The following is a 115,343-nucleotide window of genomic DNA, read 5'->3' on the forward strand; positions in this document are numbered from 1 at the left end:
TCCTTGTTACTATCGTCTCTTATTTAATTGGCGACCGAATTTTGTTGCCAATTTTCGGCAATGCAACGGCCACCATCATTGATTTTTTTATCGCTTATGGAGTCGTTTGGTTATTCGGGGGTCTCGTCCTTAATAGCTACCTCCAAATCGCTTGGGGAAGCGTGATTTCTGCAGTCATCATTACGGTAGGTGAAGTGTTTCTGCACTATTACCTCTTATCCAATGCTGAACGCTTGCGATTAGAACAAAGCACGCGATGGAACGGGGATCACGTTAGAGGTACCGAGCAGAAAATGACTTATATGATGGAATTTGCTGAAGAAAATGAGGAGAATAATCCTTACAAAGATAAAAATAACGAATAAAACAACATCCTTTCCTTTTATTCCCTGACTTTATTGAGGAAGGAATTGGGATACTATCTAATGACTTTAATTTGTTTTTTAAAGGAGTTAGATTATGAAAAAAGGGATTCTTTCGATCACGCTCCTGTCCTTCACTCTTTTTTCAATCAGTGGCTGCGGAGCACAACCATTAGGCAACCGAAATGTCGGCCAGCATAACACAAAGGATGTCATCTATACCAAACATGGAAAAATTTCTGGTAAAGCCTTAACAGGACCGGATTCAGTTAGCGATTTAACGAGTCAACATCCATTTTCATGGTCTCAGTCGTTGGGAAGTCTGCATCATGTCTATAATTCACCTACGAATTATGTTGAGCAACCTAATAACTCGCCTGATACCCTTCCCAAGGAACCGAATGACCAGACGAATCCAACCAAGTATAATGTGGCACCAACACCAAACAAGCAAAGTGATGGAGACATTACCAACGTTCCAAACACTAATACAAAATCAAGTTCTTCACAGAAAAATATACCAAAGACAAATACCACGATTAATCAAATGGATGCTCTCGCCAAGCAAGTGATTCAAATTGTCAATAAAACAAGACAAGATAAAGGCTTGCCGGCCCTAAAAACGGATCCAGAGCTAGTTAAAATGGCGAATTTAAAAGCCCAGGATATGCTAGCGCACGATTACTTTTCACATACAAGCCCTACTTATGGCTCACCGTTTGATATGATGAACAAGCTAGGCATCACCTATCAATCGGCTGGAGAAAACATTGCTGAAGGTCAATCAAGTGCAACTAAAGTGATGACCGATTGGATGAACAGCCCAGGACACAGAGCGAATATTTTAAGTAAGGATTATACCTATATAGGTGTCGGGCATACAACCAATAAAGGGATTTGGGTTCAAGAATTTATCAAAAAATAAGTGATGAGGACAGATCTCTGCTCAAACGTTTAAAAGAGGTCTGTCCCTTATTAAGTCTAATTTAGCGGTGCTTTCTCATGATCCTCTCAACAACGGTCTCGAAATCATCTGGTTTTAAAAATTCAACAGGTGAATAACCGCCTTTATTAAAAATAATGGAATCGCTCTCGATCACAAGCACATAGCGCCCATTGACTTTAGAAAAATGGATCTGATCACCAAAATCTGACAATAATCCCTTCACAAAAATATGATCCATATTGACCTTTAATTCAAGGTCAGGCGTTTGTTCAACAAAATGAGAGGCCGCTTCCTGAACTTGTTCAGTCGTTAATGTTTCCTTGATCGACCGTTCCGGCTGCTCTCCCCAGTTTTCCATCATGGCTTCATATTGAGTGCGTTCCTCACTGTTCTCCTCATAATTTTGCTGAATATGCTCCATCACCATCTCTTGAACCTGTTCTCTTACAATTTGTGGCATAGAGGCCTCATACTCCACATACTTAAGAAAGTCTTCAAAGTAACGCGCATGGGAAGCTTGATGAATTTTAAGTTCGGCTTCTTCAAGCATGCCTTCCTCCGGCATATAAGGATATTGAATGGATTTCATATTTTTCGTCGTGATAGCTCGGTCCACATTTTGAATCAGTGTGGCTTCGTCTGTTATAGTAGCTACCTTTTGCTCATAATCACATTTCATGATAAAAACAAAGGGTTCATCAAAATAGCGAGTTAATTTTGCCAAGGCGACAATAAAGACTCCTCCCCGAACGGCTGCTGTATCGAGATAGAGTCGAACAAGTTGTTCCGCTTGTTGTTGAAAGTTTTCGGCTGACTCAGCCTGCCTAATTCGCTGAAATTGATTGTAATTGGGGTTTGACGTAAGGTCATGGTTTGGTTCGACAATAAACCGACCGATTTTTGTTGGCACTTGATCTTGCTTAGGATGCCTCTCGACTTTTCGCTTTGAGATCTTTAACAATTCTCCGTCTAAAAAAGTCTTAAGAGCATGATCTTCATAAGTACTCTCATCTAGAGTCTGAAAAAGCCGATAAGACTTATCAGCCATGTCTCCCTTGCCCTCTACCTGAACCACAAAAAAGGATAAATATTGAATGTCAAAATCCATACTGCTGACTTCCTTTCTAAGACAAAAAGTGGCGGTGGGCTGCCCATAGCCCGCTGCCACTTCTCTATTCATTTTAAGAACGTGTCGTTTTTAAAGGCTTTAAATTCGCTTCTATCTCCTCGCGTTGATCCTCAAAATAAGGAGGCAATGCGAGCTTTTCACCTAAATGCTCAAAATCTTCGTCCCCTTCAAAGCCAGGACCATCTGTAGCGAGTTCAAAGAGAATCCCATTCGGTTCTCTGAAATAAAGCGATTTGAAATAATAACGTTCTACAAACCCAGAGTTAGGCAATCGATATTGGGTGATAGGATCAATCCATTTCCTAAGCTCTTCTTCACTTTCCACACGAAAGGCAACATGATGGACACTGCCTCGACCGGGACGTTCTTTTGGAAGCTCGGAATTTTCGAGGAGATGAACTTCAGCTCCACTCCCGCCCTCTCCTACTTCATATACTGTTACAGTTTGTCCATCCTGTATAAACGTTCGCGTTTCGCGAAAACCCATAACATCCATTAATACAGAAGCAGTAAGCTTCTTATCGGCCACGGTCAATTGAGCAGGGCCTAGTCCGTAAATGCCATATTCAACGGGTACAGGGGACTTCTCCCAAGGCTTCCCGCCTGCAACGCCATGGTTATTCTCATCGGATACAAGAATCAGCCTTTGGTCCTCAAAATCACGAAACGCTAGAGAAGCACGTCCAGATTCAGTGGAAATCGGATCGTGATCCACTCCATAGGCTTCAAACCGTTTTTTCCAAAAGTTTAACGCTTTGTCACTCGGAACTCTTAGTGAGGTCGCTGAAATACTGTTTGTTCCTGGATAAGTGTGCCCGGCAAAAGGAATCTCAAAAAAGGTTAAGTCAGTCCCAGGATTCCCTCGTTCATCCGCATAAAACAAATGATAAACAGATGTATCATCTTGATTCACTGACTTTTTAACAAGGCGCATGCCTAAAATTTCCGTATAGAATTTAAAATTATCTACTGCCCGTGCTGTAATGGCCGAAACATGATGCAAACCTTTTAGTGACTTTAATGCTGTCAAAGGTTTTCCACCTCGACTTTCTCGAAAATAAAATATAGTTTTAGCCTTATTTTAACTTACTAGTCGTAAGAACAAAAGAAAATAAAAAAGCGAGCCTTCAAAAAGCTCGCTTCCCGTTTTTTAATGAAAATGATTATGAAGTCCTTTTGAAGGATTAACAATTTGGAAGCCTTCTTGAGGGACATAGAAAAACTGAATCCATACGCCATCTAAAAGTTCTTCACGTGTATCTAACAGGACATCGACACCTTTATCCGTGTGCACGATCTCATCATGCTCTGTTGGCGTTCCGAACGTTAGAGCGTAATGGGCATGATCACCATGTCGCTCGGTGACCACAACACGGATCATCTGTCCTTGAGCTTCTTCACTTTCAAGCATTTCCTTCATCACTTTTGCCGCATTTCGATTAACTTTGCATTTCATGGGTCATTCTCCTCATTTTTCAAGGTTGTCCTCTATTATCTCACATTTTGATTCATAAATCCTGTTTCTTGCTTTTTAAATTTCATGATGGAACGGTTTTATACATTGGTAATAGTTTTTCATTATCTTTGGCCAAATAAAACATAATTCGTTCTAGTCTGACTCACTATATAAAGACAACCATTTAATTAGGGGACTTGAAAATGAGAACACATTATACTTGGTTATTCATGATTGTCGTTACATTTGTCATTAGCTTCTGGCTCAGTTTATTTAATCCAGCCCTCGCCTTCATCCCTGACCGTTCCTACTATGAAAAACGAGGGGATATTGTTTGGGAAGTTCCGACCGAGAAAAAATGGATCGCTCTCACTTTTGATGATGGGCCTGACCCAACGTATACACCCGAAATTCTTGATATCCTAAAGGAGTATCACGCCAAAGCAACCTTTTTTGTAATAGGTAAACACATTTTAGAACATCCGAATTTGGTTCAACGAGAAGTGATGGAAGGGCATGATATTGAAAACCATACTTTCTCTCATATTAGACTTCAACAAATGACCAACGAGACATTTCTAAAAGATATTAAAATGGCCGATAAAACCATCGATCAATTTCAGCCCTATAGGGTCAAATTGTTCAGACCTCCGGGCGGTGCTCTAAATTTAAATGAAGACATTATTGAGGCTTTAAAAGAAAATCATATGGAAATTGTACTTTGGTCATGGCATCAAGATACAAACGATTGGAAACGCCCCGGTGCTTCACGAATTGCGCAGCATGTCATAAAGAATGCACACAATGGCGATATTGTGATCCTGCATGATGCAGGAGGGGACCGCTCCCAAACAGTCAATGCGTTAAAACAAATCTTGCCTGAGCTAGAAAAACAAGGCTATCAGTTTGTGACCGTTTCCAATTTATTAAGGACCTGCCCCAAATATCAATTCCTCTTTCAACAAGAAAACCCATTAAGCCCCGCCCCCTCCAAATGAGTGACCATTAAAGATGGTTCGTCTTTCGAACCATCTCCTCTTTCACCTATCCATAATCTGCTGTATAATAACCAAAAATACAATAGGAAGTGATAACGATGGCAAAGAGCAAAGCAAAAAAATATCGGGATAAACGCAAACGGGAAGGTTTTCGTCACCCAGAATTAAGCCGGGCAAGCTGGAGAGAACTGAATCCTGTGACACGCAAAACCCCAACCAAATTAGAAGCCATGCAAAAACAAGAAACTAAATATAAAAGACGATTGGACCGCACGGAAAGTGATGATTCAATCGTCTTTTTATATATTTCAAAATCTGTTAACACTTCGGAGTCACGGCTGGATCTTGACCTACTAATTTGAGGTTCAAAAAATTGCTGTCTAAATAAGGTTATGATAGTGTTGATTTTATGCGGATGACAGAATCGAAGTTGATTTAGAGGAGGAATTGATTTATGAGTTCTCACCATGAAAAAGCCACATTCGCCGGAGGCTGTTTTTGGTGTATGGTTAAACCTTTTGACCAGATGCCAGGTATTATTAAAATTGAATCGGGCTATTCTGGAGGACATGTGGAAAATCCGACCTACAAACAAGTAAAAACAGGTACAACAGGTCATTATGAAGTCGTTCAAATCACCTTTGAACCCGCTCTCTTTCCCTATCAGCAGTTATTAGATTTATATTGGCCTCAAATTGATCCAACCGATGATGGCGGCCAATTTTTTGATAGAGGTCCTCAGTACCGTACAGCTATTTTTTATCATAATGACAGACAGCGTCAATTAGCTGAACAGTCCAAGAAAGCGCTTGAAGAAAGCGGCCGTTTCAAGAAACCGATCGCAACCGTTATTCTGCCAGCAGCTCCTTTCTATGAAGCTGAAGAAGAGCACCAAGAATTTTATAAGAAAAATCCAGAAAAATATAAGCAGGAACGCGTTGAATCAGGGCGTGATGCGTTTATACAAGAAAACTGGGAAAACTAATTTTTTTTAGAAAACGTCGATTGGCAAATGAGAGCCATCGACGTTTTTTTTGTTTGATTAAACAAGGGAGAGCCACTTACGTTTGCGCCGCTCCTCTAATTGAAGTGACGTTCCAAAGAATTTCGAAAGGGTAGCACTTGTCATCACCTCATCGGTTTGACCTTTTTGGAACACCTCACCCGCTTTTAATAATAAAGTATGGCTAAAACAAGGGAGGATCTCTTCAACATGATGTGTGACATAGATCAATGTTGGTCCTCCCTCTTTTTCCGCCACCTTTTGAATCATTAAGAGAAGCTGCTCGCGTGCAAACAGGTCTAGTCCTGTGCACGGCTCATCGAGAATAAGGAGATCTGGCTCTGCCATTAAGGCTCGTACAATTAATACCTTTTGCTTTTCTCCCTGTGAAAGCGTATTGTAATTCCGTTCGATAAATTCTTCGCATCCAAATTCAGTTAACAACTGTACCGCTTTGGCAATGGTATCCTCAGAAGGCTCTTCATACAGACCAATTGACGCATAAACGCCGCTTAGCGCTATCTGTAAGGGGTTATTAGTGGGGGGCATCTTCTCTTGCAAGGAGTTACTCACCCAGCCTATTTTCTTTCTTAAATCACCAAGATCACAAGTACCGAAACGGTTGCCTAATACAGAGATCGTCCCTTCTGTTGGCCATATATACCCGTTTAAAATATTCAACAATGTTGTTTTGCCTGAGCCATTCAGTCCCAATAAGCTCCAGTGCTCTCCTTTATTAATGGTCCAGTTCACATCTTTTAACAGATAGGACCCATTTCGTCTTAAAGATAGATTTGAAGCTTCCAAAATCAATGTATCTCTCCCCTTTATCTCCCGGAAATGTAACGCAATATCGGACGTGCTTTGTTCATTATATCAAAATAATCTGATAAGTATCAAAAAATTTGTAAAATCCCATATGAATAAAAAACTTGTCTACTTAAAAATAATTCAAGTTGAGTGTTTAGTTCCTATTTGTGTGCATAGAAATAAATGGACGATCTATACTAATCTAGGGTAAGCGATCCGTATAGAAAAGGGTGTTGATTTTGACGCGAACTATTACCAAGGAAACAGTCATTCATCGAATAAAAGAACGGGCTCTTCCGCTTGATCAGACGAATCGTTATGATCCGTTAATGGAACGCATCCTAGATTCGAAGCTTGTCTTACTTGGTGAAGCTTCACACGGCACGTCTGAGTATTATACCCATCGCGCTGAGATCACCAAGAGACTCATTCAGGAAAAAGATTTCCGTTTTATCGCAGTTGAAGGTGATTGGCCCGCTTGCTACAAAGTGAACCAATACATAAAAGGTCTCGCGGACACTCCTGATTCGGCCAAACAAGTATTGGAATCCTTTGATCATTGGCCAACTTGGATGTGGGCGAATGAAGAAATCATCCCATTAATTGAGTGGTTGAAAGACTATAATCGAGATAGGCCCGATGATAAAAAAATAGGGTTCTATGGTTTAGATTTATATAGTCTATGGGAGTCAATGGAGCTCATCCTAAACTATCTTGATCGGATTGGATCACGAGATATCGAGAAGGCTAAAACCGCTTTAACCTGTTTTCATCCTCATGACCGAAGTGTTGAAAAGTACGGCGTTCATGCCTCCTTTTTCTCCGAGGATTGCATAGAAGAAGTGGTCGATCTTCTCTTAACTGTTCAAAAAAATAAACATTTTTATACAGATGATTTAGAAGAAGCGCTTAGTTTAGAAATGAATGCTCGTGTGGCAGTGGACGCAGAATCCTTTTATCGAGCGATGGTTCGAGGGGGTTCCGAATCATGGAATATTCGTGACAGGCATATGACGGATACGTTAATCGCTTTGATGAACCACCATGGTCCAGATGCCAAAGGAATTGTCTGGGAGCATAACACGCATGTTGGCGATGCACGTGCGACCACCATGGTCGATGAGGGTGAAATTAATGTTGGCCAATTAGTCCGAGAGCATTTTGGAGATGATCCTATTTTTATAGTGGGCTTTGGCTCTTATCAAGGAAGTGTGATTGCAAGTGGTTCTTGGGGAGATCCATTTAAAGTTATCGATGTGCCCCCTGCTGCAGAAGAGAGCTGGGAATACTTGTTTCATGCGGCCAACCCAAGTGACCAGTTGTTGTTAATCCCCTCTAATGACCCAACTTTCCATTTTATAAAAGGGCATCGGGCAATTGGTGTCGTGTATGAACCACAGTATGAATTATTTGGAAATTATGTTGCCACGAATCTTGCCAAAAGGTACAATGCGTTTGTTTTTATTGATAAAAGTCATGCGCTGCATCCTTTAGAGCAATCAAAAGTTGTTATGTAAAAAGCAAGTAGCCGTCCGAAGATTTGGCCAAAGCCTTATCTCCAGACGGCTCTATTTTGTTAGAAACGCTTGTCTTCACTTTCAATTAACTCGTTATAGAAACTGGCGCATGCCGTATTGTAATAAGGCGCGACCCATAAGAGCGCGATCCCAGCTGTCACCACGCACAGCAGCCCCCACCCAATAAAGCTTAGCATAAAAAGAAAGTATTTCCATTTATAACCGTCCATCAGCTTGCGGCTTCTAGTTATCGCTTGATTAACGGTAAGTTCAGGATGATCTTTTAAAATATAAAAGGTTTGAGAATAAGCCATGCTTTTGATAATGCCTGGAACAATCAATAAGAGTGACCATAAAAACGAGTAAATGGCAATAAGCAATGAGCCGCCTAACATTTTAAGATAGATCGACACATCAAACGGTTCAAAAACAGATGTCCATTTCTCTCGTTTTCCTCGCAATAGAGCAAGATTATACCAATTGTATCCAATCGATAACGGAATAAGAAAAATGGATAATAAATAACTGATAAGTTGTGCGAACCATGGTGCGTGATCAGCGGCACTTATATCAATAAAATGGCCGCTTAGCATGGATTCAATCAAATTCGGTATCATATTAACGACACCCACAATAATTGTAACTAATACCGCATATCCCCAGTTATTGGAGAGAGAACGTCTGGCCTGTTGTTTTATATTTGTGATTCTCATAATAGCCCCCTTTTTTAACCCTGTATTTGTATCATACGTTTTTCAACACATTCAATCAAATACTTTTTAAAGGGAACTTTAAGAGAAGTTAGGACCGCATGCCTTTATCAATCACTTACTCTTCATTACGAATGATATTAAAAAGCAGGATTAAACGCAGTTACGGTCAGGCCTTTTGCTTCAGGGAAAAGACACTCAACCTCACAATCTGGAAAAGCCTTCGTTAAGTAAGGAAAGAGTTCTTTTGATTTTCCTTCTTTCATGAAAACTAAAACAGAAGGTCCGGCGCCGCTAAGGGCTGCTCCACAGTCCACTTCGTTTTCAAGCAGAGCCAGTGTTTCTTCCAATTGTGGAACAAGACGTTTTCTATAAGGGTGATGAAATAAATCCCGCCGCATCATCTCCCCTGCCATTTCTAGATCCCCTTTGAGTAATGACGCGATCAAGACATTGGCATAGCTTGAAGCCTGAACGGATTCTTTGAAGCTCATACTCTCTGGCAATTGCGCTCGAGAATGAGAGGTTAAGAGTTGTGGTCTAGGTACAACGATTACAAGCTCTAAAGGTATCGCTCCCCATGGGATGATAAAAGTCTCCTCGCTTGAATGGGTACCTATTGTAAGTCCGCCATACAGAGACGCTCCAATATTATCTGGATGACCCTCATATAGAGAGCCGATTCGAGCTTTTTCCTCAATAGACAAGTCGAGTCCATAAAGGAGGTTCGCAAGCTCTATCCCGGCAACGGTTGCGGCGGCACTGCTTCCAAGCCCTCTTGCTAAAGGGAGCTCACAATCAATTGTAACTTGAAAGGCGCGATCGTCCTTCTTAACCCCTGAATAAACAAGTGTATAGTCAACAACTTGAGCGATGAGATTGGACTCATCCCGCGGCAGATTTTGATAATCCGATTGAACATAATTAAATTGCCATCGTTTTGACGGGACTGCGTCGAGTGTAAGATAACGATTGATCGCAAGCCCTATCGAATCAAAGCCAGGGCCTAAATTAGCGGTACTGCCTGGAACCACGATACGAAAGCCTTTCATCGACTAAAACTGCCTTCAAGATGGGATAGAAAAGCTTTTTCATCATTTTCAATAATAACGGGCTGGATATTTAGAGTATTCATGGCCGTTGCTGGATCTTTTAATCCATTCCCGGTTAAAACAGCCACTGCTTTAACACCTGCTTTAATGATCCCATTTTCCCGTTGCTTAATAATACCGGCAATAGAAGCGCAGGAAGCGGGCTCCGCAAACAAACCTTCATATTTTGCTAGTAATTGATACGCTTCTAAAATCTCATCATCTGTTACAGAATCGATGACCCCTTTAGATTCTTCCGCTGCTTGAACGGCAAACGACCAGCTTGCAGGATTACCAATTCGTATAGCCGTTGCGATGGTCTCTGGCGCTTCAATGACCTCATTTCGAACGATGGCAGCGGCTCCCTCTGCTTCGAAGCCATGCATTTCAGGAAGTCCTGTTCCAAACCTTTCGTGATACTCTTTGAAGCCTTTCCAGTAAGCTGTAATATTTCCCGCATTTCCAACTGGAATGGCTAGAATATCAGGGGCACCCCCTAATTGATCGCACACTTCAAAAGCCGCAGTCTTTTGTCCCTCAATTCGATAAGGATTCACGGAGTTGACGAGAGTGGCATGTCCTTCTTCGCTCACCTTTCGAACAAGTTTGAGCGCCTGATCAAAATTTCCCTTGAGTGAAAAGATATCGGCCCCTAATATGACGGCTTGAGCTAATTTGCCTAGCGCGACCTTTCCGTCAGGTACAACAATAATGGTGCGAAGGCCGGCCCGTGTTCCATAAGCGGCGGCGGCGGCCGATGTATTTCCGGTTGATGCACAAATAACTGTTTTGGCCCCTTCCTCTTTGGCCTTTGCCATGGCAAGCACCATACCGCGGTCTTTGAAAGAACCCGTCGGATTGGCTCCTTCGACCTTTGCGTACAGTTCAATTCCCAATTTATCCGATAACTTAACTAATGGAACAAGCGGTGTCTGCCCTTCATGTAGGGTCAGCATAGGAGTTCCTTCGTTAATTGGTAAAAATTCTTTATAAGCCTCTAAAATGCCCTTCCATGGTTTCATGTTTTATTCTCCCTCCACTCTATAACTTGCCTCTAAGCAGTCTACAATGTCTAAATCGTTTAATTGACTGATTAATCTTGTATAGGAAGCGCGATTCGTTCGATGCGTAATAATCACAACTTCTGCTAGTCCCTCTATTCCAATCGGTTCTTGAATTAATTTTTCTAAACTAATGCCATTTTCCGCAAACAAGGCCGTAATTTGTGAAAAGGCACCTGCTTGATCTTTAACATGGAATCTTAAAAAGAATTTTGAAAAGATCGTTTCCTCTTTTTTTAAATGGGTTTCATAGTGTGGTAAGACGGTGTGCTGACCATTTATCCCTAGGTGCATATTTCGTGCGACCGCAACAAGATCTGAAACAACGGATGTGGCGGTTGGGAATTGACCGGCACCGGGACCATAAAACATCGTCTCACCAATCGCATCCCCATAGATGTAAACCGCATTATATTCATTATTGACCGAAGCCAAGGGATGCTCATTTGGCAACAGAGCCGGCTGAACACTAATCTCAACCTCTCCTTGATCTCTTTGGGCAATCCCAACTAGTTTAATGGTGTAACCAAGCTGTGCGGCATAATCAATATCCTCAGGCTTAATCTTTGTAATGCCCTCAACGTATACATCGCTTAGATTGAATCTCATATGAAAACCGAGCTGACTTAAAATAACCATTTTTCTTGCAGCATCCAAGCCCTCGACATCACCACTTGGGTCGCTTTCAGCAAAACCAAGCCTTTGCGCTTCTTTTAGCACAGAATTGTAATCTGCTCCTTCTTTGGTCATCTTCGTCAAGATAAAATTGGTCGTGCCATTTACAATCCCTACTAATTTATTGATTCGGTCAGATGCAAGACCGTCCACCAGACTCCGGATAATCGGAATCCCGCCGCCAACACTAGCTTCATAGAATAAATCACACCCATTTTCTAAAGCGAAGGCATGTAGTTCACTTCCGTATAGAGCCATTAAATCTTTATTCGCGGTAATGACGTGTTTCTTTTGTCTTAAAGCTTCTAAAATATATCGCTTCGATTCTTCAATCCCACCCATAACCTCGATTACAATATCAATATCCGGATCTGCCAAAACGTCATCTGAATTTTTAGTTAAGAGACGGGAATCAACCTCTCTTTTTTTATCCTCATTTTTAATTAATATTTTTTTGATCTCAATCCCTGAACCAATTCGGTGACATAATTCTTCTTGATGATTGCGGATAATCTTGTAGACACCGCCGCCAACTGTACCTAGTCCTAAAAGCCCTACTTTGACGATTTCTTTCACGTCTTAACCTCCTTTTGTCCATTCCGAGCTCGATCGACTCACAAGTCAACAAACGTCACTTGTTTGATATGCTCAAGCCGTTCGAGAGCTGCTTGATGCAGGGCATCCACATGCCGATCCACCGTTAAAACCATAATCGCCTCACCGCCAACGGATGTACGGCCAACTTGCATGGATCCGATGTTAATCGATTGTTTACCTAGTAATGTCCCTACTTGACCAATTAAGCCCGGTAAATCATGGTGCTGAATGATGAGCAAATGCCCTTCTGTCGGTAAATCAACCGAATAACGATCAAGCTTTACAATTCGAGACCCATAGCCATTGAGAAGTGTCCCTGAAATTGAACGTGATTGTGTGCCTGCTTTAAGAGATAGTGTGATAAGACCAGTAAAGCCTTCTGCGTGCGGTGACCGTTTAACGTTGTACTCTAGACCGTTCTCCTTGACAAAATGCTTAACATTAATCAGGTTGATTTGACTTCCAAGGTAACGCTTCAAAACGCCCATAAGAAGATATCTTGTTAAGAGATCAGTAGAAAGCTCTGCCAATTCACCCGAATAAGTGATATCAATGGTTTTCGGACCTCCTTCAATAAGCTGTGCCGCAACTTGACCTAATTTCACACTCAGTTCCATAAACGGTTCAAGTGCTTTGCGAGTTTGCGAGGAGAAGTTTGGCAAATTCACTGCATGGTGGACAGGCTCATCCTGAAAGAATCTTATAAATTCCTCACAAATCGTAACAGCCACCTTCTCTTGGGCTTCGACAGTAGAGGCCCCTAAATGAGGCGTTGTAATCACCTCATCTAAACCAATTAATGGATGATCGGTAGGGGGTTCTGACTCAAAAACATCCAGTGCAGCACCTGCCACTTTCTTAGACAGGATGGCCTTGTACAGAGCTGTCTCATCAATGATACCGCCGCGTGCACAGTTTATAATGCGGACTCCCGGTTTCATAAGCGAGAAGGCTTTTTCATTAATCAAGTGATGGGTTTCCTTGATAAGTGGCGTATGTACCGTAATAAAATCAGCCGCTTCATAGATGTCTTCTAAAGTCGATAATTGAACACCTAACTTCTCGGCGCGCTCTTCTGTCAAGAAAGGATCATAAGCCATAATGGTCATGTTAAAGGCTTTTGCACGTTTGGATACTTCGACACCAATGCGTCCAAAGCCGACAATCCCAAGTATTTTCCCGGATAGCTCCACCCCTTTAAAAGCCGAACGATTCCATTTTCCTTCATTCATCGTCTGAACAGCGGCCGGAATTTTTCGTGAGAGTGCCATCAGCATAGCAAGGGTATGCTCACAAGCTGAAATCGTGTTTCCATCAGGGGCATTTACAACGATAACGCCCGCTTTAGTCGCTGCTTCAACATCTATGTTATCGACACCAACTCCCGATCGACCCACTATTTTCAAATGGGAGGCGGATTGAATAAGCCGAGCCGTGACTTGTGTACCGCTTCTGACAATCCAACCATCGTATTGATGGACGATCTCAAGAAGTTCTTCTTCTTTTAAATCCGTTAAAAGATCGACCTCAAACGCATCATTTTTTAAAATCAATTCCAATCCACTTTCACTCATTGGATCACTGACAAGAATCTTATGTTTCATGGTTAGTTTCCTCCTCTACCCGCAAATCATATCCCTTTTTCTCTGTGTTCTTTTGGAACGGACAAATGTCCTTGAAAATTATTTGTTTATTTTAACATACCCTGTTCTTCTGTAAAGGGAAAAGCTGAATTTTTTTAACTTTTTTATTAAAAAGAAAAAAAGGTATAGATTGAAAGCGAATACAACAGTGCATTTTTGATATTTCAGACAATATCTCGAAGTCCCATGCTTTTCCGAGATGAACAGGCGAATTTTTTCCCTGCCACAAAATTTGCTCGATTGGCTGGCTATCTCTCTATGAAAGTTCTGATAATCTTGTGAAAATCTTAAATCGCAGCATAAACCATTCATAGCGATGAGTTAAGCTTGCGATTTCCTTAAAGACGGAGTTGATAAATAAGTGGAGAAATTTCTCTTAATTAGGAAATGGCGCTGAAAACAGCTTAAATAGACGGAGAATTTCCGCCTATTGACTCCAGAAAGCATGGATTGGAGTCTTTTTGATCGGGATAACCGGAAAACTTCCGCTTATATACCTGCACCCGAGCTCCATTCTGCAGTTTAACCGGAAAATCTCCGCTTATTTCTGGTGACTCAAAAGGACACCTCATTACATTTACATTCTTAAAGTAAAAAGGAGGGCCGTTTTGATCGGTCCCTCCTTTTGGCTAACTTATTGCTTCGGGTGGATGACTACCCGTTTTGGTCTTTCTCCTCAAGCTGGAAATAGCGCAATCGATAAACATTTTTTGCTGTGAGAGCGAGCTGGTCTAAAAGTCGATAATTGACAACGGCACCCACAACAGCGCCGATACCGGGAACTAATTGCAAAAGCTTAGCTAAATCCATTGAATCCCGATATTCCTGTTGAAACGTTTGCCAATCAAAAGTCTCCGGATTTGGATGATCGGTCTCCCAATTTTTTAGAATAGAAAAGGTGTTACGGCGTTTGTCATCACTTGAAAAAGCGAGTTGAAAGACATAAAGAATAAAAAGCCGCTCAGAGGGGTCCTTGATATCATAGCCATAAAGTCTCGCTGCTTCATAAAGGAACTTGATTTTAATAGAGAGTAACAAAGGAAAATCAGCTAACCCCATTAATAGGCCGCCTGCTCCTGTTCCTGCCCCTTCCACACTTGCGATTCGCGCAAAGTTTCTCTGCTTTTTTGACAAAATCATCTCTCGCTCTTCTAAAGAAATAGAACGGTCTAATGGACTTTCTGTTGTCATCCATTTTGATCCGATCAGCACGGTTTTGACCATATGCTTAATCCCGGCCGTTATCGTATCGTGAACTTTTTGTGGGATTTTGTTATTGATCGTCGTCTGCCATTTCTTAGCGAGTTGTGAAAATTTTGAGGAAGGAGTCAAGATATCTTGTTCCCATAGTGAACATTCTAGTCTTGCTTTTTCTTCATAATCCATTGTCTTTCACCCTTTTGTGAAATCTCTCTTTATTAAATCAGTATCAAGCGGACACCACTCTATAGATGGGGGAAAAATGAAGGGAGAAATGTCCATTAAGCTTGAAGATACCCGCTCAGCTATGTTCCTTAACCTGTGGAGCGTTTAATTAAATTTGATGACGATGGAATCCCCAACTGGTTGGTAGCCAATTTGCTGATAAATTTTATTGGATACGGGATTAGATAGATCTGTATATAATGTGCAGAAGTGATAGCCAATATTTAAGCAAAAACGACTTAATTGAGCCACACAATGGGACGCATACCCCTTCCCTCTTTCCTCTGGCGGGGTGTAAACAAGGCTTATGGTAATACCGTTTTCGGTTGGACGCGAACCGCTTGCCATCGAGACAACCCGTCCATTATTCTCCCAAACATAGAGATCGGGTTCATTAATGCCTCTTTCTGCCCGCTCCTCTGCCTGATCCCTTGTCAGTGTGCCTCCAATCGCTTCTTGATCAAAGGCAAGAATCCATTTAGTTAGAAGAGACTTATCTTGTGACTCGGCTGGTCGAAATGTTCCTTCCGTTTTATGTGGAGGAATCACCTTATCTAAGCGAAAGATTCGCTGCGCCATTTCTACTTCGGTTTGCCTAGACGTACGCTTGGCCCATTTTTCAGCAAATGGTTCAACAAGCTCCGGTGCCCCAATGACACTTGGAACAGAGACGTTTAACGAATGCAAATCACTGATGACTTGTTCAAGTTCCTCTTCTTCTAAAGGATCGCCTACCATAATTAAATGATGAGGCGGTGTCATGAGGAGGATAAGACGAAGAGAATCGACATTGTTTGTATAGACAGCCATAAAAGGGTCACCTGAATTAAAGGAGTGATCGCCATTTTGTGCTAGTCGCTTTAAAATTCCTAAAGGCAAATTATGGACGGCTTCATTCTTCAATAAAAAGGGTTCGACTTTTTCTAAAAAAAGGCTAGGATTTGCATAACGCTTAAAATTCATATAGACTCCCCTCCCATGTCTCCTTACATAGTTGCTTATCTTATCTGTTTGGGCTCGCCCTTACTTTGACTCAAGTTCAAAATCCATAACAAGCCGGTCCAAGGTCCCAATTTCATCTAAGTACTTTATGACAGATTGGTGCGCTTCTGAAGGGCCGTAATTCTGCAACGCTTCTTTTGACTCAAAGCGAACGGTTAGTCCTGCTTCATAGCCTTGTGCGCGTCCAGAAAAATCATAACCTGCCTGTATATCAAGAATACCTGGCAGAACGTTTCCTAAATGAACGAGTTTTTTTAACGCCTCATCTTTTTGGTCCTGTGTCGTTTGTTCACTAAATTTAAGTAAGACAATGTGCTCAATCATATTTGTTGAAGCCTCCCTGATTATAAGTTTAATTACATAAGATTCCATTTATTATACCGTAATCTATAGGGATCTGTAATAAATGGAAGGAGTCAAACCAAACGAATTTTCATTCTTTACAGTTCTGCAACAATTCTATAAAATTATTTTGTTAGCACTTACGCCTTTTGACCTATTTCAATTAACTTCATACGAGTATGACTTGCGGGCGTAAGAAACTTGATAGTTAAATAGCGAAGTCGATAACCGCGGGGCAAAGGAACCGTGGTTTTTTGATCTTAGAAACGATTGAAGGAGACAAAGTGATGAAGTTATTTTTAGATTTAAGGTGGTATTTCAAGCAAGAGAAGTGGAACTATCTTGCCGGTGTCCTGTTCTTAATGGGAGCAAGTCTTCTATCAATGGTTCCTCCTTACGTTGTAGGGCTTCTCGTTGATCAAATACGCCTTAGGACCTTAACTGCTGAAAATTTAGTCAAGTGGATGGTCTTTTTAGTTATTATAGGCATCATCTATTACGCATTTGGCTACTTCTGGCGTCAATTTATTTTTGGGTCATCGATCAAGCTTTCGAAGCAACTTCGAGATACGCTGTTTCGTCATTTTACCAAAATGGCTCCGCAGTTTTATCACAACCGCAGAATCGGTGACTTAATGGCGCACTCGACCAACGATATTCGGGCCGTTGAAGATGCGGCAGGCGACGGAATATTAACTTTGGTAGACTCGGTATCCATGGGAGCCATGGTTATTCTTTCAATGGCGATCTTGATAAATTGGAAACTCACATTGATTGCCCTTATTCCCATGCCTTTCATGGCCTGGGCTACCAGCCATTACGGCAATCTGTTGCATGAACGATTCTACAAAGCTCAAGCCGCTTTTTCTGATTTAAATGATAAAGTTCAAGAAAGCATCTCGGGAGTTCGAGTGACGAAAGCCTTTGGTTTGGAGAAAAAAGAAACACAAACCTTCCAAACGATGTCACAAGATGTTGTGGATAAGAACATTTCCGTAGCACGAATTGATGCTCTGTTTGATCCTACCATTACCTTTATTGTAGCCGTGTCCTATTTTCTATCATTGATATTTGGTGCTGTATTCGTTGTCCATGGTTCTTTAACGATTGGTCAACTTACGAGCTTCACATTATATCTAGGACAGCTCGTTTGGCCAATGCTTGCCTTTGGCTTTCTCTTTAACATTGTTGAACGTGGCCGTGCCTCCTATGACCGTATAAAAACTCTGTTAGCGATTAAACCAGATATTCAAGACAAGAATCAGGCGAAAGCAATCGTTCCAAGTGGAAATATTTCTTACCAAATCTCTCATTTTGTCTACCCCGGAGCTGAAGAACCTGCCTTAAAGGATATTTTCTTCAATCTTAAAAAAGGGCAAACACTTGGTGTAGTTGGGAAAACAGGTAGCGGAAAGACAACCTTGTGGCGCCTTTTATTGCGAGAATTTGACGGCTATGACGGTCAAATCACCATTGGTGAGCACCCGATTAATGATTTACAACTGCTTTATTTACGAGCAGCCATTGGCTATGTCCCTCAAGACCATTTTCTTTTCTCAGCGACCATCGCGGAAAACATCGCTTTTGCAAGGCCAGAGGCAACTCAAGATGAAATTGAAGCAGCTGCCAAATTAGCCCAAATCCATGAGGACATTCTTCTATTTAAGGAAGGTTATCAAACGGTTGTCGGTGAACGCGGCGTCACTCTTTCTGGAGGACAAAAACAAAGGATTTCGATGGCGAGAGCTTTGGTTATTCATCCGGAAATTTTGATATTAGATGACGCCCTTTCAGCAGTTGATGCCAAAACAGAAGAAGCGATTCTATCTGGGATTCGTGACAATCAGCAGAACAAAACCACTCTTATCTCGACACACCGCTTAAGCACGATTCAGCATGCTGACCTGATCCTCGTTCTAGAGAATGGTCGAATTGTTGAACGAGGTTCTCACGATGAGCTTCTTTCAGCTAATAAGTGGTATGCCATGATGTACCGACGACAGCAGCTAGAATCCCTTGTTGAAAAAGGAGGTCAACCATCATGACCGATCCGTCATTTCAAGCAGAGACGATCAGTAAGCGCCATGTCTTTCGCCGACTGCTTTCTTATACTAAAGCACATAAAAAAATCTTAACCATTACCTTTATTATCTTGTTATTGGCAACAGGTGCAGATATATTGGGACCTATTTTAGCCAAAGTCTTTATCGATCGTTATTTGACCCCAAGACATTTTGTGATCAAGCCGCTTGTTTTACTAGGTGTTGGTTATCTCATGCTGTACGTCGTATCGGTCATTTGTCATTATTATCAGCGTTTATCCTTTCAAAGCATTGCCTTGCGCATTATTCAGACTCTGCGTGTGGATGTGTTTAGTAAAGTACAGACATTAGGTCTCGCCTTTTATGATCGAACCCCTGGCGGCAGTCTTGTTTCAAGAATCACTAATGATACAGAGGCAATCAAAGAACTTTTTGTCAGTGTCCTTTCAACCTTTGTCCAAAGCTTCGTTATGCTGATTGGCATCTTCATTGGGATGTTCTTTCTAAATGTTGAGCTTGCCGCCTTCTGTTTGGCGATCCTCCCTATTATTCTCGTATTGATGTGGGCGTATCGACGTTATAGTGCTGAGGTATTCAGAGCGACAAGACAAAAGTTGAGTCAATTGAATGCGAAGCTCAATGAATCCTTACAAGGAATGAACATCATTCAAGATATGAGACAGGAAAAACGGCTTCGTCGTGAATTTGCGGCAATTAATCAATCACACTATTTAGCCACCTTTAAACGAATTAAATTGAACAGTTTGATGCTTCGCCCGGCAGTTTACTCCGTTTACTTGCTTACGCTTATGCTCGTTCTCAGTTTTTTCGGCATACAGTCTTTTTCTGGCGCTGTTGAAATCGGCGTATTGTATGCCTTTGTCAATTATCTTGACCGTTTCTTTGACCCTATCAATAATCTAATGGTTCAATTAACCAACTTCCAGCAAGCGATTGTTTCCGCAGAACGTGTTTTTGGACTGTTGGATGAAACCGAATTAGCCCCTTCTCAGAAAGGAGCGGCCCATCCCGCTATTACAAGCGGTGAGGTTGAATTTAAAAATGTATCCTTTTCCTATGATGGTCAGACTGATGTATTAAAACATATTTCCTTTGTGGCAAAGCCTGGTCAGACCGTTGCCTTAGTTGGCCATACGGGAAGTGGAAAGAGCTCGATCATCAACCTTCTCATGCGCTTTTATAAGGTGGAACGCGGTCAGATCATAATTGACGGGATGCCGTTAGATGCTTACGACAACGAAGAACTTCGACAAAAATTAGGATTGGTGCTTCAGGATTCCTTTTTATTTGTTGGCGATCTGGCGTCAAACATTCGTTTAGCGAAACCAGATATGACCGATGAAGAGGTACAAGAAGCCGCCGCGTTCGTTCAAGCAGATTCTTTTATTCAAAAACTCCCTGAAGGTTATAACAGTCCGATCGGTGAACGCGGTGCTACCCTGTCCAGCGGTGAAAGACAATTGATATCCTTTGCGCGGACGATGTCACTGAAACCTAAAATTTTAGTTCTAGATGAGGCGACAGCTAATATTGATACGGAAACTGAAGATGCCATTCAAACCGCCCTCAAGAAGATGCGTCACGGCCGAACCACGATTGCCATCGCCCACCGACTGTCGACAATCCAAGATGCCGATCTCATTCTTGTGCTCCATCATGGAGAAATCGTTGAACGCGGAACGCATCAAGAATTGCTGGCTCAACAAGGTCTCTATCATAAAATGTATTTATTGCAACAAGGTGAATCGGTAGGAGACGAGATCCCAGCCTCCTAATCAATCCCTGTAACTGGGCAACAAAAACACCCCTATGGGAACCATAGGGGTGTTCCTTTGCAAACTCAAGATACATCTTTTTAAACAAACGTTTAATTATTTTCAGTCTTTTTTAAGCTGACTGAAGAGGTGACGGTTTGCCGCCTCCTCCATGTCAGCCTTTTCAAACACCAGGGAACGCAATAATGCAGAGTTTTGCTCGAATCCCTGTTTTCTAGTTCAATTATTTAATTGTCCCAAGCTCTAATCCGAGTTCCACAAACAAATTAAGGGTTTCGGGATTGCTTAAGGAGCCTGGATTAGCCGCTTTATCAATAGGAACTCCCGTTAAGATTTTTTTAACCGGCACTTCTAGTTTTTTACCATTAATAGTACGTGGGATATCCGAGACTTCTATGATATCAGTTGGGACATGTCTTGGAGAACAGTTTTCACGAATGACCTGTCTAATTCGTCTCATCAAGTCCTCCTCCAGTCCCTCTCCCTCCTCAAGAACGACGAAGAGAGGCATGACTGAACGATCATCCTCAAGATGAATGTCCACGATCAAACTATCACGCACTTCTGGGAGTTTTTCAACCGCACTGTAGATTTCACTCGTCCCCATTCGCACGCCGCCGCGATTAATCGTCGCATCAGACCGCCCGTATATGATACAGCCGCCTCGCTCGGTCACTTGTAAATAATCACCATGCCGCCAAATACCCGGATACTTATCAAAATAACTGTCTTTATAGCGTTCACCATCCGGATCATTCCAAAAATAAATAGGCATTGAGGGAATCGGTTTAGTTAAAACGAGTTCACCAATTTCAGAGGTTTTCTCACCCTTTTCATCAAATGCTTCAATGGAACAGCCGAGTCCTCTGCATTGAAGTTCACCCGAATAAACAGGCAAGATCGGACAGCCTAATATAAAAGCGGAACAAACATCGGTCCCGCCGCTTGCAGAAGCAAGCAGTAGATCCTCTTTCACTTCTTGGTACACCCATTCAAACCCACTTGGAGGTAAGGGAGATCCTGTCGATCCAATCGCTTTTAATTGACTCAGATCAAAGGATTGACCAGGTGTGATGCCTGATTTCATACATTGTGTTAAAAAGCCTGCGCTTGTTCCAAAGACAGTCATCTCCGTTTCCTCCGCAAGCCTCCATAAACGATTGGGATCCGGATAGACAGGATTGCCATCATATAAAATAATGGAAGAGCCCGTTAACAGACCGCCAACAAGAAAATTCCACATCATCCAACCCGTTGTTGTATACCAGAAAAAACGGTCCTTTTTATCTAAATTAGTGTGTAAGGAAAGGGCCTTTAAATGCTCGAGAAGGATGCCACCATGACCTTGTACAATCGCCTTTGGAATTCCTGTCGTTCCAGATGAAAAGAGAATCCATAACGGGTGATCAAATGGAACGCGCTCATAGTTTAGCGGTTTTCCAAGGTGCGGGGACAGAAAGGCATCCCAATCGGTTTCGGTCTTATTGATAACCAATTCTTCCCCTTGGACTAAATAAGGAATCAAAACGGTTTTCTTAATAGAGGGAATGGCCGCTTGAATCGCATGAACGGTATCCATACGATTAAAATCTTTGCCACCATACCGATAGCCGTCGACTGCGATCAAAAGTTTGGGCTCAATTTGTTTAAAGCGGTCAATCACACTTTGACTGCCGAATTCTGGAGAACAACTCGACCAAATGACGCCAAGGCTTGCACAAGCTAAAAACGCAATGACCGCTTCATGAATATTCGAGATATAGGCTGCCACCCGGTCGCCTTTATGAATCCCATTTTCTTTTAAAGCAGCCGCAAATGCCGCTACTTGTTTCTCAAGCTCATCCCAAGTAATGGTTTCTTGACGTCGAAGCTCTGAAGCATAAATAATCGCATCGCGTGGCCCACTGTTCCGAAAAACATGTTCTGTATAGTTCAGTTCCGTATTTGGAAACCAAACCGCACCAGGCATCTCTTCTTTTGCTAACACCTCCTGGTAAGGCTTAGTTGATTGGATATTAAAATAATCCCACATCGTTCCCCAAAAAGTCGCAAGCTCTGTAACCGACCACTGATATAAATCATGGTAAGAAGTGAAGGCTAAACCCTTTTGTTCATTTAACCAATTCATGTATTGAGTCAACGCTGCCATCTTTAATTGCTCCTCTGATGGCTCCCATAGCTTTTTCGCACTTGTTTGAGTCAACTTACCCACCCCTTCCAGAAGCTTCTATAATTAAAATTATAAAAGAGTACGCATATAGTGTAAAGCGCTTTCAATTTATGAACTTGTTAATACAGTCATCCAAAAGTCCTCTCTTGCAACCAATCACCGTAAAACCTAATCATAGTCATAGAAAAGAAAGGAGATTAATAGACTAAAGAAACAAGTAATAGAAGAGGAAGATGGATGATGCATATCTCAACTGAATCAGGTCTTGCTATTGCGCGTTTGACGCTTACCTATCAGAATAAGAGCCTCTTATTAAAAAACGTTCTATTGGATACAGGTTGCGTCATGACCATTTTTGATACAGATGTTGTCGAGAAGATAGGGCTAGTTCCTGATCGAAAAAAAGGCCGCCTTGTTTTCATGATAGGAATTGGTGGAAGAAGCGATTGTTGTGTCGAACAAGTGACACCTTCTTTGACTTTTGATGAGGTTACGCTGTATGGGTTTCGTCACCAGATTGGCTCGATCTATCATCGCTACGGCTTTGAGGCCATTTTAGGAAATGACTTCTTAACAGCTAGCGGTCTCGTCAATTGGGACACGCATTCCCTAACCGATTCAGAGACTTCGATTGCTCAGTACTCGTCTCTTATTCATTAATTTCATTCGATTAAGCCGTGTGATAGACACGCCAACTTAAATGTAAAAGCGATTGAGGACTGAATTGCCCTCTCCTCTAATACTTTAGGTCCACGGTTCACAATAACAGCATTGTATGGATGCGATTCGCCATGCCAAAATAAAAATGGGTGAGTTGTTAATCGTGACTCACCCATCGCTTTTTAAAGTAGTTTATAGAGCTTTAACCATTCCACCATCCACCAATAAAGCTTGCCCTGTCATGTAAGTATTCGCCTCTGAACAGAGAAAAACAGCAATTCGGGCCAATTCATCCGGTTGTCCATACCGACCAATTGGAATGCGGGCTTCTTGTTCCTTTTGAATAAATCCAAGATCAAGTTGTCTTTCCTTTGCGATCACTTCGTCGAGATGACGTACACGATCGGTCGCAATTCGTCCTGGACCAATTGTATTGATTAAAATATTAGATGGAGCGAACTCCTGTGATAATGTTTTCGAAAGCCCTACTAAGCCTGTTCGAAACGTGTTCGATAAAAGTAATGAAGCGATAGGTTCTTTAATGGAGGAGGACGCAATGTTGAGAATATGGCCAGAACGTTGTTGTTTCATGTAAGGCAACACAGCTCGAATGGTACGAACAAAGCTTAAAAGGTTCAGTTCAAATGCCGTTTGAAAATCTTCATCCGTTAAATCCTCAAATCGTCCTGCTTTCGGCCCGCCTGAATTATTCACTAGAACATCGACTGTGCCATGCCGTTTAACGACACCCTCTACCAAATCTAAGATAGCCTGATGATCCGTCATATCGCAGACAACCGCTTCGATTTGTTTGTTTCCTGTTTCTTTTTCAATCGCGGCTTTGGCCGATTGAATGCGCTCCGCGTCCCGGCTCGCAATCGTAACGTGGGCCCCTTCTTTTGCAAACTCCAAGGCTGTCGCATACCCAAGCCCTTTACTCCCGGCAGTTACTATAACACTCTTATTTGATAATCCCAAATCCATAAAATCACTCCTTCAAATCACCTTATTTTACCATAAATAATTTCTTATTGAGGGGCTAATGATTCGTGGTTTTAAAACGACTGACCTGCGTCTTAGATTCACACAGGTCAGTCGGGGAAAACTCGGAGCTATTTTAGTTCTTTAATAACCTCTTCTAGAAATTCACCCATCTGTTTGACTATCGGTTCTGAGAAATCAAAAGCGACACCGGTTTCAGCATAGATCGCTGCAATAGATTGGTTATAATCTGCGCTTGCTCCTTGTTTAAACGAATTAATAGCTGCTTCAGGATTCGAGCGGTACTGTTCAAGGAGTTGTAAAGCACCAAGCATGGAAATAGAGTATTCAATCACATAAAACGGGTATTGGAAAAAATGAATCGTATCCAGCCAACTCCCTGCCTCATACTCTTCAAAACCAGAAATATCAACAGGACTTAGACCATACCGTTTTAGTAGTTCTAAGTACTTCGCATCACGCTCTTTCGCAGTATGATTCGGATGCGTATACATCCAATGTTGAAAAAGATCACCCGACAGCGGACCGAACAACATGGTAAACGCCCGGCGGAGCTCCTCCCGCTGTGCCCTTTTGAATTCATCGGGGTCTGGGTAAAACGTATCCAGTTTGTCAAGCAATAGCAGTTCCATCCCGTGAGAGTATAGCTCTGCCACTTCAGCACGCCATTTATATTCAGCAAGCGTTTCCCCTTTTTCGTACTGTAAATAACTATTAACAGCATGACCCATCTCATGGATCAGCGCAATTAACGCAAAAAAGGATGGACTAAAATTGGCGAAGACAAACGAATTTTTTGAAACAGGTAGACCCGTGCAAAAACCTCCAGGGCTTTTCCCTTTTCGACCACCTAGATCGAGCAGGTCATTGTCTCTCATAAACTGAAAACGTTCAGCAAAATAAGGATCCGTCTTCTCAAGCATTCCCGCCACTCCGTCCATTAAATCCTCAATGTCTGTATACGGAGGGTTCTTTAGCAGCTTTGCGGTCGCATCCCACGGTCTATATGTATCAACACCCAGTTCCTTTTTAAATACTTCTGCTAAGCGATTCCACGCAGGGATGATATGCGATTCAACATTCTCATGGAACCGATAGCATTCTTCAACAGTGAATTCTCTATTTTTATAAGTAAACATATAATCTCGATAATTATCAAATCCAGCATTAAGTGCTATTTCGTGTCGAAGTTTGATCAGTTCATCCATGAGGACATCCATTTCAGGCTTGATCTCGCGATGAGCCGATGCTATGGCACGAAATGCTTTTTCTCTAATTGAACGATCAGAACTGTCTAACAGAGATTGAACGAATGGATAAGGCTTTTCTTCACCGTCCCATTCAATGGTTAAGCCTCCCATGATTTCACTATACTTTGCTCCTAATTCCTGCTCGCGAACTTGTAACGGGATATTTTCTTCTCTAAATAATTCCACCTTTGTCTGACGAACCTGGCGCATTAAACCATAACGCGCCTCATCTAGTTCATTAATATAAGGGGACTCACAAATTTTCCGATCGAGCTTAGCCTGAAAGTTCAATAATAAAGGTTGTACCGTCTGTTGATCATGCCGGTATTTAGCTTGTTTTTCCTCGTTCTCCGTATCACGGTAAAAGTCTACTTCATGACCAGTCATGATCTCTTGTATCTGATCGATAAGCCGCTGTTCATCTTCTAACCAGTTTTCTAAATCAGACGAGGATCTTAAAGGAGTATCTAATAATGCGATAAACCTGGATTCCAATCCAGCAATATTTTGTAAATCAATCGTTTCCTTATAATAATTAGACCCCAAATTCTGTGGCATTTCGCTTCCCCCTTTTCCTATTTTTATAATCTAACTATAACGAACCCACCTCTATTCAGCTAGTATTTTCAAAAAATATCGAATAAAAAAAGATTCCAGGATCACTCATTAGTTTCCTGCAACTTGCTTCATCCACTCAATTTCTTGTTGATGCGAGTCTTTTTCAGTATTCGGTGTTTCCAAAATAAATGGGACGTCAGCAAATTCTGCATGAAGAAGGATTTCTTTCATCGCCTCTGCATGGATTTCACCTTTTACAATGGGTGAATGGCGATCCTTCCTTGAGCCGTTTGGATAAAACGAATTATTAAAATGGATGGCTTTAACCTGTTCGATAAATCCCAATTCACGCCCCTTATCGACAAACGCGTTCCAATTCCTTCCATTCCACAGATCACTTGCAAAAGCATGACAGGTATCCAAGCAAAACCCAATTTTCTCTGGATAATTAGTAAGCTCACGAATTTTAATCAATTCTTCCATGGTCATTCCAAGCTGGTCCCCTTTACCTGCCATATTCTCAATTAAAATTAATGAACGCCCCTCCCACTGTGCCTGCACCTGATTTAAAACGTTTAGCATTTGTTGATAGCCCTGTAAGAGATCGCCTTTGGCTGAGCCGAAATGCACCACGATCCCAAAAGATCCGCAAGCGTCGGCAATATCCAGGTCATTCAATAAAGACTCAACGACCGCTGTTTCCTTCTCTCCTGTTGCGGCTATATTGGTCGGGTACGGTGTATGAGCGATTGAGACCATTTGTTCAGCTGCACAAAATTCAGCACATTGCTTGGCATCATGCCGATCAAAAGATTTTACGCCAAGACTGCGCGGATTCTTTGGAAAATATTGAAAAGCGTTTGCTCCTAAGCTATAGGCTCTCTTCGCCGCACCGAGATAACCGTCCTTAATACTGACATGGCATCCTAGCTTCATCCAATGACCCCGCTTCTATACTTTTACTAATAGGGTGAGTTGACATGTGTCCGCGTATACAACGAAAAAAAGAATCGCACAAACTGCCACCACGGTCGCCGCCATCGCCATTGTCACGTGGGCCGCCTCACAAGGAACTTAGAGGTGACTGATTTAAGCCTCACCCATCATCTCCTTGGACACAATAAATACTTATCAATTTTTAGTACACTAAACAAAGAAAAAACAAGCGGAGCTCAGAGCTCTGCCTGTTAATCAATCAATTTTCCTTTATAGGTCCAAAATGTTTCATTGCATAGCCATTGTAAAAGCTCGGGATCTTCTTCAGCGAGCTTCGGCGTCCATTGCTTAATTGACGCTTCGGTTTGCGATCGATGAGCCGCGATCGTTTTTACTTTCTGATCCAGTACCTCAGTTACATCATGAAGAATATCAGGTTTTCCTAAAATTTCAACACAATCCTTTGAAAAAGCCTTGCAATAGACCTTAGGACGAGTTTCCTCTGGCATACTCATAACCGCGCGGATAACGGCTGACCCGAACGCATCATGGTCAGGGTGCACAGCAAACCCAGGGTAAAACGTGATCACAAGTGATGGATTAATTTCATCAATGATGGCGCGAATGCGTTCAGCAATTTCTTCTTCATCCTCAAACTCCACCGTTTTATCACGAAGTCCCATCATGCGCAAATCTTGAATCCCCATGACCTTGCAAGCGTCCTGAAGCTCTTTTTTTCTAATTTCAGGAAGCGATTCTCTTGTGGCAAAAAAAGGCTGACCCATATTACGACCCATTTCACCTAGCGTCCCACATGCATAGGTGACGGGTATTCCAGCTTGTGTATACTGTATAATCGTGCCCGCTACCCCAAACGCTTCATCATCGGGATGCGGAAAAGCGATTAAGACTGACTTCTCCATTCAACTACCCCCTAGCTCAAATACTGTCAAAACATTCACGATCCACTCTAATGATTGATCATTTGTTAAAAAGGTTCTTTGCTAAGCTCAAGAGCAGCGGCAAGCTTTCCATCATCATGATGCCCCGCAAGCAAAAGGCGCCCTTTATCATCGATTTCCCAATCGGTTAGACCTTCTCCATATACCCAGCCTAAATCAATCTTAAGACCCACTCGGTAGGGGCCATTCCCTGTGATTTTCCCACGTGAATAATTGATTTTCCCATTCCGGATATAAGCACCTACTGATAACCGATTTTCATTAAATCCAGTATAAGCACCATTGGTTGTTTCAAGATGTAAATATAACGGCTCTCCTACCCATTTATCTAATGCTGCCTGAACAGCTTCTTTATCAATGGCCTTCATAAGACAGCCTCCTTTCCTATAATGGCACGTTTTAAATGCTCCAATAGAGCGGAAGCAGTCATGACCGCTTCCCCGCCGCCTTGGGCATGGTCGGCTTTTCCTCCGCCTCTTCCGTTAATAAGAGGAAGAACACTCTTAACCATTTTATTCATGTCCTGAGAAACGTCTTTGCCTCTTGAGGCGATCAATTGGAGCTTATTCTCATTTAATACTGTCAGTAAAATAATCGTATTAGGATCATGATCTTTTATTGAATGAGATAATTGTTGGAGCTCTTGTAAAGGACGGTCGATATAAAAGCGAGCAATCAATTTACATCCGTTTTCTAATCCCTCTGCTGACTCAATGAGTGAAATGGCCTCTTGATCAAGGAGTGTCGCCATTACGTTAGCCAATTCTGCCTTTAATCTGTTTTGTTCATGAAAAGCCTGTTCAATAGTAGAATAGAGTTCTTCTTCCGGTCGATTGAAGGAATGCGTTAATCGGCGAAGAATGTCATGCTTTGACTGAAACGCTTTAATCGCGCGCCAACCACAAAGAAAGGAAATACGAACGTTATCTTTCATCCGTTCGGTCCCCAACAATTGAATTGGACCAACTTCGCCTGTACGCCTTGGATGAGTTCCGCCGCAGGCATTGTAGTCCACCCCTTCAATGATCACTAATCGAATATCTTCCGTCACTTTAGGCGGCTTTCTTAACGGATAATGACTGAGCTCATCCGGTTCTACCCACTTTGTCAAAATAGGTTCATTATGGAAGACAATCTCATTCGCCTTCTGAAAAGCCACTTCAAGCTCCTTTTTTGAAACATTAGGAGTTTGGAGATCGATTGTCACACTCTCTTTACCTAAATGAAAACTGACGGTCTTATAACCAAATAAGTCTTGAAAAGCTGCTGATAAGATATGTTGACCCGCATGCTGCTGCATATGGTCAAAGCGTCTGTCCCAATCAATAACGCCAAAAACATGCTGCTCTTCGTCAGGGAGCGGTTTCTCTAGATAGTGATAAATCTCCCCTTCAACCACTTCAACTCCAACGACCTTAACATCATTAAGAGTCCCGAGATCACACGGTTGGCCGCCTCCCGTTGGATAAAAAGCAGTGTTAGATAAGATGACATAATGATTACTGTTCTCATCAAGTCCTCGGTGAACCACTTCTGCTTCGAACGTATGTATGTAGGCGTCTTGATAATAGAGACGATTTTTCATGCCTCGCCACTCCTGTTTCATCTATATTTTCTACCGCTGCTATAAACCAAGTTTTATTAATTGAAATGCCTTTCCACACTGAATTATATCATTAACCAAACTAAAACCGAAATAAATAGACCTGACGGATGGTCGGTTGATTAAGTGAATGCAAACAAATTCTAAGCACTTATGGTATACTAAACAATTGCCTTAAGTTCACTTCACGACAGGATGGTTCACATGTATAAAACAAAAACAACCTTTCAAAAAATCCGCTTGTTAATACGTCTTCTTATTCCCATCCTCATTACCCAATGCGGGATGTATGCCATGACGTTCTTCGATACTGTCATGTCCGGCCATGCTAGTGCCGCTGATCTAGCAGGTGTCGCGATTGGGTCAAATATTTGGATGCCAGTCTATACAGGATTAAGCGGAATTCTTCTTGGCCTTACCCCGATTCTTTCCCAGCTTATAGGAGCTAAAGAAACCAACCCCATTCCTGGGAAACTGCACCAAGCCCTTTATCTGTCGGTTACGATTGCGATCATTCTTTTCGGTATTGGAAGTCTCGTATTAGAACCCCTGCTCAATCAAATGGGGCTTAGCCGTCAAGTTCATGACATTGCCTGGCGCTATTTAGTCGCACTATCAGCCGGGATTATTCCATTGTTTGCCTATAATGTCCTTCGCGGTTTTATCGATGCGCATGGTCTCACTCGATTATCCATGCTGATCAGTCTATTGGGATTACCCATTAATGCGCTGTTCAACTACCTCTTCATCTTTGGGAAATGGGGAGCTCCAAAGCTTGGTGGTGTTGGGGCAGGTGTCGCTACGGCCATCACGTATTGGATGATCATGGCAATTGCTATTATATGTATTATTACTCTAAAGGATTTTCACCATTATCAAGTCTTTCGCAAGCTCCCCCGACCCTCTTTTTTAGCTTGGAAAGAACTATTAAAACTAGGTCTTCCAATTGGGTTCTCGGTATTTTTTGAAACGAGTATTTTTGCAGTCTTTACACTCTTAATGAGTGAATACAGCACGATAATTGTTGCTGCCCACCAGGCGGCTCTTAACTTCGCATCGTTCTTATATATGGTTCCGATGAGTGTCTCAATGGCCTTAACGATTGCGGTTGGGTTTGAAGCAGGAGGCAGACGCTACTCAGAGGCTAGAACATATAGTTTCATTGGTATTGGGATCGCCATTCTCTTTGCCTTATTCTTTGCCTTTATCTTATTGCGCTTTAATCAACCGATTTCAAGACTCTATTCAACGGACCCGCAAGTTTTACGGATGGCCTCTCATTTTCTTGTATTTGCGATTTTCTTTCAATTATCTGATGCCATTCAAGCGCCGATCCAAGGTTCATTAAGGGGTTATAAAGATGTTAACATCACCTTTGTCATGACCCTCATCTCCTTCTGGCTTATCGGCTTGCCTGTTGGAATTTTTTTAGCTCATAAAACCTCTCTGGGTCCATACGGTTATTGGATTGGGTTAATTACAGGTCTCGCTGTCGGAGCGGTCACCTTATTCATCCGACTAATTGCCGTTCAAAAGCGGTTCAGCCTGCTGCAAGAAAAAGGATAAACCTCCACTATGAACCATTCCAGTGGAAAAACATACCCAATATTAGACTAAATTAGAGCCCCAATCGCAGCACGATTGGGGCTCTAAAATTAGCCAGCCAGCAAAAGCGAGCGCAACTAAAAAAACCATCGCACCCTTTTTCCGGTTTCGGCAACACTTTTTGGTGCGTTGGAGCTTCGCATTTTGACCAATGCCATTGGTGTTGTCGACTTGCACATTATTTGGTTGATGTTTTACTAAAGCAGGCAATCGAGTAACCAGAAATAAGCGGAGGATTTCCGGTTATACAGTAGAATCATGCTCGAGTGCGGTTATATAAGCGGAGATTTTCCGCTTAAGCATGGCAAAAGGACTCCCAACCGCGCTTTCTGGAGTCAATAAGCGGAATTCCTCCGTCTATTTAGGCGGTTTTCAGCACGATTTCCTATTTAAGAGAAGTTTCTCCGCTTATTGATCAACACCGCATTAGCGTCTCCTATTAAAAACAAAAGCTTGGGAGGAACCCCAAGCTTTTAGTGGTCACCAATACGGCGAGTTTAGATCGTCTTCACGTTATCGAAACGATTTATTTAATAAAATGAAGGCTTTTTTCTGATTAGTATTTAATTAACGTGTATTTCTTCTTGCCTCGGCGGATGATCGTGAATTGATCCTCGATTCTGTCAGCGGCGGTAACGGTGTACTGAACATCGGTTATACGATGGCCGTTTACATAGACTGCTCCATTTTGGATATCTTCACGAGCTTGACGCTTGGAAGACACGACACCTGCTGAAACGAGTAAATCAATTAACCCGATTTCCTCTTTCGTTTCTGCTTGATAAGTTGGGAATTGTTTAAACCCTTGTTTAATATCCGAAGCGGTCAATTCGGACAATTCGCCGCTGAAGAGAGCCTCGGTAATTCGAACCGCCTGTTGCAAGGCTTCCTCACTATGAACAAAGATCGTCAATTCTTCTGCCAATCGTCGCTGGGCGACACGCTTCTCCGGTGCCGTTTCGACTTCTTTTTCAAGTGCCGCCACTTCTTCTTCTGAAATGAAGGTGAAGTATTTAATAAACCGAATCACATCGCGGTCTTCTGTATTGAGCCAGAACTGGTAAAACTCATAAGGGGTTGTTTTTTCTGGATCCAACCAAATCGCTTCACCTGCTGTCTTCCCGAATTTAGTACCGTCACTCTTTGTAATGAGCGGGAAGGTCACGCCAAACGCAGGTGCTTCATGACCATTTCGGCGAATGAGTTCAAGACCGGCTGTTATATTTCCCCATTGGTCACTGCCTCCAATTTGGAGACGGCAGCCTGCTTTCTCATAGAGGTTAAGGAAATCATAGGCTTGTAAAATCATGTAACTAAATTCGGTAAACGAGATCCCATTTTCCATTCGTGAGGTAACGGAATCCTTGTTAAGCATGTAATTGACAGGAAAATGCTTCCCAACATCTCTAAGAAATTCAATCATCGACAACTTGCCTAACCAGTCATAGTTATTCATCATCTTCGCTGGACTTTCCCCATCAAAATCAAGTGACTTCATTAATTGTCTCTTAATCTTTTCGCTCCACTCCTGTACAATCGACAACTCATTGAGATTCCGCTCGGTAGAACGGCCGCTCGGGTCACCGATCATGCCTGTACCTCCACCGACAAGTGCGATTGGCGTATGCCCAGCAAGCTGAAAACGCCTCATGGTGACAATGGTGACAAGGTGGCCGATATGAAGACTATCTCCAGTCGGATCAAACCCGCAATATAAGGCAATTTTCTCTTCCTCTAGAAGCTTCTCCAATGCTTCACGATCCGTAACCTGATAGAGAAGTCCTCTATTTTCTAAGTCCTGTAATAAATTCATCTCTCCACATCCTCTCTCAAATCCAGCGCATTCTAATTAATTGTAAACACAAAAAAACAACCCTCCATAAAGGAGCGCTGTGCACGCGGTACCATCCTTCTTGAGGCCACAAAATAAAATTTTAGCCTCCGCTCAAAATGGATAACGGCTTGATAAACCGACTGCCACTACTGACTTGTTTTCATGGCAGTGACTCCGGAAGGTAATTCATGGACCAATTATGCACCGACTTGCACCCCCGTCGGCTCTCTAAAGCAGGGAACTGGCTCACTACTAAATTCCATCAACGTCCTAATTTTAAATTGAATAAACAATATGTAACATGAAAAAAAGCTCAAGTCAAGAGAATCCATCAAAAAATGACTAGTTTAAGTGATCGGCCTCTTCTTTTAAGCTTGAATAAAATTCTACCATTTCTTCAAAAGGCATCCTGACTAGCCCGCTTGAAGAGGGCACGACAAAATCAATCGTATGGGGCACTAATGATGGGGTTTGCTTCCCCCAAGGAATGGGGCGTCTTGACGTCATCCGTTCGTAAACACCTTTGCCTACATAACAAGCTATTTTCGGTTTAAAGATGATAAGTTTCTTTAAAAGCACGTCTCGACCCGCTTCATAATCTGCTTTTGTGAGGTCGGACGCCGCGCGGGTTGGTTTTTCCACAATATTAGTAAGTCCATACCCATAATTTAGAAGTGTGCTGTCCTCTTCTGGACGAATTCGTTTAAGTAGAAGTCCGGATTGTTCAAGCAGTTTGTAAAAACGATTCGTCGGGTTGGCATAATGATGACCCGATTCCCCAGACTTAATACTAGGGTTAAAACCTATAAATAAAATGGTTAAATCATGTTTGAGATAGTCCGGTAAATAAGGCATAGGTGCCTCCTATACGTTCGCAAAATGATTAAAAGTGATTAAAAGCGATTCTACTTAAATATACAATGAACTAAATTCCTGAGCAATTATAGATGTTTTTCATAACAAAGAACTTGGCAATCCTGTTACCAAGTTCTTCGTTTTATTAGTCGAAAACAAGTCATGCAACCGGGAGAGCACCTTTTAATTTTTAATAGAATGATGAACGCCTTCTCTTTTTTCAACTACAATCAGATCTGAGCTTTTTAACGCGCAATGGAATGGGTTACCAGAATAAAAATGGTAAGGCAGCAATCCAAGCAATGGAGGCTAATGCGATTGGCCATCCAAATCCCCAGCCATACCAGTAAACGCCTGGTCCATCCATCATCGGGCCGCCATCCGCACCATCTAATGGTTCAAGATAAACATGTGTTCGATCTACTTGTCGTACAACCCCTCTGTGAACGGCTCCATCGTGAGTTCGGATTTGAACAGGTTTATTCATGTGTTCGTTTTGAATTAAGTTATAGTAATGATCGGGTCCCATGTACACACCTCCTTATTAAGATGTCAATCGTTCCATACATCTTACGCGGAGGTGTTTTAATATGCTTGGATATCTACCCTATATTCTGGGGTTCAGGCTTGACAATGTTTTGTCCAAGTCCGCCTGTTGCGTCAACTCCCAGATTTGACGTACTCGCTAATGATCTTCGCAAGAGCAGCGTCCGTATTCTTCAATTCGGTTTCGTTATTATCAACACCGCCAATTTCGAACAAAAGAGCGTGAGTAGAAAGATCCTGATTATAAACACCATTACCCTCAGATAGCCCTTTTGCAAATATCCCTCTTGAAAGACCTGGGTATTCTTTATTCATTGCATCATTTAATTTCTGTGCAATGGCCTCATTTTGTTGATAATGAGGGTCCGCCGTTCCAATAACCAAGTCCACACGCGCATAACGCTTATTATTAATTTGCGCGGTTGTCACATTTTCACGGGCAGAATCTCTATGAATATCAATGATAAGTTTATAAGGTTTTCCGCTCTTGACGGCGTCTTCAACAATTGAACGAGATGCCGTGTAGGCCTGGTTTGTATTCCAATTGTGCTCATGAAGGACGGTTGCGGCATCTTGATAATTAACATCTGTCCCGATTCCTTCTGACTCTAAATCATTTTTTAACCAAGTATCAACAAGATGGACACCCTGAAGCTTAGAACCTGATCCAACTGCGTCATCAGCAACCGGATCCCCTGTTTTACCAATTAAAGGCAAATAATTTTCCCAAGAATGTGTGGAATACAGCAAGATTTGAGCACCTTTTACATTGGTCGTGCTCGGTTTGTGAGATGACTGTCCATTTGAATCCGTATCCGATGAATTTTGATTAAAATCTTGTTGTTGCTGCTTAAGAATATAATCGAGCGAAGGTGGTGTATCGTTCGGAACATTGGTATAGTTCGTGCCCTCTCCTGCCACAACAATATGTGTATCGTATAAAGCGAAGCCTGGAAGTTCATTGCCCAACAGACTTCGCTCATCTTCCAGGTTAATATGAGTCACCGTTTGCAAAGCGAACTTAGAAAAATGAAAGGTTTCATAGTTTTTCGGTAAGGCATGATCAAAGACTGGATTTTCAGCCCCCATCAGTTCTACCAAAGGCTCCGCTTTAACCGAATGTAAGGCCTGATCCACAAAGTCCAAATAAAAAAAGCGTTGGAATAAAGGAGTCGTCATGACGCCAATGAGAATAAATAGACTTATAACGGTGACGGGGATTTGCCAGATTAACGAACGGGTCGACAGTTCTCTTTGTTTAATTGGCAAAGGTGTTAGCATCCTGCATCGTCCTCTTCTACTAATTTATCACGGTCAATGAATCTTGATGTTTTTATAGGCTTATCACATTCTATGAAGCGTATCATCGATTCATGCTCGTTTTAATAGAAAAGGTAAGAAATTACTAGGATTTCATTCGGAAGGAGAACCAGTGATCGGGATGAACCACCGTTACCCATGACGTCATACTGCCCACACAGGCAACGACAATGATTGAATAGGTCAGTGGAATCCCTATTAAAAAATGACCGGTTAACAGCACCAAACAATCAAATGAAAAGATGAGAATTCCCACATTAATCCCTGCTTTTTTTGATAGGAATAAAGCGAGTAAATCTAAACCACCTGTGCTCGTCTCGTATCGAAGCATTAGGCCGATCCCTGCGCCGACAAGCAAGCCTCCAAGAATGGCACTTAAAAGCGGCGGGACAAAGATTTCATCACTTAAAGGAGCGAAGGCGTCGATCAACAGAGAGGTTAAGAGTAACCCATGGACACTTTTAATAAATAATCCTCTCTCCTTGATCAGAGCATAAACATATATAGGTAAGCTTAAAAGCAGTATAGCTAAGCCCGCCTTTATCCCATAGGCATAATTCAAAATAAGACCGATCCCAATCATACCGCCGTCCAAAAATTCATAAGGGATCAGAAAACCATTAATGCCTACAGAGATCACAATAGAAGCACCAATCAACGCAAAAAACTTTCGGACGTCCACATGAATTCCCCCATAAAAGGTTGTCTCTTTTATAGGTATGAGACATTTGTCCACAGTTTGACACTTTTTCACAAATAAAGATATAGGCATATTTGGGTGAATTTCTAAAAGGGAAAAGAGAGATCCTCTGAAGCTCATGGGAAAAGCGTAACCCTCGCCCAAAAGGTCTCAAGAATCTTGGAGAAATCCAAGAAATGATGCTAAAAATTCTAAATAGCTCTGAACAATCCCGCGCGGATTCCCCTTTTAAATTAAAAAAAGCCAGCCTTTAGACCGGCTGACTTTTATAAGTCGTTATTTGGTTCGAAATGATGGAAGCTGTTGTTTGATACTCGTTAGCTTTGGATTTAAATCATTCTCAAGTTCAGGCTTTTCTCTTTTCGACCACTTAAAGAAAATATAGGCAAACGTACAAATAAAGACAAGCTCTTGCGTCACCTTCATCACGACCCCGCCCGTTGACTGGTCTTCCATCGGTGAAAAATTAGCAAAAAAAGTGGGTTCAGTTGCGGTCTTCAAATATAAGAAACTATTTGCAAATGTGATCATGGCACAGGCAGGTGTAAGAAGAATGCTTGCCACAAAAACATACCCCAGCTTTTGGAGCTCAGTTAGAGACCGAGTCTCAAGTGTCGGTTGAACAATAGGCCACCACATGACAAACGCGAAGAAAAGCAATAAAACTAAGGATAAATTCATATACGCCATTTTGGACATGATCAAATTAAAAATAACAGGGACATGGTAGAACGATAAAAGTAAATTGAAAAGACTCACGGCAAGGATGGGGTTTGTCATGAAATTTATAAATCTCTTGAATGCAGACCTCTTCACAAGTGGAACAATCATCCACTCATAAATGCCTCCTAAGAATAGTGGAGGTACGATAAAATACGTAACGGACATAGAAAGCATATGAGCACTGAATAAAAAGTGATGACCCAAAGCACTAAGAGGACTGCCTTCTGAAAAATAGAACATCAATAAACTTAAATTAAATGAGATCGTCTTAGTGATCACTGGCTTTTTCTCGTGACGCTGAACAGTTCTTATGTAGACAAACCCTATGGCTACTAAAATGACGAACAAAACCGGATGCCACAATTCAAAAAAACCAAGCTGCCAGAAGTGGCTTGGAGAAACAGACATCGACATGCCAGGCATAGAGATCGATCCTTTCTTAAATAAACTGTGAAAACGATAGCACTTTTTATATTAAGCGTAGCACCATCTTGTAAGATGTGTCAAACAATACTTTAACTATTTCGACTACTTTGTGTTGAATGAGCGAAAGGCAAAAAAGATTCCAGCACTAAGCTGAAATCTTGATGAATGGATAGGACTGCCACTTGCGCACGATTTTTCACGTGGCGGCGTCCAAATTGGTGGGCAACCCCTCATTGCTCACGATTCTTAACCTGGTTGGCGATAGATCCGTATGCACAGAGCCTTCCCTCAATAGACTACCAAAACTAATGGAGTGTTCTTAGCTGCCAACATAGCGTTGATAAAGATTTTTGGCGATTAAAGGATCAGATGTGCCATGAATTAAGGCTCTGCCGTCTTTAAACAACACGACGATATGTCCGTCGGCTTCAAATTGTGTGAGAAAATCATTTGTTCTCCGGATCATCTCAAGTTTTTCTAGCGATTGGACGACCGACGTATATTGCCTCTCATTAAAAGCAGTTGGGCGAACTTGAACCGTTTCCCTTCCGCAAAGAACAGCCGTCTTACTCTCATAGTCACCTTTAAGGAATGGATAGGAAGGATTCACCCCGCAAGTTGGGCAATGCGGAACTTTCAGCCCATCCAGCCGAATGGTGGTTTGTTCATTTTTCCAGATGTCATACGTTGTTAAACCGTGGCGGATCGCTTCAGAATGGCCGGTCAGAAGCTTCATCGCTTCTGACAGTTGAAGAGCGACGGTCATTTGCACGGCTGGTCCAATAATCCCAGCGGTTTCACAGGTTTCACCGGCAACCATCTGATGGGAGAATAAGCAATGAAAGCACGGCGTTTTACCCGGAATAATTGGCATCATAACGCCATAGCTTGCGGTAGCGGCACCGTATATCCAAGGAATTCCGTGCCGATGACTAAAATCATTAATGAGTTGGCGCGTTTCAAAATTGTCGGTTCCATCCAGCAAAAGATCCGCATTTGATAAGAGCCGATCTGCGTTACCGCTAAAAAGATCCTCAATGGCTACTTCAATTTCCACCTCTGAATTGATCGCCTCTAAATGGTTCTTTGCCGCATAGGCTTTCGGTAAGTGTCTTTTCACATCCTGCTCAGTATAGAGCTGCTGACGCTGTAGATTAGTCGTATCCACATAATCTCTGTCAATGATTGTAAGCTTGCCGATACCTGACCTCACAAGCATCTCTGCTTGAGAGGCTCCAAGTGCTCCCATCCCAATAATAACGACGTGAGCCTCTCGAAGCCTTTTCACGCCGTCCACTCCGATCGGACGAAAACGTTCTAAGCGTGTATATCTTTGTGTCATAATAGCCCTCATTCAATTTATAGATTAAGTAAGTCTTTCTATCATAAGGAATACCGGGGACAAATGTCTAACAGCGCGCCTCCAAAGGTCGGTTTATTTTGATAAATTAATAGGAAGCTTTAATTGAATAGTCGTTCCCTTATCGACTTCACTGCGAATCGTCATTGTCCCTTTATGATTTTTAATAATTCGTTGACAGATCATCATCCCTAATCCTGTCCCTTTTTCTTTGGTACTATAAAATGGCTGACCAATTTTGGCTAATCGGTCTTGTGGAATTCCCATCCCCTCGTCCACAAATTCAAGTTGTACCACATTGGCATACTTTTGAACATCGATCACAACTGTCCCGCCATCAGGCATCGCTTCAATCGAATTTTTAATAAAATTAATAAAGACTTGTTTTAACTGATCTGGTTCGCAATCGATAAACAACTCTTCATAATGACTATTAAGATGAATCATGACATTGTTCATAATCGCTTGTGAGTTTAATAAGATTAGCGTTCGATTAATTAGATCAATAAGGTCGCATGTCTCCATTTTCATCGCCTGAGGTTTAGCTAAAATAAGTAAATCACTGACAATACTCTCAATACGATCTAATTCTTGAAGGATCACCTCAGCGTAGTTCGGATTAATTTGATTGCGAAGAAGCTGTGTAAAGCCTTTGATGGCTGTCAAAGGATTACGAATTTCATGGGCAATCCCTGCAGCAAGCTGTCCAACAACGGTAAGCTTTTCAGCGTTTTGGAGCATCTCTTCGGTTTTTTTTCGATCGGTTATGTCATTAATCATAATTTGCAAGGTCTTACGTTTTTTGTATGTATTTGGAATCATTTTTATATCTGTATAACGAAGCATGTGATCTTGTCTAATAATTTTTACATCATTGAAGTCAATGGGACGATGCACTTCACCGCGCTGGTGCTTCACTATATAATTGATGAGGTCATCACGATCCCCCGGGGAAACAAAATCAGGGAAAAAGCGGCCAATAATCTCTTCCTGACGCGTCACACCGAATAGGCGTTTGCCTGTTTCGTTTATATAGATCCAATCCCCTCCAGGTGATAAAATACCTATTGTATCGCGGGAATACTCAACTAAAGCACGATATTTCTTTTCGCTTTCCTTGAGGTTCTCTTCAGCAAGTTTTATTTCAGTAATGTTACGTGTCACCATAAAACACTCTTCGCACTTTTCAAAAACACGTCTTTTAAAAGTGGATTCCACCCATAGATAATCGCCCTCAAAACGCCTTAATCGATAACATATTTTATCAAAATCTTTACGAGATTGTTTTAAAAAAGCGATCGTCATTTCTCGGTCTTCGGGATGAATAAGTTCATAAAACCGCCTGTTGTGCAATTGGGCTTGGTCGTAACCAAGCAGGCGTTCGGAAGATGGAGAGATATACACCCATTCACCCGTTTCAATAAAATGCCGTGAAATCATGTCATCAAAGTGATGGGTATAATAAATATAATTTTCAAGCTCCTCACTTATCAATAACATCTTCGTGTCCTTTTCTTCGTTCTTCATATCGATCTCACCACTCTCTTATATCAAGCAACCTATTTAATTATTTCACTTTTAGTTTAAAGATTCTTATTAAAAGATTCAACAAACATCTTAATGCCTCTCGTGACGCACGCTCGGGTCAATTCGATTAGAATATGTGCCGTCAGTCGTTATTTATGATAGAGTAAAGTGAAAGTAATATGAAAAGGAGTCGATTCATTAGTGAAGAAAGAATTTCTCGAACAGTTATTGTCTACTCCCTCCCCTTCTGGTAATGAAGTCACTATTCAAAAATTATGGCGAGATGAAGTCTCACAATTTGCCGACCAAGTAACCACAGACGGTGCGGGAAATGTCATAGCCTCTATTAATCCTGAAGCCGATTTCAAAGTCCTCTTAGCGGGACACTGTGATGAAATAGGTTTTATGGTCAAACGAATCGATGAGCAAGGTTTTATTTATGTTGAAAAACTTGGCGGGATTAGTCCAAAACCAGCCATTGGGATGAAGGTACAAATCCTCGGTGCAAGCGAAACGGTCGTCGGCGTGATTGGCGCAAACGCAGAGCATCATGGCGGCGTGAAGGATGATCTGGAAATTGAAGATATTTACATAGATTGCGGGGCACGCACTAAGGAAGAGCTTCAGGACCGAGTTCACATAGGTGACCCGATTGTTTATACAAGAACCTATGAATACTTAGAAAATAATCGTCTAAGTGCACGCGGCCTGGATAATCGCACAGGTGCTTTTATTGTCGCGGAAGTCTTGCGTCGACTGGCAGAGGATCGTCCGACCATCGGCGTTTATGCGGCGAGCACTGTCAATGAAGAAACCAACATGGGAGGCGCTTATTTTGCAGCAGCCGGCTTAGAGCCAACCTTCGCCATTGCCTGTGATGTGACCTTTGCAACGGATTATCCGAGTGTTGATACAAACAAGCACGGTGAGATTAATCTAGATGGCGGACCTGTTCTTGCCAAAGGTGCCCCTATTAATCATAAAATTAATGCCTTATTGGAAAGAGCCGCTAATCGTGAGGCCATTCCCGTTCAATATGAACTGACTCCTCGTATGACAGGGACGGATGCCGACCGGATGCGTTTAACCGGTAAAGGCGTCCCGATAGCGCTTGTATCGCTGCCGCTTCGTTATATGCATTCCCCTGTTGAAACGGTAAGCCTTCACGATATCGAGCAAGAAATCCAATTGATTGTTTCCATGCTAAAAGAATTGACGGGGAAAGAATCCGTTAACCCTTTAGATTGAGCCTGTGTTACCTGGTCATCGACTGTGATAAGACTTCGCGTCAGATAACTATTAACGATAGGTTCAGTCAAAGATTCAACTTCTGATTCATTGTTTCTCTTCTAACAGTAAGTGGAATTCTAGGTTTCTGATCGTACAAAAAAGCGCCGCCTCTTAAGTCATGGATTCATGACTTAAGAGGCGGCGTTACCTTTTTGTTCAGACTCGCTCAATGGTGCCGTAATGAAACATCGACGTTTTGCGTACATGCTGTATAAAACCTAATTTTTCAAAACGCAGGCTCTTCCAATGATCCTTCAAAACAACCCGTTGTCTGGCTACACGCTTCGCTTCCTCTATAACCTCTTTTGTTAAATCACTCCTGATGGCTTGTCCTCTAATGCTATTGATTCCATTTGAAGCCGCGATCGCGGTTTCAAACATCGGATCAAAATAGACGACATCCACTGAACGATCCTCTGACTTTTTCAAAAAAGAAAGATGATCACAATTGACGACCGTTATTCGCCTCATCGCTTGGTCAATCGTCATGTTCCCGCTTGAAAAAGAAGCAAGTCCCTCTCTAGCTAATAAATATAGGAGCTGGTTTCCTTCTATTCCTATAACGGAGCCGTTTGGTCCAACAGCGAGACTCGCTACTAGACTGTCTGACGCTAACCCAAGTGTACAGTCTAGAAACGACATGCCTTCCTTTAGCTTAGCTATCGAAACAAGGGCTTCTTTCTCCCCTTTCAACAGTCGCTTGGCCCTTATCATGGCGACATTTGGGTGAAAAAAGAGAGCGGTCTCTTCATCCAAAGGGACAATTGAAATACCGTCCTTCCCTACGACGATGATATCCTCTTGATGCGCTGCCTTAAACGCTTCAATCGAAAGCCCCTTCCTCTCTCTATAAGAAAAACCATAAACATGTGATAGTTGATAAGCTTTTTCTACAAACTTACTTTGAACTCGTCTCGATGTGGTAATGATCATGTTTGGATAGTCCTATTCTTCATTTGGTTACTCATCTGGTTGATGAATGTTTTTAACTAATTTAACCGGGTAATTTGGTACTAACAAGCAATGTAATGGCCCATTTTCAATAAAAACTAATGTCCGTTAGAGAGACCCGCGGCAATCTGCCTGACCTCCAACTCTCTGCTATCTTTAGCTTATCACGGATCCATATCAATAGGCATTCTTTTTGCAAATTAAACTTGCAGCTCACGGTGCCTGATGAAACGATAAAGCCCCCACAAAAACAGAAGAGAAACGATTGCAGAGACACTCAGTATAACAACGGGTTGCAAGACAGGGTGCCCAAAGAGATTATAGGTTTTAAACGTCATATATAGATTCTCAACCTTCATGATATTGGTATAACTGAAGTCGATTATAATATTTGTTGGATGACTCAACAGACTCGTCCAGACGATGGGCAAGCAGAATACACTCCCGCTGATCAAAAAGGAAACAAGGACCTTTCGACAAAGTGCAGAAATGAGGAGTACGAAAATCGCAAATCCAATTGCAGCTAACAAATGAGTCCCAAGCTGGACGATAAAATACTCAAGCATCGTAAAAGGATAAGGAGATTTCGTATACTTAACGAGAAATTGAATAGGACTGCTCCATCCGCTGTTCCCAAAGAGGATTAGTCTAGTGACGGTGTCATAGAGCACCCATATAGCGACGACAAAACCGGTGTAACAAAAAGCAGCAAGGAACTTAGCTGTAACGATTGTACGCCTTCCAAGCTTAGACGTAAAAATGTAATTGGCAACACCAGAGGCATACTCTCTAGTAAAAATAGAAGCTAGTCCTAATGTAATCATGAGCCCTGAAAAAACCAATCCCATTGTATTGACGAAATCAATCGTTTCAGCTGGGGCCTTATTATTATTAAAAGTATCTAAATGAAGTTTATCCAACATTGAACGTTCTAATTGTGCTTTTCTTGAGTGTTGGATGTCTAACCGTCCAATCCTCTGTTGAACGTTTAAGGCAACCTGCCGTTCCATACTGAAAGTTTCAAGGATTCCATATTTTTCACGCTGTTTATCAGAGATATTAACCAAGCCTTGGCCGTAAGTTGATATAAGTTTATCAGTCTCTTTATTAACGAGTTTAATCTTAGCAGGAGTAACCTTTCCTACAAGAGGTTTATAGTAATCGGCAGAGGTATATGAATAAGACGGGGTTGTCAAACTAATTAACCCAAACAGGATGAACCCCACTACATAAATACTTTTTTGTTGAAAAAGTTTCATGAGTTCAAATTTAAATAGCCCCCTCATACTCATCCTCCTTATCAAAGAAATATAAATATAAATCCTCAAGATTAGGCACCGAGATGAGGGCGTCTTCATGAACCCGTGAGTCAGATATAAGCCGAAGTTCTACTGATTGTTCTTGTCTCACCATATTGCCAATTTTATAGGTCTTTTGATAATCGGCTACTTCATCAGCTGGTACTGATAACGTCCAAACTTTCCCTTTCAACAAATTTAATAGTGTTTGAGGATCTTTTTTATGTATAAGGCGACCTTCTTTAAGGATTAATATCTCTTTGGCAATAAACTCAATATCCGAAACGATGTGTGTCGACAAGAGGACAATGCGTTGACTGGATAACTCCGACAACAAGTTGCGAAAATGGATGCGTTCCTTAGGATCAAGACCCGCTGTCGGTTCATCCACAATCAACACTTTAGGATTGTTTAATAAAGCCTGAGCAATCCCCAAGCGCCGTTTCATACCTCCAGAGTAGGTTTTGATTTTCTTTCTTTTTACTGGTGCTAAATGGACAAGTTCCAACAACTCGGTTACTCTCTCTTTAGTAATGGATTTATCTAAAACCCTCCGATAGATATAAGCAAAAACTTGTTTGTAATAGCGTCTTACCAGCACGTCCATAGCGGATTTGCTTCCGGTTTTAATTTCCGCAATCAATTCCCGATCTGATATCATAATGTCACCTCAATAGTTACAACGAAAAAACAATAGAAAAAGTTTTAAAATTGCCTTTTTATTTCCTATTTTTTAAAAAAACACGTCCATTATATCCAACCTATCTGCCACTCAGGAGAATCCTCTTGTTTCAAACAATTAAACAAAAACGACCACTTGAATGGTCGTTTAAGAATTTATTAGATAAACACATCTCTAATTAGGCGGTCTTCTGTTTGACTCCTAAGAGTGTTAGTTTTTCAGGTTAAACCGGCTGTTTCTCTTTTGTAGGGCTTAAAAAGTCCTGCAGTTGTTCTAATTGACGTCTCATTTCCATCCTTCCTTGCTCGTACAGTTCAGCTAGTTTGACGGGATTACGCTCAACCCGTTTGACTTTAAGCGGTTCTTTAGGACGGATGATAAAGGCTTCTCCCCTTGACTCTGCCGCTTCTAAATAATCCATGGATTCATTGTAGACTTTATAGCGCTGCAGGATCGCATCAATGACTTTAGGGAAATGGCGATACTTGTATCGGAAAATTTTTGGAACGTTTGAAGGATCCTTTCGATAACCTGGATTTCTCGTCAACACCACAACCACTTTTTCACAACCATCCTGAAAGGCTTTCTTGATGGGTACCGGATCACTTAAGCCGCCATCTAACAAGGAAAGATTATGAAGCGAAACAATCGGTGCCATATAAGGAAGGGAACTTGTTGCACGGAAGCTAAGGAGCAGCTCCTCTTTGTCCATCGGCGCATTGAGATAATAAGGTTCTCCTGTTTCACAATTGGTTGTCACAAGAACAAACTCTTGAAGATTCTTATAAAACGTATCAAAGTCAAAAGGATCCAATTCTCTAGGGACTCGGTCAAATAAAAAATCCATGCCGAAAACTTGTCCTTTAGTTAAAATATTTTTAAACGAGAGATAATCAGGATGCCGGACTAAATCAATGTTAACTCGTCGGTTCCGTCCTTTTTGGCCCGATATGTAAGAACTTGCTACGCAAGCTCCTGCTGATACTCCTATGACGTAAGGGAACGAAATGTCTTCTTCAAGGAGCGTTTCTAATATCCCAGCTGTATAAGCTCCTCTCATACCGCCACCCTCTAAAACCAAACCTTTTTTAGACATCATTAGCCCCCCTGACATTTTGTAATAGACTTGCCATCAAAATCTTGCAAACTTACGACTTTAATAAACGTGTGATTTTAAAAAGCTAGGCATTTTCTTTTATTTCTAGTATAATCTAGATTCGAGCTGATGAATAGAAATCACACTTTATAAGAGGTAACCTCTTATAAAGTGTGACTGTTTTTCTTGAATTAATAAGGAGGTCCTATTATGTCAGACGGTAGAACGAAACATCAATTAGAGGGCATCTCTCACCTTGGAAACCAAGGCACTCAATACATTTTTGATTATGACCCAAAGCTTCTTGAAACCTTTGAGAACAAACATCCTAACCGTGATTATTTCGTTAAATTTAATTTTCCAGAATTCACATCCCTATGCCCCATTACTCACCAGCCCGATTTTGCGACACTTTATATTAGTTATGTTCCGACCATTCGGATGGTTGAAAGCAAATCGCTAAAACTGTATCTCTTCAGTTTTCGTAATCATGGGGATTTCCATGAAGACTGTATGAACATTATCGCCAATGATCTTATTGAACTCATGGACCCAAAATATTTAGAAGTTTGGGGAAAATTCACCCCCCGCGGCGGCATCAGCATTGATCCTTATGTAAACTACGGAAAACCAGGAACGAAATGGGAGGAAATCGCTTTTAATCGGCTTGCCAACCATGACCTGTATCCTGAAAAAATAGATAACCGATAATAAAGAAAAATAAGAGTCTGATTTCCCTCGCATGATTCCAAGGGACAGACTCTTTTTTCTATATTTGTGTAAGTATTTGTTTAAGGCAAATGGGCTCAAATAAATGATTATACGCCCATAAATCATTCGCTGCTTCCTGCAGATGAAGCGTCCCCTGTCGCATTTTTTGTTTATACCTGGCTTCGAGTTCTCGTATCTCAGGAGCAAAATAATAAAAAGTATCTTTAAAAGACAAATAATCATCTAGATTAATCACATCATCCTTTGGATAAACAGGTTCAAAAGGATGATAGGTGTTTCCATCAATAAAGCCGACCTGAAGACTTGGAAATTGGAGACGGTCGATTTCTTCTGTATGAAGCGGACAGAAGTCCACTTGACACTCAAGATGATGTTGGTCAGCCCACTCTTTTAAATCAGCCAGTAAGGCAGAGATATCTTGTTCCGCATGTCCTTTTAAAATAATCCATTTATTGATCCCCTCTGGTAATGGGTAAGAGAAATAACGCGGTCCCTTTGCTGTGAAAGCCCCATAAAAACTCTCTAAAACAGTTAGTTGCACCTTTTGATCTTCTGGATCTACTGTTTTTAAACACTCTATAAGCTGTTTCCTAATCGAAGTAATTGGGGTTTGGTCAAGTCGACCCTGAAATAGTCCACGGAGATAATTTGAAAATTGCCTTGCTTCAGCGAACTTGAGCGTGGCTTTTTTTTGCATGAGTTGCAGCGCTTGTTGGAGAAGCTCTGCACTTTTTGTATCGTCATTTGTACGTAAGCTTCTTGTTAGAGTCACACCGTTTTTTTCCTGCATTAAGTTCTTGAGACTATAATCAAAGATTCCTACTTGGCGATCCATTAAGATCACCCCTTGAAGAAGTTCTGGATCAATCGGATTTAAAAAGAGGCTAAGGGGTTCGTTATCAAGCTTGTTCTCTGATAACTGTTGGCTGAGCTGTTCTTTACTCATACCAACGAGCGGATCCACCCAAATGATGTGTCGAAGCAATAAATTAACAGGTTGATGAAGAAAATATTCGTTTAACACACGCATTCCACCATCTCCCACACGCGGCTAATAATTCTCAAGTTTACTATATGCCGGGACGGTCTCATGGGTGAATGCCAAAATTAAAAGACCCGCCTTAAAGGCGGGTCAGGCATCTGCAGCCCTTTATAAATGGGATAACCGTCCAGGACATGAGCGCTAGCGGCAACCAACCAACAAGAATAATTACGAACCAGAATACATGATAGACAATATGAGGAGATTTTCTTGGGACACACGCTACTAAAGTTCCCATTATACAACCTATCACAAGATAGATGGCCAAAATAAGGTTGAGATGTTCAACAACCATTTGAATCAACCCCATTTTCTCACTTTTTAGTAAAGTATGCTGAAAATGGGGTTTGGTGTTCATCATTGACCTATTTATTTTTGAGAAGGGCGTTCTAAAATTAGAAAACGATGAGGGTACCTATTTTTTTCATCAACAATCCCCTCTTTTTCAGATACTTGTATCCAATTCTTATAATCCATAGTGAAATACGTATCCCCTTCAAAACAATGATCAATTTGGGTTAAATAAAGACGGTCAACATACTTTTCAAAAGCTTTAAAGACGGCATTACCGCCTATAATAAACAACTCACGATGAGGAGAATCGAGTTGAAGCACCTCTTCAACGGAATGGAGAACCTGACAACCCGGTGCTTCGAAATGCGGATCTGTTGTCAATACGACATTCGTCCGGCCGGGCAAGGCTTTACCAATGGACATAAAAGTCTTTCGCCCCATGATAATCGTACGCCCCATTGTGAGTTCTTTAAAGTACTTCAGATCAGCGGGCAAGTGCCAAGGAAGGGCATTCTCCTTGCCAATCAAATTTTCCTTATCAACCGCTACTAAATACGCGATCATACGGAAACGGTTCCTTTAATGTGCGGATGCGGATTGTAATTCGAAATCGTGAAATCCTCATAGTCAAACTCAAATAAAGACTTAACCTCAGGATTAATGGTTAAAGTGGGAAGCGTGCGAGGATCACGAGTCAATTGAAGCTTTACTTGATCGACATGATTGAGATAAATGTGGGCATCCCCTAGTGTGTGTACAAAATCCCCGACTTTTAGGCCCGTTACATGAGCGATCATATGAGTCAATAGGGCGTAGGAAGCTATGTTAAAAGGGACGCCTAGAAACACATCGGCTGAACGTTGATAAAGCTGACAAGATAGCTTCCCATCATTCACATAAAACTGGAACAAGCAATGGCAGGGCGGAAGTGCCATATTAGGGACATCAGCCGGATTCCAGGCGGTTACAATCATTCGCCTTGAGTCTGGATTATTCTTAATGAGATCAAGCACGTCCGAAATCTGATCAATCGTGTCCCCATTTTTCCCAGGCCACGACCGCCATTGGTGACCATAAACGGGACCGAGCTCACCGTCTTCGTCGGCCCATTCGTTCCAGATTCTTACACCCTTTTCCTGTAAATAGCGAACATTCGTATCCCCTTTTAAAAACCACAAAAGTTCATAGATAATCGATTTAAGATGTAATTTTTTAGTGGTTAAGAGCGGAAACCCTTCCTCGAGATTAAAACGCATCTGATGCCCAAATACACTAATCGTCCCAGTGCCTGTCCGATCCTCTTTTTTATTTCCCTCAGACAAGATGCGCTCACAAAGTTCTAAATATGACTTCATTGTCAACCTTCTCTCATTTTACAGTTTCTTCGATCGTTTATTGTTTAAAATAATCTTTCTCCAGTTCCTTTAACTCCTGAATCGATCTCGCTGCCCATTCGTCGTTTCGAGTTTCCAATTTAGTAAGTTTTTCATGAAGGGCTTCTCTCAGTGATTCCTGATAGTCTGGTACCTCCCCTTCAAACGGGACAAGGCCAGATTGATGCACCACTGCTTTTTCATGAAAAGCTAAGGCTTTTCTTTGGTGAAACAAAGCAACCTCGACTTGATTTGGATTATGAAGATCTCCTTGTGTAGGATGTCGTCTGACGGCTAAGACTTCCACTACCGCATTACGCTCGTGACGATCTTCTATATAGCGGCAAACATATTCACCTGTTTTATAGGTTGCAATCACTAGATCCCCTTTTTCAAAGCTCATGGCTATTCCTCCTATTAAAAACGCTGCTTTAAGTATAACAAAACTTATAATCTTTGGTAACGATAAGCGGCGCCTTCTCACCATTTTCCACCGAATAACCATTGCTTTAGCTATTGCATACCATGAATATAACTTTATTTTATACGGCTTTTACAGCTGACCATGTAAGGAGGACCAACGTCATGGCGATTGCAACAGGGCAGGACTATATTAAGCGCATTGACGAGCTTGGAGCCGAAATCTGGTTTGAAGGACAGAAGATTACGGAGAAGCTATCCACACACAAAGCATTTAAAGGGCTTATTCACTCACAGGCAGCCTTATATGATTTACAGCATCACCCTGACTATCAAAAGTTGTTAACCTATGAAACGGAATCAAAAGATCTCGCGGCAACAGCCTATCTCCCCCCAAAGACCAAGGAAGACTTAGAGAAAAAACGATTAGCGGTGCAAACCATAGCAAAGCAATCCTTTGGCATGCTTGGACGATCTCCTGAATATATGAACACGGTCCTAATGACGCTCGGTACATCAGCGGATTGCCTTAAAGGGCAAAATGAGCAATGCGCGGAAAATATGAGGAATTATTATCGTTATATTAGAGATCATGATCTGAGTTTGACACATACGTTCATTCTTCCACAGACCAATCGTTCGTCTTTTCATATTGAAGATCCTGACTCGATTATTGCAGCAAGAATCATTGATCAGAATGAGAAAGGAATTGTGATTCATGGGGCTCGTCTTTTAGCCACACAAGGTCCGACAACAGATGAAATTTTAGTTTTCCCATCAGGCGCACAGCTTCCTCACAACTCATTTTTCGAACCGATGGCCTTTGCCTTTGCTCTTCCAAGCAACACCCCTGGTCTGAAATATGTTTGTCGTGAGAGCTTTGATTATGGCAAATCTGCCTTTGATCATCCTCTTGGCAGTCGTTTTGAGGAAATGGATACGATTGTCATCTTTGATCACGTAACCGTACCTTGGGACCGAGTTTTCTTGCATGGCAACATTGAGGTCAATAACCGGTTATATAAAGAAAGTGATTTTGCAGCCCATACCATCCACTTAATTTTAAGCAAAAATATTATTAAAATTGAATTCTTACTCGGCTTAATGGAATCCATGATTCGGACCATCAAAATTGGAGAGTATCAGCATGTCCATGAGAAAATCACTGAATGCCTGATTGCGCTAGAGACATTTAAGGGACTTGTACTATCCTCCGAGCATTCAGCTTCACTTAATAAATGGGGTGTGATGACACCAGACATAAAGCCGCTAGAGGCCGGGTCGATTTATTATCCCAAGCTCTATCCACGATTGATTGAAATCATCAAATTACTAGGCGCTTCTGGTTTGATGAGTCTGCCCACGGAAGCGGATTTTAAATCACCTGAGATCGGGGACGCGCTTCGTCATTATCTGCAAACCCCTGATTCTAACGGAGAAGAAAAAGTTCGACTGTTTCGTTTAGCCTGGGATGCCTCACTCAGTGCATTTGGAGGAAGACAAGAGCTCTATGAACGCTTCTTCTTTGGTGATCCCGTTCGAAAAGCCGGTACTTTCTATAAGTCCTATCCGCTTGACGATTATGTCAAAGATATTGAGCGCTTTCTGCATTCGTCAGAACAAAAAAACTAGCAAAAAAGCGAAGGGATAAAGGTAGAATAAGATATAAAAAGGGCATCTCTAAGAAACCGGGTTCTTAGAGACGCCATTTGATCGATCGTTTTAAAAACGACTATGTAGCATATTAACGGGTTCACTTCAAAGGTGCAAACCATTAACTATCAAAGTAAATCGCACGGGTTTCACATAGTCATTCACCGTGCGATTTTTATTGTAATATCACTGTTTATGGACCATTTCATCCGAAAATCACCTATCAAATCACAGTTTAATTTACATGGGTGGAAATAATTATTGCAGGTGTGTGAATTAACCGGTAATTGAGCAAGTGAAAGGTAGGGGGATTGCCAAGTCATTTGGATATATAGGTTAAAATAAAAGTTAGATTATCGAATTGTTCTTAAAGTAAAAAACGGACTGTAATGGTTAACAAGAAATTTTAGCGTCACCTGTGATCGTTGAAATAAGCGGAGATTTTTCCGTTATCAACCAAAGTAGTGTTCAGTTCGTCGTAAATAAGCGGAGTTTTTCCGTTTAAACAAAAAGAAATGACCCCTTTTCATGTTTTTCGAGTCAATAGTCGGAATTCTTCCGTCTATTTTAGCTATTTTCGATGTTGATTTCTAAATAGGCGGAATTTTTCCGCTTATTTAGAAAGTTCGCTTTAGCCATTTAATGAAATAGGTAATCGATTGCCTTTTATGAAAATAATCAAACCGAATCTCAAAAGATTCGGTTGTTTTGACGTTTACTAGTCGTTTCTTTCTGTCACTTTTTTGTGAATAGTAGTGTGATTGAAGGTGATAATTAGCGTTTTTCACCTCACAAGTACCCGTTAGTAGCGTGTCATTTCGTTTTTTTCAGTTGGAGGCATAAGCTTGGCCAGCAAGCACACGCATGGTTGCATCATCGCTTGGCGGATTGTGAAGGCCAGCACGCACATCTCTGTAATAGCGCTCAAATGGCAGTGATTCATACAGACTTTGTCCGCCGACAATGCGCATGACAAGATCGACCGCTTTGACAGCATTATTAGTAATGGTTGTTTTGGCTGCCATTAGGAGCGGGCCTAATTCAGGACGTTTCTCAGGATAGCGGTCCCATAGCTCTGCTGTTTGATAAAGCATGGTCCGTGCTTGAAGAATAAGCAGTTCAATTTCGGCTACTTTTTCCCGAACCTGCGGAACCTCACTGATTGGATGAGGCAATGTATTGGGCTGATAAGTACGAGTAAAGGCGATGACATCCCGCTTGGCAGCTTGGGCAATTCCTAAATAACAAGCCGGAATATGTAAAAGCCAACCTGGAGATGGCTTTGGACCGCTTGCAGGACGGTTCACCGTATCCACTTTGGCGTCAAGAGGTAAAAACACATCTTTTAGAAATAAATCATCGCTTCGTGTCGCTCGCATACTGAGCGTGTTCCATGTCGGTTCAATCGTTACGCCTTCTGTCCCTCTATAGATTAAGAAACCAGCTACTTCATCCGTCCCTTCAATAGAGGCATTAACAATTAAAGGGTTGGCGAGCGGCGCGAGTGTTGTAAACGTTTTATGACCATTCAGAACCCAACCGCTATCCGTCTTTTTGGCAGTTGTTTGCGGCTTTCCACCTCGTGATGGACTTCCCGTAGATGGTTCAGTCGCTGCACGATTAATAATCGCGCCATTTTCCACAACATCCTTAAATAACTGGCGAAGCGTTTCATCTCTCCACTCTCGTTTGATTCCAAGATCCATCATAAGCCCAAGATGCCAGCCTATTCCGAGCGTAACAGCCTGATCACCCTGTGCAAGAGTTTCCTGTATCATGACCATCTGATAAAGCGATAGCCCTTCCCCGCCAAATTCCTTAGGAACGGTTAATTTCGTATAACCCGTCTCAACAAGACGTTCATAGTGTTCAAATGGAAAATCACGCGTTTCGTCATAGACCTTTGCCTTTTCCTTGAACTCATCAGCGAGCCCTTGTGCAAGGTGCTTCCATTTTTGATCTTGTTCATCTCTCACAAATAGATCTGTCATCACAATCCCTCTCTTCTAGTGATTAAGCCTTTTATGTAGATTACACAAATCACTCGAACCTAAATCCTCTTAAAATTGACTCGCTCCCTATAACGGCAGCGCCGAAACAAACAAGTTATGGGGACTAGCCATTAACACCCCAAACCAAGCAAGTGATAATGGACAAATTAAAAAGGAGACAAACCTCGTCTCCTTTATCATACCATTTTTTCGTATTAGTCAGTTAGTGATCACTCATGGTGTAACCGATTGTGCGGAAGCTTCTTCCTCTTGTCTTTTTTCAATCCAATAACGGTTTTTAGGGTGCTCGCGGCATTCTTTTGAACAAGAACGCTCGTATTTCTCTTCGCAATCCTTGCAAGCAATATGCTGGCGATTGCATTCAGGATTAGCGCAGTTGACAAGACGATCTTCTTCTTTCCCGCAATAATAACAGTGTCCGATCACTTTATCTTCCACATGATTAATAGGTACTGAGATGCGCTCATCAAATACATAGCACTTACCTTCATAGAGCTTTCCTTGCACTTCTGGATCTTTTCCGTACTCTACAATTCCGCCGTGAAGCTGGTTAACATCCTTAAATCCCTTTTTAACGAGGTATCCAGAGAATTTTTCGCAGCGGATACCGCCTGTGCAGTAAGTGAGAATTTTTTTATCCTTTTTATCTGCTAAGTTTTCCTCAATCCATTTTGGCAGATCACGAAAGGCTTTAACAGGCGGAATGATCGCATTTTGGAAATGGCCAATTTGCGTCTCATAATCATTACGGGCATCAAGAACAATGACATCCTCATCTTGAAGGGCTTCATACCACTCTTTTGGCGAGAGATAGTTACCTGTTACTTCATTAGGACTCAAATCTTCATCAAGGTTAAGCGTGACAATCTCATTGCGATGTTTAACAGAAATGCGTTTAAAGGCATGCCCATCGGCCTCGTCAATTTTAAATACCATATCTGAGAAACGCGGATCCTTTCTCATTGCTTCGATATAGCGATCCGTTTGTTCGACCGTTCCGGAAATCGTGCCGTTAATCCCTTCTTGAGAAATGAGAATACGGCCTTTTACCCCAAGGTCTTTGCAAAATTTAAGATGTTCTTGTGTGTACAATTCAGGTTCTTCAATTTTAACGTATTTATAATAAAGTAAGACGCGATAAGGTTTAGTTGACATCTTTCATTCACCTCTTCTAACGATAATCCTTTTTCGACAAATTCTATCATAACAAATTTTGCGTGACATTGCACGAAAATCGAAAATAATGGATCCAGCTGTTAACGGACAGGCTTCATTAATACCTCAACCGCTTCGTCAATCGATTCTAATTGCGATAAAACCGTTTGCTTCACGTCTCGAATGGCACGATTATAAACAATAGGAGCAACCTTATCCGTCATAAATTCCAAAAAATTCTGAGCAGCGATCAAGCCAAGCTCCTCACCGCGTTCATTATAAAAATACTCTTGAATCGCTTCGGTGACCCACTTCTTCTCATCAGTTGAAAGCATATTCCCTTCACCTCCAGATTAATTCTTCATCATTTACGGCACAAAAAAAGGGCCAAGCAGTCATGCCGTACTTGGTCCTTCCTAAGTCTCTGTAATCAGCAATATTGGCTAAATGCTTGTTTTAAATTATCCACAATCGTTTCAATATCCTCATCTTCAATATCCTCACGAGGAATGAAATGAATAACCTCTTTTCCTTTTAGGAGCGCCATTGATGGAGAAGAAGGCTCATACCCATCAAAGTATTGGCGCATTTGAGCGGTGGCTTCTCGATCTTGCCCTGCAAAGACGGTTACTAAGTGGTCCGGTGTTGGCCCCTCTTGAAGAGCTTTCACGGCAGCGGGACGCGCGAGCCCTGCAGCACAACCACATACAGAATTGACGAAAACAAGTGTCGTCCCACTTGTCTCTTTCATATAATTATCCACTTCTTCAGGTGTGCGCAGCTCGGCAAACCCGGCAGTGGTAAGCTCTTCTCTCATTGGTTTGACAATCTGCTTCATGTATTCCTCATAGGCCATAGACATGCTGCATTCCCCCTATTAATCAATAAGTTATTAGCTAAACATTAGCATGCTTCTCTTTCGTAAGCAAGTAAACGGCTTGCCTATTAAATAACTTATAAACTAAACCTATGATGATTTAGAAAAAATAGGTACTAGAACAACCCTTTAACGATTCCGTCTTTCGTAATATCCATATTTAGAGCTGCAGGCTGTTTGGGCAACCCTGGCATCGTCATAATCGTACCTGTTATGGCTACAATAAAGCGAGCTCCTACAGATACGCGCAGTTCTCTAATTTGAATGGTAAAGTCGCGCGGACGTCCAAGTTTTTCCGGATCATCTGACAAAGAATATTGAGTTTTCGCCATGCATATGTAAAAATCATTCCAACCGTTCGCTTTAAATTCTTTAAGCTGCTTGGCGGCTTTTGGTGTTAACTCGATCCCCGATGCCCCGTACACTTTCGTTGCAATCGTCGCTAGTTTGTCCTCAATCTCTTGATTCAACTTATATAGCGGTTTGAACTGGTTCTCGCTTGTTTCAATGGTCGAAACGACAGCTCGAGCTAATGCTTCCCCACCTTCCCCGCCTTTCTCCCAAACACGAGTCAATGCACACTTATACCCAGCTTTATTTGCCCAATTTTCAACAAGAGCCACCTCTTGATCCGTATCGTGGATGAAGTGATTAAGAGCAATGACAAATGGGAGACCGAACGACTGAACGGTTTCAATATGCTTTTCAGCGTTCTCCAGGCCACGTTTAAGCGACTCAAGGTTCTCTGTCTTTAATTCCTCTATTTTCAACCCGCCATGCATCTTTAAGGCGCGAATGGTCACGACAATCACAACAGCACTTGGGTGAATCTCTCCCGCCCGTGTTTTGATGTTGAGAAATTTCTCTGCCCCGAGATCCGCCCCAAAGCCTGCTTCAGTAACCACATAATCGCCAAGCTTAGCAGAAAGTTTGGTTGCGACCACACTATTACAGCCATGTGCAATATTGGCAAATGGTCCGCCATGAACAAAAGCCGGTGTATTCTCAAGCGTTTGAACAAGGTTAGGATGAATCGCTTCTTTTAATAATAAGGCAAGAGCCCCTTCAATTTGCAGGTCTTTAACCGTAACGGGCTGCTTATTCGCATTATAAGCAACGACCATTTGACTTAATCGTTCTTTAAGATCATCAATATTCCTTGCTAGGCACAAAATAGCCATAATCTCAGAAGCAACTGTAATATCGAAGCCGTCTTCACGGGGAACTCCATTGACTGGCCCACCTAAGCCGACCACAATATTCCGCAAAGCACGATCATTAAGATCAAGCACTCTTTTCCACACGATACGTCTCGTATCAATCTTAAGCTCATTTCCTTGATGCAGATGATTATCTAATACCGCCGCAACAAGATTATGAGCCGTTGTTATCGCATGAAAGTCACCTGTAAAATGAAGATTAATATCTTGCATAGGAACAATTTGCGAATAGCCTCCACCACATGCCCCGCCTTTTAAACCCATATTTGGTCCAAGCGAAGGCTCGCGTAAGGCAATAATCGCTTTTTTGCCAATTCGATTCAGAGCTTGTCCCAAACCGACCGTAACGGTAGATTTTCCTTCCCCGGCAGGAGTTGGATTAATGGACGTGACCAAAATCACCTTGCCATCCTGTTTATCCTTTAGCTTGTCTAACAGATCAGCCTTAACCTTCCCTTTATAACGTCCATAAGGCTCCCAGTCCTCTTCATTCAAGCCTAATTGAGCGGCGATATCAGTGATCGGAAGGAGTGTTGCTTGTTGTGCAATTTCAATGTCTGTCTTTACCATCGTTGTCCCCTCTTCCATCCTTTTCTTACTTCTCTATTTAAGTTATGTAACATGTTAATCGCCATTTAATGGTAACATTGATACTTAGAAGCGTCATTATTACTTTTGTCCTATTAGAGGACCCAGTTAGGTTGGCGATTGCGATCTGCTCTTCTCACTTGACTAACCTTATTTGAGCAGCTGTCAGGTGTCTACCGTTTTCAAACCTGAGGATAATCACAATATTCGACAAGTGTTCCTTCAGTGGAGGCTGGATTCAAATAGACAAGACGCCGGCCGCGTTTATTGGTACGATAAGTATGTTCCAAAAAACGGATGCCCTGTTCTTTTGCTAGGAGCATGGCTTCTTCTAAGTCATCTACGCGAAAAGCAATATGATGAACACCTTTACCCTTAAGTTTCAGAAATTGGGCCATGGGGGAACTGGGACCAGTTGGTTCCATTAATTCTATATGTAAGCCTCCTAGTTCAAGTGCTGCCACATGAACTTCTACACCAGGCTGATCGCTTGTATAACGGTCTAAAAGGGATGCCCCTAATAAATCGGTATACATATTAATAGCGTCGTCCAATCGGCGAACTGCGATTCCAATATGATCAAATACTTTATCTATCATCCAATCATCTCCCTTTGTCACCTTAAAGTTAACATGGTTTGGTGCTAATTGAAACCCAAAATCGACTTTAAGCTTTTCACCTATTTTTAAATGTTGTATTTTATAAAGAGGACTTTTGTTCTAATTTTATTGAACTCGTGCAGCCAGAAAGGAAATGTCAATGGTAGATATTTATATCGATGGAGCAAGCGCTGGAGACCCCGGTCCTTCAGGAATCGGCATCATGATTAAAGATCCGGATGGCCCTCCTCTTGAATACAGCTTGCCAATCGGCATTAAGAGTAATCACGAGGCCGAGTTTGAGGCGCTTATCCAAGCTCTTAAAATAGCTCAACAGAAAGGCTATCGTCTCTTATCTGTCAAAACGGATTCTCAGCTTGTTGATCGCTCTTTTAACAAACGCTATGTCAAAAATAAAGATTATTTGCCATTATTAGATCAAATCTTAACTCTTGAAACGCATTTTGATCATGTCTTTGTCAAATGGATTCCAAGCAGTCAAAACAAAAAAACAGATCAGCTAGCACGAATCGCCATCCAACAACAAAAAAAGCAGAAATGAGGGTTCCTTTGACATGAAAAAAATGTGGGTAGCGGATGTTGGCTTATTAGTTGTAGCCTTTATTTGGGGGACAACATTCGTCGTTGTTCAAGATGCAGTCGCTGTCATTCCTCCGCTTATCTTTAATGGATGGCGTTTCTTAACAGGAGCTCTAGTTCTCCTAAGCATTTATCTGTTTTTACCTGACAAAAGTAAAAAAGATATAAACTGGAAATTGATCCGAAATGGAATGCTTCTTGGTCTTATTTTATTCATTGGATACGGGACACAAACGCTCGGACTCTTGTATACAACGAGTTCGAAGGCAGCCTTTATAACCGGATTAAGTGTTATATTAGTACCTTTATTATCTTTTTTATTTCTGAAACAAGCACCTAAGAAAACCGCTTTAATTGGCGTTATTTTAGCGACAATAGGACTTTACCTTCTAACAATGGTCAATTCACTATCATTAAACCGCGGTGATTTATTAGCTCTCTTCTGCGCATTTGCTTTTGGACTTCATATTATAATGACGGCGAAAATAACAAATGAGTTTTCGAGCTTTCTTCTGACCATTGTACAGCTTCTGACCGTTTCATTATTAAGTTTTGTAAGCGGGAGTCTTTTAAACGGCCTGCCGGCAACCTTTGATATCACACCTTTTAAAAACGGGCAAGTGCTCTTCGCTTGCCTATTTACGGCCGTTTTTGCAACCGCCATTGCCTTTTTGTTTCAAACACGGCTGCAACGCTATACGTCACCGACACATGTTGGGCTCATTTTTATTATGGAGCCTGTCTTCGCTGCTCTGACTGCTTTAATATGGGCTCATGAATCATTAAAACCTGCCACTGAGATTGGCGGTTTATTGATTATTGCAGGAATGGTTCTTGCAGAATGGCCAGAGAAAACAAAAAAACGGCTTGTACAGTCGGGAAAAACCATACAAGAAAAGTGAGGGTTCATCATGACATACTCAACTTTAGAAGAACAGCAACTCGGGAAGCTTTGGGAGCTCTATTTGAGTTTCAGAGATTCAGGAGATGACCGAGGGGCTCGCCGACTTTTTAAATTATTGGAAAAGAAAGTTCGTAACTGGCAGGCTGCTTGCTTCTGCGGCCATTTCTCTGCCGGAAAATCCACATTACTTAATACCTTGCTCTCAGAAGATCTCTTACCAACTAGTCCTATTCCGACAAGCGGGAACCTTGTACGATTAGAACCTGGTGAAGAATCTGTTCGGGTCGTCTATAAAAATGGCGAATCGATAGTAATGGCCCCTCCCTATAACTTGGCACAGCTCAAAGAATGGGCAAAAAACACTGAAGAAATTGATGAAGTCCGCATTCATATGGGGAATACCTTTCCGTCCAATTGGATGCTATTTGACACACCTGGAATTGATGCGACCGACCGCGATCACCAAGCAGCAACAGAAGATGCTGTCTTTCTTGCCGATTCTGTGATCTATGTAGCGGATTACAACCACATTCAATCAGAAGCCAATTTTGAATTTCTTGATCGAGTGCAGCGTTTAGGCCGCCCCATCTATCTGATTGTCAACCAAATCGATAAACATCAAGAAAATGAAATTCCATTCATCGTCTACAAAAATCGGATAGAAAGTTCACTTAAAGAATGGGACATCCAAGTTGAGCGGGTCTTCTTTCTTTCTCTTAAAGATCTCAACCACCCAAATAATGATTGGGAATTATTTAAAGCCTTCATGACAGATCTGTCTCAAACGAAGTCTGCCCAAAGCCCCTTAGATTCAGTGATCGATGCCCTTATTCAAGACCATAAACAATGGTGGAAAGAGACCCATGAGGTAGAACTTCCTCATCCTATTGACGGCAGTCTCGAGGCTAAAGCACATGAACTTCAAGTCGAGGTCGATGCCATGAAAAAGCAAGCAGAACTCACTTCTATCAAAGATTGGCTCGATCAAGCGAAGCAGACTATTTCACGCACGATCGAATCGGCTGTACTTACCCCTTATGAAACTCGAGAACTAGCAAAAGCTTATCTAGAAGCGATTCAACCAGATTTTAAGGTCGGTTTTTTCTCATCAAAAGCAAAGATTCAAAAAGTGCGCGAAGAACGTCTGCAGGCCTTGCTAGAGGATCTTAAAAGCCGGATTCAAACGTTGAATTGGCAAACCGGCGATACCTTTTATAAAGTGGTCGAACCGCTCGCAGCTCAAAAAGATAAAGTCAAACAACTGAGTCAAGAACTTCACATTGACATTGATGAAGCTTTTATACAAAAGCACATCAATAACAGCGCTCATTTGACCGGGGCTTATATTCTTAAATTTGCAGATACATTAGCGAGTGCGATTCAAAAGAAAATGCGGCTTGCTGTTAAGGATCAGCTTGAAGCGCTTGAGCCCGAATTAGCTGAGGCTTATCAGACATCCAACAAAGACAAGGATCTACTATTACAAGAGAAGAATCAAGAACTCCTTATCTACAAAAAAGCGATTGATGCCGAGCGGCAAGAACGTTATCACTTTAACAAACTTGAATCTATATTAAATGAGTCCATTGTTCTAACGGAAGCGATGCACAGAGAGATCGAAGACGAGGTTGCCTCCCCGCCTGTTTTTAATGTCGATTCCAACAATTTTCAAGCAAAGGACTTACAAACATCACAAACGATTAAGGCTTCAGCGACCGAGACCGTTGAACCTCTGGAAAAAGAATCAGAATTAGCTTTAACGATGAAGGACCTGAAACAAGCGAGTAAAGTCTTAATGAATGCAAAAGGATTTGAGAAGCTGGCCGCTGAGTTATTAGGCTCGCTCAACAGGCTTGAACATAAGCAACTTACGGTGGCTTTATTTGGGGCATTTAGTGCCGGAAAATCTTCCTTTGCAAATGCTCTATTAGGGGAATCGGCGTTAAAAGTATCCCCTCACCCAACAACAGCAGTCGTTAATCGCATCTTGCCTGTGGATGAAGCCCATACACATGGTCAAATGATTTTATTCATGAAAACAGAGAATGCTCTTCTTCAGGACGTTCAACGTGCTTTAAAACCATTTGGAAGAACGCTTGAGTCATTAGACGAACTCGAGAAAACCGTTCGTTCATTGCCGCAGCTCGGTACAGGCTATTCAAAAGGAAAACTCTACCTTGCCTTTTTACAGGCGGTCATTAAAGGGCTGTCTGACGTACGGGAGCAGCTTGGTCAGCAAGTAATGGTCGATATGTCAGCAGGACACGAAATTGTCGCTGATGAGACAAAAGCCTGCTTAATTGATCGTGTCGACCTATATTTTGATTGTGAAGCCACTCGCCGTGGCATGATTCTCGTCGATACCCCTGGAGCCGACTCATTAAATGCCAGACATACGGAAACAGCTTACAAGTATATTCAAAATGCCGATGCCATCGTCTTTGTCACTTACTATCAGCATGCTTTTTCTCGAGCGGATGAAACCTTCTTGCGTCAGTTAGGACGTATACAAGATGCTTTTGAACGAGATAAGTTCTTCTTTATTGTGAATGCCATTGATCTTGCTCGCAATGAAGAGGAACGGAATCAAGTCACCCAATTTGTCACGCAACAATTAACAAACCTTGGGATGCATTCCCCACGTCTTTTCGGTTTATCGAGTCTTCAGGCGCTTAAAGCACGACAAAAATCTGATGAAACCCTTTACGAGGAATCAGGTTTTGATAGCTTTATGAAGGATTGGAGCCGATTTGTTGAACATGACCTGATCGAACAGACATTAAGAGGCGTAGTTAATGAACTAGAGCATTCTGCAAGGCTACTAGATGATTTTATTGAAAAGGGCAAAATGACTGAAGAAGAACGTGAACACGTTCTTGATCAACTGAAGGAAGAGCTAAATAGAGCCATAGATAAAGTGAGCCATGCGAATTCGGCCTGGTTGGATCAAGAACTCACCCAAACGATTGAGGAATTGTTCTACTATGTAAAACAACGTCTGTCACTCCAGCTAACCGAACAGTTTTCGAGATTTTTTAATCCTTCTGTTCTACGCCAAGATTCAAGTTCCAAACAGATGGCCATCAGTGCGTGTTTGGAAGAATGCTTAAGCTTCTTAAGCAATGAATTGGAGCAAGAAATCAGGTCGACGGCTATTCGAGTTGAGGCCTCTTTAAACAAAATGCTTAAAACTTACCGAACTCAATTAAGTGAGGCGATCGATAAACATTGGGCGCTTCGAGAACTCGAGCCCATTAACTGGGAATCGGCTTCTATACCTTACGATTTTATCGATATTCCTCGTGCTCCATTAGAGAAAACGTTTAGACTTTACAAAAATCCGAAGCAATTCTTTGTTGAAAATGGCATTAAGACTTTTAAAGAAGAACTTCTTAGCCTGTTGTCTCCTGCTATGAACAGTTATATAGATGAGGCGATGACCCAATTTCAGAACCTTTATCAAGAGCAGTTAGACAAGATGATTCCTCAATTAAGATCCACCACGGTTGAGGAATTAAAAGCGCAGTACACTCAAAAACACGAGTCAATTCGCGAAGCAAGCGAACGTCAAGAGTCATACCAAGAGGTTCGAAAACACTTGGAAGAAATAGGGATCTCTTAACATAAAAAGGATTATCGCTTTTGCGATAATCCTTTTAAAATATCGTTCATCATTTAACGTGTTAAACTTATATACTCAGCGGTTAAGGTCATAAAGAGTTGTTCATCCTTTGAATCTAGACACTGGTCAATCAGGGCTTCGAGGTGTTTAATTCTCGCTTTTGTAATGATATCATCCGTAATAAGTTTAGCGAGTTCCTTATCAATTGTAACTAATTGCTCTCCACTTTCATAAGATGAGGGCTTGGATCTCATTGATTGTTCTCGGGAATGCTCTGACTTCATGGTCTATTCCCCCTTAGCCTTTATTTTTATTATACCACCGATTCTGATTATTTCAATATTTCCGATTAAAAAAAGTGGTCATGTATCAAGCCTTTTTCCCTTTGACTCTTTTTGGGTTCTCCTTCTTTGAAAACCCTTACAATATGTTTATTCACGAGACAGATCAATCATGCTTACAAAGGACAAGTTAACCCATTTTTAAACATCTTTTTTTAATTTTAGTTAAATCATGTAATTCTGGGCCCATACCTTACTCTACTCAAGGAACAAAAAAAGGTGCTTAACCATTCAAAAAAAATTAGTCATTTTTAATTTGAGCATAAAAAAAAAGAAACCAACCGTTAAATGGCTGATTCCTTCTTTGTTGACGATTTGATTAACCTCTTGATGCCGGTTGACGCCGACCTTGTCCTGAGCGACTGGAACGCTCATAGCGATCTCGACGCTCACCGCGATCAAAACGTTTACGATCACCGCCATGTCCGTGACCGCTGCCATTACGGCTGCTGTGTCCGCCTGGACGGCGATTACGACCACCGGATTGATTCCGTTGACGTTTTACTTGTAACGGTGGTTCAGATGTCAGTTTGATTGGCTTTTCATCTTCTTCATCCGTTGCAAGCATTAAAGCAGCGGCAAGCAAATCAACAGGCTCTGCTTCTTTAAGCAAGCTTTCAGCAATTGCTTTGTAATTTTGAAGTTTATTGCTTTGTAAAGCTTTTTGCAGAGAATCCAAAGTGGACAACTGACGTGCTTTTAAGGCTTCTTCCTCAGTTGGAATAGGAAGTTGCTCAATCTTATGCTTAATCGTCTTCTCTACATTATATAAATGTTCTTTCTCGGGATAAGTAACAAAGGTTACGGCCATCCCTTTCTTTCCAGCACGGCCTGTACGTCCAATACGGTGAACATAACTTTCAGGGTCTTGCGGCATATCGAAATTGTACACATGTGAGATATCACTAATGTCAATTCCACGTGCTGCAACATCTGTCGCGACAAGAATATTAACCCGCTTAGCCTTAAAGTCATTCATGACTTGGTCACGTTTATTTTGCGTGAGATCTCCATGTAATCCTTTGGCTGGATACCCTTTCTTACGAAGAGCTGCCGTTAATTCATCTACACGGCGTTTCGTACGCCCAAAAACAATCGCCCGTTCTGGGGTTTGTATGTCAATAAGCCGCGTAAATACGTCAAACTTTTCGCGTTCTCTCATGAACAAAAAGCGCTGATTAATGCGATCCACCGTTAACGTTTTAGCCTTAATCTTAATTTCAATTGGTTCTTTCATGAACCGATCGGCTAATCGACGAATCTCAGGTGGCATCGTTGCTGAAAAAAGGAGTGTTTGTCGTTCGTTTGGAACACTTTCGAGAATCGATTGAATATCGTCAATGAAACCCATATTAAGCATTTCGTCGGCTTCATCTAAAACAACGGTTTGTACATGATCTAAACGTATGGTTTTCCGACGAATATGATCAAGCAAACGACCAGGCGTCGATGAGATGATGTGAGGACGGCGCTTCAAGCCGCGAATTTGCTTCCCAATATCTTCTCCACCATAAACAGCAAGTGTGCGAATGCCTTTAAATCGCCCTAAATTTTGGAGCTCTTCTGCAACTTGGACAGCAAGCTCACGTGTAGGTGCGATGATTAATCCTTGAACATCACCGGATTGAGTATCCGCTTTTTCAATCAAAGGAATACCAAATGCTGCTGTTTTACCGGTTCCAGTCTGAGCCTGACCGATCACATCTTTACCTTGAATAGCTGGACCAATTGCTTGTTCTTGAATTGGTGTCGGGCTCGTAAATCCCATTTCTTGTATTGCCTTCAATAAATCTTGACTTAGTCCTAATGTCTCAAAATCCATCTTTCGTTTTGATAACTCCTTTTGTCACCTCTAAGAAGAGTGTGAGAACAGATTTCCTTTTATCAACGACGAAGGCATTTTCCGGAGAGCGGAAAATGCCCACGCGCTTTCTTCACTATGATTAACGATAACAAAAGCTCAAGAAAAAAGCAATTGATTTCACTTAAATGTATCAATTCTTCGTAGAGGCATTATTTTACTGGCATTTATAGAATCCCCGCTTACCCCTTCTCTATGCTTAAAATATTTTAGGATCCCCCTCCTGTTTTCCATCAAATTTTTTTATTATAAAATCCAAAATCTGAATCTTGTCTACTTTCGGAAATAACCTTATAATTTAAAAATGGACTTAAATGATAGTTCCCTAAAAAGTGAGGTTAAAAAATGGTAATGAATGAATCCTCTAGTATGATCCTCTTTGGAGCGACGGGTGACCTAGCACAGCGGAAGCTCTATCCCGCCCTTCATCGGCTGTATAAAAAAAGAAAGAAACCTTTTGCCATGATAGGGGTTGCTAGGAGACCCTATAATCATGAAACGTTTCGTGAGATGATCAAAAATTCTGTTGAAGCACAAGGTGAAACATGTGATCAAAGCTTTCTAGATACTTGCTTTTATTTTTCATTGGATGTACAAGACACAGAGAATTATAGGGGTTTAAAAGAATTGGCTGAAAAAGTGGATCTGGATTTTGGATTGTATGGAAATCGAATCTTCTATCTAGCTTTAGCTCCAGAATTCTTCGGTATTGTAACAAATAAATTGAAAGAATCTGGATTGACTAAAGGAAATGGCTGGAAAAGGTTAGTCATTGAAAAACCGTTTGGCCGTGACCTTGAGAGTGCTGAAATTCTTAATAAAGAAATCCGTTCCTCTTTTGAAGAAGATGAGATTTATCGCATTGACCATTATTTAGGTAAAGATATGATTCAAAACATCCAAGTCATTCGTTTTGCCAATCCTATCTTTGAGTCGATTTGGAATAATCATCACATTGCAAATGTCCAGATTACGTCAAGCGAAACACTCGGTGTTGAGGAGCGCGCCAGTTACTATGATCGAACAGGCGCCCTTATGGACATGGTACAAAACCACATGCTCCAAATGGTGGCTTTGACAGCCATGGAACCTCCAAGCCGAATGGTAACGGAGGATATTCGTGACGAGAAAGTAAAGGTACTGCGCTCTATCCGACCGGTCGATGTCTCAAACGTTGGAGATCTAATTGTAAGAGGTCAATATGGCAGTGGTACTTTACCGAATGGTTTGCCTGCCATAGCTTACAGAGAGGAAGAAAACATCTCAAGAGACTCCGAAACGGATACTTATGTGGCCGCCAAATTATTTATCGATAATTTTCGTTGGGCGGGCGTCCCTTTTTACATTCGAACAGGAAAACGGCTCAAAACGAAATCAACAGAAATTATCATTCAATTTAAAGAGGCACCCGCTAATCCCTACTTTAAAACCTTTACGAACATGAAACCTAATCTGCTTGTCATTCATGTCCAGCCTTATGAAGGAATCACACTAAAATTAAACGCAAAGAATTTTGCCCATCCTATGGATACACTGCCCATTAAAATGGAATTTGCTCATACAGATGAATTCAATACAACGAGTGAAGCCTATGAGCGTTTAATATCGGATTGCATGCGCGGTGACTCTACTAATTTTACTCGTTGGGATGAAGTCGCCTTATCCTGGCATTATGTCGATGGGATTAAAGAAGCCTTAAAGAAAAAGAATCCACCACTCGCCTTTTATGAATCCGGAACAATGGGACCAATAGCAGCCGACGATCTGCTAGCCAAAGACGGAACCATTTGGTGGCCACTATCTCAATAAATTGGAAAAAACGGGGACAGACCTCAACCTTCAGTGAATCATCGTGCAGAGGTCTGTCCCCAACAAACCCTTCAGTGAATCATCGTGTAGAGGTCTGTCCCCCACAAACCCTTCAGTGACTCATCAAGTTGAGGTCTGTCCCCTACAAACCCTTCAGTGACTCATCAAGTTGAGGTCTGTCCCCCACTGCTTGGTTATTTGTGTTTTTGTTTTAGTTTGTTGAGGGTTCCGTGCTGCTCTTTTCTTTTGAAGGTGTTGGATGGATTCCCCACAGTGAGACGAAGACGGCGAGGAGTGCGGTTCCTGCTGCTACTAAAAACATGAAAAAAACAGAACCTTTCATTAAGGCAGCAAAAAGCGGCGGTCCTAACCCTACACCCACATAACGCATGCTGCTGTATAGACTCGTAATCGTCCCTCTATTTTCCTTATCAATTCCTTCTGTAAGAAAAGCATCCAGACATGGTAGCGTAATGCCAATGCCTACACTCCCAAGAAATAAATAGAACAAAAACAAACGGATAGGCGGATTAAAGCAAAGCAGACACATGGCGATTAACAATAAAAACATGCCTAAAAAAGTCAGCCATTTCATTAGGATCTTATTTTGACCAATCTTCCCACCCGTCCATAGAGAAGCAACCGACAGGGCAAATAATGGGATGGCAATGATAAACCCTTTTCGGACACCGTCAATATGATAGTGTTTTTCTAATGTCTTGGATAAGTAAAACAACGTTCCGAACAAAACAAACATAATCACGCCACCGATTATAAATACAGAAATTAGCCATTTGCCATTATTCTTAAATATCTTCCCTATTCCTTTGATAAAGGTTCGAAATGGAGGCGGAGATGTCTGATTTTTTGGTGCTTTCACCGCACCGCCTACCAGAACAATACTTATCAAGCATAGAAGAGGAATAGCCAGAAAAGGACTGTGCCAACTAATCAAGGCAAACAAAGAGCCCAAGATAGGACTAAGAACTTTACCGGCTGTATTAGAGGTCTCTAGAACCCCTAAAGCACTGCTCACTTGCTTTTCATTTTTAAAAATATCCCCAACAAGCGGGATCACAACAGGAAAGGCGCCGGAGCCTCCCATACCTTGGAGCAGGCGTCCCAAAAGAATTAACCAATATGAAATATCTTTAAAAAAGAGTGGAGATAAGCCGGCCACTAATCCGCCAATTGCGGTTAAGATAAGACTTGGTATAATGACCTTTTTCCTCCCAATCACGTCCGACAAATAACCGGCAATCGGGATACAGATGATCGATATAACAGAGTAACTCGTAATGATTAAACTTGATTGGAAGGCGGAAATATCCAATTCCTTTTCTAGAGTCGGCAAAACAGGAATAAGCATCGAATTCCCAAGTGTCATGATAAGAGGAATTGAGGCAATTGAAATCAATTCAAACGTCTTCTTCTCTTCCATCATGGAATATACCCTCCAACATTTTTAATGATCAAAGAAACATTCGTTAAGTAAAAAAACCTCATAAGAAAACAACCATAGTTTCTTTTAAAGATGGGCATATTATTCAAATGAGCTTATAAAAAAGATTTAATCAAGTCAGGTGGACATCGACTTGAAAATCTTAATGAAAGGCGACTTAGTTATTCCCGAAAAAGAAAGGATGAAGCAAATGTGTCCAGCAAACGGTAAAGTAAAGTCCCTCCAAAAGACGCAAAGCTATTTGCAAGCGGCTCTTCAATCCGTGACACAGGCACAAGCCATGGAGAATAGTCAAGCCGTATTCCAAGTTGAAAAAAATATACAGATGGCCTCCCAAACGTTATCACAAAGCCTAACTAGCGCCATTAATGAACAAGAAAAATCATTGATTGAAAATGCCCAACAGCAGCTTCAACAGGCTGAACAAACCCTTCAACAAGCGATGAGTTCAACCAACCAGAAGCAATCCACTTAAGAAATCGTGTTTGAATCTTTTAGAAATTAAAAAGGCGGTAAATCTCATAGGATTTGCCGCAACAATTGTTTTTATGAAATTTTATAACTCAAGCTACCAATTTCTTGTTGGAATAAGGCCTGAAGCTTTTGAGTAATCTCACCTGGAACACCGGAACCAATCAAGTGGTCTTCTACTTTTATAACAGGCATGATCTCTTGAATCGTACTTGTGATAAAAGCTTCATCTGCTTGAAGCAGATTATCCTTAGTAAAATGTTTCTCCACTACAGTGAAGCCTAAGGAAACAGCATTTCTGATTACCCATAAACGAGTGATCCCATTTAATATAAGGTTATTGGCAGGATGCGTGAACAACGTCTTGCCCTTTACGATAAAAATATTCGACGAACTTCCTTCTGTCACCGTATCACCGCGATGCAGAACCGCTTCTTGACACCCTTTTTCGACGGCTTCTTGTTTCGCTAAGCTATTAGGCAATAAATTCAAGCTTTTAATGGAACAACGAAGCCAACGAATATCTTCAGTTAAGCAAACCTTGACTCCTTCTTGAATTTCTTTTATAGGTCTTTCCAATGATTTAGTATAGGCCACAAGGACAGGCTCTGCATTCTTTGGGAAGGCATGGGTACGTTCAGACGTCCCTCTTGTAATTTGCATGTAGATCATTCCGTTCTCAAGCTGGTTCAGCCGGCAAAGCTCAAGAAGCTGATGCTCCAATTCTGGAATCGGTGTCTTAAATGGGATTCGAATAGCGGAAAGACTTCGCTCCAATCGCCTCATATGAGCGTCCATTTCAAACAATTTGCCATCGTACACTCTTATAACTTCATAAACACCATCCCCGAATTGATAACCGCGATCTTCAACATCGACGACAGCATCCTCACGTTTTAAAAATTGATCATTTTTTAAAATCAACAAATTGATCAGTCCCCTTTCCAACTGAACCTAGCATAACAAAACCAAAGCATTTTGAGAAGTTAGAAAATTACATAACTAACTCTTCATTTATCTTCAGAACAAAATCGCTAACGCCGCGACTCCCTTCTTCCCAAGTATAGATTTAACCTATGAGTTTTTCTCGGGCACTGTTTTTATGTTTAAACACTTAACAAAAATGGGTGGTTGTCTAACCAATGTGGAAAATCGTCCCGTTTTAACATAAGAAGCGTAACTAGGCTACGTTACTGGTCAACTTCCTGGGTAAAACGGGCCGTTCCGAGTTAAATAGAGAATGCTCGTTACGCCTAACGACTCAAATGGGCAATTGAGAGAGGAATAGCGTAGCCTCGTTACGCTCTACCGAAATAGGCGTAACGGCATTCTCTTATTTCCGCATTTCAGCCCAGTTTAGCGGACGATAGCGTAGCCTCGTTACGCTCAACTGAAATAGGCGTAACGTCAGTCCTTTATTTCGGCATTCCGGCCGGATTCGCGGCGGATAGCGAATCCTCGTTACGCTCAATCGAAATAGGCGTAACGGCATTCTCTTATTTCCGCATTTCAGCCCAGTTTAGCGGACGATAGCGTAGCCTCGTTACGCTCAATCGAAATAGGCGTAACGGCATTCTCTTATTTCGGCATTTCAGCCCCGTTTAGCGGAGGATAGCGTAGCCTCGTTACGCTCATCTGATTTAGGCGTAACGACATTCCGTTATTTCGGCATTCCAGCCGGATTCGCGGCGGATAGCGTAGCCTCGTTACGCTCATCTGATTTAGGCGTAACGTCAGTCCTTTATTTCCGCATTTCAGCCCAGTTTAGCGGACGATAGCGTATTCTCGTTACGCTCATCTGATTTAGGCGTAACGTCAGTCCTTTATTTCCGCATTTCAGCCCAGTTTAGCGGACGATAGCGTATTCTCGTTACGCTCATCTGATTTAGGCGTAACGTCAGTCCTTTATTTCCGCATTCCTGCCCATTTCGCGGAGGATAGTGTATTCTCGTTACGCTCAACTGAAATAGGCGTAACGTCAGTCCTTTATTTCGGCATTCCAGCCCCGTTTAGCGGCGGATAGCGAATCCTCGTTACGCTCAACTGAAATAGGCGTAACGCCATTTCCTTATTTCGGCATTCCGTCCCATTTCGCGGCGGATAGCGTATCCTCGTTACGCTCAAACAAATTAGGCGTGACGTCAATCCTTTATTTCGGCATTCCAGCCCCGTTTAGCGGCGGATAGCGTATTCTGGTTACGCCTAATCGTTTTTACGTGTAACGACGATTGCCGTGCCCGCGCAAAGCGAGGTTATTTTCGCACAAAAAACGACGTTTCAATGTCGGTGTATCCACAAGTCGAGAATTTTATAATTTCCTAAACAATAAAAAAAGAGAGCGGAATGCTCCCTTTTCTAAAAGGTTTGATTAAAATCCATAAATGGTCATTCCCCCGTCAACAAACAAAGTTTGACCCGTTATATAATTGGCGCCTTCACCTGCTAAAAAGACAACTGGACCAACCAGGTCTTCGAGCTCACCAACTCGCTTGATTGGGGTACGGCTTAAAATATCATTCAAATAAGCTTCATCGGCAAGCAATTTTTCGGTTAAAGGGGTTCTAAAATACCATGGACCAACCGAATTGATGTTAATACCATATTGGGCCCATTCAATGGCGAGATTTTTCGTCATTTGAATCATGGCCGCTTTCGTAGACGCATAAACGACTCCTGTTCTTAAGGCAACGCCGCCGCCAACTGAGGAAATATTGATGATCTTGCCTTTTTGTTGGTCTTTCATGACTTTTGCAGTCTCTTGAGCCATCATAAAGGCACCGTGAAGATTCGTCTCCATGATGGTGTGCCATTCCTCATCCGTCACTTCAAGCGCCTTCGAACGGATATTCATCCCTGCATTATTGACTAAAATATCAATCTTTCCAAATGCCTCTCGGGCACGGCTCACCGCTTGCTGAACCTGTTCCCGTTTTGTAATATCCGTTGGAATGGCAAGTGCTTGTCTTCCCGTTTTTTTAACTAAGTTGACGGTGGCCTCTAGGTCCTCCGCTGTACGCGCTAAACAAACCACATCACAACCCGCTTCAGCAAGGCCAATTGCTAAAGCCTGTCCGATGCCTCTTCCAGCACCAGTAACGATGGCTGTTTGATCGTCTAATCGAAAAGTTGGTAACATGATATTCCCCCTCATTTCTTGTCCAATTTCTAAAGATTATGGCTGTGACGGTGATTGATCAAAATGCGTTAAAATGCGTGAGGCAATAAGCTTGTACCCTTTTGGATTCGGATGAAAATGATCTTTATATAAAAGTTCAGATGTCTTTCCATGAAACAAATCAAAGGTCGGTATAAAAACGGTATTGGGATAAAGACTTAAGATGGTTTCTCCGGCTTGGTTCCATTTATTTAGCACCGACTCAAACGGCTGATTAAGATCGGTTAAATAATCCTCAAAAGGGTTATACAAACCCATATAATAAATCGTGGCGGTAGGATTGAGCGCTCGAACCTTTGTAAGAATCGTATTTAAGTTTTGTGTGTACTGTTTTTGAGCTTTATCGAATTCTTTAAAATCAAGATTCAAAAAGTGATCCTTTAACACGTTCACTAGGTCATTTCCGCCAATTGTCAAAAAGATCACATTAGACTTTGAAATCGCATCCTGAACTTGTTTCTTCTTTAAAACTTTTAATAAGTCCTTCGTTGTGTCTCCCGTAACCCCCTCATCAATCAGGGAAGCGGAAGAAAAGGCAGACTCTTTCCTTAAATCGCCAACAACAATACCTGCATAGCCTTGTTCATTTGGATCTCCTACACCCTTTGTAAGAGAATCCCCAAGTCCAACTGCTTTAATGGTCATTTGTTTCGTTGAAAGCTGGCTTTTAAAAGTGGAAAGCGGCGTTTCCGTAGTGGGAACTCCACCGTAAAAGCGATGAGAAATCCACCACCCTACACTAATTCCCAGTATGATGATCAAAATGATAAGGGCTGAAATTAACTTTTTTAAATGAGTCACCCCCTATATAAAGTCTTGCTCAACCCCATGAAGGTGAATGAAGGTTAAATTTAGTGAGAATCGGATCAAAGCCTTCCTTTTTCAAGATTGTGTATTGTCGTTTTCCCATTAAATCAAAATGAGGATATGGCCCCCTCCGATCAACCCATTTCGCCTCTAGACCGTATTGCTTTCCCCATTCAATCAGCTTATTTAAATCGGCACATCCTACTTTAGTCACACAATAACTATCAGGAAATCGCGGATCATACCAATAATGAGTGATAAAGGCAATTTGACCTCTTTGCACCTGCTGTTTCCATCGTTCTAATTCGTCTCTTTTAATACCAAAAGCCATCCGATCCCTCTTCTTTTGCATCCCTAATTAAAAACATCATGTTTATTTTATCACATCATGATTATCAAGGAGAATGATGGTAGTTCTAAATATCCGTACAAAAATGTTACAAAACTGAAAAAAACAACAGCTTAGTGAGCTGTTGTTTTAAGATTTGTCCGCGAGTCGTTCTTCGAGACGGGATTCAATTTTATCTAAAGCTGATGAATCTTTCATAATTTCTGATTTATTTTGCGAAATCAATTCTTTTATTGATAAACGTTTTCTCAAAACAGGCTCCTCCTTTCACAGCTAGCGTAGAAAACAACCATCTTTATTATTCCCCAAATTTTCAGTCTTTAAACTTGTTGAGCCCTACTATTTTAAAAGGCGGATTTCTTTAGTTCCCTTTCCATTCACGGGCAAGCAACCGATAAATGTCCATATCTGTATAGCGACCGTTCCAAAATTCCCAATCTTTAAGCTGCCCTTCTTTAATAAACCCCATTTTCTCCGCGACTTTTTTTGCCTTGATATTCTCTGGGGAAATCATCGCTGTAATTCGATTAAACTGAAGCTCCTGAAAGGCGTAATGAGCTAAACCAAATAAGGCTTCTTTACCGATCCCTGCCCCCCAATTTTTCTTCAAGAGCTCCCCGCCGATTTCACCCCGTCTCGCTTCGGTGGAAATTTTGTGAAAGCCGCCTGTCCCTAGAAACTCACCCGTTTCTCTTGACTCCACGGCCCATCGGATAAAGGAACTCCCAGGCTGATAGGTCGAAAAGAGAGAAATAAATTGAAAGGCTTCATTGATCGTGACCATGGTTCGGCCACCGTCGAAAATCATACAATCTGGGTCCGAAAAGAGTTGATACACCTTATAAACATCATTCGGCTGAAGCTGTCTGAAGAGGAGTCGGTCAGTCGTAAAAGTAGGAAATGCTTGATCCATCTTATCACCCTCTCTAAAACACTGTATTTTAAAACGATTGAAATGGGACTAAACGATTGCCCATTTATACGTCAGAATAGGAGGTGCTTGAATACAAAAAACGAAAAAATGTCTAGATAAGCTCATGAAAAATATGATTTTAGGCGCTAATCCCCTTCACCCGGTCATATATTTAGAGAGACAAGCATTTTTTTTAGCAAAGGTGTGACTAATTTGAAGGATATGGTGGTTGAGCTCTTAAATCTTGTTTCACAATTTGGCTATATCGGAATCGCATTAGCTCTTATGATTGAAGTCATCCCAAGCGAATTGGTCCTTGCCTATGGCGGTTACCTTGTTTCAAGCGGAGATTTTAATTTCTACGGAATCGTCTTAGCGGGTTTGATCGGAGGCGTGATTGCACAACTATTCTTATATTGGATTGGTTATTATGGAGGTCGGCCGTTCTTAGATAAGTTCGGAAAGTATTTACTTCTCAGCAAACACCATCTTGAACTCTCGGAACGTTGGTTTGAAAAGTACGGCACAGGGGTTATCTTTTTTGCCCGTTTTATTCCCCTTGTCCGCCATGCCATTTCTGTCCCCGCGGGCATTTCCAAAATGAGTCTTTCTCGATTTTTAACGTTTACAACATTAGCCATTCTTCCATGGTCGTTTATATTTATTTATCTGGGAGAAAAATTAGGACGGAATTGGGAGAACATCCAAACCGTCGCAGCACCATATGTGGATCTTTCTATTGTTGTCATAGTTGCAGTTGCTTGTGTCTTTTTAATTTGGAAATATCTCCGTCGTTTCAAGCCATAATAAAGTGAACTGCTCGCCTATGCAAAACTTCTCATACTCTCTATAAACTATGTTAAAATACAGAAAAGGAGGCTTATTCAATGTCTGAACTAGCTAAACAATATCTTAAAGAAAACAGAGATGCGCAATTAGATGAACTCAAATCCTTTTTATCCTTACAAAGCATCAGCTCCGATTCCACACATCGTGATGAGATGAACCATACCGCTCAATGGACGGCTGATGCCTTAACAGCTGCTGGACTTGAGCATGTTGCTATTATGGAAACAGAAGGCTTACCTGTCGTTTACGGGGAATGGCTTCATGACCCTGAAAAACCAACCGTTTTAATCTATGGCCATTATGATGTTCAACCTGTTGACCCGCTTCACTTATGGGAAACCCCTCCCTTTGAACCTACCATACGTGACGGAAAAATCTATGCACGCGGAGCAAGTGACGATAAGGGACAAGTATTCATGCATATAAAAGTGCTTGAGGCTTATCTAAAGTCAGAAAAAGCACTGCCTGTTAACGTCAAAGTTATCTTTGAAGGGGAAGAAGAAATCGGCAGTCCAAGTCTCGATGCTTTTGTTGAGGCGAACAAAGAATTGCTTAAGTCCGATGTGCTGCTTGTATCCGATACACCGATGCTTGATAAAGGAAAACCAGCCGTTGTTTATGGATTAAGAGGTCTTTGCGGGATGCAAATTGATTTGAAGGGACCAAACAGTGACCTTCACTCAGGTCTGTATGGCGGTGCGGTTCAAAATACTTTACATGCTCTGGTTGAATTATTGGCAACCTTACATAATGAAAAAGGTGAAATTACGGTTGAGGGCTTCTACGACAAGGTTCGTCGTTTGACGAAGGAAGAAATCGAGACATTCGCTTCCCTTTCGGATGATGAAGCGCTTAAAGCTCAACTTGGGGTAACTGACCTATTTGGCGAAGAAGGCTTTTCCACAACAGCTCGTCTGTGGGCACGTCCAACACTAGAAATCAACGGGGTTTACGGAGGATTCCAGGGAGAAGGCGTTAAAACCGTTATTCCTAACGAGGCCCATGCCAAAATCAGCTGTCGCCTAGTACCCGACCAAGACCCTGCTGAGATTGCTTCACAAATAAAAGCTCATCTTAACAAGCATTTACCAAAAGGTGTGACGTTGGATATTCAGATGTTCGATCAAGCTCGTCCATTTTTAACTCCATATGATCATCCTGCTATTCAGGCTGCCGGTGTGGCATTGGAGAAAGCCTATGGAAGTCCCGTCACTTATACACGAATGGGTGGATCCATTCCAGTTGTAGAGACGTTTAACACCGTGTTAAAGCTTCCTGCGGTCCTTATGGGATTTGGTCTAGGTACCGAAAATTTCCATGCACCTAATGAACACTTCCATTTAGAGAACTTTGAAAAAGGAATGGACGCTCTAGTCGACTATCTACACGAATTAAGTCACGTCCAATTTTAATAGAGTGAAAAGACCGTTTTAACTATTAAACACCTCTTTCCCTTGAACATACAAGAGAGAGAGGTGTTTTTTTGCAGCTTAATTTCATATAAATTTAGTCTAAATCGGGGACAACTCCGCATTTGTCCAATCCATAAATGTCCTGAATGCATACAGTGTATTAAGACCGTATATCCTATTTCCCAAAATAAGATATGCGGATTTCCTAAAAACAATTTTTCCTAATTCGAAAAGGAGTGAGACATATGTTTTTTGGACCTGGACCTGGTTTTGGTTGGGGTCGACCTGGCTTTGGTTGGGGTGGCCCAGTAGGTTTCGGTGCGTTCCCAGGTGCTTTTGCAGGCGGATTTTTAGGTGGATTTGCAGGTGCTGCTCTAGGGGCTCCGTTCTTCTGGTAAGTTTTCCAACAATATAGACCACTGACTGACTTTGCTCTTAAAAACTTCTAACAAAATCGCACCCCAAATATCATTTTGGAGTGCGATTTTTTTCTAAACTCGTCCAAATTTTAAAGACTCTACAGGAGGTGAATTTTAGCTAAGCAACGCCCTGAATTTATGATTCTTTTCTCCTGACGTTTTTCAAAATAAGGCGGCTATGGGGGATACTTGGGATGTTCACCATACTATAGCTGAGGTCCTGATCGGGAGCAATATCGAAATCCATATAGCTTACAAGATGATCTAAACTTATTTTCATGATGTCAATCGTCACCCACTCACCTGCACAACGATGCCCTGATACATAGTCCCCCCCACCCTGAGGAATAAAACTAAATAGATCGTCTTGCCAATTAAAAAAACGCTCCGGTTTAAACGCATCCGGCTCATCCCAAATGTTAGGGTCATGATTCGTTCCGTATAGATCTAATAGTGTTAACGTGCCTTTTTTAAAAGGATAATTTTTCCACACGAAATCAACCTTTACAAGCGCGCCGACCATTGGAAAAAACGGATAATATCGACGAACCTCTTGGATAAACCTATTGGCATCCGCTTCATCTCCCATTTCCAGTTTCGTTTTTTCATCAGGATAATGGTGAATAGCCAATAAGGTGAAATTGATAAAGATCGAAATGGCCACTATCGGTCTTAAAATATTTAAAAGTTCGACGGCCGCTACCTTGGGTTCGAGCAACTTCCCCTCTAAATCTTGGTGCCAGACAAATTGATAAAGGGCTGTATCACTAGGAGCGTGAAGCTTTTTCTCCCGCACCTGCGAAATAATAGCAACTAACCAGCCTTCAAGACGATTTCTCGCTTTTCTTCCTTTCCAATGTTTAGGTCCGATTACTGCAGGTGACTCAAACATAGCGGCTAAATCGTTCGTTAATTCGTTAATTTCGGACTCCGATATGGGTACGCCTACCCAACGAGAGGCGGTTCTGCCTAAAAGTTCTTGAACCTCTGTGTAAAAAGTAACCTGTTCCATTCGTTCCCACTTTTGAACAGCCTTCCCCCACTCTTCACGGGCAATTTCGGATAACTTTCTTCTTGAGGAAGGCGACATAATCGACATAAACAGTTCTTTTCGATGGGTATGGCGGTTGCCATCCAATGTTTGAACTCCATTTTTCCCAAACAATGTCTGGATGACACGATTAGGAGCGGCTCCGTGCCGTTCAAATTTCTCAGAATCATAAAAAAGGCGGGCGGCTTCCGTTCCATTCATACAGATCACGTCTTTTCCAAATAAACGCGTGGAAAAGACATCTGAATTGAAACTCTTTCTTCTATTTAACGCAAACAAATATCCTTCTCTTAACAGATCGAACGTGTGGTCAAATCCTTCCTCATGCGGAAGTGAGTCCGTCATGCCATCAACTCCAATTTCAGCTAGATGCTCGTATTATGTGTCGAAGGTTTCCTGCTTTATACCCTTTTACATGAGGTTAAATTCAGTGAACATCACATGCGCCCTCCATGAATTCTGTTGCTTTCCGGCCCTTAATCCCATCAGAAAATGTCTGATAAATAGAAAAAGCAGCACGAATAGTGCCGCTATTCCTTCATTTCATTAATTAATTACATCATCGATTATCCCGTATCCTTTCGCCTCTTCAGGGCTCATAAAGAAATCTCGATCGGTATCCTTTGCTACTTTCTCCAAAGTCTGCCCTGTCCGCTCCGAAATAATTTGATTCAAACGTTCACGAAGTTTAATAATTCGTTTTGCTGATAATTCAATATCTGTTGCTTGGCCGCGTGCTCCGCCTAAAGGCTGGTGAATCATGATTTCACTGTTCGGTAAGGCAAACCGCTTCCCTTTCGTTCCAGCAAGCAAAAGTATCGCACCAAAAGACGCCGCCATTCCTGTACAGATCGTTCTTATATCCGGTTTAATATAGTGCATGGTGTCATAGATAGCAAAACCCGCAGTTGTTGACCCACCAGGACTATTAATATAAAGCGAAATATCCTTTTCCTGATCCTCAGCAGCTAGGAAAAGCAACTGAGCAACAACACTGTTCGCCACTTGATCGTTGATTTCTTCCCCAATTAGAATAATCCGATCCTTTAACAGCCTTGAAAAGATATCGTAAGAACGTTCTCCGCGACTCGATTGTTCAATGACATACGGTATCATTGTCATTTGTGATGACCTCCTCGTTTAAGCTTGCCTAATAAAAAATCTAATTACGCAGCCATAGAGAGCGTGCAGAAAGACGTGCCGGTAAAACGAGACGGCATCGGTTTTATCAAAGTCTGATTAATTGGCAGTGCTCTAATTAAAATGAAGGGATCGTGATGTTTGATCGCGTCATTAAGGAGCTGTTGAATCCGCTCCTGCTCCTCAATAGTCCAATAATGATCCCTAACTGAAGGCGTTCCTTCGCCTTGATCCCTCTGAAGACGTTGTTTAGCTCTAAAAAGTGTTGATTTTACAGCGGTCTCCGTCGTGCTTAAGAGCTCAGCAATTTCAGAGGCATGAAATTGGAACCCTTCTTTTAAGGCATACATAATGGCCTGATTGGGTGTTAAGGATTGAATAAGCGTCTGGACAGTATCTATACGGTCATCGATTTGCGTTGTCACATCTATTGGCTTCTCTGGAATCCCATCTAATGACTCCTTACAACGTTTTCGCACCCGGTCAATCCATTCATTCTTCGCGATTCTGTTTAAAAGAGCACAAGGTAAGGCTTCCTGATTCTTATAAGCATGCCAGGCTTTGATCAAGGATTCTTGAACAAGATCTTCTCCATCCCAATTATTTTGGGAAAGAAATTGACAATATCGACGAAACTTAGGGTAAATCTCTTTAAGCTCCTCTTCAGAAAACGCCCCTTGAGGAAGAAGCATTTCGTCTGAAGCATCGTTAAGCTCGTTAGACACAGCACTCACTCCTTCTACACGTCTCTAATTTATAAACGAACAAAGGCCGTTAAAAGATACGGGCCAGTGAAAAATCATCTATCAGAAACTTCTCATTGGACAAAATCGAAGCACGACTCACTATCTCATCCTGCCTTTTCCAATTAGTAAATGGCTTTATCTTAAAAAATGTCACTTTTTCCTTTTCATTATTATGACGCCACTCCATTAAAAAAAGCTAATTAGGTCCTTTTCTTACCCAATTAGCTTTACTATAGATCAAAAATTAATAGGTGACACGCGTTAAATCAGAAAGCTTCTAAAAATTAGCTGTTGTTTTCTGGATTAGCAGCCGTCGGATCGACAATAACCGTTTTGTAGATAACTTTTTTACTGTCAACATCGATCAGCGACAGGTTATTGGAATTATCAATGGTATAATTGTAAAGGACAACAGACTGTGTCTTTTTGCCGTCCGGAAATACCCCTTCAACAGCCCCTTTCTTGAAATCCAATTGGTGAGCTTTAGTCGGTTGAATCGAAAAGGTCACTTTCTCCCCATTTTGAGTCATTGTTTTCGCTTTATAGTCCACCTTGGTATTGCTCTTCTTACCTTCCACATCCAATGTCGCCTTAATCACAGCATCCATTCGTTTCAACATCACAAAAGGATCTTCATTAGGATCAGAGGGATCTCTTTGATCACCAGATTTTGAACTTGTATCGGTGCTAGAAGACGTTGAATCCTGTTTGTCAGAACTTTGGGTGGAAGCTGATTGATTAGATTTAGAAGAAGATGATTGCCCAGACTTTCCGCAAGCGGATAAACTTACACCTAAACACACAATCAGACTTAGAAGAAATAATGTTTTGATTTTCATGTAGGAACCTCTATTTCTTATCGGATTTTCGAATCAAACGGAAACCCTTGGAATCTGTTCGATTTTACACTAGGACTAGTTTAACATAACTTAGGCAACAGCGGGAATGACCTTGTGAAAATTTCGACAAAATTCTCCCTTAACCTTTGCTCATTCAATATGGGGCAAATCCTTCTTGACTTATAAAAACATGATCTTGGCCAAAACGCTCTTCAAAATCGGCTTGCAGACGGCTTAAAGCACTTGGTGAGTACCATGTCTCCCGTTCTTCCGCTTTGAATAAAGCTGGTATATTCAACGCATTTGTCCGTTTTCCGCCTGCGCCATCCCCTTGAAAAAAATCATCCAAACAAATGCGCTTAGTCACTTCTTGGAGAACTGCGGGAAAGTCAGTGGTTGAGGGTAAAAGAGGAGCCACAGCGGCTTGATTAGGGATCCCCTCATCGCTTAAAGTTTTTAATGCCTTTAAACGTGCAGGAATAGGCGGGCTTGCCGGCGCAAAACGTTTGCGTACTTCGTCTTGATCGGTCTCAATCGTGATACTTATCATTACCCGGTCCTTTAACGCTTTAAAAAGGGCAATATCCCTTATAACAAGTGGGGATCGGGTTTGAACGAATAAAAAATCCGGCTTGCAGTCTGGCTCAGTCAACACCTCTAATAGTTTGTGGGTAATCCCTAATTTATGCTCTAATGGCTGATAAGGATCCGTACTCGAGGACATAAAAATAGTAACAGGTCCCTTCTTCTTCTCACGCTTGATTTCTTTTGAAAGAACCTCTTTCGCATTTGTTTTCGCCTCCACCCACGTTCCCCATTCCCCTTCATGAAACAAACTCACTGGGAGTCTTCGAACATAGCAATAGGAACAACCGTAAACACAGCCTTTATAAGGATTCAGTGAATGACTGTAGCCATTTAAATAACCTCGTGTTCGTGTTAATACACTTTTAACTTCCTTTTCTGAAAACGTCGGCACCATAGCCAACTCCTTTATTTGATCGTTCAACCCCAACCAGACTTAGAGGGGTCAACGTTTTTTTCCATGTAGTATTCATGTCAGTAAGAACATTAGCGGCGCGCGTTTTAAGGCTGTAATGGACACTCAGTCCATTACAGCCCCTTTTCTCCCTCTTCAGTGTCCGTTAGAACCTTGGTGGAGTGCCGCCTTTCTTTATCCTCCATAATAGGATTAGCTTTATTTTATTAAAAGTTGACGAACCAATCGGTTAAATTTCATGTTATCTGAAGTGTTGAATAACCGTTGCATTTCCGGCTTCTGTCACATCAATCTCTGCATAGGCTCCATTTATAAAAGTGATTTGCGGCGGCACATGCCCGCAGTCAATATCATATACAATTGGGACGTTAAGCTCCTCAGATAGCTCTTTATAGATATCGATCACTTCATAGTTTTCAACTGGTTCATTGGCGTCGCTTCTTCCAAACAGAATCCCAGTACAATGATCAAACCAGCCGGCAAGCTTCATTTGAACAAGAGTTCTCTTGAGATCCGTTGTCGATAGCTCACAATTTTCTAGGTACCATACTATCGGATCGCCACTGATATACTCTTCCCTAAAAGCTTGTACATCACCAAAAGGAGTTCCAATTAAATGCCGAATAATATCCACACATCCACCTAGTAAACGGCCGGTTACATGGATGTTCGTCCCCTGTATAGTCTTCCACTCCGTTTTTTCCGTCAGATGATAGACACAAGGAGAGGGATTGTCATGATGCCATTCCTTTTGATAAAAAGGAGAAGATTGCTGGACAACGGAATCCCCTGCCTTTGTGCTGAGAACAGTCTCCCAAAGGGCTGTCGTTGTATCCGAAAATTCTCCTCTTAAATCAACTAAATTGACTCCATGAGCAGTCGCTATACCTGTTTTGAGAGTGATCGCAAGAAGAAGACCGCTTGTGTCCGAATACCCCATGATCCATTTAGTATCCATCGCCTTATAGTCCAACAAATCTAGAATTTCGATGAGCAGCTCACCGCCCCATGGTGGTAAAATAAGGTCAATTTTAGAATCCTGCAACATTTGGTTAAGTTCTTCTGCACGAACCTTTGCGATAGCTGATTTCGCTTTTTCCTGTGTCCATACAGTATCACCACAGATAGTCCGATACCCTTCCTGTTGCAAGCGATCACAAGCCTGTTTTACCAAATGATGTAACTCAGGCTCAATCCCAGATGACGGTGCTGTAACACCGATGGTTGCCCCTTTATGTAAAATAGGATAGATGATCATGCTACTCCTCCTCGCATTCTCTTTAAACTTACAATTGAATTTATTTTAACACTATTTGACTTAGATAGGGATTCATAATCGTTTTAAACCGCTCTTTTTTAAAATCCTTTTTCACTTTATAGCAATAAAAAACACCTGATGTCAGTTGACCATCAAGTGTTTTTGTAATTCGATTTAATTTTAAAAACGGAAAAATCCAATGGAACCCCTCACCCATCAGGATAATTAGAAAAAATTCTAGTCTATAAAAACAATTCTTTTACTTGTAGTCATTCCACCGATGTTGTCTAAGTGGTTTTATTAGTCGCGCCATTAAGTGTACTTAATCAGCCGGTGTTTTAACTTTGAAGTGCTCCCAATCCGGGTAAAGGTCTGTTCGACGGTCGCGCCAGGTTGTCACTGATCCGTGTTCGCGAACCTGATAGAGCAGTTCTAAGTCAAGGTCAGCTGTTACGATCATGTCTTGATTAATTTCGCCTTCAGCTAGAATTCCTTTTGGTGGGAATGGAACATCATTCGGTGTGATGATAGCAGCCTGCCCGAAGTTGCCTCTCATAAAGTCAACGGTCTGAAGCGATCCAACCGTTCCAGTTGTCACAACATAGACTTGATTTTCAATAGCTCTCGCATGACTTGAGTATCTCACGCGATGGAAACCGTGGCGATCATCTGTACAAGAAGGACAGAAAATAACATCTGCCCCTTTCGCTTTTGCCATGCGAACAATTTCAGGAAATTCAATGTCATAGCAAGTTAACATTGCGATGGTTCCTTTTTCTGTCTCGAATACTTGAAGAGCCTCTCCTGGACTCATGTTCCATTCATCGACTTCTGTCGGTGTCATGTGAAGCTTCGCCTGCTCTGCTATTCTTCCGTCTGGATAAAACAGGTGAGCAACATTATATAATTTTCCGTTTCTATTAATAACATGCGTTCCCGCAATAATGTGCATATTGGTTTGGGTCGCGAAAGTGGTAAACAATGAATGATATTGCTCTGTGAAATGGTGAAGCTGGTCAATGGTTAACGGCTCACCAAATTCATTTTGAATAGACATGAGTTGAGTGGTAAAAAATTCAGGGAATATGATAAAATCAGAAGAAAATTCTTCTGCAGTTTTAATATAGTGCTCGACTTGCCGTGCAAATTCATCAAATGAATCGATCGTATGCAAATGATATTGCACCGCTGAAACTCTTAGCTTCATTAACAAACCTTCTTTCTAATAGAAATCTCCAAAAAGCAACCATTTAACAGGCAATGAGACTATTATAACAAATTAACGAAAGCCTACTACCTGAATGACCTTTGTGAAATCACGTCTTTGAATTTCTTCGTGTGCTGGCTTGTCCGGAAGAAGCGTGTTGCAGCGCCTCACTTGCAGACATAAAGATGAAATTCAGGTACATAATTCACCAGATAAACTTCGCCCAATTTTTTCTAGTGTGCTGTCTTGTCTGGACTTTCAATTTTATCATTTTCATGCGAACAAGTGTTTTCTTTTGTCGAATTTTGGGTTATAATATGGGTAAAGGAGGTGAGTGTTATGAGTGAGGAATTACTTTTGGAGATCGTGAATGAGATCAAAGAAATGAAGAAGGAAATGGTCACCAAATCCGACTTGACTAATTTCGCGACAAAGGATGACTTAAAGAACTTTGCTACAAAAGAAGATCTTAAGCATTTTGCTACCAAGGATGACCTTAAGAACTTCGCTACTAAAGAAGATCTTAAGCATTTTGCTACCAAGGATGACCTTAAGAACTTCGCTACTAAAGAAGATCTTAAGAATTTTGCTACCAAGGATGACCTTAAGAATTTCCCTACTAAGGAGGATCTTAAGAATTTTGCTACAAAGGATGACCTTAAGAATTTCCCTACTAAGGAGGATCTTAAGAACTTTGCTACAAAAGAGGATGTTGCGGAAATTCCATTTATAAAAGCAGCTGTTCAGGATTTGGCTGTTAAAGTGGATGAACTGACTGGTAGAGTGAGTGTTATTGAAAAGGAAATGGTTCGAAAAGTGGATTTGGAATATATTCATCAGAAAATCGCCGAGCATGATCGAGAAATTTTCTATTTAAAAAGCCATTGATAAAGTCATAAAATAAACTGACTCATTTTTTACCAGCCTGGTTCGCACTGGGTTGGTTTTGTTTTTCACTTAACGTCATTTGAAATTCATTCTCACTATAAGAACTAATTGGACGTCCCATTTCCTCAATTCAAAGCGACTTGCATGACCCCCACTTTTTTTTCTACTAACGATAGATTCACAATATTCCGATTTTCCAACATGGCAAATCTCTTATGCTCTTAAGAAATAAAAAAAGACTATCCTCTTTTTTTCTTAGAGAATAACCTTTATTCAATCAAGCTGCAGCAAATAGCTTACTTTTTTATCAAACTAGCTCTTAGTGTTGTCACAGCGAATTCCAAATAAGCTTTAAGACAGGTTAACGTATAGACCCATCCCCCTTTATTATCTAATAGGTAAAGAATTTGATCCTCATGATTAACACTGAAGCCTTCCTCTTCAATGACAACGGATGTGCTGTGATCCTCTAGTTCAGTAAAGAAAATGCTTACTTTATTGCCTTCTCCATTCGTGCCCCAGTGAAAAACGATTTTCTTATTAGCCTCAAGCTCAGCAATTTTAATATCACCTTGAGCGTTGTATTCTTCATATCTCAAAGTAACGGTTTTTCCCTGCTCCCATCTTTCAGAGCAGGAAGAAAACCAGAAGCCGCCTATTTTCTCGGGGTCAACAAAAGCTTCGAAAATCTCCTTAGCCGGTTTTTCTATTTTAATTTTGGTTAAATTATTCATTACATTTCCTCGCATTCTTTTTTTAGGTATATTAAGAGTAACATACAAAATATCGGAGGTTAATCATGCCAAAAATCAAATTTTGTACTATACCAGTAGCTAATCAAGATCGCGCCTTAAAGTTCTATACAGACTGTTTGGGATGCGAGTGTTTAACAGATCAGCCTTTTGGCAATGGAACACGCTGGATCGAAGTGGGTTGGAAAAATCGCGAAACAACCTTTGTCCTCTTTACCCCTCCTGGAATGGAAAGCCAAATTGGCGGATTCGCCATGGCCTCAATCAGTACAGAGAATATCGATCATACATATAAGGAATGGGCTGCAAAAGGGGTTGAGTTTGTAGAACCGCCTAAGAAACAGCCTTGGGGAACTCAGGCCATCTTTAAGGATAGTGAAGGCAATACATTTGTCATGACGCAAGATTAAGTAACAACAGGCAGGATCCTCATAAAATAGGTTTCCTACCTGAATTTCTTAATAAGCCTTCGCCCAATAGACAAGATGCTCTGCTTTTTCTCCGCAATACACGCACGTATCCGATGGCTTTTGGAACTCTTTAAGAGGCATGCATCTGGATGTAGCTCCTGTTTCTTCTTTAATTTGCTCCTCACAATCCACTTTACCGCACCACATCGATTGAATAAACCCAGTCTCGTTTTCAAGCTTCTCTTTAAATTCTTTCATATTAGAGGCAGCAGATGTCTTTTTCTCAAGGTGCCCCTTTGCTTTGTTATATAAGTCCTGCTGGATACTTAGAAGCATGGACTGAATCTCTGATAACAGGATATCCGCCTTTACAATTTTCTTTTCACCCGTATCCCTTCTAACCAATACAACCTGGTTTTGTTCAAGATCACGCGGTCCTACTTCAAGCCGAATAGGCACACCCTTCATTTCATATTCATTGAATTTCCAACCGGGTGTTTTATCACTTGAATCTAGATGCACTCGGACTTCTGAAGATAGAGACTCCTTTAGATTATAAGCGGCATCAAGGACCCCTTCTTTATGTTGGGCAATGGGAACGATGACGACCTGAATAGGCGCTATTTTAGGTGGGACCACAAGGCCGCGATTATCGCCATGAACCATAATCATGGCGCCAATTATTCGTGTCGTAAAGCCCCAAGAAGTTTGCTTAACATATTGCCGGTTACCCACTCGATCGGTAAATTGAATGTCGAAGGCCTTCGCAAAGCCCTCTCCAAAATAATGGGAGGTGCCAGCCTGTAATGCTTTTCCGTCATGCATAAGGCTTTCAATCGTATAGGTTGATACAGCACCTGCAAACTTTTCTTTTTCTGTCTTTTTACCTTTTACTACTGGAAGGGCGAGATACTCCTCACAAATAGAGGCATAGACGTTCAACATTTTTATCGTTTCTTCAATCGCTTCTTCTTCAGTCTCATGACAGGTATGACCCTCCTGCCATAAAAACTCAAGTGTTCTTAGGAATGGGCGTGTCGTCTTCTCCCACCTCACCACATTTGACCATTGATTATAAAGCTTTGGCAAGTCGCGATAGGAATGAATTATAGTTTTATAGTGTTCACCAAATAAAACTTCTGAAGTCGGCCTCACACATAAACGTTCCGCAAGCTCTTCTTCACCGCCATGAGTGACCCACGCAACCTCTGGGGCGAAACCTTCAATATGATCCTTTTCTTTCTGAAGTAAACTTTCTGGAATGAATAATGGCATATACACATTTTCATGCCCGGTTTCTTTAATTCTTTTGTCTAGTTCCTGCTTTATATTTTCCCAAAGCCGATAGCCATACGGACGGAGAATCATGCTTCCTCTTACACTGGAGTAGTCAATCAATTCCGCTTTTGTCACGACATCCGTGTACCATTTTGCAAAATCGTCCTCCATCGACGTAATACGTTCCACAAATTCCTTCGCCATCTTAATCCTCCTTAAAAATAAAAAGCGATGCTAAAGACTAGGAACCATTGCTGGCGGTACCATCCTAGTTTAAAGCATCGCTTTACACTCTATTGTGATAACGGCACAAACCGCTGTATGATCATACAGGACTCTTAGGCAGGTTCATCTGAAGATACATTAGGAACTTGCACCACCCGTTCCCTCTCTGAAAAGCTCTTCAAATTACTGATCCTAATCAACGTCATTTTTATTGTTCTCATCATAGACGATTCTCAAACAAATGGCAATACCCAAACCTAATGGAATCGCTTAATTTCAAGACAAATTTGGAACTTTCCATCTCATCTGCCCTCGATCAAATGAGTTGACCTCACATTAGGTTCCATATAGCTGTTTCATCCTGTGAAGAAATAGACTCGCCTCTGATTTTCCTCTTTTATATAAGGCATATGTTTTCGCGAGAGGCAAAGAGAGACCTGGAAAATCAACATCCAGCAATCTTCCTTCTAACAATTCCCTTCGAATCGTTAAGCGCGGCAAAAAGGACAGACCAATTCCCTGTTCTATAAATCGTTTAGTTACCTCCACTTGTGAAACCATCATGGAACGAAATGTATAGTTTAAATGCCTCAACTGTTCCAATAACGGTTCCCAATACTCCGGATGATTTTGAGTAAGAAGGATGTTGTCCTGAAGCAACTGATCGATGTCAAAGCCAGGTGCGGTTTCTAAATCCATGCCATCATGAGGCACAACAAACAGAACCGGATCTTCCTGAACCACTTGACAGGTGACATCCTTAAATTTGCCGTTCATTCGCGATAAACCCAAGTCACATACACCAGACAAAACGAGTTCCTCAATGACCTCGGATTCGACGACCTTCACCTCCACTTCTACATTTGGATTTTCAGATAGATAGTCTCTTAATATGTAGGGAAGTGAATAGGTGGCAATGAGTGGCGAAACAGCTAATTTCAATGTTGTTTCAAAGCCTTGTTTATATCTCTGAATGGTTTCAAAGCCTCGCTCATCCAGATCAACCATCTCTTTGGCATAAGGCAAAAACCGCTGTCCCCCTTCAGTAAGAAAAATATGGCGGCCTTGTTTCTCAAACAACTTACAGCCCAAATACGCTTCCAGTAACTTAATATGGACGGAAACAGTGGGTTGAGAGATAAATAACAGTTCAGAAGTCTTTCTAAAATTCTCTGTTTTGGCGGCTGATAAAAAGGTGTGAAGCCACTTTGTCTCCATATATATAGCCCCTCATCATTTAATAAATTTAATTAAAATCATTAATTTTATTTAATTTTTTTAAACAATTATCAACAGTATACTACTTAATAGAAGGGGGTTGTATAGAAATGTTAAATAAAGGACTTAAGGATGTTTTGGTATCTGACACCAAGCTTAGTTTTATAGATGGAAAAGCAGGCTTACTCATTTATCGAGGTGTCGAGGCGAAGAAGCTCGCACTCCAACATACATTTGAAGAAGTTGCTCACTTATTGTGGTACGGGTATTTGCCGAACGCTGATGAATTGGATCAATTACAGCTGCGATTGAAAAAAGGAAGAGCGCTTCCAGCTTCACTCAAGGCCATCCTTGAAGCCTTACCGGTTGAAATGGATCTGATGAGTGTTCTTCGTACGGCTGTTTCTTCACTTGGAACTCCGGATCATGCTTGGCCGCCAACTGTTGAAGAAGCGATCGATTTAACAGCAAAACTCCCCACCATTATCGCCTATCGATACAGAAAACAATTGGGTCTAGAGCCTGTTGATCCAAATGAAGATTACACCCATGTAAAAAACTATTTATATATGCTAAGGGGAACAGAGCCTTCATCTGCCCATGTAAAGGCTCTCGAATCATACATGATTCTCACGATGGAACACGGCATGAACGCTTCTACCTTTACCGCTCGTGTCATCTCCTCCTCTGAATCGGATCTTATTTCCGCGATTACAGGGGCAATCGGTACGATGAAAGGGCCGCTTCATGGAGGAGCACCGACGGGTGTCCTTAACATGCTGGATGAAATCAAAGTAAAAGAGAATGTAGAGGGCTGGTTAAGATCAAAGCTTTCGTCTGGTGAAAAAATCATGGGCTTCGGCCACCGCGTATACAAAACAAAAGATCCGCGGGCGATAGCCTTAAAAGAAATTTCCTCACAAATAGGCGGCGAAGATCCATGGCTTGATCTTGCTAATTTTTTAGAGCAACGAGCGATTGAATTGCTTGAAAAATACAAACCAGGACGCAAGCTTTATACAAATGTTGAATTTTATGCTGCAGCGATCATGAAGGCGATCGGGCTGGATCCATCCCTTTTTACACCAACTTTCTCAGCTAGCCGAATTGTAGGATGGACTGCCCACGTTTTAGAACAGGCAGAGGCTAATACCATTTACCGCCCCTCTGCTAACTATATAGGAGAACTCCCGGCTAACTTAATAAAATAATTACCAGGATAGGTTCTGTTCTATTTTTTGATTAAGAGAAATTTCTCCGCTTATTTATCAAACTCGCTTAAGTGTCAAATGACCATTTTCATAGAGGCAAATGTAAAAGGCTTAGAGATCGTTACATCTCTAAGCCTTTTTGATGGTGAAGTTTGTAAGTGACCAATTTTGATCCTCACAAATGAAAACCCGTTAGCTTGTCACATGCTGTTTTTATTATTAATGGCTGCTTACGCGACTTGCTGTTGTTCTTTTGTCCTTCTTGAAAAGCTGATTGCCTGACAATAAGAAAGTTGGGATTGCAGCAAGACCTAAGACGAGCAGCCAATCACGAACGGTTAACGGAACAGTGTGGAAGACCGGCTGCAGAACGGGAACATACATGACGACTAGCATCAGTAAAATCGATGAAAAAACCGCAAGTACAAGATACCGGTTTTCAAAAGGATTTCGATCAAAGATGGAACGCTCGCTTCGGCAATCAAACACATGAATCAGTTGGGCCATGACGAGCGTAACAAAGGCGACACTTTGCGCTTTTAACAGATCATCCGGATCGCCATTTAGAGTGATCCAGAACGCCGCTGTTGTCGCAACACCGATCAGAAAGCCTCTTGAGATAATTTTCCAGCCAAGCCCTCGTGCGAAGACACCTTCATTAGTCGGTCTTGGTCCGCGTTTCATGACATTGTCTTCAGCTTGGTCAACGCCAAGGGCCATGGCAGGCAGTCCGTCTGTCACAAGGTTAACCCACAGAATTTGGATAGGAAGTAAAGGAAGCGGAAGGGCGAGCATCATCGCAATCAGCATCACAAGAATCTCACCGACATTGGATGCTAACAAGTAGCGAATAAACTTGCGGATGTTTTCATAGATATTACGTCCCTCTTCAACCGCTGCTTTAATGGATGAAAAATTGTCATCGCTTAAGACAAGAGCTGCGGCTTCCTTCGCTACATCCGTTCCTGTATTCCCCATCGCAATACCAATGTTGGCGGATTTGATCGCTGGTGCATCATTAACTCCATCCCCCGTCATGGCCACAACATGCCCTTTCTTCTGTAACGCTTTAACAATTTTTAATTTATGTTCTGGAGAAACGCGAGCATACACGTAGATATCCTCAACTTGATTGACGAGTTCATCCTCAGTCAACGCTGAAAGTGCGGCCCCATCCATAACCTTCCCATGAGCAGGTAATAGATCAAGCTGGCGGGCAATCGCACTCGCTGTAACGGCATGATCCCCTGTAATCATGACAGTCTTTATTCCAGCTTCCCGGCATTCCGCAATCGCTTTTTTCACTTCCGGACGCGGCGGATCAATCATGCCTTGGAGTCCAACAAAAGTTAAACCTTTTTCCACCTGATCGGCTTCTGAGCTTGGTTTACTCTGATAAATCGGCTTATAGGCTACAGCAATATTCCTTAATGCTTTTCGGCCAAGCTGATCGATGGCTTCTTCAATTGCATTGGTATGCTTAGAACGTTTTAACTCACGTGTTCCATTCCACATGATATAATCACAGCGGGAAAGCAGAACATCAGGCGCTCCTTTTACCACAGCAAATTGTTCACCGCTCGGCTTTTCAACAATAACACTCATCATCTTACGACTGGAATCAAACGGAAAAGTTTGGACGATTTTATAAGATGGACTCAATCCTTGTTTAGTAATACCCGCCTTTTTGCCGCTTTCTAAAAGAGCAATTTCAGTTGGGTCGCCAAGTTGTGTAGGCTTGTCCCCATCCTCCTGATCAATCACCGCATCATTACAAAGAACCGCATATTCAAGCAGTTGCTTTAGCGTTGTTTCATTTTCTATATGCATAGGTCGGCCATCTTTTTTAAAACGGTCCACCTTTGGATCCTCCGGCACATCCCATGTTTTTCCATCCGTCCAAAGATGAGTGACCGTCATTTTATTTTGAGTAAGAGTCCCCGTTTTATCCGAACAAATGACCGTTGCAGACCCTAAAGTTTCGACTGCCGGAAGCTTTCTAACAATGGCATGACGCCTAATCATTTTCTGCACACCTAATGCTAGAGCAATCGTTACTATCGCTGGTAATCCTTCGGGGATAGCAGCTACAGCGAGTGACACACCTGAAAGAATCATATGAGTGAGCTCATGCCCACGATAGACCCCTAATAATACTACCAATACGGTCAATCCAATAGACAAATAAATAAGAGTACGTCCAAGCTGCTCAAGCTTCATTTGCAATGGGGTAGACAGCTTCTCAGCGCTCTGTATGAGTCCTGCAATCTTACCCATTTCTGTATCCATACCGGTTTCCGTGACGATACCAACACCTGTTCCTTGTGTCACCATCGTCCCCATAAACCCTCGGTTGGACTGATCCCCTAGAGGCAGATCATCGCCATGAATGGGCTCTGATTGTTTCTGTGAGGGAACGGACTCGCCTGTCAGTGCCGACTCCTCTACGTGCAAATTGGAAGCGGAGAAAAAGCGAAGATCAGCGCCTATACGGTCACCACTTTCAACCTTAACGATATCTCCGACCACCAATTCTTTCGCAGGAATGTTCATCCATTTTCCCTCTCTTAGAACGAGTGAATGGGGCGCTGACAGCTCCCTGAGCGCATCAAGTGATTTTTCAGCACGTTGCTCTTGAATGTAGCCAAGTATGCCATTCATGATGACAATAAGAAAAATAGCGACTGCATCGAGGTATTCTCCTAAAAAAGCAGATAACAAAATGGCTGCAAATAACACATAAATCATGAAATCCTTGAACTGTGATAGGAAAATCGAGAGCGCTGATGGCTTGTCTTGCTCTTTTAATTCATTAAAGCCATTTGCCTTCAATCGCCTCTGACTTTCCTCTTGGGTCAGCCCTTTATGACGATCACTATCGAGCTGTTCCTCAACAGCTTGTGCAGTTTGTTTATACCAATCCATCTTCCTCACCTCTAGTAGATTCGACTATATGTCTATATCTATGAAGTGAATAAAAAAATAGACTATAAAAATTTATAAAAATAGCTTTTCCATTGCTAGAAACTTAAGAGACCTAGTTGGAGGCCTTAAACTATAGGGGTTCGGCACGTGAGTCCATTCATTCAACTAGTCATGAATTCAAGTTACATTGGATTAGACAGACATAAGTAAAGGAAGTTGATCATGGTTCAACTTCCTTCACAACCTTCTTCAATTCATCATCACTTATTTCATACAAGACATAGTCCTTATTCTTTTTATAATAAACTTTCGATTGATCCTTATAAATGTGATAAGTCGTCTTTTTATATGTAATTTCGAGATCTCCTGGACCTTTTGGCGGAGGACAGTTACATTCTTTTGCTGGTGATTGAGAGACAATCCCCAATACTTGTTTACTTATCATTTTTGAATGGCCATTGACCTTAACGTGAATAGGGCGTTCATACCATGCAAGAAGCAGTATAATAATGACGATTGCCGTCACTACCTTTAACATTGGCTTCATAAGCCCCTCCTCATTACAATCAAGCGTTTTTTTAGGATGAATGAATGCCTGAAGTACAAATTTATCCTTAAGTATATAATGTCTCAAAAAGTCCAAAATCATCAATCTAAGAATGATAAGTGTGTCATTCCTCTCCTGCGAGGTCCATGCAAAATGATAATCCTGATTCGTTAAACAAAAGGCTCCTCTACTATCTTGACTTTCTCAACATCTACTAACAGGTCTTCGTCGTAAAGACACCGATAGTCATAAGGATGCGCATCATGAATCATCGTCTCAAAGAATCGCTTAACATCGGCCACCCCCTTATTTTGTGGATGCAATAGCCAATCAAGTGATTTCCAATCCAATATGCCTTCCGCAGTTTTAACAGGCGTTGCGTAACGCATCGATTCTGGAATTTCAGCTAAGAATAGGTACATCCCTCCATAGAACGTACCGTTAACGTCGTACCAAGTTACTTTTCCTTTATATTGAACAAGATCTTGCTGAAGCTCTAAATGAGTCTCTTCTTTTACTTCACGGAGGATTCCTTCGATCGGTGTTTCATTTTCTTCCAACTTGCCTCCAACACCATTCCAGGCTCCCATCCATTCAGGAGATTCCCGATTTAACATCAAAAAATGATTCCCTTGTTTAATAAAACAAATTGTAAATTTTAGCATCTTAGCACCTCTTTTTTGAGTTAACCGTCATTACGGGTTCATTTTAACACGACTTTTGTCTAATTATGAAACAAAATAAAAAGAAGAGCGTCTACGATTGCCCTTCTCAAGCAGACTAGTCATTTAATTAAACTGAATACGATCCGGCCTTTAAATCATTGACCAAAAATGGCCTTTAGACCTTGCCAAACAAAATAAACGCCAAATAGGATAAGCGACACCCCTGACAAGGCCGAAATGACAATTAACATGCGATAATTGAAAAAGCGTTTAAAACCTGATGTAAGAGTAGCCACAAAAAGATCCCAAATCGTAATACCAAGAAAAATCATAGCGCTATATAAAAGAACACGACTAAACCCATTGTTAACAGCCGTCTCCGCTAAGACCGATCCATAGATCCCTAACCAAAACAAAATAGACAATGGACTGGTGATCGTAATAAAGAAACCCGTGACAAAACAAGAAACAATCGAATCTGTTTTATTTCGGTAATCGAATTTGAATTTATTGGCTGTCTTAACCGCTTCAATTCCCGTATAAATGAGGACAAAACCACCAAACAGCCAAAGAAAAATTTGGACAATCGGAATATTAATAAACCGGACAAGTCCTAAATAAACAAGCATCATAAAACACGCATCTGCAACGATAGCACCAAATCCGACGATCCAAGCATGCCAAAAACCGTTCTTAATCCCTTTATCCAGACGTGCGGAATTCACTGGACCGATCGGTGCTGCCAGCATTAAGCCAAGCCCCACATAACTGAAAAGTATTCCGAAATTCAATAAGAACATCTCCTTTAAATGATAACCCCGAGAAACCCACCAGGATCTTGATGTGACCATTCTTATATGAGAGGTCAAAGCTATTCGATCACTCACCTTGCCTGCTTGACTAAAGAGTTGTCATCGCTCAAGAGGAGACAGCTAATTTTAGTTAAAGGCTCATTATGTTGCTATGTAGAGTTGAGTTATATTGAACAAAACTAGACAAGACTCCCGCGGGAAATATGTCTTTTTTATATTTTACAAAAAGGAACAAAATTTACGAAAACAGCCAAGTTTGAAAAAAAAGAAAAGCTTGTACAGTTTATGAACAAGCCTTCCAATATAAACCTATTTATTAGAAAAACGCGGAATTAATTTTGACTCTCGTGATTAAACACAAAAGGCATTCCCTTATTCAGAGAATGCCATCAAACTTTTTTATTGAATTCAATTATTATTTGCAGATCCAAAATATTTTTCCATTCGAATATCGGTCCACATTTTTCCTTGCCAATAGGTGAATTGATCGATTCTGCCGATTTCCTTATATCCCATTTTGCTATAGAGCTTATGAGCTGTCTGATTAAATTCAAAAACACCTAATTCAATACGATTCAGTCCTTGTTTTTTAATCTCGTTCTCAAGAAATTGAATCGCTTTGTACCCAACGCCCTTGCCTCTGCCAACGGGTTCACCGATTGTAATCCCAATCCAGGCAGTCCCTGTTTCCTTTTTGTACAAGTGACTTGGGTCAACCATATAATTCATTTCACCAACTAATTGATCATCAAGATAAATCAGATAGATCTGGTGATGTTCCATTCGTTTCATCAGCTCTTCCACAGTTACCTCTTCTCTGTGGTCAAGCTCCTCTTGATTTTGATTCGGCCGAGTAAGGGGGATTATTGACGGGTCATTTTCCCATTGACTGATTACGCTCGCAAGGTCTGAATCGGGTTCAATTAATTTCTTGAAAGATATAGACATATATAACTCCTATCGAGATGGTCTCATTTTTCATACAGGCTTATTTTTCTATGCCGTGATAAATACTTGTACGTTCCGTTTTGCTGGTCAATGGGTGTTCCTTCCAAGAAACGAACCATTCTCACGTTAAAGCAACTGAATAAAGGATTGGGGCTTTGTTTTTTTGTGAAGTATCAATAAGTGCCACTTCCTTTAGTTGTCCCGAAAAAGACTCTCGTTTATTAGAACAAAAGTGGAAGGCTTCCATCAATTTGTCTGGCGAAAGTCGGTTAGCGATGGTACAATGCGGGATCCACTTATCCGGAGAATAAAGCGAGTCGGCGTCACTTGCAAAATCCTCAAATTGTCTGTGGTGCTGGCAGTGAAAATCCATTAAATCAGATGTATGGGTAGGAGAATAAAACAAGGTTCCTGATCCTATAAAGGAGCCGATCGTGCTAAACGTTATAGGAAGAGCCTTTTTATTTTCATAAACACGCTTCATCTTATCCATGAAAGCCGCACCATCAATATCAGAATAACTTGCTAAAGTCAGATGTGGTCTTCTGTCCTCGACTTCAAAAGCATAAGAAGAAATCCCGAATTTTCTTAAAAGTTCCCAAATATCTTTAATAAATTGTTCTGTTTTCTCATCAAAAAGTGTAATCATACCGTACATCTCATCGAACCGCCTTTTCTAGTGGTAGACGCTTTTTCTAAATTTATCGTTTATCAAAGTGAAGCGCTTGTCCTTTTAGTTTCAGTTGAATTTGTTTTAAATGGTGAGCATCGTGCTTGGCAAACAAGTCCACAAATGATTCTACTGTATATTGGCCAGGCTCATTTTCAATCTCAAATTGAGCCTCTTTTCCTACTTTCTCTAAGGCTTGAATAAGCAATTGACGTGTTTGAGCAAATGTCCCAAGAAGATCAGACACTGTTTCAAAGCGTTTAATATAACTTATCGCTTTCTCGTTATGTTCGTTATGATTTGGAAATGGAGGAAGACTTACACCATCAGCCATTAATGGTACCATTTCTTCTAAATTATACAAATCCCCAAAATACAAATGGCCAATAATCTCTCGGATCGACCACTTCCCTTCTCCAATCGGATCGGTCAGAAATCTTTCAGGCATTTCCTTCAAAGCTAACAACGCTTCCGTACATTGATTGAAAAAATTTAAAGTCATCCCAGTCCCCTCCAACTCGTAAACCCTGAATAGTTTTTAACCTCCTGTTACAGTTCTCTATAGCTGAATAGAAATCCTTTATTTTACTTTTGCAGTAGATTAATAGATATAACCACCAATCTTTAAAATCTTAAAGGATGCTCGTGCTTTGTTTGATCTCACTTTTAATTGTTTCGGCATTCTTTATGGAGTTATCCTCAAGTCGAGATTTTTATAATTTCCTGGCATTAGAAAACATGCTTCGACTTCCATCAAAGCATGTTTCAAGAGAATTGTTTATTCGAGATAATTCTTTTTCTTAATGGTACGGTCTTTGGATTTCGGCAAATATTTATTATGATCATTTAATTCATTGAGAAAGATAAGATCCTCCGTCGACGCTGATAGAGGATTATTATTATTAGGTGCCGCTTCTTCATTTAGTTTCTCATCCTTAGCCATGGAATCCACATCCTTTTTTATCTATAGTGTTCCAAAGAATGAGTAAGGCATTCACCTGATAACCAAGAGTTTATGTGTGGAACGCGCTTCAGATAAAAGCTCTTATATCCTTAATAGCAGCACTGCCCCGTTATACAATCCAATATCCTGTGAAATTAAAGTAAAGCACACTAAGATTAGCCAGCCTTTTTAAATTTTTATAACATTAAGTTTTTTAACCGTTTTACTGCTTTCTCTTTCACATAAGATGAGCTACAATAACTACAAACCTCTTTTTAAAAGTTAGCTGACCCATTCACTAAGATCGAGTTCATTCAGGAAATTGTTAAAATCCAAAAGAAGGAAGCGGATACATAATGGAAAGCCCAGGTAAAATTATTCTTGTCATCCTCCTTGCCTTTATCCTTTTTGGTGCAAAGAAGCTCCCTGAATTCGGAAGCAGTGCCGGAAAAGCCTTATTCGAATTTAAAAAAGCCTTAAATCCAGGTCTAGATGACTCTGAGGTAGAAAAAAAGAGCCAACCAAAAGAACTTTAGAATAAAGTAAAAGCCGCACCTTTATACAGTGCGGCTTACTTTTTTTCTAATCGTTAAAAAGCGGTTGTCTAGCAAAAAAGCGGTGGAATCATCAACCGCTCTTTCGTTTAAAGCCGTTCTTAATTAGTTGAGGCGTGCAAAAAGGCCTTAAATCTCAGCGTGGCCACACACAATCCAGCAATTCCAAAAGCAAGAAGGATAACCAGTGATTTCCAAACATCGCTGATTTGTGCACTATGCACCATCGAATTCACCAGCCCTTGCATCGCCCAGTATTGCGGGGTGAAGCGACCAATCGCTTGGGCAAAAGGCGGCAAGAGATCATAAGGTACCCAAAGTCCCGATAAAGCGGCTCCGCCAAGTGTAATGATCTGGGTAATCCCCTGACCTTGATTTTCACCTCGCACAAGAAGGGCAAGTGCAAGTCCAACGCCCGTTCCACAAATCGCTAAACACACAACAACAGCTATGACCGAACCGATATTACCAAGATTTACTCCATAAACAAAGTGGCCGAACAATAAAAGGACTGCACACTGAATGACAACACTTATTAAAGATGGAATCCACATGCCGATTAAATAGGTTGTTGAGGACATGGATGTACTGCGAAGCCGTGCCACCATTCCCGACTCTTTCTCTTTAAAGAAGCGTCGAACCATCGTAATCAAAATAAAGAAAACAAACATAACGGTGTATCCTGGTACAACCTGCGATACTAGATCAACGTGGGACGCACTTTCTTTTATATCTTGAATCTTAATGGGGGATGCCATGATTTGCTTAATTTCTGTCTGACTTTTTCCGGAGGCTAATAAAGCGGTTGACATCTTTTGTTCGCGGTAGCCATCCGAAAGATTAGTGAGCACAGCTTGGATCGGTGTTACTTCTTGACTGGATGCGGCATCCTCATAAAATTTGATTTTGGCAGGTGTCTGAGCGCTCTTCAGATTATCCTCAAAGCCTTTTGGTACAACGATCAAAGAAGATAGTTTGCCATCTTTGATCTGCTGAATTTGTTGATTAGCGGTTTGGGTCCCACTCTGATTGACCTTGAAGCCTTTAATGTGATGGATTTGCTCAATAAAGGCTTTCGAGGCAGCAGAATGGTCTTGGTCAACCACTTGAAGAGAAATCGTTGAATTTCCCAAACTACTAAAAATCGATCCGAACAGAACAATAAACAGGATCGGCATCAAAATCAGAAAGAAGAAATTCCCCTTTTCTTTCAGCATGAGCTTTAATTCTTTTATGACAATGCTTTTCAAATTACCGTCTCCCTTCTCTCAATTAAATGTTTCAATTTGAACCTAATCTCTTAGACTCGTTCCTGTAAGTGTCAAGAAAACCGTTTCGAGAGTCGGGCGCATCATCTCAAGTGCTTTAATCTCTCTGCCTTGGTGTTTTGCCTGCTCTAACACTTCTTGCATCGTTTCGACTAGCTTGTTGGACTCAATGACCCAGCCTGAATTTTTTGCGTAAACTTTTGCTGGCTCCGTCAGCCTAGGAGGCTCTGTCATGCCTGTTGCCTCCAAATAAATCGCCTTTTGACCGTATTGGTCGATTAAGCCGGATACGCTCCCTTCTGTAATCACCTTGCCATGGTCGATAATAGCCAGTTGATCACAAAGCGTTTCAACCTCCTCCATATAATGGGTGGAATAAATAATGGAAACACCCTCTTGCTTTAAGGAACGAATCATTTCAAAAATGCGGTTACGTGATTGTGGATCAATCCCTACAGTCGGTTCGTCGAGTATTAATAGCCTTGGTTTGTGCAATAAGGCAGCCGCAATATTAATCCGTCGTTTCATACCGCCTGAGAAGGTTTTGACCGCATCCTTTGCCCGATCAGACAATCCTGTTTGCTCGAGCACTTCTGAAATACGTGTCTTTAACAGACGCCCATTTACACCGTTCATTTCCCCAAAAAAAATCAAATTATCTAGTGCGCTAAGTTTTTCATACAGTGTAATGGCTTGAGGCACATAGCCGACCTGCTTTTGAATAGCTTGGCGTTCTTTCTTAGCGTTCTTGCCAAGGATCGTTACAATCCCATTATCAGTATCCGTGATCCCAGTTAATAGTTTCATAGTCGTGGATTTACCAGCCCCATTTGGTCCTAGTAAGCCAAAACATGATCCACTATCTACAGTAAAACTGACATCTTCTAATGCTATCTTATGGCCATAGCGTTTTCCTAAATGTTCAACCTGTACCACCTTTTCCACCCTACATCCCCCTCGTATTAAAGTGCTAATTTTTGATCCAGCAGGTAAGCAGACGCTTTAATAAGAATATAAGCCACTAACCAGCTGATAAGAATAGCACCAAGAATAATTTCTTTAAGTGGAAGACCAATTTTATTATAGAAATAACTGAAATTAGTACCCGTCATCCCGGTTAAAATGCCGATTACCCATATTAAAACCCAAACCATTGGTAAGGCAGGTTTAAGGTTCGTGTGGGACAGAGTTCCCGTAAAAACACCAAAACTTACAATGATGGGGCTCGAAGCAATCATGAATATCCCCCATGTCAAACCCTCCCTTATAAAAGACCACATTACAGGACCAGCAAACTGGCCATTAAGAGCCATTGTGTATAGGCCAAAGAGGATGATCAATAGGTAAATGATCAGACAGGTTTTGATGGACGTTATAAGGCTCGCGACAAACTTAGCTCTGATGAGTGTTCCTCGAGAATATGGTAAAGACAGCCACCAGCCAACCGTCTCATTTTGCCATTCAACATTTATCCGGTGAATGACCATACCAAATATCATAAAAGGAAGGCCGCAGGTAAAGTACCAGGTGCCATCATAACGAATATGACCGCTAACTGCTCCATAAGAAGTAAACCCAAGAATAATGAGCAATGCAAAGCATACATAAACGAACACCCATTTTCGTGACATTCGATTCCGATTTTTTTTTATATTGCGTCGCCGTTTCATATCGTGTTTGACCAACGACCAAAAAACAGGTTGTTCAGACATTTTGATTGCCCCCTATTTTAGTAATTTCCTAGGAATGGAATGCAGAGAGCCATAGGTTTGTCTTAAAACCTCAGATTCTTCCGCTAATACTACACGGCCTTCCTCTAAGAAAATGGCGTAGTCTAGCAAGCCCTCTGCTTCATATATTTCATGTGTGCTAATGAGAAGTGTTTGTTCCCGTTCACTCATCAGATCAATTAAGCTTTCAATAATTTGCTCTCGTGAAACCGTGTCAATCCCTGAAAAAGGCTCATCTAGAATCATTAACGGAACATGTCGGGCGAGACAAAGAATAAGTTGAAGCCTCGCTTCCTGACCCTTTGACATCTCCCCGAGTTTCATCTCTTCGTCCAATTTCATCTGATCGGCAAAACGATTAGCTTCCGATAAATCGAATCCAGGTAAAAACTGACAGCCCCATTGAAAAGCCTGTTTGACCGTATGATCTGCATACCAGCGGGCCCTGTCCGGGAGATAGGCAATTCGAGCATTCGTCTGAAAGCCTGGCTTTTCTCCAAAAATGAAGAGTTCTCCCTCATCCGGCCTTACAAGCCCCATCATAAGGCGAAAGAGGGTTGATTTTCCAGCTCCATTTGACCCTAGTATCCCCGCCACTTTACCTGTTGGTATATTAAGTTGAAGCTGATCCAATGCTTTCTTTCGGCCATAACGCTTTGTTAAATTTGAACATTGAACGGCAACACGTTCCATCTACCTCACTCCCTCTCTCTTGATAAATGCTACAATTTCATCTCTCGAATAGCCAAGATTGCTCATTTTAGTAAGGAATTCTTCAATTGTTTGAAGAGCGAGATCCTCCCTAAAGCCTTTAACCTGGTCAGCGGATGCGGTTATAAAGGTCCCTTGACCTCGACGTTTTTCTGTAAGTCCATCTCGTTCCAGCTCCTGATAGGCTCTCATAACAGTATTAGGGTTAATTTTCAAAGACTGTGCCAGCTCTCTAACAGAAGGAATTTTTGCCCCCAATTCAAGCTCTCCTTTTGCCACTAAACTTCTGATCTGATCAAGAATTTGCTCATACAGCGGTTGGCTAAGGTCAATTGAGAACGGCAGAGAGCCAACCTGATAATGTTCCATTTATGTCCCTCCATTCGAGGTACTCTGATTGACTTAAGTGTATTATATCAATTAATACACTTAAGTCAATCAGCTTTAAATTATTTTTTCTTTTTATTAATGACCCTTTTGCATTTGGGGATAAAAACACTTGAGTCATAACGTTTTTAGTTCTTCTGTCAAAATCCCTCATAATCAGTAAGCGTCATCACCCTAAAGTTGAGAAAGGCTGTTTTCACGAAATTAAAGTCATAAGTTCACTCTTATTTAGTTTTTAAGGCCTATGTTGTGAGATGAGCAAAACAACTTTTTCTATTTAAATGACAAAAACAATGTGGATAGATATAGTTAAGGAAAGTCTATAAAAAGAACAATGCGATTTATCTGTCACTTACACGCATTGAAAATCCCGCGTTTACGATCTATTTATTGAGAATTAGAAAGGATGACGGCTGTGTCTCAGGCAATTATGCACAAACCTCAATTGGTGACGCTAAAGGATCACCTCGTATTTCAACTTGCGGTGTTTTGCTTTTGGTTTTCGATCTACATATATGTCCCTGATTTTGGTGTTTACTTAAATCAGATCGGCCTGTCTCTTTCAGCCGTTGGAGTCATACTGGGCAGTTATGGGATCTCTCAAATCCTCTTGCGACTGCCTCTTGGTCTGTTCGCCAATTTCTTAAGAGGCAGACAAAAACTTTTGCTTGCTACTGGCTTCCTAATGGGGTTTATAAGCGGCCTTCTTTTTATCTTTTTTCACTCATTTCTTGCGATTTTAATTGCCCGTTTATTAGCCGGTATTACCGCGTCGATGTGGGTAACTGCGACCATCCTTTACTCGCGTTACTTCACGAATGAACGGGCCTCACAAGCGATGAGTTTACTGCAATTTTTAACAGTATTTGCGCAATTTATCAGCATGATGCTTTGCAGCTTTCTCATCCATCGCTATGGGTGGACCTTTCCTTTTTGGGTGGGAACAGCCGCTTCACTAATCGGACTTTTCCTCGTGTTTGTACTGAAAGAATTAGATGAAGATGAAGAAGAGAGTCAGCATGTAAAAGCTTATTCCATTGGTGCCATTCTAAAGCAAACGATTCGAATCCAACCGTTGAACATCGTGACGCTGCTTTCTTTTTTGTGTAATGCCATTCTCTTTATAACAATTTTTGGTTTCTCTCCCATTTACGCTGAAAAAATCGGTATAACTGGACCGGCCCTTGATTGGCTGATTGCCGCCTTTTTTGTCCCGCATACCTTGTCTTCTCTGCTGCTTTCATTTAAACCAACAAATGGAAAAATGGCTAAAGGACTCCTTAAAGGAAGTACACTTGGTCTAATTCCTTTGTTAATTGCGGTTCCTTTTGCCCATACTTTATTAATAGTTAGTCTGCTTCATTTTGGCATTGGGCTGCTTTTAGGATTCTGTTTTCCCATACTGCTTGGACAGGTGGTTAAAGTAACACCAGCCGGAATCAGAATGGCGGGAATGGGCTATTATCAATCGCTGTACGCAGGCGGCATTTTTCTCGGACCGCTTATCGCAGGGAAAGTTGCTGAAACAACTTCAATTGCGGTTGTTTTTTGGCTGACAGCGCTGCTTTCTGCTATTGCTTTTATCGTCACATTGATCCGTCCGGTTGAAAAGACTTAACAACGTTTATCTTAATCATAGGAGGAACCTGAGATGGCAACTTTTGTTATTTCCCATGGTGCATGGGATGGCGGGTGGTATTGGAAGAATGTTGCTGCAAGACTTCATACTAAAGGACATGACGTCTATACACCTACCTTGACCGGCTTAGGTGAACGGCAGCATTTAGGAACACCTGCAACCGATCTTGAGACACATATTCAAGACATCGTGAATGTGATCAATTTTGAAGACTTAAAAGAGGTCATCCTAGTTGGACATAGTTATAGCGGAGCGGTCGTCACAGGGGTTGGCGGACGAATTCCAGAACGCATTTCAGAAATCATCTATTTAGATGCCTTTGTCGTAAAAAGTGGAGAATCCATTGTTGATCAATTTGGAAATTCAGAGCTTATCGAGCAATGGGTCGAACTTGCTAATCAGTTCGGTGACGGCTGGACCATCCCTGCCATGCTAGAGGCCGGCAGTGACCCACGGCACACAGCCCAACCGCTGCAAACCTTCTTCCAAAAGCTCAATTTGGAAAATTTCGATGCTTGGATGACTATGAAGAAATCCTATATTAAATGTACAAAAAGAGAGGAAAAGCCGATCTATTCAGCCTTGGAAGCAAGCGCCTCCTTGGCACAATCTTTGGATTGGCCCTACTACGAGCTCGCAGCCGGCCACAATCCAAACGATACGGCTCCAGAAGCGTTAACTGATCTTCTGCACAAATTGAGTGAAGCCTGACCCCGCGGACCTATCCACTGGGGATCTTTCTTTCATCGATCCTATCGTTCCATAAGAGGCTCAAGTAAGCGTGTCACTCCATACATACGGTTAACTTTGTAAAAAATATCTTAATTTAATTTCTTAAGGATATTTTAAGAAATTATTTTTACCATCAAAAAGTAACCTATATCTAGTAAATGGAGGCAATCTGCTTGAGAAAATTAAAAAGACTTCACCTTTGGGTCGGACTTATTTGCTCGATTATTATTTTATTCGAATCTGTAACCGGTCTTATGCTAGAGGAACCGCAATGGTTTGGAGGAACTAAACAAGCGCAGTTAAATCCGCAAAACTTTAACCGCGGCAATTTCCCGTCCTTTAATCAAAACGGAGGAAATAGCTCTGGGAACACTTCAGGAAGCTTCAATGATGGAACCACAAACGGCTCCTCCAGCAATTCTTCCCCAAACTCTGATGGAAACACGGCAGGGAACAATTCCAATGGAGGTTACTCAGGTGGAGGAAACTTCCAAGGCGGGAATTTCGGTAACCGATCCGGTAACAGTAACTTTTCAATGGCGCGCGGCGGCTTCCGTACCTTTGAAAGTATTGTTGAGCAATTACATAAAGGGACGATCAATGGTGTAGACGTGCATTGGATTATGGATATCATCGCCATCGCCCTTATTTTCCTTTCCCTCTCAGGCATCTACATGTCCATTCGCATTCTAGTTGCCGAATCCAAAACGCGTAAAAGAAAAGGCTAAGTACGAAAAACTCCTAACCGTCAAATGGCGGCAGGAGTTTTTCTATATTTATTTTTGCGTAACTAACGAGAATAAAGCACGAGATTGAATCTCATCTATTTTACTCGGAGATACTGGCCGTAGCCTCTGCCAACCTCTTCAACCTTATGAACGTTCACGCTCCTAAACCCATTACTCTTTCTTAATTAAATATTTGATCTAATGTTTTTATTATAAACTATTAGATTTATAATAAAATTATAATGATTTAAAACTTACATAAAAAGGAGATTAACTAGATGGCAAATAAGGAAGTGGATGATTGGAACGCCAAGCTTTATGATGATAAGCATGCATTCGTCTCAAAGTATGGAAAGGCTATCATTCAGCTATTAGCCCCCAAACAAGGTGAACAAATCCTTGACCTAGGCTGCGGCACGGGTGATCTCGCTTATAACCTATATGAACAAGGGGTAACGATAATCGGGGTGGATAAATCCGAAAAGATGATCCAACAAGCTCAATTAAAATATCCTTCTATAAAGTTTATCGTCAGAGACGTCCTTGATTTAACCTATTCTAATACGTTTGATGCCGTCTTTTCCAATGCCACTCTGCATTGGGTCAAACAACCGCAGCAAGCTTTAAGGGCTCTCTACTCAAGCTTAAAACCAGGCGGACGTTTCGTGGCTGAGTTTGGCGGCAAGGGAAATGTCAAAACGATTACCGATGAAATCATTCGGCAAATCCATCAACTCGAGATTCCTTACTCACCAGAAAATTTCCCATGGTATTTTCCTAGTATTGGAGAATACACAAGCCTAATGGAGGAAGCCGGATTTAGCGTTGTTTATGCGGAGTGGATTGACCGACCTACACCCCTTGATGGAGACAATGGCTTAAGAAACTGGATCTCTCAATTTTCATCGAGCCTTCTAGATTCAACTACTGAACTTGTAAAAGAAGAGTTGATCACGCGTGTTGAAACCACCCTTAAAGGGACTCTTTACCAAAATGGAAAATGGGTAGCAGACTATAAAAGATTGAGGGTAACAGGTTATAAGAACTAAAAACAGGTGCAACTCTAAAAGGCGTGTCTAACGGACACGCCTTTTCAAGTTAAAAGCCTAACATTGACAAATCATGAGATGATTACCATCAGGGTCTTTGCAATTAAACCAATGATTGTTTTCAATGTCAGTAGTTATCTCTACCTGCTTGGCTTTCATATAGTCATAAGCTTCTTGAATATTAGTTGTATTAAAATGAAAAAGCGGTTTCTTAAAGCGCGTTTCCTCTGAAAAAATTTTGCTGTCTAAGACGATTCCAGTTCCTTGCATAGGCAAAACGAATAAATGACCAAATGCAATCTCTCCATCCGTGGAAAGCCCTAATAGATCGCAATACCAATCTCTTGCTTTTTTAATATCACTCACCGGAATAAAAATCGTTCCAATTTGATTTAAAACTGGACTCATCGAATCCCCCCAACGTCATCAAAATTCGATCTAAAAAACCCTTTGTTAAGTTAAAATTAATAATAGTCTTTACCCTTGTCAATAATTTTTATAATAAACGTCGTCCTTTTCTTACCATTAGCTCAAGTTGTTGATTTAAACGTTCAAGCTCCTCTTCTATTTTTACAGGGTCAATACGTTCAAATAATGGTTGGATAGGCGTGAGAGGCTTTGACTCCACATGAATGGGACGCCACCCAAAGCGAGGAAGTCCTAGAAACCGTCTCACCTTTTCACTTGAGAAAGGAAGAAAAGGAGCTAATAATTGTGAGAGATTGGCAATGAGATAAACACAATTCGCCAGTGTTTCTTTACAGGTAAGCTCCTCTTCATGAATTTGCTTCCAAGGCTTGCTTTCATCAAAATATTTATTCGAATAGCGAACTAATTCAAACACCTTTTCCAATGCTTGTTTAAAACGAGCCGTTTCGATACAGCCCCCAACCTTCTCATAAACGGTCTCTACCTTCTCCTTAATCACTGAATCGATCTTTTGCTCTGGAATTCTCCCGTCAAAAGATTTTTCAATAAACCTCAATGTCCGGTTTACCAAATTTCCATAGGCTCCTAACAGTTCATTATTATGGCTATAAATAAATTCTTTCCAAGAAAAATCAGCATCCCGGCTTTCGGGGGCATTAATCGTTAAAAAGTAACGAATCGAATCGGGATCATACCTTTTTAAAAGATCAGGTACCCATACCGCCCAATTTTTACTCGTCGATAGCTTCTTTTTCTCCAAGGTGAGGTATTCGTTAGAGACAATATGTGTTGGGAGCGGCTTTCCTCCAAGTCCTAAAAGAAGAGCTGGCCAGATGATAGTGTGGAACGGTATATTGTCCTTCCCATGAACATAATAAGCAGTGGTCGAAGCCTTCCAAAATGCCGAATGATCCTGTTGGTTCTCCTGTGCCCAAAGCGAACTCGCAGTGTAATATCCAGATACCGCCTCAATCCACACATAGATTTTCTTATCCTCATATCCCTCAACCGGTACACTCACGCCGATTGGAAGGTCTCTTGATACAGCTCGATCTTGGAGTCCCTCTTTGAGATAGCGCTGCGTAAGCGAAATAGCATTATCTCTCCAAAGCTTCTTAATTTCTGCTTGACTTGTATAATGTTTCAGCTCCTCTTGGAAGGCGCTCAGCGAAAAATAAAAGTGCTCGGTCAATCGTGTTATCGGCGAGTTTCCGCAAATCTTACATTTACGGTCCAAAAGTTCTAAAGGTTCAAGTACACTCGAACAATAATCACATTGATCACCGCGTGCTTTTGCCCCACAATGAGGACATATCCCTTCGACATATCGATCAGGTAAAAACTGCTTATCATACTCACAATAACTCTGTTCAATTTCCTTTTTATAGATAAGACCTTTTTCTAACAACTCCAAGAAGATTTCTTGGACTAGCTGATGATGATGTTCGCTATCTGTCCGGGTGTAGGTGTCATACGAAAAGCCCAGCCTTGAAAAACAGTCTTCAAACTCTTGATGATAACGATCGGCAATCTCTTTTGGAGTCACACCTTCCTGCTTTGCTCGAATCGTAATCGGCGTTCCATTGCAATCACTCCCCGATACATAAAGGACTTTTTCACCTTTTAACCGATAATATCTTGCCAAAATATCGCCAGGAAGCAAGCTTGAAATATGTCCCAAATGCAATGAACCGTTAGCATAAGCCCATGCACCGCCAATAAAAATACTCATTAGTGAACCCTCCTTTAAATTATAAAAAGCCCCCGCCTTAACATAATCAGTTAAGGACGAGGGCTTAAATGCTCCACGTGGTACCACCTTATTTTGCAAATAGCTCACACCATTTGCCTCATACAGTACGGAGCAGACTAGAACTGCTCTTATACCGTGACATGGATAACGAGTGCCAAAACTCGTCGCAGCCTACTAATCCTTGAAAGAACGTTCAGTGCGCAGCTCAAGAGGCCATTGTTCAAATGACATGTTTTTGCTTCTTCTCAGCTCTCGAAGCTCTCTGGTAAAAAACACGATCATCCTACTTTTCTCTTCATTGCCTTTTTTTAAACTATTAAGACACATTTTATTCAAAACAGTTAGCAAAGTCAATTTCCAAAGTGGACCCTTATAAAATAAAAGTATGACTAGCGACCTTGACCAGACCGGATTCGAACCGTTCATAAGGAAGTTACGCAAGTTTGCATCGGGCTCTGAAACTAAAATAACGAGGATAAAATCACAATGCTATTCGTACTAATTTCCGTTTCGCTTTGCTTCCTCTTGGTAGGATTTAAGAGTCTCTATTAAAAACGTTCGGTCTTCAGGGTATGTTAATTTTAGGACTTCTATTTCTTCTGCTGATTTCCATGTCACATCATAGATTAAGTGATCAGGGTCTTGGATATTCATGTCTCCGCCAACCACTTCTACCCCAAAATAGTGAACTTCAAAAGCAATCTTAAGGTCTTCGTAGCTTCCTTTCTTAATCATTATCTCTTCAAGAATTCTTGTTTTGTAACCTGTTTCTTCTTCAATCTCTCTAACGCAACAGGCTTCAAACGTCTCACCCTCTTCTCTCCCACCTGAAGGAATCGACCATGTTTTTTCCTCTTCAGGTGTTCCTTGCAAGACCATAAGAATTTGATTCATTTCATTGATACAAACACCCGAAGCGCCACACCACTTTTTCATCACTTTGGACATCTCCTCTCAGATTAAGTCTTTTCATGCACTCTAGATAATGCCCTATTTAACCAATTGAAGGTATCAACTAAACCTTCCCCTGAGAAAAGCCCTCAAATAACCGCCCGCCATAAGGCAGAAGGACATGATCAACCAGCCTGATTACTTTTTCTTTCAAATTATCTTTATAAAAATCATCAAAGGCTTCATAAAAATCGCTGGCTAACTGGGAATCGTACTGTTTCAAAGAACGACTTATCCATTTCGAAGCACCGATCCACTGCTTATTGGTTCTTAAAACAAACTCGCTAACCTTTTCCGCGAGAGCGTTTGCGATCATAATGCCCTCTTCTCGATTTTCGCAGCCAATAAAATCATCTAAAGCATCTGTAAGAAAATAACGTTTCGTGTTTATCGTATCGACCGACCATGGCTCTGGCCCCTTTTTCAATAATTCATCAGCAACTTGTTTTATTGAAGAAATAATGCCATTATCCCTTAACACGACCCCCTCAGACACCATCCTTGGCAAAGATGGCCTTGCACGCTTGCAGTCCGTTTCAAAAAAAGCAGGATAAGAAGTCAAGTTATGAGCAAATAATTCAATTGGCCAACCATAATCAATAAAGGATTCTCTATAAGGGGATGGAAGAGCGGCATCAAAAATGACGATATCAAGATCAGAAGTGGTTGTCCATTCTCCCCGGACAATGCTTCCAGCTAATATGGCACCACTGCAATTCGGAAATCGTTTATCAACAAGCCGTTGTGCAGCATGGACAGGCTCTTGTTTCACTTTGAGTCCCCCCTACATTTAATCTGAGTTGTTCACTATCCCTCTCACCTAATGATGGACTATTGGGAATGTTATAATGTAGATAGCAAAATAAAGCTGCGTTCACTACTAAAATCTTGAAATTACTTATCTCTTAATTTTGGAGGGAAAGCTTTGTTAACTATAAGAAACGTCCATCGCGAGGATTTACCTCAGCTTATAAAGGTTGAACAACTTTGCTTCACACAAGAGGAAGCGGCAACACAAGACGCCTTTGAACAACGCATCAGAACGATTCCTGATAGCTTCTTTGTTGCGGGAAGAGAAGACCGATTAATCGGGCTGATCAATGGACCCGTTATTGAGAAGCTATATATTACCGATGACCTCTTTCAACACACAAGGTCTAATCCACCCTTTGGCGGTTATCAGAGCATTCTTGGACTTGCTGTCATTCCTGCCTTTCAAAAACGAGGCGTTGCGTCAGCCTTACTTAACCATCTCGAAAAAGAAGCGAAACAGAAAGAGAGGCAAGCGATCACACTGACCTGTAAAGAACCACTCATTCCATTTTATGCAAAGCATGGCTTTTTAAATAAAGGAAGTTCTGCTTCTCAACATGGCGATGAGGTTTGGTTTAATATGATTAAACAACTAAATTGAAGGACCGTTCGGCTAAAGAAGGCTGTACGGGATAATTGTCGATTTCATTCATCGCTAATCCCAATCAGCCCTTCGCTCTAGATGTCACTTTTGTGAAAAAATACGTTATAGCTCCTGCCAATCTTTAACCAATAGTCCATAGACGACATGGTCTACATAATGGTCATACAACCATTCAGCTTGCCGGATTCTACCTTCCTCCTTGAAGCCAAGGCTTTCGGGAAGCGCCCTGCTTTTCTTGTTGCCAACCGCAGCCTGGATTTCGATACGATTAAGATTCAATTCTGTAAAGCCGTAATGAATAACCGCTTCGAGCGCCTTCGTCATAATCCCTTTCCCTTGAAAGCCCTGTCCCAGCCAATACCCGATTGTCCCGATCCGATTTCCGCCATTGCGGTCAGCCTGGCTTGAATATTCTCAGCTGTATCCTCTACACGCTTGACAGAATCCAGCCAGCCGAGCCACTCTTTTAAATATGGTTTCGATTCCATTGTTAATTGGAAGAATTCTTCCGCATCATCCTTATTAAATAAACGTAATGAGACCTTATCATCTATTCTGTGCTCAAACACTTCGTTTTCCCCCTATCTTTATAGGTGTATTTTGTAAAGTGTAACATAATTTTCCCGCTTATTTATCAAAAATCCGCGGTAGGTAGGGTCTAATGAGCTTGTACCACTTCTCCTTTAAGAACAAAATCGCTAACACCACGACTCCCTTCTTCCCAAGTATAGATTTAACCTATGAGTTTTTCTCGGGCACTGTTTTTATGTTTAAACACTTAACAAAAATGGGTGGTTGTCTAACCAATGTGGAAAATCGTCCCGTTTTAACATAAGAAGCGTAACTAGGATACGTTACTGGTCAACTCCCTGGGTAAAATGGGCCGTTCCGAGTTAAATAGAGAATGCTCGTTACGCCTAACGACTCAAATGGGCAATTGGGAGAGGGATAGCGTATTCTGGTTACGCTCAACCGAAATAGGCGTAACGGCATTCCGTTATTTCGGAATTCCGGCCGGATTCGCGGCGGATAGCGTATTCTCGTTACGCTCAACCGAAATAGGCGTAACGGCATTCCGTTATTTCGGCATTCCGTCCCATTTCGCGGAGGTTAGCGTATCCTCGTTACGCTCAACCGAAATAGGCGTAACGTCAGTCCCTTATTTCGGCATTCCAGCCCCATTTAGCGGCGGATAGCGAATCCTCGTTACGCTCAACTGAAATAGGCGTAACGTCAGTCCCTTATTTCGGCATTTCAGCCCCGTTTAGCGGCGGATAGCGTATTCTCGTTACGCTCAACCGAAATAGGCGTAACGGCATTCCGTTATTTCGGCATTCCGGCCGGATTCGCGGCGGATAGCGTATTCTCGTTACGCTCAACTGAAATAGGCGTAACGGCATTCCGTTATTTCGGCATTCCGGCCGGATTCGCGGCGGATAGCGAATCCTCGTTACGCTCAACTGAAATAGGCGTAACGGCATTCCGTTATTTCGGCATTCCGGCCGGATTCGCGGCGGATAGCGAATCCATGTTACGCTCAACCGAAATAGGCGTAACGGCAATCCGTTATTTCGGCATTCCGGCCGGATTCGCGGCGGATAGCGAATCCTCGTTACGTTCAACCGAAATAGGCGTAACGACATTCCGTTATTTGGTCATTCTGGCCGGATTCGCGGCGGATAGCGAATCCTCGTTACGCTCAACTGAAATAGGCGTAACGTCAGTCCCTTATTTCGGCATTCCAGCCCCATTTAGCGGCGGATAGCGAATCCTCGTTACGCTCAACTGAAATAGGCGTAACGTCAATCCGTTATTTCGGCATTCCGGCCGGATTCGCGGCGGATAGCGTATTCTGGTTACGCCTAATCGTTTTACGTGTAACGACGATTCCCTCGCTTTGCGCAGACGTATTGCCGTGTGCCCGCGCAAAGCGAGGTTATTTTCGCACAAAAAAACGACGTTTCAATGTCGATGTATCCACAAGTCGAGAATTTTATAATTTCCTCACTAGCGTTGCGGTAAATTAAAAACAATTTGTCAATAGTTTTTGATCGAAAAAATAATTTGTATATTTTTTAATATATGGTAAATATTGTTTTCGAGCGCATTAAAAAACCTTATAATTAGGTGGAAGGTAGGTAATCCTGTCCAAATCCTAACTATAAGGAGCTCACATGGACAAGCATACCATAATTACGGTTTTTAAGAAATACCTCCACCCTCTTAATGGAGAAATCATTTCAAAGATGGTGGATATAATGAAGCTCGATAAATATGTTAAAAAGTTAGATACTCTAACCTTTGCGAAGTTGTTTATATTTGCTCAGATCAACCAATTAGAGAGCCTTAAACTAATAAGTAATAAGGTGAAGCGATTAAAGAAGCTCCAAAAAGAACTGGGGTTAAAGAGTATTAGTCAATCACAACTATCTAGGAAGTTGTCAGATATTCCCTCAGAGATCTTTCAAGCTGTTCTTCAACATCTTGTTCAGCAGGTTCATCGAGAGTTTGGAAAGGAACAGGGTGACCGTTTGCTTGGAAAAATCCATCTTATTGATTCGTCAACGATTTCTTTTTGCCTGAGTCAATATAAGTGGGCCGTGTTCCGATCTACTAAAGGTGGGATAAAAGTTCATACTCGCGTTGTTTTGTATGGTAACGAAACAACACCAGATAAGATCATCGTGACACCTGCTCGTCCAGCTGATGTGACCCAATTAGATTCGCTGATGGTCATTGAACAAGATGCCTTACATGTCTTTGATCGAGGCTACTTTGATTTTGAGAAATTCGATGAGTACTGTAAACAAAATAGTCGTTTTTGCACGCGAATCAAAGATAATACAATCGTTCATGTTATTGAAGAAATACCCGTTGACCCGTCGTCTAACGTTCTTCGTGAAGCGATTGTTAAGCTTGGGAACATGAGATATCCTCTTCGACTAGTCGAAACCTTGGATAGTCAAGGAAATAAGCTTTCCATCGTTATCAATGATGCAAAAATGAGTGCTGGCGAAATTAGTGACCTCTATCGAAAACGCTGGCAAATTGAATTGTTCTTTAAATGGATGAAACAACATCTAAAATTAAAGAAAATGTACGGGAAGAGTCAAAACGCTGTATATAATCAAGTTTATATCGCCATGATCACCTTCTGTTTAACCTTATTAATGAAGAAGAAGGTGCATTATCAAGGGACACTTCTCGATATGCTTGATTACATAGTTGATTATTGGTCAAACTGCTTTATAACGTTCTTAAAAGCGCTATTCAAAAAGCCAGAACGCTCTTCATTTGGTAGGCGAAAGCTTAAACACGAACAAATTTTCCAAGATACACTGGCACAATATGAAGAAGGAGAGGTGGACCATTTAAATGATTTAACTTATGATCCAATCTTATAAATGGAAAAAAACGGATAAGGATTACCTTCAAACACCCCCCTTTATCTTTTTGGCTCCTTCGTCATAAAAATATAAGACTGAATTTTCGGTTTTTAATCATTTGGAATAATATTACATATTATTCCAAATGATTACCGTTGACTTTGCGGCAATTTTTTTATGCAACGCTAGTGTAATTTCCTAAACAATTAAAAAGCTTGGGAACCCCCAAGCTTTTGTCTGCTCATTATATAATTATACAGCGAATGGTTTATCCTTTGATTTTAGTTTTCTCCACGCAATTGGAACGACTTATTTAAGAAAGGACGGGCTTTAAAAAGAATAGATGGTTTACCACAAATTGTTCAGTAGGTTCCCTTTCATTAAATCCGTATCCACATTACATTTTTTTCCTTCTAGCCCATATTGCCAAACAAAGGTTTGACTTTGATTAGGACTATCTGCCTTAAAGGAAGTTGGGGCCTTGCTTTTTGTTGTTGTATCGCCGCTCGGCTGGTTAGACCACAAAATCAAATCATTTTTAACCGCCTTGCTTTGATTCTCTGCATCAGTATAAGCGGTTTTTAAAGGTGAATTAGGAAGATTTCCATATAACCCTGCTTTGTAGCCAGCATCTTCCATGGTCTTTGTCCAACTAATTATGAACGCTGAATTAATAGGATCTCCTTTTTCAATGTCAGCTGCAATAACGGTTCCTTTAGGAATTCCTAAATCCTTAGCACGATTAATTGCCTTTTGGGCAACATCGGTTCCTTGCTTTGACCCTTTTGCGTTCGTAAACTGATTATAGATTGGTAGAATTTTAATCTTCTTATCATGCAAATAGGTCACTTCTGATTTGGATAATCCACTATAGACACCGCTCTTGGTCGTCATATATCTGCCTACAAAATCAGGGTCTCCATAATTGGAGGAGACACATTGATAGAACGAAGAATTA

At 41.4% G+C, this 115,343-nt stretch carries 112 protein-coding genes, 1 pseudogene and 2 other annotated features (2 of these 115 only partly in view); of the genes and pseudogenes, 33 read left to right on the forward strand and 80 right to left on the reverse strand.

Going from position 1 to position 115,343, the window contains the following annotated elements; translation table 11 throughout:
* A protein-coding gene (locus PU629_RS11550) for a YndM family protein (RefSeq protein ID WP_275280221.1) crosses the window boundary here: on the forward strand, positions 1–365 show its 3' portion. The gene continues 112 nt to the left of window position 1, outside the view; only the last 365 of its 477 coding nucleotides appear in the window; its start codon lies off the left edge, out of view; its stop codon occupies positions 363–365.
* Positions 366–459: 94 nt separating this feature from the next.
* Entirely contained in the window at positions 460–1,287 is an 828-nt protein-coding gene (locus PU629_RS11555) for a CAP domain-containing protein (protein WP_275280222.1), read from the forward strand.
* A gap of 61 nt (positions 1,288–1,348) precedes the next feature.
* Here the strand turns inward: PU629_RS11555 and PU629_RS11560 are convergent, their stop codons facing one another.
* The 3 genes from PU629_RS11560 to PU629_RS11570 all read right to left on the reverse strand — a co-directional run bounded on the left by PU629_RS11560 (position 1,349) and on the right by PU629_RS11570 (position 3,893).
* A complete protein-coding gene (locus tag PU629_RS11560) occupies positions 1,349–2,416 on the reverse strand; it encodes a DUF3900 domain-containing protein (protein WP_275280223.1) in 1,068 nt (355 codons plus the stop codon).
* 73 nt (positions 2,417–2,489) lie between these two features.
* Positions 2,490–3,467, reverse strand: coding sequence for a ring-cleaving dioxygenase (locus PU629_RS11565; RefSeq protein ID WP_275280224.1), 978 nt, complete (start codon positions 3,465–3,467; stop codon positions 2,490–2,492).
* 120 nt (positions 3,468–3,587) lie between these two features.
* Positions 3,588–3,893 (reverse strand): iron-sulfur cluster assembly accessory protein, encoded by a 306-nt coding sequence (locus tag PU629_RS11570; RefSeq protein WP_275280225.1) that lies wholly within the window; start codon positions 3,891–3,893, stop codon positions 3,588–3,590.
* Positions 3,894–4,096: 203 nt separating this feature from the next.
* On the opposite strand from PU629_RS11570, the gene PU629_RS11575 reads away from it, so the two are divergent.
* The 3 genes from PU629_RS11575 to msrA all read left to right on the forward strand — a co-directional run bounded on the left by PU629_RS11575 (position 4,097) and on the right by msrA (position 5,876).
* Positions 4,097–4,891, forward strand: a complete 795-nt coding sequence (locus PU629_RS11575; RefSeq protein WP_275280226.1) for a polysaccharide deacetylase family protein — start codon at positions 4,097–4,099, stop codon at positions 4,889–4,891.
* Between the two features lie 98 nt (positions 4,892–4,989).
* The gene (locus PU629_RS11580; protein WP_275280227.1) at positions 4,990–5,253 is read left to right on the forward strand and encodes a hypothetical protein; all 264 of its coding nucleotides are present in this window, start codon (positions 4,990–4,992) and stop codon (positions 5,251–5,253) included.
* 92 nt (positions 5,254–5,345) lie between these two features.
* Entirely contained in the window at positions 5,346–5,876 is a 531-nt protein-coding gene (gene msrA / locus PU629_RS11585) for a peptide-methionine (S)-S-oxide reductase MsrA (protein ID WP_275280228.1), read from the forward strand.
* 57 nt (positions 5,877–5,933) lie between these two features.
* Here msrA and PU629_RS11590 read toward each other — a convergent pair whose 3' ends face one another.
* A complete protein-coding gene (locus tag PU629_RS11590; protein ID WP_343076280.1) occupies positions 5,934–6,707 on the reverse strand; it encodes an ABC transporter ATP-binding protein in 774 nt (257 codons plus the stop codon).
* Between the two features lie 236 nt (positions 6,708–6,943).
* Between PU629_RS11590 and PU629_RS11595 the strand changes: the two genes are divergently transcribed.
* A complete protein-coding gene (locus PU629_RS11595; RefSeq protein WP_275280229.1) occupies positions 6,944–8,221 on the forward strand; it encodes an erythromycin esterase family protein in 1,278 nt (425 codons plus the stop codon).
* A 59-nt stretch (positions 8,222–8,280) separates the two neighbouring features.
* Here PU629_RS11595 and PU629_RS11600 read toward each other — a convergent pair whose 3' ends face one another.
* The 8 genes from PU629_RS11600 to PU629_RS11635 form a co-directional block, all read right to left on the reverse strand.
* The gene (locus PU629_RS11600) at positions 8,281–8,934 is read right to left on the reverse strand and encodes a DUF975 family protein (protein WP_275280230.1); all 654 of its coding nucleotides are present in this window, start codon (positions 8,932–8,934) and stop codon (positions 8,281–8,283) included.
* Positions 8,935–9,071: 137 nt separating this feature from the next.
* On the reverse strand, positions 9,072–9,983 hold the full coding sequence (gene thrB, locus PU629_RS11605) for a homoserine kinase (protein ID WP_275280231.1): 912 nt from the start codon (positions 9,981–9,983) through the stop codon (positions 9,072–9,074).
* A complete protein-coding gene (thrC, locus tag PU629_RS11610) occupies positions 9,980–11,044 on the reverse strand; it encodes a threonine synthase (protein WP_275280232.1) in 1,065 nt (354 codons plus the stop codon). Before thrC ends, thrB begins: the two co-directional genes overlap by 4 nt.
* A gap of 3 nt (positions 11,045–11,047) precedes the next feature.
* Positions 11,048–12,334: a homoserine dehydrogenase gene (locus PU629_RS11615; RefSeq protein ID WP_275280233.1), complete on the reverse strand. Its 1,287-nt coding sequence runs from the start codon at positions 12,332–12,334 to the stop codon at positions 11,048–11,050.
* 38 nt (positions 12,335–12,372) lie between these two features.
* A complete protein-coding gene (serA, locus tag PU629_RS11620) occupies positions 12,373–13,959 on the reverse strand; it encodes a phosphoglycerate dehydrogenase (protein WP_275280234.1) in 1,587 nt (528 codons plus the stop codon).
* A gap of 693 nt (positions 13,960–14,652) precedes the next feature.
* Positions 14,653–15,384, reverse strand: a complete 732-nt coding sequence (locus PU629_RS11625) for an EcsC family protein (protein ID WP_275280235.1) — start codon at positions 15,382–15,384, stop codon at positions 14,653–14,655.
* Positions 15,385–15,528: 144 nt separating this feature from the next.
* A complete protein-coding gene (locus PU629_RS11630) occupies positions 15,529–16,386 on the reverse strand; it encodes a GNAT family N-acetyltransferase (protein WP_275280236.1) in 858 nt (285 codons plus the stop codon).
* Positions 16,387–16,446: 60 nt separating this feature from the next.
* Positions 16,447–16,749 carry a Dabb family protein gene (locus tag PU629_RS11635; RefSeq protein WP_275280237.1) on the reverse strand — a complete coding sequence of 101 codons (303 nt, stop codon included), beginning with the start codon at positions 16,747–16,749 and terminating at the stop codon, positions 16,447–16,449.
* Between the two features lie 305 nt (positions 16,750–17,054).
* On the opposite strand from PU629_RS11635, the gene PU629_RS11640 reads away from it, so the two are divergent.
* Positions 17,055–18,812: an ABC transporter transmembrane domain-containing protein gene (locus PU629_RS11640; protein WP_275280238.1), complete on the forward strand. Its 1,758-nt coding sequence runs from the start codon at positions 17,055–17,057 to the stop codon at positions 18,810–18,812.
* A complete protein-coding gene (locus PU629_RS11645; protein WP_275280239.1) occupies positions 18,809–20,605 on the forward strand; it encodes an ABC transporter ATP-binding protein in 1,797 nt (598 codons plus the stop codon). Before PU629_RS11640 ends, PU629_RS11645 begins: the two co-directional genes overlap by 4 nt.
* Before the next feature lie 223 nt (positions 20,606–20,828).
* Here PU629_RS11645 and PU629_RS11650 read toward each other — a convergent pair whose 3' ends face one another.
* On the reverse strand, positions 20,829–22,754 hold the full coding sequence (locus PU629_RS11650; protein ID WP_275284408.1) for an acetoacetate--CoA ligase: 1,926 nt from the start codon (positions 22,752–22,754) through the stop codon (positions 20,829–20,831).
* 258 nt (positions 22,755–23,012) lie between these two features.
* Here PU629_RS11650 and PU629_RS11655 point away from each other — a divergent pair, with 258 nt between their 5' ends.
* The gene (locus PU629_RS11655; protein WP_275280240.1) at positions 23,013–23,435 is read left to right on the forward strand and encodes a pepsin/retropepsin-like aspartic protease family protein; all 423 of its coding nucleotides are present in this window, start codon (positions 23,013–23,015) and stop codon (positions 23,433–23,435) included.
* A gap of 192 nt (positions 23,436–23,627) precedes the next feature.
* Here the strand turns inward: PU629_RS11655 and PU629_RS11660 are convergent, their stop codons facing one another.
* From PU629_RS11660 to PU629_RS11685, 6 genes are all read right to left on the reverse strand, one after another.
* Positions 23,628–24,419, reverse strand: a complete 792-nt coding sequence (locus PU629_RS11660) for an SDR family oxidoreductase (protein WP_275280241.1) — start codon at positions 24,417–24,419, stop codon at positions 23,628–23,630.
* Between the two features lie 128 nt (positions 24,420–24,547).
* Positions 24,548–26,245 (reverse strand): M3 family oligoendopeptidase, encoded by a 1,698-nt coding sequence (locus PU629_RS11665; protein WP_275280242.1) that lies wholly within the window; start codon positions 26,243–26,245, stop codon positions 24,548–24,550.
* Positions 26,246–26,353: 108 nt separating this feature from the next.
* Positions 26,354–27,181, reverse strand: coding sequence for a deoxyribonuclease IV (locus tag PU629_RS11670; protein ID WP_275280243.1), 828 nt, complete (start codon positions 27,179–27,181; stop codon positions 26,354–26,356).
* A 251-nt stretch (positions 27,182–27,432) separates the two neighbouring features.
* The gene (gene bshB2 / locus PU629_RS11675) at positions 27,433–28,104 is read right to left on the reverse strand and encodes a bacillithiol biosynthesis deacetylase BshB2 (RefSeq protein WP_275280244.1); all 672 of its coding nucleotides are present in this window, start codon (positions 28,102–28,104) and stop codon (positions 27,433–27,435) included.
* 65 nt (positions 28,105–28,169) lie between these two features.
* Positions 28,170–28,511 carry a YojF family protein gene (locus PU629_RS11680; RefSeq protein ID WP_275280245.1) on the reverse strand — a complete coding sequence of 114 codons (342 nt, stop codon included), beginning with the start codon at positions 28,509–28,511 and terminating at the stop codon, positions 28,170–28,172.
* Complete coding sequence (locus tag PU629_RS11685; RefSeq protein ID WP_275280246.1) at positions 28,508–29,728, reverse strand: alanyl-tRNA editing protein; 1,221 nt, start codon at positions 29,726–29,728, stop codon at positions 28,508–28,510. The genes PU629_RS11680 and PU629_RS11685 overlap by 4 nt, the downstream gene beginning before the upstream one ends.
* 222 nt (positions 29,729–29,950) lie before the next feature.
* On the opposite strand from PU629_RS11685, the gene PU629_RS11690 reads away from it, so the two are divergent.
* Positions 29,951–31,312, forward strand: coding sequence for an MATE family efflux transporter (locus PU629_RS11690; protein WP_275280247.1), 1,362 nt, complete (start codon positions 29,951–29,953; stop codon positions 31,310–31,312).
* 595 nt (positions 31,313–31,907) lie between these two features.
* On the opposite strand, the gene tyrS is transcribed toward PU629_RS11690, so the two are convergent.
* The 8 genes from tyrS to PU629_RS11730 form a co-directional block, all read right to left on the reverse strand.
* Positions 31,908–33,164 carry a tyrosine--tRNA ligase gene (gene tyrS, locus PU629_RS11695; protein WP_275280248.1) on the reverse strand — a complete coding sequence of 419 codons (1,257 nt, stop codon included), beginning with the start codon at positions 33,162–33,164 and terminating at the stop codon, positions 31,908–31,910.
* Positions 33,165–33,231: 67 nt separating this feature from the next.
* Positions 33,232–33,460, reverse strand: a binding site (T-box leader).
* A 67-nt stretch (positions 33,461–33,527) separates the two neighbouring features.
* Complete coding sequence (locus PU629_RS11700) at positions 33,528–34,040, reverse strand: mismatch-specific DNA-glycosylase (RefSeq protein ID WP_275280249.1); 513 nt, start codon at positions 34,038–34,040, stop codon at positions 33,528–33,530.
* A 265-nt stretch (positions 34,041–34,305) separates the two neighbouring features.
* Complete coding sequence (locus PU629_RS11705; protein WP_275280250.1) at positions 34,306–34,569, reverse strand: hypothetical protein; 264 nt, start codon at positions 34,567–34,569, stop codon at positions 34,306–34,308.
* A gap of 131 nt (positions 34,570–34,700) precedes the next feature.
* Positions 34,701–35,855: a stage II sporulation protein P gene (gene spoIIP / locus PU629_RS11710; RefSeq protein ID WP_275280251.1), complete on the reverse strand. Its 1,155-nt coding sequence runs from the start codon at positions 35,853–35,855 to the stop codon at positions 34,701–34,703.
* Positions 35,856–35,991: 136 nt separating this feature from the next.
* On the reverse strand, positions 35,992–36,588 hold the full coding sequence (locus PU629_RS11715; RefSeq protein WP_275280252.1) for a YitT family protein: 597 nt from the start codon (positions 36,586–36,588) through the stop codon (positions 35,992–35,994).
* A 294-nt stretch (positions 36,589–36,882) separates the two neighbouring features.
* The gene (locus PU629_RS11720; protein ID WP_275280253.1) at positions 36,883–37,752 is read right to left on the reverse strand and encodes a cytochrome c oxidase assembly protein; all 870 of its coding nucleotides are present in this window, start codon (positions 37,750–37,752) and stop codon (positions 36,883–36,885) included.
* A gap of 322 nt (positions 37,753–38,074) precedes the next feature.
* Positions 38,075–39,097, reverse strand: coding sequence for a ThiF family adenylyltransferase (locus PU629_RS11725; protein WP_275280254.1), 1,023 nt, complete (start codon positions 39,095–39,097; stop codon positions 38,075–38,077).
* 93 nt (positions 39,098–39,190) lie between these two features.
* A complete protein-coding gene (locus tag PU629_RS11730) occupies positions 39,191–40,642 on the reverse strand; it encodes a PAS domain-containing sensor histidine kinase (RefSeq protein ID WP_275280255.1) in 1,452 nt (483 codons plus the stop codon).
* Positions 40,643–40,843: 201 nt separating this feature from the next.
* Here PU629_RS11730 and PU629_RS11735 point away from each other — a divergent pair, with 201 nt between their 5' ends.
* The gene (locus PU629_RS11735) at positions 40,844–41,890 is read left to right on the forward strand and encodes a M20/M25/M40 family metallo-hydrolase (protein WP_275280256.1); all 1,047 of its coding nucleotides are present in this window, start codon (positions 40,844–40,846) and stop codon (positions 41,888–41,890) included.
* A gap of 198 nt (positions 41,891–42,088) precedes the next feature.
* Here the strand turns inward: PU629_RS11735 and PU629_RS11740 are convergent, their stop codons facing one another.
* From PU629_RS11740 to PU629_RS11755, 4 genes are all read right to left on the reverse strand, one after another.
* Positions 42,089–42,865 carry a class I SAM-dependent methyltransferase gene (locus PU629_RS11740; RefSeq protein WP_275280257.1) on the reverse strand — a complete coding sequence of 259 codons (777 nt, stop codon included), beginning with the start codon at positions 42,863–42,865 and terminating at the stop codon, positions 42,089–42,091.
* A 218-nt stretch (positions 42,866–43,083) separates the two neighbouring features.
* Complete coding sequence (locus PU629_RS11745) at positions 43,084–44,169, reverse strand: ABC transporter permease subunit (protein ID WP_275280258.1); 1,086 nt, start codon at positions 44,167–44,169, stop codon at positions 43,084–43,086.
* The gene (locus tag PU629_RS11750) at positions 44,153–44,842 is read right to left on the reverse strand and encodes an ATP-binding cassette domain-containing protein (protein WP_275280259.1); all 690 of its coding nucleotides are present in this window, start codon (positions 44,840–44,842) and stop codon (positions 44,153–44,155) included. The genes PU629_RS11745 and PU629_RS11750 overlap by 17 nt, the downstream gene beginning before the upstream one ends.
* A gap of 244 nt (positions 44,843–45,086) precedes the next feature.
* On the reverse strand, positions 45,087–45,959 hold the full coding sequence (locus PU629_RS11755) for a patatin-like phospholipase family protein (RefSeq protein WP_343076281.1): 873 nt from the start codon (positions 45,957–45,959) through the stop codon (positions 45,087–45,089).
* 210 nt (positions 45,960–46,169) lie between these two features.
* Here PU629_RS11755 and queF point away from each other — a divergent pair, with 210 nt between their 5' ends.
* A complete protein-coding gene (queF, locus tag PU629_RS11760; RefSeq protein ID WP_275280261.1) occupies positions 46,170–46,670 on the forward strand; it encodes a preQ(1) synthase in 501 nt (166 codons plus the stop codon).
* A 58-nt stretch (positions 46,671–46,728) separates the two neighbouring features.
* Here queF and PU629_RS11765 read toward each other — a convergent pair whose 3' ends face one another.
* From PU629_RS11765 to kapB, 4 genes are all read right to left on the reverse strand, one after another.
* Entirely contained in the window at positions 46,729–47,721 is a 993-nt protein-coding gene (locus PU629_RS11765; protein ID WP_275280263.1) for a hypothetical protein, read from the reverse strand.
* 381 nt (positions 47,722–48,102) lie between these two features.
* Positions 48,103–48,591 carry a dihydrofolate reductase gene (locus tag PU629_RS11770; protein ID WP_275280265.1) on the reverse strand — a complete coding sequence of 163 codons (489 nt, stop codon included), beginning with the start codon at positions 48,589–48,591 and terminating at the stop codon, positions 48,103–48,105.
* Complete coding sequence (locus tag PU629_RS11775; protein ID WP_275280266.1) at positions 48,588–49,382, reverse strand: thymidylate synthase; 795 nt, start codon at positions 49,380–49,382, stop codon at positions 48,588–48,590. Before PU629_RS11775 ends, PU629_RS11770 begins: the two co-directional genes overlap by 4 nt.
* Before the next feature lie 37 nt (positions 49,383–49,419).
* The gene (kapB, locus tag PU629_RS11780; protein WP_275280267.1) at positions 49,420–49,803 is read right to left on the reverse strand and encodes a kinase-associated lipoprotein KapB; all 384 of its coding nucleotides are present in this window, start codon (positions 49,801–49,803) and stop codon (positions 49,420–49,422) included.
* Positions 49,804–49,985: 182 nt separating this feature from the next.
* Between kapB and hpaB the strand changes: the two genes are divergently transcribed.
* Positions 49,986–51,452, forward strand: a complete 1,467-nt coding sequence (hpaB, locus tag PU629_RS11785) for a 4-hydroxyphenylacetate 3-monooxygenase, oxygenase component (RefSeq protein ID WP_275280268.1) — start codon at positions 49,986–49,988, stop codon at positions 51,450–51,452.
* Positions 51,453–52,300: 848 nt separating this feature from the next.
* Here the strand turns inward: hpaB and PU629_RS11790 are convergent.
* The 6 genes from PU629_RS11790 to PU629_RS11815 all read right to left on the reverse strand — a co-directional run bounded on the left by PU629_RS11790 (position 52,301) and on the right by PU629_RS11815 (position 57,921).
* Positions 52,301–53,464, reverse strand: a complete 1,164-nt coding sequence (locus PU629_RS11790; RefSeq protein ID WP_275280269.1) for an acyl-CoA dehydrogenase family protein — start codon at positions 53,462–53,464, stop codon at positions 52,301–52,303.
* A 234-nt stretch (positions 53,465–53,698) separates the two neighbouring features.
* Positions 53,699–54,640 (reverse strand): oxygen-dependent tRNA uridine(34) hydroxylase TrhO, encoded by a 942-nt coding sequence (gene trhO, locus PU629_RS11795; RefSeq protein ID WP_275280270.1) that lies wholly within the window; start codon positions 54,638–54,640, stop codon positions 53,699–53,701.
* Between the two features lie 101 nt (positions 54,641–54,741).
* Positions 54,742–54,975, reverse strand: coding sequence for a DUF2164 domain-containing protein (locus PU629_RS11800; protein ID WP_275280271.1), 234 nt, complete (start codon positions 54,973–54,975; stop codon positions 54,742–54,744).
* A 95-nt stretch (positions 54,976–55,070) separates the two neighbouring features.
* Positions 55,071–55,502 (reverse strand): BrxA/BrxB family bacilliredoxin, encoded by a 432-nt coding sequence (locus tag PU629_RS11805; RefSeq protein WP_275280272.1) that lies wholly within the window; start codon positions 55,500–55,502, stop codon positions 55,071–55,073.
* A 131-nt stretch (positions 55,503–55,633) separates the two neighbouring features.
* Entirely contained in the window at positions 55,634–57,325 is a 1,692-nt protein-coding gene (locus PU629_RS11810; RefSeq protein WP_275280273.1) for a formate--tetrahydrofolate ligase, read from the reverse strand.
* 182 nt (positions 57,326–57,507) lie between these two features.
* Positions 57,508–57,921 carry a VOC family protein gene (locus tag PU629_RS11815; RefSeq protein ID WP_275284409.1) on the reverse strand — a complete coding sequence of 138 codons (414 nt, stop codon included), beginning with the start codon at positions 57,919–57,921 and terminating at the stop codon, positions 57,508–57,510.
* A 163-nt stretch (positions 57,922–58,084) separates the two neighbouring features.
* Between PU629_RS11815 and PU629_RS11820 the strand changes: the two genes are divergently transcribed.
* The 3 genes from PU629_RS11820 to PU629_RS11830 are packed head-to-tail and all read left to right on the forward strand — an operon-like array spanning position 58,085 to position 63,050.
* A complete protein-coding gene (locus PU629_RS11820) occupies positions 58,085–58,486 on the forward strand; it encodes a ribonuclease HI family protein (RefSeq protein WP_275280274.1) in 402 nt (133 codons plus the stop codon).
* A 13-nt stretch (positions 58,487–58,499) separates the two neighbouring features.
* Positions 58,500–59,426, forward strand: coding sequence for a DMT family transporter (locus PU629_RS11825; protein WP_275280275.1), 927 nt, complete (start codon positions 58,500–58,502; stop codon positions 59,424–59,426).
* Positions 59,427–59,435: 9 nt separating this feature from the next.
* Entirely contained in the window at positions 59,436–63,050 is a 3,615-nt protein-coding gene (locus PU629_RS11830) for a dynamin family protein (RefSeq protein ID WP_275280276.1), read from the forward strand.
* 53 nt (positions 63,051–63,103) lie between these two features.
* Here the strand turns inward: PU629_RS11830 and PU629_RS11835 are convergent, their stop codons facing one another.
* A complete protein-coding gene (locus PU629_RS11835) occupies positions 63,104–63,334 on the reverse strand; it encodes an IDEAL domain-containing protein (protein WP_275280277.1) in 231 nt (76 codons plus the stop codon).
* 376 nt (positions 63,335–63,710) lie between these two features.
* Entirely contained in the window at positions 63,711–65,213 is a 1,503-nt protein-coding gene (cshA, locus tag PU629_RS11840; protein WP_275280278.1) for a degradosome RNA helicase CshA, read from the reverse strand.
* A 384-nt stretch (positions 65,214–65,597) separates the two neighbouring features.
* Here cshA and zwf point away from each other — a divergent pair, with 384 nt between their 5' ends.
* A complete protein-coding gene (gene zwf / locus PU629_RS11845) occupies positions 65,598–67,061 on the forward strand; it encodes a glucose-6-phosphate dehydrogenase (RefSeq protein ID WP_481900430.1) in 1,464 nt (487 codons plus the stop codon).
* Positions 67,062–67,272: 211 nt separating this feature from the next.
* Here the strand turns inward: zwf and PU629_RS11850 are convergent, their stop codons facing one another.
* Positions 67,273–68,505 carry an MFS transporter gene (locus tag PU629_RS11850; protein ID WP_275280279.1) on the reverse strand — a complete coding sequence of 411 codons (1,233 nt, stop codon included), beginning with the start codon at positions 68,503–68,505 and terminating at the stop codon, positions 67,273–67,275.
* A gap of 151 nt (positions 68,506–68,656) precedes the next feature.
* Here PU629_RS11850 and PU629_RS11855 point away from each other — a divergent pair, with 151 nt between their 5' ends.
* A complete protein-coding gene (locus tag PU629_RS11855; RefSeq protein ID WP_275280280.1) occupies positions 68,657–68,998 on the forward strand; it encodes a hypothetical protein in 342 nt (113 codons plus the stop codon).
* A gap of 71 nt (positions 68,999–69,069) precedes the next feature.
* Here the strand turns inward: PU629_RS11855 and dat are convergent, their stop codons facing one another.
* The 6 genes from dat to PU629_RS11885 form a co-directional block, all read right to left on the reverse strand.
* Positions 69,070–69,921: a D-amino-acid transaminase gene (gene dat, locus PU629_RS11860; RefSeq protein ID WP_343076282.1), complete on the reverse strand. Its 852-nt coding sequence runs from the start codon at positions 69,919–69,921 to the stop codon at positions 69,070–69,072.
* 1,441 nt (positions 69,922–71,362) lie between these two features.
* Positions 71,363–72,133: an SDR family NAD(P)-dependent oxidoreductase gene (locus tag PU629_RS11865; RefSeq protein ID WP_275284412.1), complete on the reverse strand. Its 771-nt coding sequence runs from the start codon at positions 72,131–72,133 to the stop codon at positions 71,363–71,365.
* A 33-nt stretch (positions 72,134–72,166) separates the two neighbouring features.
* Positions 72,167–72,970, reverse strand: coding sequence for a GDSL-type esterase/lipase family protein (locus PU629_RS11870; RefSeq protein WP_275280281.1), 804 nt, complete (start codon positions 72,968–72,970; stop codon positions 72,167–72,169).
* 19 nt (positions 72,971–72,989) lie between these two features.
* The gene (locus PU629_RS11875; protein ID WP_275280282.1) at positions 72,990–73,307 is read right to left on the reverse strand and encodes a hypothetical protein; all 318 of its coding nucleotides are present in this window, start codon (positions 73,305–73,307) and stop codon (positions 72,990–72,992) included.
* A gap of 147 nt (positions 73,308–73,454) precedes the next feature.
* Entirely contained in the window at positions 73,455–73,577 is a 123-nt protein-coding gene (locus tag PU629_RS11880; RefSeq protein WP_275280283.1) for an FbpB family small basic protein, read from the reverse strand.
* A 109-nt stretch (positions 73,578–73,686) separates the two neighbouring features.
* Positions 73,687–74,238 carry a GNAT family N-acetyltransferase gene (locus PU629_RS11885; RefSeq protein ID WP_275280284.1) on the reverse strand — a complete coding sequence of 184 codons (552 nt, stop codon included), beginning with the start codon at positions 74,236–74,238 and terminating at the stop codon, positions 73,687–73,689.
* Positions 74,239–74,451: 213 nt separating this feature from the next.
* On the opposite strand from PU629_RS11885, the gene uptA reads away from it, so the two are divergent.
* The 3 genes from uptA (at position 74,452) to PU629_RS11900 (ending at position 76,897) form a co-directional block, all read left to right on the forward strand.
* On the forward strand, positions 74,452–75,045 hold the full coding sequence (gene uptA, locus PU629_RS11890) for an undecaprenyl phosphate transporter UptA (protein ID WP_275280285.1): 594 nt from the start codon (positions 74,452–74,454) through the stop codon (positions 75,043–75,045).
* An 80-nt stretch (positions 75,046–75,125) separates the two neighbouring features.
* On the forward strand, positions 75,126–76,499 hold the full coding sequence (locus PU629_RS11895; protein WP_275280286.1) for a dipeptidase: 1,374 nt from the start codon (positions 75,126–75,128) through the stop codon (positions 76,497–76,499).
* 245 nt (positions 76,500–76,744) lie between these two features.
* Positions 76,745–76,897, forward strand: a complete 153-nt coding sequence (locus tag PU629_RS11900) for a hypothetical protein (RefSeq protein ID WP_275280287.1) — start codon at positions 76,745–76,747, stop codon at positions 76,895–76,897.
* 157 nt (positions 76,898–77,054) lie between these two features.
* Here PU629_RS11900 and cypC read toward each other — a convergent pair whose 3' ends face one another.
* From cypC to PU629_RS11935, 7 genes are all read right to left on the reverse strand, one after another.
* The gene (gene cypC, locus PU629_RS11905) at positions 77,055–78,314 is read right to left on the reverse strand and encodes a CYP152 family fatty-acid peroxygenase CypC (RefSeq protein WP_275280288.1); all 1,260 of its coding nucleotides are present in this window, start codon (positions 78,312–78,314) and stop codon (positions 77,055–77,057) included.
* Positions 78,315–78,515: 201 nt separating this feature from the next.
* Positions 78,516–79,091, reverse strand: a complete 576-nt coding sequence (gene clpP, locus PU629_RS11910) for an ATP-dependent Clp endopeptidase proteolytic subunit ClpP (RefSeq protein ID WP_275280289.1) — start codon at positions 79,089–79,091, stop codon at positions 78,516–78,518.
* A 44-nt stretch (positions 79,092–79,135) separates the two neighbouring features.
* Positions 79,136–79,834: a sigma factor-like helix-turn-helix DNA-binding protein gene (locus tag PU629_RS11915; RefSeq protein ID WP_275280290.1), complete on the reverse strand. Its 699-nt coding sequence runs from the start codon at positions 79,832–79,834 to the stop codon at positions 79,136–79,138.
* Positions 79,835–80,139: 305 nt separating this feature from the next.
* Positions 80,140–80,694, reverse strand: coding sequence for a hypothetical protein (locus PU629_RS11920; RefSeq protein WP_275280292.1), 555 nt, complete (start codon positions 80,692–80,694; stop codon positions 80,140–80,142).
* 154 nt (positions 80,695–80,848) lie between these two features.
* Complete coding sequence (locus PU629_RS11925) at positions 80,849–81,676, reverse strand: SPL family radical SAM protein (RefSeq protein WP_275280293.1); 828 nt, start codon at positions 81,674–81,676, stop codon at positions 80,849–80,851.
* A 259-nt stretch (positions 81,677–81,935) separates the two neighbouring features.
* On the reverse strand, positions 81,936–82,952 hold the full coding sequence (locus PU629_RS11930; RefSeq protein ID WP_275280294.1) for a S66 family peptidase: 1,017 nt from the start codon (positions 82,950–82,952) through the stop codon (positions 81,936–81,938).
* 322 nt (positions 82,953–83,274) lie between these two features.
* Positions 83,275–84,159, reverse strand: a complete 885-nt coding sequence (locus tag PU629_RS11935) for a carbon-nitrogen hydrolase family protein (RefSeq protein ID WP_275280295.1) — start codon at positions 84,157–84,159, stop codon at positions 83,275–83,277.
* A 339-nt stretch (positions 84,160–84,498) separates the two neighbouring features.
* Between PU629_RS11935 and PU629_RS11940 the strand changes: the two genes are divergently transcribed.
* Positions 84,499–85,047, forward strand: a complete 549-nt coding sequence (locus tag PU629_RS11940) for a hypothetical protein (RefSeq protein WP_275280296.1) — start codon at positions 84,499–84,501, stop codon at positions 85,045–85,047.
* 296 nt (positions 85,048–85,343) lie between these two features.
* Here the strand turns inward: PU629_RS11940 and PU629_RS11945 are convergent, their stop codons facing one another.
* Positions 85,344–85,781 carry an SRPBCC domain-containing protein gene (locus PU629_RS11945; protein ID WP_275280297.1) on the reverse strand — a complete coding sequence of 146 codons (438 nt, stop codon included), beginning with the start codon at positions 85,779–85,781 and terminating at the stop codon, positions 85,344–85,346.
* A gap of 65 nt (positions 85,782–85,846) precedes the next feature.
* Here PU629_RS11945 and PU629_RS11950 point away from each other — a divergent pair, with 65 nt between their 5' ends.
* Positions 85,847–86,209 carry a VOC family protein gene (locus PU629_RS11950; RefSeq protein ID WP_275280298.1) on the forward strand — a complete coding sequence of 121 codons (363 nt, stop codon included), beginning with the start codon at positions 85,847–85,849 and terminating at the stop codon, positions 86,207–86,209.
* A gap of 48 nt (positions 86,210–86,257) precedes the next feature.
* On the opposite strand, the gene proS is transcribed toward PU629_RS11950, so the two are convergent.
* Entirely contained in the window at positions 86,258–87,691 is a 1,434-nt protein-coding gene (proS, locus tag PU629_RS11955) for a proline--tRNA ligase (RefSeq protein ID WP_275280299.1), read from the reverse strand.
* Between the two features lie 36 nt (positions 87,692–87,727).
* Positions 87,728–87,921, reverse strand: a binding site (T-box leader).
* Between the two features lie 127 nt (positions 87,922–88,048).
* The gene (locus PU629_RS11960; protein ID WP_275280300.1) at positions 88,049–88,930 is read right to left on the reverse strand and encodes a LysR family transcriptional regulator; all 882 of its coding nucleotides are present in this window, start codon (positions 88,928–88,930) and stop codon (positions 88,049–88,051) included.
* A gap of 104 nt (positions 88,931–89,034) precedes the next feature.
* Here PU629_RS11960 and PU629_RS11965 point away from each other — a divergent pair, with 104 nt between their 5' ends.
* Positions 89,035–90,141 carry a citrate synthase/methylcitrate synthase gene (locus tag PU629_RS11965; RefSeq protein ID WP_275284413.1) on the forward strand — a complete coding sequence of 369 codons (1,107 nt, stop codon included), beginning with the start codon at positions 89,035–89,037 and terminating at the stop codon, positions 90,139–90,141.
* Between the two features lie 219 nt (positions 90,142–90,360).
* On the opposite strand, the gene PU629_RS11970 is transcribed toward PU629_RS11965, so the two are convergent.
* The 8 genes from PU629_RS11970 to PU629_RS12005 form a co-directional block, all read right to left on the reverse strand.
* The gene (locus tag PU629_RS11970) at positions 90,361–93,066 is read right to left on the reverse strand and encodes a cation-translocating P-type ATPase (protein WP_275280301.1); all 2,706 of its coding nucleotides are present in this window, start codon (positions 93,064–93,066) and stop codon (positions 90,361–90,363) included.
* A gap of 220 nt (positions 93,067–93,286) precedes the next feature.
* Positions 93,287–93,613 (reverse strand): hypothetical protein, encoded by a 327-nt coding sequence (locus tag PU629_RS11975; protein WP_275280302.1) that lies wholly within the window; start codon positions 93,611–93,613, stop codon positions 93,287–93,289.
* 170 nt (positions 93,614–93,783) lie between these two features.
* Complete coding sequence (locus PU629_RS11980) at positions 93,784–94,278, reverse strand: NUDIX hydrolase (protein WP_275280303.1); 495 nt, start codon at positions 94,276–94,278, stop codon at positions 93,784–93,786.
* A gap of 155 nt (positions 94,279–94,433) precedes the next feature.
* Positions 94,434–95,069 carry a LysE family transporter gene (locus PU629_RS11985; protein ID WP_275280304.1) on the reverse strand — a complete coding sequence of 212 codons (636 nt, stop codon included), beginning with the start codon at positions 95,067–95,069 and terminating at the stop codon, positions 94,434–94,436.
* 429 nt (positions 95,070–95,498) lie between these two features.
* Positions 95,499–96,038, reverse strand: coding sequence for a GNAT family N-acetyltransferase (locus PU629_RS11990; protein ID WP_275280305.1), 540 nt, complete (start codon positions 96,036–96,038; stop codon positions 95,499–95,501).
* 121 nt (positions 96,039–96,159) lie between these two features.
* Complete coding sequence (locus PU629_RS11995) at positions 96,160–96,696, reverse strand: 2'-5' RNA ligase family protein (RefSeq protein ID WP_275280306.1); 537 nt, start codon at positions 96,694–96,696, stop codon at positions 96,160–96,162.
* A 43-nt stretch (positions 96,697–96,739) separates the two neighbouring features.
* A complete protein-coding gene (locus PU629_RS12000) occupies positions 96,740–97,210 on the reverse strand; it encodes a DinB family protein (protein WP_275280307.1) in 471 nt (156 codons plus the stop codon).
* 276 nt (positions 97,211–97,486) lie between these two features.
* Positions 97,487–97,651 (reverse strand): hypothetical protein, encoded by a 165-nt coding sequence (locus PU629_RS12005; RefSeq protein WP_275280308.1) that lies wholly within the window; start codon positions 97,649–97,651, stop codon positions 97,487–97,489.
* A 356-nt stretch (positions 97,652–98,007) separates the two neighbouring features.
* Between PU629_RS12005 and tatA the strand changes: the two genes are divergently transcribed.
* On the forward strand, positions 98,008–98,187 hold the full coding sequence (gene tatA / locus PU629_RS12010; protein WP_275280309.1) for a twin-arginine translocase TatA/TatE family subunit: 180 nt from the start codon (positions 98,008–98,010) through the stop codon (positions 98,185–98,187).
* A 119-nt stretch (positions 98,188–98,306) separates the two neighbouring features.
* On the opposite strand, the gene PU629_RS12015 is transcribed toward tatA, so the two are convergent.
* The 5 genes from PU629_RS12015 to PU629_RS12035 are packed head-to-tail and all read right to left on the reverse strand — an operon-like array spanning position 98,307 to position 102,283.
* Positions 98,307–99,455, reverse strand: a complete 1,149-nt coding sequence (locus tag PU629_RS12015; protein ID WP_275280310.1) for an ABC transporter permease — start codon at positions 99,453–99,455, stop codon at positions 98,307–98,309.
* Between the two features lie 42 nt (positions 99,456–99,497).
* Complete coding sequence (locus tag PU629_RS12020) at positions 99,498–100,418, reverse strand: ABC transporter ATP-binding protein (protein WP_275280311.1); 921 nt, start codon at positions 100,416–100,418, stop codon at positions 99,498–99,500.
* 17 nt (positions 100,419–100,435) lie between these two features.
* The gene (locus PU629_RS12025; RefSeq protein WP_275280312.1) at positions 100,436–101,185 is read right to left on the reverse strand and encodes an ABC transporter permease; all 750 of its coding nucleotides are present in this window, start codon (positions 101,183–101,185) and stop codon (positions 100,436–100,438) included.
* A gap of 12 nt (positions 101,186–101,197) precedes the next feature.
* Positions 101,198–101,896, reverse strand: coding sequence for an ATP-binding cassette domain-containing protein (locus PU629_RS12030; protein ID WP_275280313.1), 699 nt, complete (start codon positions 101,894–101,896; stop codon positions 101,198–101,200).
* The gene (locus tag PU629_RS12035) at positions 101,897–102,283 is read right to left on the reverse strand and encodes a GntR family transcriptional regulator (protein ID WP_275280314.1); all 387 of its coding nucleotides are present in this window, start codon (positions 102,281–102,283) and stop codon (positions 101,897–101,899) included. It abuts the gene before it with no gap.
* A gap of 433 nt (positions 102,284–102,716) precedes the next feature.
* On the opposite strand from PU629_RS12035, the gene PU629_RS12040 reads away from it, so the two are divergent.
* The 4 genes from PU629_RS12040 (at position 102,717) to PU629_RS12055 (ending at position 106,449) form a co-directional block, all read left to right on the forward strand.
* A complete protein-coding gene (locus PU629_RS12040; protein WP_275280315.1) occupies positions 102,717–103,919 on the forward strand; it encodes an MFS transporter in 1,203 nt (400 codons plus the stop codon).
* Positions 103,920–103,952: 33 nt separating this feature from the next.
* Complete coding sequence (locus PU629_RS12045; protein WP_275280316.1) at positions 103,953–104,651, forward strand: alpha/beta fold hydrolase; 699 nt, start codon at positions 103,953–103,955, stop codon at positions 104,649–104,651.
* Positions 104,652–104,845: 194 nt separating this feature from the next.
* Positions 104,846–105,400 carry a PepSY-associated TM helix domain-containing protein gene (locus PU629_RS12050; protein WP_275280317.1) on the forward strand — a complete coding sequence of 185 codons (555 nt, stop codon included), beginning with the start codon at positions 104,846–104,848 and terminating at the stop codon, positions 105,398–105,400.
* A 278-nt stretch (positions 105,401–105,678) separates the two neighbouring features.
* Entirely contained in the window at positions 105,679–106,449 is a 771-nt protein-coding gene (locus tag PU629_RS12055) for a class I SAM-dependent methyltransferase (RefSeq protein WP_275280318.1), read from the forward strand.
* A gap of 57 nt (positions 106,450–106,506) precedes the next feature.
* Here PU629_RS12055 and PU629_RS12060 read toward each other — a convergent pair whose 3' ends face one another.
* The 4 genes from PU629_RS12060 to PU629_RS12075 form a co-directional block, all read right to left on the reverse strand.
* Positions 106,507–106,857 carry a VOC family protein gene (locus PU629_RS12060; protein ID WP_275280319.1) on the reverse strand — a complete coding sequence of 117 codons (351 nt, stop codon included), beginning with the start codon at positions 106,855–106,857 and terminating at the stop codon, positions 106,507–106,509.
* Between the two features lie 88 nt (positions 106,858–106,945).
* A complete protein-coding gene (metG, locus tag PU629_RS12065; protein WP_275280320.1) occupies positions 106,946–108,610 on the reverse strand; it encodes a methionine--tRNA ligase in 1,665 nt (554 codons plus the stop codon).
* A gap of 519 nt (positions 108,611–109,129) precedes the next feature.
* Positions 109,130–109,567, reverse strand: a complete 438-nt coding sequence (locus tag PU629_RS12070) for an NUDIX hydrolase (RefSeq protein WP_275284414.1) — start codon at positions 109,565–109,567, stop codon at positions 109,130–109,132.
* A 79-nt stretch (positions 109,568–109,646) separates the two neighbouring features.
* Entirely contained in the window at positions 109,647–110,354 is a 708-nt protein-coding gene (locus PU629_RS12075) for a nucleotidyltransferase domain-containing protein (RefSeq protein ID WP_275280321.1), read from the reverse strand.
* Positions 110,355–110,507: 153 nt separating this feature from the next.
* On the opposite strand from PU629_RS12075, the gene PU629_RS12080 reads away from it, so the two are divergent.
* Complete coding sequence (locus tag PU629_RS12080; protein ID WP_275280322.1) at positions 110,508–110,996, forward strand: GNAT family N-acetyltransferase; 489 nt, start codon at positions 110,508–110,510, stop codon at positions 110,994–110,996.
* A 105-nt stretch (positions 110,997–111,101) separates the two neighbouring features.
* Here PU629_RS12080 and PU629_RS22605 read toward each other — a convergent pair.
* A pseudogene (locus tag PU629_RS22605) lies at positions 111,102–111,568 on the reverse strand (GNAT family N-acetyltransferase).
* Between the two features lie 309 nt (positions 111,569–111,877).
* Here PU629_RS22605 and PU629_RS12090 point away from each other — a divergent pair.
* Positions 111,878–112,195, forward strand: a complete 318-nt coding sequence (locus tag PU629_RS12090) for a hypothetical protein (RefSeq protein WP_275280323.1) — start codon at positions 111,878–111,880, stop codon at positions 112,193–112,195.
* Between the two features lie 45 nt (positions 112,196–112,240).
* Here PU629_RS12090 and PU629_RS12095 read toward each other — a convergent pair whose 3' ends face one another.
* Positions 112,241–112,540, reverse strand: a complete 300-nt coding sequence (locus tag PU629_RS12095) for a hypothetical protein (protein ID WP_275280324.1) — start codon at positions 112,538–112,540, stop codon at positions 112,241–112,243.
* On the opposite strand from PU629_RS12095, the gene PU629_RS12100 reads away from it, so the two are divergent.
* Together PU629_RS12100 and PU629_RS12105 are read left to right on the forward strand one after the other, a co-directional pair.
* A complete protein-coding gene (locus PU629_RS12100; RefSeq protein WP_275280325.1) occupies positions 112,528–112,764 on the forward strand; it encodes a hypothetical protein in 237 nt (78 codons plus the stop codon). The genes PU629_RS12095 and PU629_RS12100 overlap by 13 nt on opposite strands.
* A 409-nt stretch (positions 112,765–113,173) precedes the next feature.
* Positions 113,174–114,403, forward strand: a complete 1,230-nt coding sequence (locus tag PU629_RS12105) for an IS4 family transposase (RefSeq protein ID WP_275280326.1) — start codon at positions 113,174–113,176, stop codon at positions 114,401–114,403.
* A gap of 330 nt (positions 114,404–114,733) precedes the next feature.
* Here PU629_RS12105 and PU629_RS12110 read toward each other — a convergent pair whose 3' ends face one another.
* A protein-coding gene (locus PU629_RS12110) for a glycoside hydrolase domain-containing protein (RefSeq protein ID WP_275280327.1) crosses the window boundary here: on the reverse strand, positions 114,734–115,343 show its 3' portion. Its footprint extends 179 nt past the window's final position; the window shows 610 of its 789 coding nt (coding positions 180–789); its start codon lies beyond the right edge, outside the window — the gene reads right to left on this strand; its stop codon occupies positions 114,734–114,736.

Source organism: Pullulanibacillus sp. KACC 23026, from assembly GCF_029094525.1.
GTDB lineage: Bacteria > Bacillota > Bacilli > Bacillales > Sporolactobacillaceae > KACC-23026.

Bases quoted from the DNA above. Each gene is read 5' to 3' on its own strand.
- PU629_RS11650 (WP_275284408.1), bottom strand. From the start codon at position 22,754: ATGGCAGCGTTGACTCAATACATGAATTGGTTAAATGAACAAAAGGGT.
- PU629_RS11895 (WP_275280286.1), top strand. From the start codon at position 75,126: ATGTCTGAACTAGCTAAACAATATCTTAAAGAAAACAGAGATGCGCAA.
- PU629_RS11765 (WP_275280263.1), bottom strand. From the start codon at position 47,721: ATGCGTGTGTTAAACGAATATTTTCTTCATCAACCTGTTAATTTATTG.
- PU629_RS11810 (WP_275280273.1), bottom strand. From the start codon at position 57,325: ATGGAAGAGGGGACAACGATGGTAAAGACAGACATTGAAATTGCACAA.
- PU629_RS11820 (WP_275280274.1), top strand. From the start codon at position 58,085: ATGGTAGATATTTATATCGATGGAGCAAGCGCTGGAGACCCCGGTCCT.
- PU629_RS11630 (WP_275280236.1), bottom strand. From the start codon at position 16,386: ATGAATTTTAAGCGTTATGCAAATCCTAGCCTTTTTTTAGAAAAAGTC.
- PU629_RS11555 (WP_275280222.1), top strand. From the start codon at position 460: ATGAAAAAAGGGATTCTTTCGATCACGCTCCTGTCCTTCACTCTTTTT.
- PU629_RS11570 (WP_275280225.1), bottom strand. From the start codon at position 3,893: ATGAAATGCAAAGTTAATCGAAATGCGGCAAAAGTGATGAAGGAAATG.
- PU629_RS11720 (WP_275280253.1), bottom strand. From the start codon at position 37,752: ATGCCTGGCATGTCGATGTCTGTTTCTCCAAGCCACTTCTGGCAGCTT.
- PU629_RS11800 (WP_275280271.1), bottom strand. From the start codon at position 54,975: ATGCTTTCAACTGATGAGAAGAAGTGGGTCACCGAAGCGATTCAAGAG.
- PU629_RS11640 (WP_275280238.1), top strand. From the start codon at position 17,055: ATGAAGTTATTTTTAGATTTAAGGTGGTATTTCAAGCAAGAGAAGTGG.
- cshA (WP_275280278.1), bottom strand. From the start codon at position 65,213: ATGGATTTTGAGACATTAGGACTAAGTCAAGATTTATTGAAGGCAATA.
- queF (WP_275280261.1), top strand. From the start codon at position 46,170: ATGTCAGACGGTAGAACGAAACATCAATTAGAGGGCATCTCTCACCTT.
- PU629_RS11960 (WP_275280300.1), bottom strand. From the start codon at position 88,930: ATGGAGACAAAGTGGCTTCACACCTTTTTATCAGCCGCCAAAACAGAG.
- PU629_RS11920 (WP_275280292.1), bottom strand. From the start codon at position 80,694: ATGAAAATCAAAACATTATTTCTTCTAAGTCTGATTGTGTGTTTAGGT.
- PU629_RS12100 (WP_275280325.1), top strand. From the start codon at position 112,528: ATGTTACGCTCAACCGAAATAGGCGTAACGGCAATCCGTTATTTCGGC.
- PU629_RS11770 (WP_275280265.1), bottom strand. From the start codon at position 48,591: ATGATCGCGTATTTAGTAGCGGTTGATAAGGAAAATTTGATTGGCAAG.
- trhO (WP_275280270.1), bottom strand. From the start codon at position 54,640: ATGTCAACTAAACCTTATCGCGTCTTACTTTATTATAAATACGTTAAA.
- PU629_RS11725 (WP_275280254.1), bottom strand. From the start codon at position 39,097: ATGACACAAAGATATACACGCTTAGAACGTTTTCGTCCGATCGGAGTG.
- PU629_RS11685 (WP_275280246.1), bottom strand. From the start codon at position 29,728: ATGAAAAATCGTCTCTATTATCAAGACGCCTACATACATACGTTCGAA.
- tatA (WP_275280309.1), top strand. From the start codon at position 98,008: ATGGAAAGCCCAGGTAAAATTATTCTTGTCATCCTCCTTGCCTTTATC.
- PU629_RS11775 (WP_275280266.1), bottom strand. From the start codon at position 49,382: ATGAAGTCATATTTAGAACTTTGTGAGCGCATCTTGTCTGAGGGAAAT.
- PU629_RS11560 (WP_275280223.1), bottom strand. From the start codon at position 2,416: ATGGATTTTGACATTCAATATTTATCCTTTTTTGTGGTTCAGGTAGAG.
- PU629_RS11665 (WP_275280242.1), bottom strand. From the start codon at position 26,245: ATGCCACAGAATTTGGGGTCTAATTATTATAAGGAAACGATTGATTTA.
- PU629_RS11730 (WP_275280255.1), bottom strand. From the start codon at position 40,642: ATGAAGAACGAAGAAAAGGACACGAAGATGTTATTGATAAGTGAGGAG.
- cypC (WP_275280288.1), bottom strand. From the start codon at position 78,314: ATGACGGACTCACTTCCGCATGAGGAAGGATTTGACCACACGTTCGAT.
- PU629_RS11755 (WP_343076281.1), bottom strand. From the start codon at position 45,959: ATGTCTAAAAAAGGTTTGGTTTTAGAGGGTGGCGGTATGAGAGGAGCT.
- PU629_RS11690 (WP_275280247.1), top strand. From the start codon at position 29,951: ATGTATAAAACAAAAACAACCTTTCAAAAAATCCGCTTGTTAATACGT.
- PU629_RS11980 (WP_275280303.1), bottom strand. From the start codon at position 94,278: ATGCTAAAATTTACAATTTGTTTTATTAAACAAGGGAATCATTTTTTG.
- PU629_RS11990 (WP_275280305.1), bottom strand. From the start codon at position 96,038: ATGTCTATATCTTTCAAGAAATTAATTGAACCCGATTCAGACCTTGCG.
- thrB (WP_275280231.1), bottom strand. From the start codon at position 9,983: ATGAAAGGCTTTCGTATCGTGGTTCCAGGCAGTACCGCTAATTTAGGC.
- PU629_RS11790 (WP_275280269.1), bottom strand. From the start codon at position 53,464: ATGACAGATCTATTTGTGAGAGATGAACAAGATCAAAAATGGAAGCAC.
- PU629_RS11600 (WP_275280230.1), bottom strand. From the start codon at position 8,934: ATGAGAATCACAAATATAAAACAACAGGCCAGACGTTCTCTCTCCAAT.
- PU629_RS11680 (WP_275280245.1), bottom strand. From the start codon at position 28,511: ATGAAGGCCATTGATAAAGAAGCTGTTCAGGCAGCATTAGATAAATGG.
- PU629_RS11745 (WP_275280258.1), bottom strand. From the start codon at position 44,169: ATGAGGGGGCTATTTAAATTTGAACTCATGAAACTTTTTCAACAAAAA.
- PU629_RS12025 (WP_275280312.1), bottom strand. From the start codon at position 101,185: ATGTCTGAACAACCTGTTTTTTGGTCGTTGGTCAAACACGATATGAAA.
- thrC (WP_275280232.1), bottom strand. From the start codon at position 11,044: ATGAAACCATGGAAGGGCATTTTAGAGGCTTATAAAGAATTTTTACCA.
- PU629_RS11945 (WP_275280297.1), bottom strand. From the start codon at position 85,781: ATGAATAATTTAACCAAAATTAAAATAGAAAAACCGGCTAAGGAGATT.
- PU629_RS11805 (WP_275280272.1), bottom strand. From the start codon at position 55,502: ATGTCTATGGCCTATGAGGAATACATGAAGCAGATTGTCAAACCAATG.
- PU629_RS11900 (WP_275280287.1), top strand. From the start codon at position 76,745: ATGTTTTTTGGACCTGGACCTGGTTTTGGTTGGGGTCGACCTGGCTTT.
- PU629_RS11645 (WP_275280239.1), top strand. From the start codon at position 18,809: ATGACCGATCCGTCATTTCAAGCAGAGACGATCAGTAAGCGCCATGTC.
- PU629_RS11830 (WP_275280276.1), top strand. From the start codon at position 59,436: ATGACATACTCAACTTTAGAAGAACAGCAACTCGGGAAGCTTTGGGAG.
- PU629_RS11875 (WP_275280282.1), bottom strand. From the start codon at position 73,307: ATGGCTTTTGGTATTAAAAGAGACGAATTAGAACGATGGAAACAGCAG.
- PU629_RS12060 (WP_275280319.1), bottom strand. From the start codon at position 106,857: ATGAGTCCAGTTTTAAATCAAATTGGAACGATTTTTATTCCGGTGAGT.
- metG (WP_275280320.1), bottom strand. From the start codon at position 108,610: ATGAGTATTTTTATTGGCGGTGCATGGGCTTATGCTAACGGTTCATTG.
- PU629_RS12035 (WP_275280314.1), bottom strand. From the start codon at position 102,283: ATGGAACATTATCAGGTTGGCTCTCTGCCGTTCTCAATTGACCTTAGC.
- PU629_RS12030 (WP_275280313.1), bottom strand. From the start codon at position 101,896: ATGGAACGTGTTGCCGTTCAATGTTCAAATTTAACAAAGCGTTATGGC.
- PU629_RS11885 (WP_275280284.1), bottom strand. From the start codon at position 74,238: ATGGATCAAGCATTTCCTACTTTTACGACTGACCGACTCCTCTTCAGA.
- clpP (WP_275280289.1), bottom strand. From the start codon at position 79,091: ATGACAATGATACCGTATGTCATTGAACAATCGAGTCGCGGAGAACGT.
- msrA (WP_275280228.1), top strand. From the start codon at position 5,346: ATGAGTTCTCACCATGAAAAAGCCACATTCGCCGGAGGCTGTTTTTGG.
- PU629_RS11850 (WP_275280279.1), bottom strand. From the start codon at position 68,505: ATGATGGAAGAGAAGAAGACGTTTGAATTGATTTCAATTGCCTCAATT.
- PU629_RS12000 (WP_275280307.1), bottom strand. From the start codon at position 97,210: ATGACTTTAAATTTTTTCAATCAATGTACGGAAGCGTTGTTAGCTTTG.
- bshB2 (WP_275280244.1), bottom strand. From the start codon at position 28,104: ATGGAGAAGTCAGTCTTAATCGCTTTTCCGCATCCCGATGATGAAGCG.
- PU629_RS11635 (WP_275280237.1), bottom strand. From the start codon at position 16,749: ATGATTGAGCACATTGTCTTACTTAAATTTAGTGAACAAACGACACAG.
- PU629_RS12090 (WP_275280323.1), top strand. From the start codon at position 111,878: ATGGGCCGTTCCGAGTTAAATAGAGAATGCTCGTTACGCCTAACGACT.
- PU629_RS11740 (WP_275280257.1), bottom strand. From the start codon at position 42,865: ATGATCATTACCACATCGAGACGAGTTCAAAGTAAGTTTGTAGAAAAA.
- serA (WP_275280234.1), bottom strand. From the start codon at position 13,959: ATGAAACATAAGATTCTTGTCAGTGATCCAATGAGTGAAAGTGGATTG.
- PU629_RS11700 (WP_275280249.1), bottom strand. From the start codon at position 34,040: ATGCCTTATTTACCGGACTATCTCAAACATGATTTAACCATTTTATTT.
- PU629_RS11940 (WP_275280296.1), top strand. From the start codon at position 84,499: ATGAGTGAGGAATTACTTTTGGAGATCGTGAATGAGATCAAAGAAATG.
- PU629_RS11750 (WP_275280259.1), bottom strand. From the start codon at position 44,842: ATGATATCAGATCGGGAATTGATTGCGGAAATTAAAACCGGAAGCAAA.
- PU629_RS11835 (WP_275280277.1), bottom strand. From the start codon at position 63,334: ATGAAGTCAGAGCATTCCCGAGAACAATCAATGAGATCCAAGCCCTCA.
- PU629_RS12005 (WP_275280308.1), bottom strand. From the start codon at position 97,651: ATGGCTAAGGATGAGAAACTAAATGAAGAAGCGGCACCTAATAATAAT.
- PU629_RS11660 (WP_275280241.1), bottom strand. From the start codon at position 24,419: ATGGATTTGGGATTATCAAATAAGAGTGTTATAGTAACTGCCGGGAGT.
- PU629_RS11625 (WP_275280235.1), bottom strand. From the start codon at position 15,384: ATGGATTATGAAGAAAAAGCAAGACTAGAATGTTCACTATGGGAACAA.
- PU629_RS11935 (WP_275280295.1), bottom strand. From the start codon at position 84,159: ATGAAGCTAAGAGTTTCAGCGGTGCAATATCATTTGCATACGATCGAT.
- PU629_RS11655 (WP_275280240.1), top strand. From the start codon at position 23,013: ATGATGCATATCTCAACTGAATCAGGTCTTGCTATTGCGCGTTTGACG.
- PU629_RS11970 (WP_275280301.1), bottom strand. From the start codon at position 93,066: ATGGATTGGTATAAACAAACTGCACAAGCTGTTGAGGAACAGCTCGAT.
- tyrS (WP_275280248.1), bottom strand. From the start codon at position 33,164: ATGAATTTATTACAGGACTTAGAAAATAGAGGACTTCTCTATCAGGTT.
- PU629_RS11575 (WP_275280226.1), top strand. From the start codon at position 4,097: ATGAGAACACATTATACTTGGTTATTCATGATTGTCGTTACATTTGTC.
- PU629_RS11975 (WP_275280302.1), bottom strand. From the start codon at position 93,613: ATGAAGCCAATGTTAAAGGTAGTGACGGCAATCGTCATTATTATACTG.
- PU629_RS12045 (WP_275280316.1), top strand. From the start codon at position 103,953: ATGGCAACTTTTGTTATTTCCCATGGTGCATGGGATGGCGGGTGGTAT.
- PU629_RS11825 (WP_275280275.1), top strand. From the start codon at position 58,500: ATGAAAAAAATGTGGGTAGCGGATGTTGGCTTATTAGTTGTAGCCTTT.
- kapB (WP_275280267.1), bottom strand. From the start codon at position 49,803: ATGAGCTTTGAAAAAGGGGATCTAGTGATTGCAACCTATAAAACAGGT.
- PU629_RS12070 (WP_275284414.1), bottom strand. From the start codon at position 109,567: ATGAAAAAGTGGTGTGGCGCTTCGGGTGTTTGTATCAATGAAATGAAT.
- PU629_RS11950 (WP_275280298.1), top strand. From the start codon at position 85,847: ATGCCAAAAATCAAATTTTGTACTATACCAGTAGCTAATCAAGATCGC.
- PU629_RS11705 (WP_275280250.1), bottom strand. From the start codon at position 34,569: ATGGGACCCGATCATTACTATAACTTAATTCAAAACGAACACATGAAT.
- zwf (WP_481900430.1), top strand. From the start codon at position 65,598: ATGGTAATGAATGAATCCTCTAGTATGATCCTCTTTGGAGCGACGGGT.
- proS (WP_275280299.1), bottom strand. From the start codon at position 87,691: ATGGCGAAGGAATTTGTGGAACGTATTACGTCGATGGAGGACGATTTT.
- PU629_RS11670 (WP_275280243.1), bottom strand. From the start codon at position 27,181: ATGAAGCTAGGATGCCATGTCAGTATTAAGGACGGTTATCTCGGTGCG.
- PU629_RS12105 (WP_275280326.1), top strand. From the start codon at position 113,174: ATGGACAAGCATACCATAATTACGGTTTTTAAGAAATACCTCCACCCT.
- PU629_RS11580 (WP_275280227.1), top strand. From the start codon at position 4,990: ATGGCAAAGAGCAAAGCAAAAAAATATCGGGATAAACGCAAACGGGAA.
- hpaB (WP_275280268.1), top strand. From the start codon at position 49,986: ATGGCGATTGCAACAGGGCAGGACTATATTAAGCGCATTGACGAGCTT.
- PU629_RS11925 (WP_275280293.1), bottom strand. From the start codon at position 81,676: ATGGTGCCGACGTTTTCAGAAAAGGAAGTTAAAAGTGTATTAACACGA.
- PU629_RS12055 (WP_275280318.1), top strand. From the start codon at position 105,679: ATGGCAAATAAGGAAGTGGATGATTGGAACGCCAAGCTTTATGATGAT.
- PU629_RS11930 (WP_275280294.1), bottom strand. From the start codon at position 82,952: ATGATCATCTATCCTATTTTACATAAAGGGGCAACCATCGGTGTTACA.
- PU629_RS11995 (WP_275280306.1), bottom strand. From the start codon at position 96,696: ATGTACGGTATGATTACACTTTTTGATGAGAAAACAGAACAATTTATT.